At 65.3% G+C, this 91091-nt stretch carries 87 protein-coding genes and 3 tRNA genes (1 of these 90 cut by a window edge); 42 read left to right on the top strand and 48 right to left on the bottom strand.

Features of this window, described 5'->3' with window-relative positions:
* Positions 1-30: 30 nt before the first annotated feature.
* Positions 31-107, top strand: a tRNA-Pro gene (locus ACU5AP_RS08450).
* Positions 108-229: 122 nt separating this feature from the next.
* Here ACU5AP_RS08450 and ACU5AP_RS08445 read toward each other — a convergent pair.
* From ACU5AP_RS08445 to ACU5AP_RS08430, 4 genes are all read right to left on the bottom strand, one after another.
* Entirely contained in the window at positions 230-1534 is a 1305-nt protein-coding gene (locus tag ACU5AP_RS08445) for a serine/threonine protein phosphatase (protein WP_128719992.1), read from the bottom strand.
* A gap of 69 nt (positions 1535-1603) precedes the next feature.
* The gene (locus tag ACU5AP_RS08440; RefSeq protein WP_198478710.1) at positions 1604-3832 is read right to left on the bottom strand and encodes a TonB-dependent receptor; all 2229 of its coding nucleotides are present in this window, start codon (positions 3830-3832) and stop codon (positions 1604-1606) included.
* A gap of 228 nt (positions 3833-4060) precedes the next feature.
* Positions 4061-5308, bottom strand: coding sequence for a TetR/AcrR family transcriptional regulator (locus tag ACU5AP_RS08435; protein WP_232623952.1), 1248 nt, complete (start codon positions 5306-5308; stop codon positions 4061-4063).
* Positions 5309-5403: 95 nt separating this feature from the next.
* A complete protein-coding gene (locus tag ACU5AP_RS08430; protein ID WP_223850712.1) occupies positions 5404-6543 on the bottom strand; it encodes a metallophosphoesterase in 1140 nt (379 codons plus the stop codon).
* Positions 6544-6698: 155 nt separating this feature from the next.
* On the opposite strand from ACU5AP_RS08430, the gene ACU5AP_RS08425 reads away from it, so the two are divergent.
* From ACU5AP_RS08425 to ACU5AP_RS08410, 4 genes are all read left to right on the top strand, one after another.
* A complete protein-coding gene (locus tag ACU5AP_RS08425) occupies positions 6699-7259 on the top strand; it encodes an RNA polymerase sigma factor (RefSeq protein WP_088411640.1) in 561 nt (186 codons plus the stop codon).
* A complete protein-coding gene (locus ACU5AP_RS08420) occupies positions 7259-8266 on the top strand; it encodes a FecR family protein (RefSeq protein WP_128719995.1) in 1008 nt (335 codons plus the stop codon). The genes ACU5AP_RS08425 and ACU5AP_RS08420 overlap by 1 nt, the downstream gene beginning before the upstream one ends.
* 94 nt (positions 8267-8360) lie before the next feature.
* Positions 8361-10874, top strand: coding sequence for a TonB-dependent receptor domain-containing protein (locus tag ACU5AP_RS08415; protein ID WP_446681059.1), 2514 nt, complete (start codon positions 8361-8363; stop codon positions 10872-10874).
* 228 nt (positions 10875-11102) lie between these two features.
* Positions 11103-11651, top strand: a complete 549-nt coding sequence (locus ACU5AP_RS08410; protein WP_046653441.1) for a hypothetical protein — start codon at positions 11103-11105, stop codon at positions 11649-11651.
* Here the strand turns inward: ACU5AP_RS08410 and tgt are convergent.
* The 3 genes from tgt to queA are packed head-to-tail and all read right to left on the bottom strand — an operon-like array spanning position 11648 to position 14381.
* Positions 11648-12760 (bottom strand): tRNA guanosine(34) transglycosylase Tgt, encoded by a 1113-nt coding sequence (gene tgt, locus ACU5AP_RS08405; RefSeq protein WP_128719997.1) that lies wholly within the window; start codon positions 12758-12760, stop codon positions 11648-11650. The genes ACU5AP_RS08410 and tgt overlap by 4 nt on opposite strands.
* Positions 12761-12813: 53 nt before the next feature.
* Positions 12814-13290 carry a hypothetical protein gene (locus tag ACU5AP_RS08400; protein WP_003164763.1) on the bottom strand — a complete coding sequence of 159 codons (477 nt, stop codon included), beginning with the start codon at positions 13288-13290 and terminating at the stop codon, positions 12814-12816.
* Positions 13287-14381, bottom strand: a complete 1095-nt coding sequence (queA, locus tag ACU5AP_RS08395) for a tRNA preQ1(34) S-adenosylmethionine ribosyltransferase-isomerase QueA (RefSeq protein ID WP_446681062.1) — start codon at positions 14379-14381, stop codon at positions 13287-13289. The genes ACU5AP_RS08400 and queA overlap by 4 nt, the downstream gene beginning before the upstream one ends.
* 115 nt (positions 14382-14496) lie before the next feature.
* Here queA and ACU5AP_RS08390 point away from each other — a divergent pair, with 115 nt between their 5' ends.
* Complete coding sequence (locus ACU5AP_RS08390) at positions 14497-14955, top strand: MaoC family dehydratase (RefSeq protein WP_003164766.1); 459 nt, start codon at positions 14497-14499, stop codon at positions 14953-14955.
* Here ACU5AP_RS08390 and ACU5AP_RS08385 read toward each other — a convergent pair.
* Positions 14952-15380 (bottom strand): GNAT family N-acetyltransferase, encoded by a 429-nt coding sequence (locus ACU5AP_RS08385; protein ID WP_003164767.1) that lies wholly within the window; start codon positions 15378-15380, stop codon positions 14952-14954. The two genes, ACU5AP_RS08390 and ACU5AP_RS08385, sit on opposite strands and share 4 nt — an antisense overlap.
* A gap of 88 nt (positions 15381-15468) precedes the next feature.
* On the opposite strand from ACU5AP_RS08385, the gene ACU5AP_RS08380 reads away from it, so the two are divergent.
* Both ACU5AP_RS08380 and ACU5AP_RS08375 read left to right on the top strand, forming a co-directional pair.
* A complete protein-coding gene (locus tag ACU5AP_RS08380) occupies positions 15469-17142 on the top strand; it encodes a lysine--tRNA ligase (protein ID WP_128719999.1) in 1674 nt (557 codons plus the stop codon).
* Positions 17143-17666: 524 nt separating this feature from the next.
* The gene (locus tag ACU5AP_RS08375) at positions 17667-18146 is read left to right on the top strand and encodes an SH3 domain-containing protein (RefSeq protein WP_128720000.1); all 480 of its coding nucleotides are present in this window, start codon (positions 17667-17669) and stop codon (positions 18144-18146) included.
* A 66-nt stretch (positions 18147-18212) separates the two neighbouring features.
* On the opposite strand, the gene ACU5AP_RS08370 is transcribed toward ACU5AP_RS08375, so the two are convergent.
* From ACU5AP_RS08370 to ACU5AP_RS08350, 5 genes are all read right to left on the bottom strand, one after another.
* Complete coding sequence (locus tag ACU5AP_RS08370) at positions 18213-18848, bottom strand: S24 family peptidase (protein WP_040345299.1); 636 nt, start codon at positions 18846-18848, stop codon at positions 18213-18215.
* 60 nt (positions 18849-18908) lie between these two features.
* Entirely contained in the window at positions 18909-19343 is a 435-nt protein-coding gene (locus ACU5AP_RS08365; protein ID WP_040345301.1) for a hypothetical protein, read from the bottom strand.
* A gap of 92 nt (positions 19344-19435) precedes the next feature.
* Positions 19436-19783, bottom strand: coding sequence for a hypothetical protein (locus ACU5AP_RS08360; protein WP_003164776.1), 348 nt, complete (start codon positions 19781-19783; stop codon positions 19436-19438).
* Between the two features lie 111 nt (positions 19784-19894).
* Positions 19895-20302 carry a PaaI family thioesterase gene (locus tag ACU5AP_RS08355; protein ID WP_003164777.1) on the bottom strand — a complete coding sequence of 136 codons (408 nt, stop codon included), beginning with the start codon at positions 20300-20302 and terminating at the stop codon, positions 19895-19897.
* The gene (locus ACU5AP_RS08350) at positions 20299-20769 is read right to left on the bottom strand and encodes a PaaI family thioesterase (protein WP_446681058.1); all 471 of its coding nucleotides are present in this window, start codon (positions 20767-20769) and stop codon (positions 20299-20301) included. Before ACU5AP_RS08350 ends, ACU5AP_RS08355 begins: the two co-directional genes overlap by 4 nt.
* Before the next feature lie 72 nt (positions 20770-20841).
* On the opposite strand from ACU5AP_RS08350, the gene ACU5AP_RS08345 reads away from it, so the two are divergent.
* Complete coding sequence (locus ACU5AP_RS08345) at positions 20842-21876, top strand: ligase-associated DNA damage response exonuclease (protein ID WP_128720001.1); 1035 nt, start codon at positions 20842-20844, stop codon at positions 21874-21876.
* 6 nt (positions 21877-21882) lie between these two features.
* On the opposite strand, the gene ACU5AP_RS08340 is transcribed toward ACU5AP_RS08345, so the two are convergent.
* On the bottom strand, positions 21883-23475 hold the full coding sequence (locus tag ACU5AP_RS08340) for a response regulator (protein WP_141258322.1): 1593 nt from the start codon (positions 23473-23475) through the stop codon (positions 21883-21885).
* Positions 23476-23681: 206 nt separating this feature from the next.
* Between ACU5AP_RS08340 and queC the strand changes: the two genes are divergently transcribed.
* Together queC and queE are read left to right on the top strand one after the other, a co-directional pair.
* Complete coding sequence (queC, locus tag ACU5AP_RS08335; protein WP_373863218.1) at positions 23682-24389, top strand: 7-cyano-7-deazaguanine synthase QueC; 708 nt, start codon at positions 23682-23684, stop codon at positions 24387-24389.
* A complete protein-coding gene (gene queE / locus ACU5AP_RS08330; RefSeq protein WP_446681061.1) occupies positions 24386-25021 on the top strand; it encodes a 7-carboxy-7-deazaguanine synthase in 636 nt (211 codons plus the stop codon). Before queC ends, queE begins: the two co-directional genes overlap by 4 nt.
* A 37-nt stretch (positions 25022-25058) precedes the next feature.
* Here queE and ACU5AP_RS08325 read toward each other — a convergent pair whose 3' ends face one another.
* The 5 genes from ACU5AP_RS08325 to ACU5AP_RS08305 all read right to left on the bottom strand — a co-directional run bounded on the left by ACU5AP_RS08325 (position 25059) and on the right by ACU5AP_RS08305 (position 28662).
* Positions 25059-25502, bottom strand: a complete 444-nt coding sequence (locus tag ACU5AP_RS08325; protein ID WP_088411651.1) for a GNAT family N-acetyltransferase — start codon at positions 25500-25502, stop codon at positions 25059-25061.
* Positions 25503-25693: 191 nt separating this feature from the next.
* Entirely contained in the window at positions 25694-25957 is a 264-nt protein-coding gene (locus ACU5AP_RS08320; protein WP_040345311.1) for a hypothetical protein, read from the bottom strand.
* Positions 25958-26053: 96 nt separating this feature from the next.
* Positions 26054-26749 carry a pirin family protein gene (locus tag ACU5AP_RS08315; RefSeq protein WP_003164786.1) on the bottom strand — a complete coding sequence of 232 codons (696 nt, stop codon included), beginning with the start codon at positions 26747-26749 and terminating at the stop codon, positions 26054-26056.
* Positions 26750-26833: 84 nt separating this feature from the next.
* Positions 26834-27919 carry a chorismate synthase gene (gene aroC, locus ACU5AP_RS08310; protein ID WP_128720004.1) on the bottom strand — a complete coding sequence of 362 codons (1086 nt, stop codon included), beginning with the start codon at positions 27917-27919 and terminating at the stop codon, positions 26834-26836.
* An 11-nt stretch (positions 27920-27930) separates the two neighbouring features.
* Positions 27931-28662, bottom strand: a complete 732-nt coding sequence (locus tag ACU5AP_RS08305) for a J domain-containing protein (RefSeq protein WP_446681057.1) — start codon at positions 28660-28662, stop codon at positions 27931-27933.
* Positions 28663-28777: 115 nt separating this feature from the next.
* On the opposite strand from ACU5AP_RS08305, the gene pdxH reads away from it, so the two are divergent.
* Entirely contained in the window at positions 28778-29446 is a 669-nt protein-coding gene (gene pdxH, locus ACU5AP_RS08300; protein ID WP_128720006.1) for a pyridoxamine 5'-phosphate oxidase, read from the top strand.
* Between the two features lie 16 nt (positions 29447-29462).
* Here pdxH and ACU5AP_RS08295 read toward each other — a convergent pair whose 3' ends face one another.
* Complete coding sequence (locus tag ACU5AP_RS08295) at positions 29463-30077, bottom strand: TetR/AcrR family transcriptional regulator (protein WP_446681056.1); 615 nt, start codon at positions 30075-30077, stop codon at positions 29463-29465.
* 87 nt (positions 30078-30164) lie between these two features.
* A complete protein-coding gene (gene udk, locus ACU5AP_RS08290) occupies positions 30165-30809 on the bottom strand; it encodes a uridine kinase (protein ID WP_040345313.1) in 645 nt (214 codons plus the stop codon).
* 173 nt (positions 30810-30982) lie between these two features.
* Here udk and ACU5AP_RS08285 point away from each other — a divergent pair, with 173 nt between their 5' ends.
* Both ACU5AP_RS08285 and ACU5AP_RS08280 read left to right on the top strand, forming a co-directional pair.
* Positions 30983-32614 carry a long-chain-fatty-acid--CoA ligase gene (locus ACU5AP_RS08285; protein ID WP_446681055.1) on the top strand — a complete coding sequence of 544 codons (1632 nt, stop codon included), beginning with the start codon at positions 30983-30985 and terminating at the stop codon, positions 32612-32614.
* 17 nt (positions 32615-32631) lie between these two features.
* Positions 32632-33312, top strand: a complete 681-nt coding sequence (locus ACU5AP_RS08280) for a DUF1499 domain-containing protein (protein ID WP_128720009.1) — start codon at positions 32632-32634, stop codon at positions 33310-33312.
* Here the strand turns inward: ACU5AP_RS08280 and ACU5AP_RS08275 are convergent.
* Complete coding sequence (locus ACU5AP_RS08275) at positions 33309-34226, bottom strand: MBL fold metallo-hydrolase (protein ID WP_312991025.1); 918 nt, start codon at positions 34224-34226, stop codon at positions 33309-33311. The genes ACU5AP_RS08280 and ACU5AP_RS08275 overlap by 4 nt on opposite strands.
* A 108-nt stretch (positions 34227-34334) precedes the next feature.
* A complete protein-coding gene (locus ACU5AP_RS08270) occupies positions 34335-34868 on the bottom strand; it encodes a hypothetical protein (protein ID WP_128720010.1) in 534 nt (177 codons plus the stop codon).
* A 286-nt stretch (positions 34869-35154) separates the two neighbouring features.
* On the opposite strand from ACU5AP_RS08270, the gene ACU5AP_RS08265 reads away from it, so the two are divergent.
* Positions 35155-38376 carry a TonB-dependent receptor domain-containing protein gene (locus tag ACU5AP_RS08265; protein ID WP_446681054.1) on the top strand — a complete coding sequence of 1074 codons (3222 nt, stop codon included), beginning with the start codon at positions 35155-35157 and terminating at the stop codon, positions 38374-38376.
* Between the two features lie 78 nt (positions 38377-38454).
* Here ACU5AP_RS08265 and ACU5AP_RS08260 read toward each other — a convergent pair whose 3' ends face one another.
* Positions 38455-38808, bottom strand: a complete 354-nt coding sequence (locus tag ACU5AP_RS08260) for a hypothetical protein (protein WP_141258320.1) — start codon at positions 38806-38808, stop codon at positions 38455-38457.
* Positions 38809-39108: 300 nt separating this feature from the next.
* On the opposite strand from ACU5AP_RS08260, the gene ACU5AP_RS08255 reads away from it, so the two are divergent.
* Positions 39109-42255 carry a TonB-dependent receptor domain-containing protein gene (locus tag ACU5AP_RS08255; RefSeq protein ID WP_312991022.1) on the top strand — a complete coding sequence of 1049 codons (3147 nt, stop codon included), beginning with the start codon at positions 39109-39111 and terminating at the stop codon, positions 42253-42255.
* A gap of 218 nt (positions 42256-42473) precedes the next feature.
* On the opposite strand, the gene ACU5AP_RS08250 is transcribed toward ACU5AP_RS08255, so the two are convergent.
* The 3 genes from ACU5AP_RS08250 to ACU5AP_RS08240 form a co-directional block, all read right to left on the bottom strand.
* Positions 42474-42550 (bottom strand) — tRNA-Asp (locus ACU5AP_RS08250).
* Positions 42551-42653: 103 nt separating this feature from the next.
* Positions 42654-43196: a GNAT family N-acetyltransferase gene (locus ACU5AP_RS08245; RefSeq protein WP_128720013.1), complete on the bottom strand. Its 543-nt coding sequence runs from the start codon at positions 43194-43196 to the stop codon at positions 42654-42656.
* Positions 43193-45370, bottom strand: coding sequence for a S9 family peptidase (locus ACU5AP_RS08240; RefSeq protein WP_446681053.1), 2178 nt, complete (start codon positions 45368-45370; stop codon positions 43193-43195). The genes ACU5AP_RS08245 and ACU5AP_RS08240 overlap by 4 nt, the downstream gene beginning before the upstream one ends.
* Positions 45371-45442: 72 nt before the next feature.
* On the opposite strand from ACU5AP_RS08240, the gene ACU5AP_RS08235 reads away from it, so the two are divergent.
* On the top strand, positions 45443-46276 hold the full coding sequence (locus ACU5AP_RS08235) for a trypsin-like serine peptidase (protein ID WP_128720015.1): 834 nt from the start codon (positions 45443-45445) through the stop codon (positions 46274-46276).
* Here the strand turns inward: ACU5AP_RS08235 and ACU5AP_RS08230 are convergent.
* The 4 genes from ACU5AP_RS08230 to ACU5AP_RS08215 form a co-directional block, all read right to left on the bottom strand.
* Positions 46231-46947, bottom strand: coding sequence for an energy transducer TonB (locus tag ACU5AP_RS08230; RefSeq protein WP_446681052.1), 717 nt, complete (start codon positions 46945-46947; stop codon positions 46231-46233). The two genes, ACU5AP_RS08235 and ACU5AP_RS08230, sit on opposite strands and share 46 nt — an antisense overlap.
* 15 nt (positions 46948-46962) lie before the next feature.
* Positions 46963-47730 carry an energy transducer TonB gene (locus tag ACU5AP_RS08225; RefSeq protein WP_446681051.1) on the bottom strand — a complete coding sequence of 256 codons (768 nt, stop codon included), beginning with the start codon at positions 47728-47730 and terminating at the stop codon, positions 46963-46965.
* Entirely contained in the window at positions 47727-48494 is a 768-nt protein-coding gene (locus ACU5AP_RS08220) for an energy transducer TonB (RefSeq protein ID WP_446681050.1), read from the bottom strand. The genes ACU5AP_RS08225 and ACU5AP_RS08220 overlap by 4 nt, the downstream gene beginning before the upstream one ends.
* Before the next feature lie 92 nt (positions 48495-48586).
* The gene (locus tag ACU5AP_RS08215) at positions 48587-50371 is read right to left on the bottom strand and encodes an acyl-CoA dehydrogenase (RefSeq protein WP_446681049.1); all 1785 of its coding nucleotides are present in this window, start codon (positions 50369-50371) and stop codon (positions 48587-48589) included.
* A 137-nt stretch (positions 50372-50508) separates the two neighbouring features.
* On the opposite strand from ACU5AP_RS08215, the gene ACU5AP_RS08210 reads away from it, so the two are divergent.
* On the top strand, positions 50509-51447 hold the full coding sequence (locus ACU5AP_RS08210; RefSeq protein ID WP_446681048.1) for an L-threonylcarbamoyladenylate synthase: 939 nt from the start codon (positions 50509-50511) through the stop codon (positions 51445-51447).
* Here ACU5AP_RS08210 and ACU5AP_RS08205 read toward each other — a convergent pair.
* The 4 genes from ACU5AP_RS08205 to ACU5AP_RS08190 form a co-directional block, all read right to left on the bottom strand.
* Positions 51444-52466, bottom strand: a complete 1023-nt coding sequence (locus tag ACU5AP_RS08205; protein WP_003164805.1) for a patatin-like phospholipase family protein — start codon at positions 52464-52466, stop codon at positions 51444-51446. The two genes, ACU5AP_RS08210 and ACU5AP_RS08205, sit on opposite strands and share 4 nt — an antisense overlap.
* Positions 52467-52506: 40 nt before the next feature.
* Positions 52507-53304, bottom strand: coding sequence for a 3-hydroxybutyrate dehydrogenase (locus ACU5AP_RS08200; protein WP_138141417.1), 798 nt, complete (start codon positions 53302-53304; stop codon positions 52507-52509).
* A 65-nt stretch (positions 53305-53369) separates the two neighbouring features.
* Positions 53370-54143 carry a peroxide stress protein YaaA gene (gene yaaA / locus ACU5AP_RS08195; protein WP_446681060.1) on the bottom strand — a complete coding sequence of 258 codons (774 nt, stop codon included), beginning with the start codon at positions 54141-54143 and terminating at the stop codon, positions 53370-53372.
* Positions 54144-54238: 95 nt separating this feature from the next.
* Positions 54239-55642, bottom strand: coding sequence for an FAD-binding oxidoreductase (locus tag ACU5AP_RS08190; RefSeq protein ID WP_446681047.1), 1404 nt, complete (start codon positions 55640-55642; stop codon positions 54239-54241).
* Positions 55643-55719: 77 nt separating this feature from the next.
* On the opposite strand from ACU5AP_RS08190, the gene ACU5AP_RS08185 reads away from it, so the two are divergent.
* The 3 genes from ACU5AP_RS08185 to ACU5AP_RS08175 all read left to right on the top strand — a co-directional run bounded on the left by ACU5AP_RS08185 (position 55720) and on the right by ACU5AP_RS08175 (position 57655).
* Positions 55720-56154, top strand: a complete 435-nt coding sequence (locus ACU5AP_RS08185) for an NUDIX hydrolase (protein ID WP_128720021.1) — start codon at positions 55720-55722, stop codon at positions 56152-56154.
* Between the two features lie 70 nt (positions 56155-56224).
* Positions 56225-57193 (top strand): SPFH domain-containing protein, encoded by a 969-nt coding sequence (locus tag ACU5AP_RS08180; RefSeq protein WP_376782505.1) that lies wholly within the window; start codon positions 56225-56227, stop codon positions 57191-57193.
* 3 nt (positions 57194-57196) lie between these two features.
* A complete protein-coding gene (locus tag ACU5AP_RS08175; protein ID WP_003164811.1) occupies positions 57197-57655 on the top strand; it encodes an NfeD family protein in 459 nt (152 codons plus the stop codon).
* Here ACU5AP_RS08175 and rnhA read toward each other — a convergent pair.
* Entirely contained in the window at positions 57652-58104 is a 453-nt protein-coding gene (rnhA, locus tag ACU5AP_RS08170; RefSeq protein ID WP_003164812.1) for a ribonuclease HI, read from the bottom strand. The two genes, ACU5AP_RS08175 and rnhA, sit on opposite strands and share 4 nt — an antisense overlap.
* A 113-nt stretch (positions 58105-58217) precedes the next feature.
* Between rnhA and ACU5AP_RS08165 the strand changes: the two genes are divergently transcribed.
* The 3 genes from ACU5AP_RS08165 to tatC are packed head-to-tail and all read left to right on the top strand — an operon-like array spanning position 58218 to position 59916.
* Positions 58218-58433, top strand: coding sequence for a twin-arginine translocase TatA/TatE family subunit (locus ACU5AP_RS08165; RefSeq protein ID WP_003164813.1), 216 nt, complete (start codon positions 58218-58220; stop codon positions 58431-58433).
* 23 nt (positions 58434-58456) lie between these two features.
* Positions 58457-59032 carry a Sec-independent protein translocase protein TatB gene (tatB, locus tag ACU5AP_RS08160; RefSeq protein ID WP_446681046.1) on the top strand — a complete coding sequence of 192 codons (576 nt, stop codon included), beginning with the start codon at positions 58457-58459 and terminating at the stop codon, positions 59030-59032.
* Positions 59029-59916: a twin-arginine translocase subunit TatC gene (tatC, locus tag ACU5AP_RS08155; RefSeq protein ID WP_088411671.1), complete on the top strand. Its 888-nt coding sequence runs from the start codon at positions 59029-59031 to the stop codon at positions 59914-59916. Before tatB ends, tatC begins: the two co-directional genes overlap by 4 nt.
* 109 nt (positions 59917-60025) lie before the next feature.
* Here the strand turns inward: tatC and glnA are convergent, their stop codons facing one another.
* Both glnA and ACU5AP_RS08145 read right to left on the bottom strand, forming a co-directional pair.
* Positions 60026-61435, bottom strand: a complete 1410-nt coding sequence (glnA, locus tag ACU5AP_RS08150) for a type I glutamate--ammonia ligase (RefSeq protein ID WP_003164816.1) — start codon at positions 61433-61435, stop codon at positions 60026-60028.
* A 59-nt stretch (positions 61436-61494) separates the two neighbouring features.
* Positions 61495-61833, bottom strand: a complete 339-nt coding sequence (locus tag ACU5AP_RS08145) for a P-II family nitrogen regulator (protein ID WP_046653933.1) — start codon at positions 61831-61833, stop codon at positions 61495-61497.
* 118 nt (positions 61834-61951) lie between these two features.
* Here ACU5AP_RS08145 and ACU5AP_RS08140 point away from each other — a divergent pair, with 118 nt between their 5' ends.
* Both ACU5AP_RS08140 and ACU5AP_RS08135 read left to right on the top strand, forming a co-directional pair.
* Complete coding sequence (locus ACU5AP_RS08140) at positions 61952-62779, top strand: NAD(P)H-hydrate dehydratase (RefSeq protein ID WP_446681045.1); 828 nt, start codon at positions 61952-61954, stop codon at positions 62777-62779.
* Positions 62780-62843: 64 nt separating this feature from the next.
* Positions 62844-63065, top strand: a complete 222-nt coding sequence (locus ACU5AP_RS08135) for a hypothetical protein (protein WP_128720024.1) — start codon at positions 62844-62846, stop codon at positions 63063-63065.
* Between the two features lie 24 nt (positions 63066-63089).
* On the opposite strand, the gene ACU5AP_RS08130 is transcribed toward ACU5AP_RS08135, so the two are convergent.
* Both ACU5AP_RS08130 and ACU5AP_RS08125 read right to left on the bottom strand, forming a co-directional pair.
* Positions 63090-63174 (bottom strand) — tRNA-Leu (locus ACU5AP_RS08130).
* A 143-nt stretch (positions 63175-63317) separates the two neighbouring features.
* Positions 63318-64976 (bottom strand): amino acid permease, encoded by a 1659-nt coding sequence (locus tag ACU5AP_RS08125; RefSeq protein WP_003164820.1) that lies wholly within the window; start codon positions 64974-64976, stop codon positions 63318-63320.
* A gap of 155 nt (positions 64977-65131) precedes the next feature.
* Between ACU5AP_RS08125 and hrpB the strand changes: the two genes are divergently transcribed.
* Complete coding sequence (gene hrpB, locus ACU5AP_RS08120) at positions 65132-67567, top strand: ATP-dependent helicase HrpB (protein ID WP_128720025.1); 2436 nt, start codon at positions 65132-65134, stop codon at positions 67565-67567.
* 66 nt (positions 67568-67633) lie between these two features.
* On the top strand, positions 67634-68923 hold the full coding sequence (locus ACU5AP_RS08115; RefSeq protein WP_446681044.1) for an MFS transporter: 1290 nt from the start codon (positions 67634-67636) through the stop codon (positions 68921-68923).
* Here the strand turns inward: ACU5AP_RS08115 and ACU5AP_RS08110 are convergent.
* Genes ACU5AP_RS08110 through ACU5AP_RS08100 form a run of 3 tightly spaced genes read right to left on the bottom strand, consistent with a single transcriptional unit; the run spans position 68920 to position 72066 of the window.
* On the bottom strand, positions 68920-69732 hold the full coding sequence (locus tag ACU5AP_RS08110; RefSeq protein WP_046653942.1) for a TrmH family RNA methyltransferase: 813 nt from the start codon (positions 69730-69732) through the stop codon (positions 68920-68922). The two genes, ACU5AP_RS08115 and ACU5AP_RS08110, sit on opposite strands and share 4 nt — an antisense overlap.
* Complete coding sequence (locus ACU5AP_RS08105; protein WP_128720027.1) at positions 69729-70628, bottom strand: class I SAM-dependent methyltransferase; 900 nt, start codon at positions 70626-70628, stop codon at positions 69729-69731. The genes ACU5AP_RS08110 and ACU5AP_RS08105 overlap by 4 nt, the downstream gene beginning before the upstream one ends.
* A gap of 16 nt (positions 70629-70644) precedes the next feature.
* Positions 70645-72066: a glycosyltransferase family 2 protein gene (locus tag ACU5AP_RS08100; RefSeq protein ID WP_223850714.1), complete on the bottom strand. Its 1422-nt coding sequence runs from the start codon at positions 72064-72066 to the stop codon at positions 70645-70647.
* Positions 72067-72190: 124 nt separating this feature from the next.
* Between ACU5AP_RS08100 and ACU5AP_RS08095 the strand changes: the two genes are divergently transcribed.
* Genes ACU5AP_RS08095 through ACU5AP_RS08080 form a run of 4 tightly spaced genes read left to right on the top strand, consistent with a single transcriptional unit; the run spans position 72191 to position 75361 of the window.
* Positions 72191-72823, top strand: coding sequence for a TetR/AcrR family transcriptional regulator (locus tag ACU5AP_RS08095; protein ID WP_003164826.1), 633 nt, complete (start codon positions 72191-72193; stop codon positions 72821-72823).
* A complete protein-coding gene (locus tag ACU5AP_RS08090; protein ID WP_088411679.1) occupies positions 72820-73614 on the top strand; it encodes an ABC transporter substrate-binding protein in 795 nt (264 codons plus the stop codon). Before ACU5AP_RS08095 ends, ACU5AP_RS08090 begins: the two co-directional genes overlap by 4 nt.
* Complete coding sequence (locus ACU5AP_RS08085) at positions 73611-74600, top strand: FecCD family ABC transporter permease (protein ID WP_088411680.1); 990 nt, start codon at positions 73611-73613, stop codon at positions 74598-74600. Before ACU5AP_RS08090 ends, ACU5AP_RS08085 begins: the two co-directional genes overlap by 4 nt.
* Entirely contained in the window at positions 74597-75361 is a 765-nt protein-coding gene (locus ACU5AP_RS08080) for an ABC transporter ATP-binding protein (protein ID WP_232463971.1), read from the top strand. Before ACU5AP_RS08085 ends, ACU5AP_RS08080 begins: the two co-directional genes overlap by 4 nt.
* A gap of 4 nt (positions 75362-75365) precedes the next feature.
* On the opposite strand, the gene ACU5AP_RS08075 is transcribed toward ACU5AP_RS08080, so the two are convergent.
* Positions 75366-77396: a lytic transglycosylase domain-containing protein gene (locus tag ACU5AP_RS08075; protein ID WP_446681043.1), complete on the bottom strand. Its 2031-nt coding sequence runs from the start codon at positions 77394-77396 to the stop codon at positions 75366-75368.
* Positions 77397-77511: 115 nt separating this feature from the next.
* Between ACU5AP_RS08075 and dapA the strand changes: the two genes are divergently transcribed.
* From dapA to prfB, 4 genes are all read left to right on the top strand, one after another.
* Complete coding sequence (gene dapA / locus ACU5AP_RS08070; protein ID WP_128720028.1) at positions 77512-78396, top strand: 4-hydroxy-tetrahydrodipicolinate synthase; 885 nt, start codon at positions 77512-77514, stop codon at positions 78394-78396.
* Positions 78396-78866, top strand: a complete 471-nt coding sequence (gene smpB, locus ACU5AP_RS08065) for an SsrA-binding protein SmpB (protein WP_128720029.1) — start codon at positions 78396-78398, stop codon at positions 78864-78866. Before dapA ends, smpB begins: the two co-directional genes overlap by 1 nt.
* A gap of 71 nt (positions 78867-78937) precedes the next feature.
* The gene (locus ACU5AP_RS08060; RefSeq protein ID WP_128720030.1) at positions 78938-81358 is read left to right on the top strand and encodes a penicillin-binding protein 1A; all 2421 of its coding nucleotides are present in this window, start codon (positions 78938-78940) and stop codon (positions 81356-81358) included.
* A 74-nt stretch (positions 81359-81432) separates the two neighbouring features.
* A protein-coding gene (prfB, locus tag ACU5AP_RS08055; protein ID WP_128720031.1) for a peptide chain release factor 2 occupies positions 81433-82546 on the top strand; the annotation gives its coding sequence in 2 pieces (ribosomal slippage) (positions 81433-81501 and positions 81503-82546; 1113 coding nt in all).
* Positions 82547-82622: 76 nt separating this feature from the next.
* Here prfB and ACU5AP_RS08050 read toward each other — a convergent pair.
* The 3 genes from ACU5AP_RS08050 to tyrS form a co-directional block, all read right to left on the bottom strand.
* Positions 82623-83183, bottom strand: coding sequence for a bactofilin family protein (locus ACU5AP_RS08050; protein ID WP_088411686.1), 561 nt, complete (start codon positions 83181-83183; stop codon positions 82623-82625).
* Positions 83184-83316: 133 nt separating this feature from the next.
* A complete protein-coding gene (locus tag ACU5AP_RS08045; protein WP_191001897.1) occupies positions 83317-83784 on the bottom strand; it encodes a peroxiredoxin in 468 nt (155 codons plus the stop codon).
* Between the two features lie 10 nt (positions 83785-83794).
* Positions 83795-85075 (bottom strand): tyrosine--tRNA ligase, encoded by a 1281-nt coding sequence (tyrS, locus tag ACU5AP_RS08040; protein ID WP_128720033.1) that lies wholly within the window; start codon positions 85073-85075, stop codon positions 83795-83797.
* A gap of 179 nt (positions 85076-85254) precedes the next feature.
* On the opposite strand from tyrS, the gene ACU5AP_RS08035 reads away from it, so the two are divergent.
* The 4 genes from ACU5AP_RS08035 (at position 85255) to ACU5AP_RS08020 (ending at position 89199) form a co-directional block, all read left to right on the top strand.
* The gene (locus ACU5AP_RS08035; protein WP_128720034.1) at positions 85255-86394 is read left to right on the top strand and encodes an anhydro-N-acetylmuramic acid kinase; all 1140 of its coding nucleotides are present in this window, start codon (positions 85255-85257) and stop codon (positions 86392-86394) included.
* Positions 86395-87351 (top strand): DMT family transporter, encoded by a 957-nt coding sequence (locus ACU5AP_RS08030; RefSeq protein WP_128720035.1) that lies wholly within the window; start codon positions 86395-86397, stop codon positions 87349-87351.
* 57 nt (positions 87352-87408) lie between these two features.
* Positions 87409-88110: a DUF6624 domain-containing protein gene (locus tag ACU5AP_RS08025; protein ID WP_223850717.1), complete on the top strand. Its 702-nt coding sequence runs from the start codon at positions 87409-87411 to the stop codon at positions 88108-88110.
* Positions 88111-88218: 108 nt separating this feature from the next.
* On the top strand, positions 88219-89199 hold the full coding sequence (locus tag ACU5AP_RS08020; RefSeq protein WP_128720036.1) for a TerC family protein: 981 nt from the start codon (positions 88219-88221) through the stop codon (positions 89197-89199).
* 11 nt (positions 89200-89210) lie between these two features.
* On the opposite strand, the gene ACU5AP_RS08015 is transcribed toward ACU5AP_RS08020, so the two are convergent.
* Positions 89211-89861 (bottom strand): alpha/beta hydrolase, encoded by a 651-nt coding sequence (locus ACU5AP_RS08015; RefSeq protein ID WP_003164840.1) that lies wholly within the window; start codon positions 89859-89861, stop codon positions 89211-89213.
* A 161-nt stretch (positions 89862-90022) separates the two neighbouring features.
* On the opposite strand from ACU5AP_RS08015, the gene ACU5AP_RS08010 reads away from it, so the two are divergent.
* Together ACU5AP_RS08010 and ACU5AP_RS08005 are read left to right on the top strand one after the other, a co-directional pair.
* Entirely contained in the window at positions 90023-90490 is a 468-nt protein-coding gene (locus tag ACU5AP_RS08010; RefSeq protein WP_046653966.1) for an Rrf2 family transcriptional regulator, read from the top strand.
* Positions 90487-91091 carry the 5' portion of a cysteine desulfurase family protein gene (locus ACU5AP_RS08005; RefSeq protein WP_446681042.1) on the top strand. It continues 532 nt past the right edge of the window, so the window shows 605 of its 1137 coding nt (coding positions 1-605); its start codon is at positions 90487-90489; its stop codon lies off the right edge, out of view. The genes ACU5AP_RS08010 and ACU5AP_RS08005 overlap by 4 nt, the downstream gene beginning before the upstream one ends.

Genomic DNA, 91091 nt, shown 5'->3' with positions numbered 1-91091 from the left:
CACCGAACCGCCGTCTATACGGAGCGCCTTCGGAGCGTGGCGCAGCCTGGTAGCGCACTTGACTGGGGGTCAAGGGGTCGCAGGTTCGAATCCTGTCGCTCCGACCATCTAAATCTTTGATTTGGAATGGTTTTGAAGGGGTCGCCGTAAGGCGACCCCTTTGCAATTGGGCGCTAGCGCGCTTCGCGTAAAAGACGAGTCTTCCAGTCGGAACTGTGAACAGGGCAGCCTACTGCTGACTGGCGCTGCGGCCGGGACCGAAACGAGCGCGGAAGTCCTCCAGGCGGATGGTGAACTCGTCCTGCGCTAGGAATTCCTCGTCGGTCATCTGAGGCTGCTCGTTCGGCTTGTACCAGAGTGCGTAGTTCGGCTCATCCGAGGCGTAGCGTTTGAAGTGGGTCGAATAGGTGCGGACGCGCACGGTCGGAACCTCGCCCGTCATGTCGAAGGCCATCAAACGCAGCCAGCCATCGCCCAGGCCCGGCGCCTTGGCCGCATCCAGCCCGGCGCCGACGGCGGCGCGGTTGCGGTCCTGATAGTCGGACAGCAGCTGATAGACGGCGCCGCCCTGGCGGTTCGGGTCGGTGCGGAAGGCCTGGCCGTTGTGATGGCCGCTCAGGACCATGAAGATCTGCGGGTTGCGGCTGATCAGCTTGTCCCACACGCCCTGGGCGCTGTTGTCGAAGGGATCGAGGGCGTTGATGTCCACGACCGGATGGGCGCGGCGCTGTCCGGTCTTGTCCAGGAAGTCGTGGGTGCTGATCAGGGTCGGCAGGCCGGGGTGGGCGTGGATGACGGTCTCGGCCCATTTCAGACTGGCGTCGGAAGGGGCGAACTGCAGGCCGATGTGCAGGAAGCGGTAGCCGCCGGCCTCGAACACCTGGGCGCTGTCCGCGCCGCCGTCGTGCGATCCGACGTACCAGGGGCGGTCCTTGAAGAAGGGCGAGGCGGCGCCGAAGACGCGGACCCATTCGGTCAGCCCGCCGACATGGATCATGCCCAGGCGACGCAGGTCGCCTTCAGGCGCGGTCAGGTCGCGCGGCCAGGACTCTTCCCACCACTGGGCGTCATAGTCGTGATTGCCGGGCACGGCCGAGAAGGGCAGGGCGCCGTCCAGAAGGCGATAGGCGGCGATGGAGGCGGGGATCTCCACCTCGCGGACGCCCGGCGCCCATTTCGCCGGTCCGACGTCGGAGGGCAGGGCGCGGGGACTGAAGCCGCGCGCGGCGTGATCCGGGTCGATGTCGATGACGGGGTGCTGCCATACGTCGCCCGCGCCGGTGGCGAAGACGATGTCGCCGCCGCGCGAGGCGGCGTTGTCGGCGATGAAGCGGAACTGCTCGGTCATCATGTCCCGCGCGTCGAACGGAAAGCCGGCCGCGCGCTGACGCGTGTGATCGACATAGTTCTGAGTGTCGGGGATCACGGCGATGGTGAAACGGGCGTCAGTCGCCTGTTGGGCCAGGCTGGGGGCGGCCGCCAGAAGGCCGAGGGCCAGGACGGCTGAACGGAACAGCTTACGCATCATCGACATGGACGCATCTTTCTTCGCGAGGAAAAGCGCGAGGCTTCGGAGCCAAGTCCGAAGCCTCGCAGGCAGAGATCAGTAGCGATAGCTAACCCGGGCGCCCCAGGTGCGCGGGGCGTTGGGCGAGCCGGTGGACGCTGAGATGAAGCGGTTGCGCGACTCTTCCGAATAGGCGTTCGTCAGGTTGTTGACGAAGAAGCCGAAGGCATAGCTGCCGTTCATCGGGCGGAACGTCAGGTTGGCGTTCATCAGCCAGTAGTCGCCGATGACCGAGTTGGACGAGGTGCTGAACTTCTCGCTGCGGTAGGCGTAGTTGGTTTCCGCCTCGACGCCCCAGTCGCCGATCTGGTGCTCATAGGCGATCGAGCCCTTGTAGTCGAAGCGCGGGAAGGGCAGGCGCTCGCCTGCGCGATCGCTGTAGATGATGGTGTTGTATTCGCCCGTCACCGGATCCTTGGCGGCTTCGGTGGCCGAGGCGTTGACGAAGAAGAACTCGTCATATTCCCCGTATTTGTAGCCGACCGCCTGGGTGATGGTCAGGTTGTCCAGAGGCTGCCAGCGCAGCTCCAGCTCGGCGCCCTGGATATGCGACTTCGGCACGTTGATCATGCGGCCGACGCGCCCCGTCTGGGTGTAGAGCACGCCCTGAAGCTGCTGGTCGCGGTAGTCGTAATAGTAGATCGCCGCGTTCGCCTGGAGGCGGTTGTCGAACAGGCTGGCCTTCACGCCGGTCTCATAGGCGATCAGCTCCTCGAACTTGAAGGGCTCCAGCTGATCGGGCAGGCCGCTGTTGTAGGTGGTGAAGCCGCCGGACTTCACCCCGCGCGAGACGTTGGCGTAGGCCAGGACGCTGTCGCTGAAGGCGTATTCAGCGCCGACCTTGCCGGTCCATTCGCCCATGCTCTGAGACTTGGAGGCGGTGGCGTTGACGCGCGGGACCGGAGCCAGAACCTCGGTCTTGAAGTCGTTCAGCTCGCGGGTCTCATCCTCGTAGCGCAGGCCGCCGATCAGGGTCAGGCGATCGGTCAGGCGGTAGTCCACATTGGCAAAGGCGCCTGTCGTCTGGACCTTCTGGCCGTAGGTGGTGCTCATCCAGAATCGGAGGCTCTTCGCTTCCGAGAAGTCGGAGTAGAAGCCGCCGTCGATGTCCTCGGTCGCGTGGTAGAGACCGGCCAGCCATTGCAGACGACCGTCGCCGTTCGAGGCCAGGCGCACTTCCTGCGAGATCGTCTCGATGTCGTTGAAGAAGTAGGTGCCGGCTTCGTTCGAGGCCGTGGCGTCCCAGTCGTTGAACTCCTTGCGGTCGAAGGACTCATAGGCGGCGACGGCGGTCAGGGTGGCCCAGCCGAGGTCGTGGTTCAGGCGCAGGCTGACGCCCTTGCCCTCGTTGTCGCGGAACGGCTTGGTGTTGGGCGAGACGCCGATCAGCTGGGCGAAATAGGGGGAGATGCCCCAGCCGGTGATCCGGTGCGCCGTATCGATCGGATAGACCTTGCCGCCGCCCGAGGTGAAGGGGGTGGTGATCAGGCGCAGGCCCCGACCGTCCGACTTGTCCTGGCTGTAGTGGACGTTAAGGTCGAGGTCGGTCAGGTCGCTGGGGCGCCAGTTCAGGCGCAGGCGCAGGGCCTTGGTGTCCTTGTCGCCCAGAGTTTCGCCCGTGTCGCGGTGGTATTGCCAGCCGCCGCCCGTCTCGGCCGCGACGGCCAGGCGGGCGCTCAGGGTTCCGGCGACCGGACCCGAAACAAAACCCTCGAACTTGGCGGCGTCATAGCTGCCGTAGCTGGCGTTGAAGCCGGCCGCGACATAGTCCGTCGGCGCTCCGGTGACGACGCTGACCGCGCCGCCGGTGGTGTTGCGGCCGTACAGCGTGCCCTGCGGCCCGCGCAGAACCTCGATGCGGGCGATGTCGAACAACTGGCCCTGGGTCATCACGCCATAGGGATAGGCGACTTCATCGATATAGACGCCGACGGTCGAGGTGTTGTTGGCGGCGTAGTCCGTCAGGCCGACGCCGCGGATGCGGAACTGGGGCTGGCCGCCGCCCAGCTGGCTGTCGACCTCCATGCTGGGGACGGCGTTTTCCAGGTCGTTGACCGTCTGGATGTTGCGCTTGTCCAGGTCTTCGCCCGATACGACCGTCAGGGCCAGGCCGACCTTCTGCGCGGATTCCTCGCGGCGCTGCGCGGTGACGATGATGTCCTGAACGGAGGTGGCCTGAGGCTCGGTCGCGACCTCGGCCGCCGCGGGCGCGGCCGCCGCAAGGAGCAGGGCGGCGCTCGAGGCGCCGAAAAGAAGACGGTTCATGTGTCGATCCATCGGGCAGCGCGGGCGATCCAGTCGCTCAGGCTGGAAAGTTGGGGAATGTCGCGAGCAGCCGTAGTTCTCACGCCGTGTGACCGGCCTTAAAAAAACAACTGTTCGACAACATTTCCGCTGTAGGAGATGGTCGTGATGCTTTGGTGAAGCTTATTTGAAGTGTTGCTGTCGCGCTGCCTGTCGATGACTGTTCCGAATAAGGAACGATTGTTCGATTCAGTCGCGCTGGGTGACCAAGGTCTTGGCGACGGTTTGCAGGCGCGCGGCATCGGGCGCATCGCCCGTCGCCGCCGCCATGATGGCCGCGCCCTTGATCCATAAGGCGAAACGGGTGGCGGCGCGGCGCGTCAGGTCGAACTGAGGCGGCCAGAGCTCGCCGCGGTTGGTGTAGTTGCCGCCGCCTTCGGGCCCGCGCAGAATCATCGCCAGTTCCTGGAAGGACGGATCGCGACGCGCCTGCAGGCAGACCTGGGCGATCAGACGGGCGTACTTGACGTAGAAGCCGCGCTCGCCGTCGGCAGGCGTCTCCAGGGTAAGGGCCATCATCTCGCCCCACCGCTGTACGTCCGGGGGACCGGCGCCCAACGGATGGCGGTAGTCGAGGTAGCGGGGCATCTCGCGGAAGACCGCGTGCCAAACGGCGTCGATCACGAACCGCCGCATATCCGCCCAATGGTAGGCGATGGTGGAGGTCGAAGTGCCGACCTCCGTGCTGACCGAGCGGTTGGTGACGATCCCGACGCCTCCGCTCAGGATCTGGTCTGCGGCGACGTCGAGCAGACGCCGCTTGATGGAATCCGGTTCAAGTCCGTCGCTCGGCGCCTTGGGGATCACCATCCGATCGATATAGCTTTCGGTCGCTGAGGCCGGATCGTCGGGGCGGCCGAAGGCCCGATCGATCAGGCCGCCCAATCCCTCGGCCGCAATCGCCTCATAGTCCGAGCGACCGCCCAGGGCGCCGAAGTAAAACTGCTCGATGATCAGGTAGGTGGAGATCGCCTCGCCGAACGCTTCCAGGCCGGGGCGACGCGACAGGAAGGCCGTCCAGGCGTCGCGCCGCATGAGATCCCAGCGTCGCAGCAGGGGAGGCAGGAAGGCCGCCGGGTCGGGGCTGACCAGCAGCTCTTCCCACACTCGGGCGAAGTCGGCAGAGAACGCGGCGCGTTCTCGTAAGTAGCGGGCCGTCAGGGCCAGCAGGCTGTCGCGGCTGAGGGCCAGGTCGTCGACGGCGGCGAAGAAGGCCTCGTGGTAGGCCTCGTCCTGCTCGAACGCCCTGAAGGCGATGGCTTCGATCAGCCCCGCCTTGGCGCCGAACAGATTGACGATGACGGTCGTGCTCTTGCCGACGGCCTGGGCCAGGTCGCGCATGGTCAGGCCGCCCAGACCGACCTCCGTGACCAGGGCCATGGCCGCGGCGACGACGCGGTCGGCCTCGAGCGAGCGTGATGAAGCGATCGTCGTCATCGCAGCGTGCATGGCCGCCTGAAACGGTCGTGTCGAGGCCTGATCGCTTTCTTGGGCAAGGCCTGCGACGAAAGACGGCGGATCGCGTCGCGGACTCAATCCTGAAGTTGGGGCGGGAAGGGCAGCACGAACTCGGACCGTTCGGGCGAGACGCCGAAGGTCGCTTCGCCGTCGCGACCGGCATACCGGCCCAGCAGGGTCGAATAGGTATAGAAGCGGATGGTGCGGGCCTCGGTGTCGAAGGCCATGAAACGCAGCCAGCCTGCGCCGCCGTTGGCCGAACCGGCCTGTCCGTCCGGGCCGACGGTGTTGCCCTGATAGTCCTGGATCAACTGATAGACGGGACGCCCGGCGTCGTTGTGGTCGATGCGCAGGTTCTCGCCGTTGGATACGCCTTCGATCGGGCGGGTGTAGTTGTGGCCGCTCAGGACCATGAAGATCATCGCGTTCTTGCGGATGAAACGGTCCCAGACCTGATCGGGCGGCAGGTTGTCTGCGCCCGCGAAATAGCTGTCGTAGCCGTTGGAGCGTTCCTGCACGTCAGGCTTCAGCCATTCATGGGTGGTGACGATGACGGGCGTGTCGGGATGGGCGTCGATCACGCCCTGGGCCCAGTCCAGCGCGGCCTGGGGCGGCTGCATCTCCAGCGACAGGTGCAGGAAGGACAGGCCGCCGGCCGTGAAGGTCTGGAAGCTGTTCAGACCGTTCGCCGAGGCGCCGCCGTACCAGGCCTTATCCGTGAAGTGGCGCGACTGGGGGCCGAAGTAGAAGTTCCAGGCGCGGCCGCCCGACAGAGGTTCGGAGGCGCCGTCGTAGCCGCGCCATGAATAGTTGTCGTAGTCGTGGTTGCCGGGAACCATGCCGAATGGCAGGCCGCTGTCGGTCAGGATCGAGAGGGCGCGGTTGGCGATGTCCCATTCCTCGCGCGTGTCGAAGAGCTGGTATTCGCTCTCTGCGTCTGGAATGGCGCGTCGGAACTGGCCGTCGCCATGCTGGACGATGTCGCCGACGAAGGTGACGAAGGCCAGGTTCTTGTCCTGACGGGTCTCGACCAGATAGCGCATCTGCTGGTCGAAGGTGTCGGCGCCGCGCGGCTGGGGCAGGGTTATGTCGGCGTAGTTCTGGGTGTCGGAGACGACGGCGATGGTGAAGACCTCGGCCCAGGCCGGAACCGCTGCGCTCAGCAGCGCCGCGCTGAAGGCGACCGCCGCGCCCAGGTGTTTGAACATCGTCATATGCGTCATCCTGAAACCGATATGCAGCCGCCCTTAGCGACGCTGTGTGACGCTTTGGCTGCGATGACGCGCCAGAGCGCATCGGGGATGCGCTGATACGGAAATGTCGTGCGACCGACATGAGGCGGTGACGATGCGGCGTCATTGGGCGCGCGGTGAACCGACAGCCAAGCCAGCCCTTCGACATGGACGACGCGACGTCCGCCCTGACGCGCGACGAGGGATTCGCGGCGTTGACGCGGCGGTTGCGGGCGCCGTTGACGCATTTCTTCCTGCGGCGGTCGAAATCGTCGGCGGATGCGGAGGAGATGGTTCAGGATCTGTTCCTGCGCCTGATGCGCCGCGCGGACCTGATGAGCCTGCAGAACGTCGACGGCTATGTCTTTGAGGCGGCGGCCAACATTGCGCGGGATCGGGGGCGCTATGAGCAGGCGCGGGGTCGAGGCTTGCATGTCGAGATCAACGACGCCGTGGCCGAGTATGACGCGCCTGACGCCGAACAGATCATCGCGGGGAGGCAGCGTTTGAAACGGATGCTGGCGGCGCTGGACGCCCTGCCGCCGCGTGCGCGGGCCGTGGTGATCCTGCGTCGGTTCGAGAACCTGACCTATCCGCAGATCGCCCAGCGTCTGGGCATTTCGGTCAGCGCGGTCGAGAAGCACATGGTGCGAGCCATGTCCGCGCTGAGGGTCGACCTGGTCGAGGGGGATCGCTGATGTTTCCGGTTCATCCCCGATCAAACGACGAGGAAGCGGTCGATCCGGCCGCCTTCTGGTTCGCGCGAATGAACGGCGGCGATACGCCCAGCCCCCAGGACGAGATCGCCTTCCGGCGGTGGTTGGATGAAGATCCTGGACATATCCGCAACTATCGCGCCTGCCAGCAGGCGTGGCGCATGCTGGAGCTTGAGGCGGGGCAGCCCGAGGTGTTGGCCCTGAGGGCGGCGGCGCTGGGGCGTGCCGATCGAGGCGCGACGCGACGGCGGGCTCTGCTCGGCCTGACCGGCGGGGCCATTGCGGCGTCCTGCGGCGGGCTGTGGGTGATGACGGCGTCGTCACCGGCGCGGGCGCTGATCGCGACCGAGGCGGGGCAGCGACTGACCGCGCCCCTGCCGGACGGGTCGGAGGTGACGTTGGCGCCGTCTTCTCGACTGCGCCTCGATTACGGCGCCGAACGTCGCGCGGCGGTGCTGGAGGCCGGTCAGGCCTATTTCCACATTCAGCCTGACGCCGAGCCCTTCGTCCTACGCGTCGGCGATCGCTTGATGGCGACCGCGCAGGGGCGCTTCCAGGCGACCTATGCAGACCGAGGGCCCGAGGCGCTGGTCGAACTGGGACGGCTTAGGGTGGCTCAAAGGGGCGGCGCTGGCGCGCCTCTGATCCTGACGGCGGGGCAGGGCGGGCTGGCGCGCGGCGACGAACTGCGGGCCGCGCCGGCAGACGTCGAGGCCGAGACGGCCTGGCGGATGGGGCGTCTGGTCGTGCGCGACCGTCCGCTGCGCGAGGTGGTCGAACGCTTCAATCGCTATTCGGCGGAGCGGTTGACGCTGACGGATGCGGCGACGGGGGAGGTCCGCATCTCAGGCTCCTTCCGCTATGACGGCGGGCAGGAGTTCGCCCTGGCTCTGGCGCGCGGCTTCGGTCTGTCGGTGCGGCGCACGACGGACGGGGACTGGCGCATCGGATCGCCCGACAAAGCGTCTGACGAAACGGCTGCGCTTTGATGAATTTTCCACGACGGGGTGGGGGTCTGCGCAGGCGCTTCCGTTTCTGAGGGGGAGCCGCCGACGAGCGGCGGACCAGATCTCAGGGGCTACCATGTTCATTTCCAAGCCGCGCGCCAGCGCCTTCAAGCGCATGCTGCTGGCCTGCTCGGCCGTCGCTGCGGTCGCAGCGGCGACGCCGGCTCTGGCCCAGTCGCCGAGCGGCGGCGCGGCCGTCTCCTTCGCCATAGAAAGCCAGTCGATGGAAGAGGCGCTGACGACGCTGGCGCGCACCGCCGACGTGCAGGTGCTGTTCGCGCCGGAAGCCGTGCGCGGTCGCCGCGCCAATCGCGTGGTCGGCGTCCTGGCGCCCGCCGAGGCGCTGCGCCGCATGGTGGAGGGCACGGGCCTGACCGTGACGCCGGTCGGCGCGCGCACCTTTTCTGTTGCAGTCGCTCATGCCGATCTCGGATCCGACGGCGTCACCGCGATCGAGGACGTGATCGTTACGGCTCAGAAGCGCGCCCAGCGCATCCAGGACGTGCCGCTGGCCGTCACCATGCTGAACGGTGAAGACGCCCTTCGTCGCGGCATCGACAGCGTGACCGACCTGGTGGACGAAGTTCCGGGCGTGTCGGTGAACTACGCCTTCGGCGGCACCAACTACGGCCTGATCAGCATCCGCGGCATCGGCGGCGCCGATGACTACAAGCCTAACGGCAATCCCTCGGTCGCCCTGCACGTCAACGGCGTCTATCAGACCTCGAACGCCTATCTGGGCATGCCTCTGTTCGACCTGGACCGGGTCGAGATCCTGAAAGGACCGCAAGGCACCCTGTACGGCCGCAACACCACGGCGGGCGTCATCAACGCCATCACAAAGGGGCCGGGCGAGGCGGTCGAAGGCTCGGGCCGTCTTGAGTTCGGCAGCTATGACTATCTGGCGATGGAGGCGGCCGTCGGCGGTCCCCTGAGCGACACGGTCGGCGTGCGGCTGGCCGTGCTGGCCGAGCAGGGCGGCGGCTTCATGACCGGGGCGGGCGCGGGCGACCTGGCGGGCTTCCAGCCGGTCATCGCCGGCGTGACCCAGACCCAGGTTCCGCCCATCGTCGATCCGGGCCGCCGTGAAGGTTTCGGCGACAAGGATCTGTTCGCCGGCCGGGCCACTGTCGCCTTCGATTTCACGCCGGACACCAACCTGACCGTGAAGCTGTTCGGCAGCCGCGACCGGGGCGACACGCGCCAGTACGACCGTATCTCGGCGACGCTGGACAGCAATATCGCCAATGCGGGCGAGAACGACGACCCGTACGAGTTCTATTCGTCGGAGTATCCGACCCACAGCATCGACATCTATGGCGTGTCGGCGGCGTTGCAGCATCGTCTGGGCGATGACCTGAATCTGGCGGTGATCGGCAACGTCCAGGGCACGACTCGCTCGGTGCAGGGCAACGGCGACGGCTCGCCCTATCCGGCCTCGCGCTTCGATGCGGATGAGACGCTGAACCAGACCTCGCTGGAAATGCGTTTGAGCGACGACAACGACGGTCGTCTGGACTGGATCGTGGGCGCCTTCTACGTCTCGGACGATATCGACTTCGACACCCACTGGACCAGCTATACGGCCCGGACCCAGTACGACAACCTGCACAAGCAGACGCGCAACAGCTTCGCCGTGTTCGGCCAGGTCGACTATGACCTGACCGACAAGCTGACCCTGTCGGGCGGTCTGCGTTACACCCGCGATGAGGCGACCTTCAGCGGGCGCAACGACGACCTGGACCCGTGGGGCATCTCGACCTTCACCAAGACCTTCGCCACGACCGATCCCTTCATCTGGGACCGTGCCTTCGAGGATGACAACGTGTCGGGTCGGGTCACGGCCAAATACGCCTTTACCCCGAACCTGAACGTCTTCGTTTCGGCGGGCACCGGCTATCGCGGCGGCGGCTTCGACGGCACCTCGATCTTCACCCAGGCCGAGACGCTGCCGTTCGATTCCGAAACCGTCACCGCCTATGAGACCGGGCTGCGTTGGACGACGAACCGTCTTCGCCTGTCGGTGGACATCTTCTCCTATGAATTCAAGGAGCTGCAAGCGACGACCCGTCTGGCCAATGACACCAACGGCCGCGCCAACGTCGGCGAAGCCGAGAGCAAGGGGATCGAGTTCGCGCTCAACGCCGTCCTGTTCGAAAGCGCGAACCAGAGCCTGGATCTCGACGTCGCCGCCGCCTTCCTGGACACAGAGATCATCTCGTTCAGCTCGGCGCGCGTGGCCGAGGTGCTGTCGACCGTCGGCGACCCCCTGCCGGGCGCGCCGGACGTGACGGCGACGGTTTCGCTGAACCACGGCCTGGTGCTGGCCAACGGCTGGCGTCTGGACAGCCGCCTGTCGGTCTCGCACCACGGCGAGGAGAGCAACCGCCTGAACGCGGCTCCGGGCAATACGGCGGACGCCTATACCCTGCTGAACGCCCGCGTGGAGCTGCAGACGGCGGCCGATTGGGCGGTCTACGCCTATGGCCGCAACATCACCGACAAGGTGTATTTCCCTGAAAAGAACGGCGCTTCGCGTCTGGTCGGGGCGCCTGCGACCTATGGCGTGGGCCTGCGCTACAGGTTCTGACGACACGGAGGTCGCGCCGTCTCTCGCGTGTTGGAGCGGCGGCGCAACCTCACCAGCGCGTGCCCGCTAGCGGGCAGCGGGGTTTGCCTACGACAGCGAGCAGGAAGGTTTGTAGGTTGGCAGCCGGACGTGGCTATGGAAGGCCGCAAGCCTAGGTCAGCTTCGGCCCTGATGTCCGTCGAGGGAGGCTGATTGGCTTTGACACGAGAGGCGTGATTAAACGAACTCATGCGCCAGATTTCATTGACCGTCATCGCCGTGTCCTTGTTGCTCGCCGGTTGCAACGCCGGCGCTTCCGCTCGAGACGGCGTGGATCAGGTGGGCACAGGATTAGGCGACGCCGTTACCGCGCCGCTTGAGGATCTGAACCTCAAGCGTCAGGAAATCCCAACCATTCTGCTTCAGGCGGAATCCAATCCGTATGACCTGCGCAACATGACGCGATGCTCGGTGATCGCTGCCGAAATCGGGCGATTGGATGAGGCTCTGGGCCCGGATACGGACGCTGCGCCTACCGATGATGGAACCTTTATGAGCGAGCGCGCTGCCGACGCTGCGGCAGGCGCGACGCTGGACGCCGTGCGCGGCACGGTGACGGACTTCATTCCGGCTCGCAGCTGGGTGCGCCGTCTGACCGGCGCCGACGCGCACAGCAAGCACGTTCAGTCAGCCATTCAGGCGGGCCTGCGTCGCCGCTCCTTCCTGAAGGGCGTGGGAATGCAGCGGAATTGTGCGCCTCCGGCGGCTCCGGCGGGCTTCGTTCCGCGTAGAGGCTAGGCCTTCAGGTGCCGCGCGCGGAAGTCGCGGCGGAACTGCTCGAACCGCCCCTCGGCTATGGCCGCGCGCATGGCGGCCGTCAGGGCCTGGAAGAAGGCGATGTTGTGCCAGCTCAGCAGGATCTTGCCGAGAATCTCATCAGCGCGGATCAGGTGGTGCAGGTAAGCCTTTGAATAATCTTGCGAGGCCGGGCAGGGAACTTCGGGGTCCAGAGGATCCTGATCCTCGGCGAAGCGGGCGTTCTTGAGATTCAACGGGCCGTCCCATGTCCAGGCCTGACCATGGCGCCCCGCGCGCGTCGGCAGGACGCAGTCGAACATGTCGACGCCACGATAGACCGCTTCGACCAGGTCGATCGGCTTGCCGACGCCCATCAGATAGCGTGGGCGCTCCTTGGGCAGGAACTCGGGCGCATAGTCCAACACTTCGCACATGGCTTCATGGCCTTCGCCGACGGCCAGGCCGCCGATGGCGTAGCCGTCGAAACCGATCTCCTGCAGGCGTTCTGAGGATTCACGGCGCAGGTTCTCATAGGTCGAACCCTGCTGAATGCCGAACAGGGCTTGTGCATCGCGCGTGCCGAAGGCGTTCTTGGAGCGCTGCGCCCAACGCGCCGACAACTCCATGCCTTCGCGCGCGCGCTTTTCCTCGGCGGGCCAGGCGACACATTCGTCCAGTTGCATGACGATGTCGGAGCCGAGGCGGTCGGCCTGGATCTGGATTGAGCGTTCCGGCGTCAAGACGTGTTTGGAGCCGTCGATGTGGCTGGAGAAGGTCACGGCCTCCTCGGTCAGCTTGGAGATGCCCGACAGGCTCATGACCTGGAAGCCGCCGGAGTCCGTCAGGATCGGCTTGTCCCAGCGCATGAAGTTATGGAGGCCGCCCAGGCGCTCCATCCGCTCGGGACCGGGCCGCAGCATCAAATGGTAGGTGTTGCCCAGAATGATGTCCGCGCCGGTCTGCTTGACCTGATCCACCGTCATCGCCTTGACCGTTGCGGCGGTGCCGACGGGCATGAAGGCGGGGGTGCGGATATCGCCGCGCGTGGTTTTCAGCACGCCGGTGCGGGCGCGGCCTTCGACAGCGGAGATCTCAAATGGAAAAGGCATGGGCGTTCCTTGCAGGGAGGCGCGTCTTAGGCCGTCTGCTCCGTAACCGCCAGTCAGCGCAGTAGCGTCTCAAGGCGCTCCGCGCGCTGCAGATCCTTGGGGCGACCGAACAGACGGCATTTCTCGATCTGTTCGGAGACGGTGGGGATGTAAATCGTCCCCCCGTCCAGTTCGACACCCTGGCGCGTGGTGAAGATGACCGGGGTCCAGTCCGCGCCTGCGCGGACGTCCATCATCGCCATGACCTCGATTGGAACCGGCGTGGTCAGGATTTCGCCGAACACCTGCGACCGGAACAGGCCTTCGCCGGGGTCTTCGATGGCTTCGCCGTGCAGGGCCTCGATCAGGCGCCGCGCGTCGCGCGGACTGGTCATGACGTCGACGTCAGGCACGTGCCACTCCGACAGGCCCGACAGGGCCATGCCGGCGCCGCCGAACACCCACCAGGGATCCTGAAGCTCACTCGCCGCCGAGGCCAGGATGTCGAAGGTCGCGGCCAGATTTTCGGGCAGGTCGTCGATGTGGCTCATTGGGCGTCTTCCCGGAACAGCAGGCTTCCGTCGCCATAAGAATAGAAGCGATAGCCGCTGTCGATGGCGTGGGCGTAGGCGGCGCGCATCGTCTCCAGCCCCGCGAAGGCGCTGACCAGCATGAACAGCGTCGATTTCGGCAGGTGAAAGTTGGTCATCAGCACGTCGCAGGCGCGGAAGCGATAGCCTGGCGTGATGAAGATGGCGGTGTCGCCGTGGAAGGGCTGGACCAGGCCGTCCTCGCGCGTCGCGCTCTCCAGAAGGCGAAGCGAGGTTGTGCCGACGCAGACGATGCGTCCGCTCGCTGCGCGCACCGCGTTCAAGGCGGCGGCGGTCTCGGCCGAGACCTCGCCCCACTCGGAGTGCATCTTGTGATCGGCCGTGTCGTCGGCCTTGACCGGCAGAAAGGTGCCCGCCCCGACGTGCAAAGTCACGGCGTGGGTCGTCACGCCGCGCGCCCGGATGGCGTCCAACAAGGCCGGGGTGAAGTGCAGACCCGCCGTCGGCGCCGCAACAGAGCCGTCATGCTCGGCGAAGACGGTTTGGTAATCCTTCAGATCCTGATCGTCCTCGGCCCGCTTGGCTGCGATATAGGGGGGCAGGGGCATGACCCCGACCTCGCGGATGGCGTCGTCCAGCGCCGGACCCGCCAGATCGAAACGCAGGGTGACGAGGCCGTCCTCGCCCTTGGCGGTGATCTCGGCGTCGACCTGGCCCAGGAAGCAGGCGTTGTCTTCCTCGCGCCCGAAACGCACGCGGTCGCCGACCTTCAGCCGCTTGCCGGGCTTCATGAAGGCGCTCCAGACGTCGGGTGCGTCGCGGTGGTGCAGGGTCGCCTCGACCGGCACCGACAGCAGCTCGCCTTCCGGCCCGGTGCGGTGGCGCACGCCCGACAGGCGCGCGGGGATCACGCGGGTGTCGTTGAACACCAGGGCGTCGCCCGGTTGCAGAAAAACTGGCAGGTCGCGGATGATCCGGTTCTGAAGATCGCCGCCCTTCACGACCAGAAGGCGGGCCGAGTCGCGCGGGTCGGCGGGGCGCAGGGCGATGCACGCCTCGGGCAGGTCGAAGTCGAAATCGGATGTCCGCATGGGGCGGGGAATGCTCACGCCCCGCCTTTGCGGTCAAGCGAGACCCGGCGGAAAGTCGACTGGCGAAAACCGCTCCAGCCGCTATGTCAGACGCAGCCCATGGGAGTTTGAGTGCATGACCGACCGCTATCTGGACGACCTGACCGTCGGCGAAAGCTGGGACAGCGAACCCTTCACCATGACCGAAGCCGAGATCATCGCCTTCGCGACCGAGTTCGACCCCCAGCCCATGCATATCGACAAGGCGGCGGCCGAGGCGGGGCGTTTCGGTGGCCTGATTGCCAGCGGCTGGCATGTCTGTTCGCGCGTGATGCGGCAGTTCGTGGACGAAGCCTATTTCGGTCAGACGCCGCTGCTGGGCATGAATGTCGACGCCCTGTGGTGGGTGCGGCCTGTGCGCCCCGGCGACACCCTGACCGTGCGCCGCGAAATCATCGAGATCCGCCCGTCCAAGAGCCAGCCCGATCGCGGCGTCGTGCGCACCAAGACGACCGTCACCAATCAGGACGGCGATCTGGCCATGAGCTTCGAGAACCAGATGCAACTGCCGAGAAACGCTGAAGCGCGGCTCTAGGCGTCGTTCGGGCGCAGGAATAACGCCATGCCGATTGAGGCGGGCGCCGTGGGCTGAAAGCCGTATTGGGCATAGAGGCGATGGGCCTCTCCGTCGGCGATTAGGCTGATGTAGGCCTCTGCGGGCACGGCGGCGCGCAGGTGTTCAACCAGAGCCTTCATGATCGCCTTGCCCAGACCGCGTCCCTGGTGGACGGGATCGACGGCGATGTCGACGATCTGGAAGAACAGCCCTTTGTCGCCGATGACCCGTCCCATGCCGACGACTTCGCCCGACTGGTTCTCAATCACCACGGCGAAGACAGTGTTAGGCAGGCCGGCGGCCGCTGCTTCTGCGCTACGCGGGGTTAGACCTGAGATGGCCCTGAGGCGACGGTAGTCGTCGATGACGGGCGTGCGGGCGACAAGGCGGTAATCGGGGCTCATTACATCCTGATATTGGATGCGCGGTCAGGGCGACAGGGAGAGTCATCAAAAGTTGACCTCGCGCGCTCAAGGCGTCAAAGCCCGGTGCATGCTTCAGAACCTTGAAACCCTGTCCCGTGAGGCCCGTTCGTGGCCGTTTGAGCAAGCGCGCAACCTGCTGGCCCACGTGCTCAAGAAACGGCTGTCGGACGCGGAGCGCGATGCGGCGAAACTGCTGATCGACGCGGGCAAGGCGGACGAGGCTCTGGCGACCTTCGAGGCGCTGAACCGGCCGGTGATCCTGGAGACGGGTTACGGCCCGTCGGGTCTGCCGCACATGGGCACGTTTGGCGAAGTGGCGCGCACGACCATGGTGCGCAACGCGTTCCGCGCCCTGACCGGCGATCACTGGGCTACGCGCCTGATCGCCTTCTCGGACGACATGGACGGCCTGCGCAAGGTGCCCGAGGGCGTGCCCAACCCCGAGATGCTGCGCGAAGACCTGCACCTGCCGCTGACCAAGGTGCGCGACCCGTTCGGCACGCATGACAGCTTCGGCGCGCACAACAACGCCCGTCTGCGCGCCTTCCTCGACAGCTTCGGCTTCGACTACGAGTTCATGTCCTCGACCGAGACCTATCGGTCGGGCCGGTTCGACGCGACCCTGCTGACCCTGCTGGAACGCTTCGACAAGGTCATGGGCATCATGCTGCCGACCCTGGGCGAGGAGCGCCGCGCCACCTATTCGCCCTTTCTGCCGATCAGCCCGATCACCGGCCATGTGCTCCAGGTGCCCACGCTGGAGCGCAATGTCGAGCGCGGGACTATCGTTTTCGACGACCCGGCCGGCGGCCGCACCGAGGTTCCCGTCACCGGCGGCCATGTGAAGCTGCAGTGGAAGCCCGACTGGGCTATGCGTTGGACCGCGCTGGACGTCGACTACGAGATGTCGGGCAAGGACTTGATCGAGAGCGTGCGCGAGAGCGGCAAGATCTGTCGCGCCCTGGGCGGCACGCCGCCGGAAGGCTTCAACTACGAGCTCTTCCTCGATGTCGAAGGCAAGAAGATCTCCAAGTCCAAGGGCAACGGCCTGACGATGGAGGAGTGGCTGCGCTACGGCACGCCTGAGAGCCTGAGCTGGTACATGTTCCAGTCGCCGAAGTCGGCCAAGAGCCTGCACTTCAACGTCATTCCGCGCGCGACGGACGATTATCTGTCCTTCATCGAGCAGTATAAGACGCAGGAACCGGCCAAGCAGATCGACAACGCCGTCTGGCATATCCACTCAGGGACTCCGCCTGAGAGCGTCTCGCCGGTGTCCTTCGCCCTGCTGCTGAACCTGGTGGGCGTGGCCAACGCCTCGACCAAGGAACAGTTGTGGGCTTATTTCGCCAAATACCTGCCGGACGCCACGCCCGAGAATGAGCCGGTTCTGGACCGGTTGATGGGCTATGCGCTGAACTACTACGAGGACTTCGTGAAGCCCTCGAAGACCTATCGTCTGCCCGACGACAAGGAGAAGGCGGCCCTGCTGGATCTGGCGGAACGTCTGAAGACCCTGCCGGCCGACACCACCGACGGAGAGATCATCCAGGGCGAGGTTTACGCCGTGGGCAAGGCGCACGAGTTCGAGCCGCTACGGGCTTGGTTCCAGGCGCTGTATGAAGTGCTTTTGGGCGCCTCGCAGGGGCCGCGTTTCGGTTCGTTCGCGGCCATCTACGGCCTGTCCCAGACAATCGAACTGCTCGAGAAGGGCGCTGCAGGCGGCTTGGTCGAGGGGTAGGGATTGAAAGTTTCGGGCCGCTGATCTCATCAGCGGCCCGTCTTCGTTCTGGATATGATCAGGCGACGAAGACGGCCCCGACCAGGGAGGCTAGAGCCAGCATCAAGAGCAGACTCTCAAACGGGGACGGCAGCCAGATTGATCGGCGATGGCGTCGGCGGGTGCTGGGGACCATGATTTTCGCTCACATTCCATAATGACCTGCAGGGCGAGCTCAGCAGAGCCGGAGATCGGCAGCGGCTGGCCGTAAAGGCTGCGCCACAGCACATCCAGAGCCACGTCTGCTTTTCCAAGTGCGCCCATGGATGCCATAGCGCACGACAATGCGGCCTCTGCCCATCCCCCGTATGGGGGAGGAAATGAACAATATCTGTTTTTTCACACGAACTTGGGCGGGGCCGGAGCGTCAGGCGGCTCTGCGTTCGACAAGAAAGATGAACGGCACATAACGACAGGGCTGGGGGAGCCTTCAGCTTGGGCGAGGCATTCTCACTCCATCGACAACTCGATGACAGGAGAGCCATATGTCGAAGACCTTCAAGGCGGGTTTGGCCGCCACCGCCATGTTCACCGCGCTGGCCGCCGCCGCTGCGCCCATTACCGCCAGCGCCATGCCTCAGGCCAACGGCATCACCAACTGTGACGCGCCGGGCGGCCGTCAGCAGGCGGGCGCCGCAATCGGCGCCGTGCTGGGCGGTCTGGCTGGCAGTCAGGTGTCGAAGAATGAGCGCGCCCTGGGCGCCGTGGTCGGCGCGGGCGCTGGCGCTGCGGCCGGCTCCTATATCGGCTGCAATCAGCAGCGCACGCGCGCTGCGGCCCAGTCTAACGCCAACATGTACCGCGCCACGTCCAACCTGCGCATCCGTTCGGGCCCCGGCACGCAATATCGCCAAGCCGGCAGTCTGTCGGCCGGTCAGCCCTTCACGGCCACGGGCTCCCAGGGCGAGTGGGTGCAGATCGCCGGCGGCGGCTGGGTCAACGCTCGCTACGTGGCGCCGAACTGATCGGCGGATTTCTCCCCCGCGTCGATCACATGCGAGGGCCGTCCCGAAAGGGGCGGCCTTCTGCTGTTATTGGCTGACCCACAGGATGCGGGCCATCCACCGGATCTGGCCGCGCGGCAGGATGCGCGGCTCATAGTGCGGATTGACCGAAGCTAGAACGACTTCGCGACCATTCAGGGCGGCGATTTCCTTGGCCAGGGTCTCGCCCTCTGCCGTGCGAACCACCACCCGGTCGCCGCGCCGGACCTCTGTAGCGTCCAGGTCGACGATGACCCGGTCGCCTGGCCGATATACCGGCTCCATGGAGTCGCCGTCGATAGTCAGACTGAACAGACTGTCTTTGTGGGCAGGCAGTTCGGTCTGATCCCAGCCTTCCGCCATCGGCAGGCCGGCGTCGTCGAAGAAGCCCTCGTCGCCCGCGCGAGCGAGGCCCAGAAGCGGTATGGCGCGAGGGTGCGGCGCGGCGTCATCCGCAAGGGCGGCGAACTCGCCCAGACTTAGACCGCTCGCCTGAAGCACGCGCATCAGGCTTTCCGTCGAGGGCCAGCGAGGGCGAGGAGGCTGGCCGGGCCCTAGCCGCTTGGAGGGATTGAAGCTGGTGGCGTCCAAGCCCGCGCGTCGCGCCAGACCCGAGGCCGAAACGCCCTCTCGTCGCGCCAGGGCGTCGATGGCCTTCCAAATTTGGGCGTGGGACAAGGGCAATGGCGCACGTTCCAAAAAACTCGAGGCGTCAGTCTACTTGGATGAAATAGCAATATCTACCTACGAAATTTCTACGCCTGCCGCACGACGCTCTTGCCAGGCGAAAAAGGTTCCAACGCCCAAGGCGATGATGATGCCGTATCCCGCCATGTTGACGACTGTGTAGAAGGCGGAAATCTCAGGCCGTAATTTCATGAGAACCATGACATGGCTGGCGACGGACAAGAGTTGGAAAGCGCTGGCCCACACGGGCCAAGTTCGGGGAGCTTTCCAAGCTAGAGCCACAAAAGCCGCCAAGGCGATCAGGTCGATCAGCAGTACCGGCCATTGGGTGGCGACATAACCCAAATAGCGTTGAGCCAATATCGAAAGGAACCACCCGCATAGAACGACGATCGCGCCTATCCGCTCTGGATGGCCTCCCTTTGTCAGCGCAAAAAAGCACACGAGCAGGACGCTCGCGGCGCCTATGTAGCCTGCGATGAAATCAAACAACGAAAGGCCCCCATCGCCTCTAAAACGATGGGGGCCAAGCTACACCAAGCTAGTTTGAAGCCGGATAGCTGATACGTAATATTACGCCGAATTCACGCCACGCGCAGGTGACGCTCCTGGCTGCCCATGGGGCGGCTATCCCATTCATTGGGCTTGTCGAGCGGACCCAGGGCGTAGGTGCCGTAGCCGAGACGACGATGGTCCTTCTCGAGTTCGGCGTGGCACGCGATCAGGGCTTCACGAGCGGTGCTGAGAGCGGCGATGGCTTCCATGGCCTTGGTCTGGGAGCCTGCTGCGGCGACGGCTGAGAGCGACAGAGCCGAGCGTGCGCCGATCATGGTCTGAACCAGGGTCGCGGCGTGGGCGATGGCGTCATCCAGCGCTTTTTCGGTGGCGTGCAGTTCGCCGGCGACACCGGCGATGACTTCGTTGCGATCCATGACTTAACCCCTCGTTGAAAAGAACAACGAGAAAAGGTTAACGCGTATTAACTAATTTGAACAGGGCTTTCTTTACAAAATTTACAATTGACGTTGTCGCTCCATCGCTCGTCAGGAGCCTTCACTTTCGGGGTCCAGCAGGAAGTGGGCGGTAAGAGAGGCTATCGGGTCTTGCCGGGCGTCCTGCCACGCTTCGGCGACCACATGGGCGACGCGGCGTCCGGCCTTGTTGATTCTGGCGCGTGCGTAGACGTCGATCGGGCGACCCGAACGAAGATAGGCCACGGTGACGTTGATCGGGCGCGGCAATCGCAGCCTTGGATAGGTCAGAGAGACCTGGGCCATGGCCGTCATTTCCAGCAGGGCCGCGGTTGAGCCGCCGTGCAGAGCCGGCAGCATCGGGTTGCCGATCAATTTGTCGGCGAACGGCATGACGACGGTGATCTCGTCGCCGTTCATCTGAGTTTGAAGGCCCAGGAAGCGGGCGTAGGGCAGGCTGTCGAGCAGGGAGGCGGTCATGCGACGGTCCTGGATTTCCGGTTTGCGCCGGGGCGGTGATCGCCTTCCGCGCTGACCATATAGGCGGACTGGGCGGCGGCGACGGGATCGGTCGGATCATCTTCGAAGGCCCAGGCGCGCACGAAGGCGAGATTGCGCGTCAGGCGATAGCACCGCGCCTCGGCCAGCAGATCACGACCGGGCGCTGCGGCGCGCATATAGTCGACGCGAAGATCGAGCGTCGCCACGGGCCGAAACGTTCCCAGCCCCACCCAGACGGCCAGACCGCCGACGTGGTCCAGCAGGGTGGTGACGAGGCCGCCGGCCAGGACGCCGGTCTCGGGATCGCCGATCAGATCATCCCGATAGGGAACGCGAATGCGGACGCGATCTCCGTCCAGGCCTTCGAAAGCGAAGCCCAGGGCGTGGGTGTGCGCCGCGCCGGATGCGAGTTGCGGCAATAGAGTCTCTAGGAACGAATCCGTCATCGAGGCGTCCTGTGTTGCGTCTCGTCTTGGTCGCCCGTCAGGGGCGTCCTTGTCCAGCGAGCGGATAGATTGATGATCCGACCTCAAGATCTTCTGAGGCCCGCGCCAGCCGGTCTCTACTGCCCGATTGGTGATTTCTATGTGGATCCCGTGCGTCCGGTGGATCGGGCGGTGATCACGCACGGCCATTCGGATCACGCGCGGCCGGGGCACGGCGCCGTATTGGCGACGCCCGAGACCCTGGCCATCATGGCTGAACGATACGGACCCGACTTCGCCGGACGGGTTCAGCCCGCCGCTTGCGGAGAGGCGACGACGATCAACGGCGTGGCGGTGCGATTTGCCCCCGCCGGGCATGTGCTGGGCTCGGCTCAGGCCGTCATCGAGCGAGACGGCCTGATCATGGTGGTGTCCGGCGACTACAAGCGGCGACGCGATCCCACCTGCCTGCCGTTCGAGCCGGTTCGCTGTCATGTGTTCATTTCTGAGGCGACGTTCGGTCTGCCGGTCTTTATTCACCCGTCGGACGAGGAGGAGATCGCGCGCCTGGTTCATTCTCTGGCGCAGTTTCCTGAACGCGCCCACCTGGTCGGGGCCTACGCCTTGGGCAAGGCGCAGCGTGTGATCCGCCTGCTACGCGAGGCGGGCTGGGATCGGACCATTCATGTTCACGGCGCGCTTGAGCGTCTGAACCGCCTTTATCAGAACGAAGGGATCGACCTGGGATCGCTGGCTCCCGCCATAGGGCTGAAGGCGGGGGCCTTGGGCGGCGAGGTGGTGATTGCGCCGCCTTCGGCCATTCAAGACCGCTGGGCGCGCCGGTTCGCTGATCCGGTGACCGCCTTCGCCTCCGGGTGGATGGGCGTGAGGGCGCGAGCGCGTCAAAGGGGCGTGGAGTTGCCCCTGGTCATTTCAGATCATGCGGACTGGCCCGAACTGATCCAGACCTTTGAAGAGCTGGCGCCGGAAGAAATCTGGATCACGCACGGGCGCGAGGAAGGCCTGCTGCGCTGGGCGGAGCTGAAGGGGGTGAAGGCGCGCGCCTTGCGTCTTGTCGGCTATGACGAGGACGATGAAGAAACGCTGTGCGAGCCGGCGACGGCTTGATCGCCTTTAGGCGACGTCTCGCGCCCGCGCAGGGGCGGCGTTCGCCGGTTCCAGCGCGGTGTTCATGGCCAGGCGCAGGCGCTCCGGCTTGATGGGCTTCTCCACCACGGCGGCCATGCCGGCGGCCAGGTAGGCCTTGGCGTCGTCCGGGTCGGCATTGGCGGTCAGGGCGATGATCGGAATGTCGCGCTGAGGGCCGTCGAGGGCCCGAATTGCGCGTGTCGCGCCGACGCCGTCGAGACGCGGCATCTTGATGTCCATCAGAATCAGGTCGAAGGGGCGCGACTGGACGGCTTCGACCGCTTCCTGACCATCTTCGACGGTTTCGGAGGTGCAGCCGAACATCTCGCACAGGGCCTGGGCCACCACGCGGTTGGTGGCGTTGTCGTCTGCGATCAGCACATGCGGACGCGCTTGAAGATGAAGGCTGTCCAGATCGGCGACGTTGGTCGGTTCGTCACGCTCGATGAAGGCGATCGGCGCGGACAGGTCGAAGGCGAAGGTAGCGCCGCGCCCCGTATTGTTCTCGGCCCAGATGCGACCGTCCATGCATTCGATCAGGCGTCGGCTGATCGCCAGGCCCAGTCCGGCGTCTGGCGCCGAAGGATTTAGCAGGCCGCTGGTGCGGCTTTCGTCAGCGGGACCGTCATCGCGGATGCGAGCCTCGATCTGCACGCGGTCGCCATAGGCGTGGGCCTTGAGGCTGGCCTCGACCATGCCGTGGCGGGCAAAGCTCAGGGCGTTGCCGATCAGGTTGTTGAACACCTGGCGCAGGCGGTCTGCGTCGACCATGGCCGCCAGTTCCGTGTCGCCTTCATAGCCGACCATCAGGGTGACGCCGTCCTGAGCCGCGCGCGGCGACCAATGGCTCTGCAACTCATCCATCAGGGTGCGCAGAGGGGTGGCGGTTGCGCTGATCTGCAGTTCGCCCGCCTCGGCGCGCGCCAGGTCGAGGGCGTCGCGCAGGCTGTCCAGCATGTCCTCGGCGGAATCCATGATGGTCCGGGCATGGGCCTTGGCGGCCTCGTTCAGCGGCTGGCGATGCAGCAGCTCGGCCACGGCCAGCACCCCGTTCATGGAGGTGCTGAGTTCGCGGTTCAGCAGGCTCATGAAGCGGCTTTTGTCCCGCGCCGCAGTCTGGAGCGCGCGCTCGGCCGCGTCGGAGGAGTGGAGCTGCTCGACCAGGCGCTGGTTCTCGTGACGCTGGTCTTCATTGATGGCGCGCAGCAGGGCTACGGCCGTGCCGACGCCGCGATAGGCTCCGCCATGCGTGACGATGAAGCCGCGCATCAAGGCGCCGGGACCGCTCTTCAGGATGATGGAGGAAAAGGCGTCCACCCGAACGCCGGATTCGATCACGGCCGGTTCCGGGTCCATCACATGGACGACCTCGCGGGCGCCGTACAGGCTCTGACCCAGCGGGCCGGCCAGCTTCAGCAGGAAGTCTCCGCGCTCAATCAGGCCGATAGGGCGATCGCCGTCGACGACCGGTATCACCAAGGTGTCCGGTTCGCGCTGGAACCGCGCGAGAATGTCGCCGGTCATGGCGGTTTTCGCCACCGGCTCCACGCGGTCAGTCAGCACTTCAATCGTCGGCATTCGGCCGGCTCCTACTGAGGTTCTTTTACAATCTCAGAGAATCTTTTGCAGAAGGGTTAAGCCGCCTTGTTTATTGTCAATCTCGCGTCCTTTGCCGAGCCCGTCGCTCTGGCGTATAGGGGGGCGACGTCCCATCTATCCGACCCTGGTTCCTTTTTTCGAATGCGCGCGGCCTGCGGGCCGACCGCAGGCTTGTCATGAGCGCAATCGTGCAACACTCTGAAAAAACAGCTCTTGTTCTTTTTTCCGGCGGGCAGGACAGCGCCACCTGCCTGGCCTGGGCGCTGGAGCGTTTTGATCGGGTGGAGACCGTTGGCTTCGACTACGGCCAGCGTCATGCGGTCGAGATGCAGGCTCGCCAGTCCGTTCGCGAGGAACTGGTTAAGGCCTTGCCGCAGTGGGCCGACCGCCTGGGCGACGATCACGTGGTCGATCTGACGGGCTTCGGCGCCATCGGCGAGACGGCGATGACGACCGAGCGCGCCATCGAGGCGGACGCGCGCGGCCTGCCGAACACCTTCGTGCCGGGGCGCAATCTGATCTTCCTGGTCGCGGCGGCGGCCCTGGCCGACAGGCGCGGGCTGGAAGTCCTGATCGGCGGCATGTGCGAGACCGACTACTCCGGCTATCCCGACTGCCGCAACGACACGATCCAGGCCACGGCCCGCGCCCTGTCGCTGGGGCTGGACAAGTCCGTGCCGGTCGAGACGCCGCTGATGTTCCTGACCAAGGCCCAGACCTGGGAGCTGGCGGATCAGATCGGCGGTCGCGCCCTGGTCGAGGCCATTATCGAGTTCAGCCATACCTGCTATATGGGCGACCGGACGCATCGCCATGTCTGGGGTTATGGCTGCGGGGCCTGTCCGGCCTGCGAACTGCGCGCGGCGGGCTATGCGCAATGGGCGGCCGCATGACCTATTCGGCCAAGGAAGTCTTCCTGACGGTGCAGGGCGAGGGCGGACAGGCGGGCCGCCCCGCGGTCTTCCTGCGCTTTGCCGGATGCAATCTGTGGAGCGGGCTGGAGCGAGACCGTGCAACGGCGATCTGCAGCTTCTGCGACACCGATTTCGTCGGGGTGAACGGCGACGGCGGCGGCAAGTTCAAGACGGCCAACCTGATGGCTAACTATGTCGCAGGGATGTGGCGTGGTCGCGAAGGCGATCCGAAGCTGGTGGTCTGCACGGGCGGCGAGCCGCTGATGCAACTGGATACGCCGCTGATCGACGCCCTGCATGCGCGCGGGTTCGAGATCGCCATCGAATCCAACGGCACCCTGACGGCGCCGGACGGCATCGACTGGATCTGCATCAGCCCCAAGGCCGACGCCCCCGTGGTTCAGACCTCAGGACAGGAGCTGAAGCTGGTCTATCCGCAGCCCCTGGCTATGCCGGATCGGTTCGAGAGCCTCGACTTCCAGCATTTCTGGCTGCAGCCCATGGACGGCCCCGACCAGGCCGCCAACACCGCCGCCGCCATCGAATATTGTCTGACCCACCCGCAATGGCGGCTCAGCGTTCAGACGCACAAGTACATCGGGGTGCGGTAGGGCGAGGGCAGGGCGGCGAACCGCCCTGCCGGGTGCCTTAGGCCGCCAGAAGCATCTGGGCGTTTTCGAACGGCAGGCCTGAATCGTCCGTCGCTCGCCGCGATTGCTCGCGGAAGCCGAGGGCTTCGTAGAAGCGCATCGCCTGAGCATTGTCCGTATAGACTTCCAGCATCAGCGTCCCTTTCAGTGAAAGGGCGTGCGCGACCAGCGCGCGTCCGATCCCGTGGCCCTGTTGGTCGGGGGCGACGAACAGGCCGCCGATGAAGCTGTCGATCAGGCTGATGAAGCCGACGGGTCGGCCTCCACGGCAAGCGACCCAGGTTTCCGCGCTGGGCAGGTATTGGCTCTCGATCAGGCCCTGCTGTTCGAGCAGGCGGTCCTCGCCGATGAAGGCGTGGGCGAGAATCGAGGCTTGAAGCCAGATGTCCGACAGCGAGGCCGTGTCGGTCGAAGGGCTATAGGCACGAATGATCGTGTCCATGTGTGGCATGAGTTTTCCGCAGATAGATATGCAAACAGAGACTGCGCCCGATCAGGCGCAGGAAAATCCCGCGTGGGCGGGCCTAGTTGAGGGCTCTGCGCATAAATCTCCTTCTGCGAGCTGAGGCGGTTAGCAGGCGGCGGAGAGAGATTCAATGGAGTGTCGGCGAAACGCCTTGAAGCGAAGGGGACTTAGCAGTCCTTGCCCTGCCGCTGCCTTTGTTCGCAGCGGCGCTGTTCGCGTTCATACTCGCGTTGTTCGCGCTCGCGCTTGGCCTTGGTTTCCTCGTCCGAGGTAGTGACCGCGTCGAAACCTGCGCCGACGGCGGCGCCCGTCACCTTGGCCGCGCCGCCGACGACGGCGGCTCCTGCGCCGACGACGGCGCCTGCGACACAGCCCTGAAGCATCAAGGCGCCGGACAGACAGAAGGCGAGGGCGGTAAGGCGCTGGATCATGACGACAGTTTGCCGCGCCGCCTGCCTTCTGTCAGCGCGCAAAAGAAAGGGGGCGCTCTTTCGAACGCCCCCTGTGATCTTTCGATCAGCGTAGGCTTACAGGCTGTCGACCATGACCAGTTCGGCGTCCTGCTTGGCCATGATGGTGATGGTCGACTCGTCGACGATGCCGGCGCCGTCGCGAGCGTTCAGCGTGGTCCCGTTGACCTCGACTTGCCCCACGGCGGGGACCAGATAGGCGCGGCGACCGGCGGCCAGGTCATAGGAAAGGCTTTCGCCCGCCTTCAGCGTGGCTGCCAGGATCTTGGCGTCGGCGTTGATCGACAAGGCTTCGTCCGACGGATCGCCCGAGGCGACGACGGTGAAGCGGCCCGAGCGATCGTTCTTGGGAAACTCACGCTGGCCCCAGGACGGTTGAGCGCCCGGTTTGTCGGTCTCGATCCAGATCTGGAAAAGGGTGGTCGTTTCATTTTCGAGATTGAACTCGGAATGACGCACGCCTGTACCCGCGCTCATCACCTGAACGTCGCCCGCGCCGGTGCGGCCCTTGTTGCCCATGGAGTCCTCGTGGGTGATGGCCCCGGTGCGGACGTAGGTGATGATCTCCATGTCGGCGTGCGGGTGAGGCGGAAAGCCCGACCGGGCGCCGATTTCATCATCGTTCCAGACGCGCAGGCGGCCCCAGCCCATCCGCTTGGGATCATAGTAGTTGGCGAACGAGAAGTGGTGTTTGGCGTTCAGCCAGCCGTGGTTGGCGCCGCCGAGGGTGTTGAAAGGTCTGACGTCGATCATGGTTCGGTCTCCCATCCGAGAAATGCTTGAAACCTAGATAGGATCGCGCGCCCTTATTCGCAACTGTTATTGTTTCTGATGGCCTCAGCCCGTCTGAGCTCGGTGGCGCAGCATGGCGTCGGCCAAGACGATGGCGGCCATGGCCTCGACCACCGGGACGCCGCGCAGGGCGACGCAGGGGTCATGACGTCCCTTGGTGCGCAGGTCGACCTCATCGCCGTCGCGGTTGATCGTCTGGCGCAGAGTCAGGATCGAGGAGGTCGGCTTGAACGCCACGCGCGCCGTCAGCGGCTGGCCGGTGGAGATGCCCCCAAGGACGCCGCCCGCCTTGTTCGACAGGAAGACGGGCTGGCCGTCGTCGCCCAGCCGCATTTCGTCAGCGTTGTCCTCGCCCGACAGTTCGGCGGCGCCGAAGCCCGCGCCGATCTCGACGCCTTTCACGGCGTTGATGGACATCAGGCCCGCGGCGAGTTCCGCATCCAGCTTGGCGTAGAGGGGCGCGCCCCATCCGGCCGGGACGCCCGTGACTTCCAGCGCGACGACGGCTCCGATGGACGAACCCGCCTTGCGCACGTCGTCCAGATACCGCTCCCACTCAGGCACGACCTCGGTCGAGGCGGCGAACAGGGCGTTGTCGTAGACGGCGTCGAAGTCGACGGCCTCATCTGGGATTCTGTGCGGGCCCAGTTGGACCACGCCTGCGCGAATCCGCACATCCGGGCCAAGGACTTTGCGGGCCACCGCGCCCGCCGCCACGCGACTGGCCGTCTCGCGCGCCGATGACCGGCCGCCGCCGCGAGGGTCGCGCACGCCGTATTTGGCCTGATAAGCGTAATCGGCGTGGCCGGGACGGAAGGCGCGAGCGATCTCGCCGTAGTCCTTGGATCGCTGGTCGGTGTTCTCGATCATCAGGCTGATCGGGGTTCCGGTCGTGACCGGGCCGTCGCCGTCATCATAGACGCCTGACAGGATACGGACCTGATCGGCCTCCTGTCGCTGAGTGACGAAGCGGCTGCCGCCGGGCTTGCGCAAATCCAGCCAGGGCTGGATATCGGCTTCAGTCAGCGGGATCAGCGGCGGACAGCCGTCGACGACGCAGCCGATGGCGGGGCCGTGGCTTTCGCCCCAGGTGGTGACGCGGAACAGGTGGCTGAAGGTGTTGTGCGACATGATGGCGAGGCTTAAGCCGCCATCCGCTCCGGCGTCCAGACCCGAGTGAAGCGAAGCAGCATATCCTCGGCGGCCGAAGGCAGGTCGTCAGAAGGAACCAGCTTGACGAACAGGTCGCCGGCGGCCCGCTTGCCCCGCGCGGGCAGGCCGAGGCCGGGAAGGCGCAGTCGCACCGGTTCGACCATGTCCGGCACCAGCCAGGCGGCTTGTGGTCCGGCGTGCGTGTCGATCTCGATCCGCCCGCCGTCCCGCATCAGGCGCGGCGCGATGGGCCAATCCATGAAGAGATCCGCTCCCAGAACGGACAAGCCGTCGGCCGGTCGGATTAGGACGCGCAGCAGGGCAGGGCAGCCTTTCAGGCGGATGCGGTCGGCGGTCCTCACGCCTGGAGGAACGTGGATCAGCAGGCTCCGTCCCCAGGCATTGACGATCACGCTGCCTCCGGTGAGCGCCTGCATCGGCGTCAGCACGATGAGTGGCGGCGGAGGAGAGGCGGTGCGCGCAGTGTGGACGCCTGGAGCCTCGGAATTTCTGCGTGGTGCAGGCAGGGCGCGCGTTTCGGTTTGCAATAGGCGATAGGCGGCGATCACGCGCCGGAACCGTTCGGCGTCGCCGCCGGGCTGATCCGGGCGAGAGGCCTTGATCGCGATGCGGAAGGCGGCCGCCAGAGCCTGCGGCCCTGCGGGGCCGTTGAGGCCGAGCAGGCGCCGAGCGTCCATGAAGGAGAGGCTGTCTGCGCGCATGGCGGCCACTGTGCGGGCCGTATGGTCAAGACAGGGTTAACCTTATTTGCAAAGCTGACGCAGGATTGAACGAACGCCATGTGACGCGAACCGCGAGCGGGACTATAGGTCCAACATGACCCAGTCAGTGATCCCCCCCAGCCCGTCTCGCGAAGACTATGCCGCCCAGCTCGAGGCGAACGCGGATGAAAGCCTGTTCGACCGGGACGAGCCTATCGCCCTGTTCGTGGAGTGGCTGGAGGATGCGCGAGCATCAGAGCCCAATGACCCCAACGCGATGGCCCTGGCTACGGTCGATGTCGACGGTCATCCTGACGTGCGGATGGTGTTGCTGAAGGATGTCGATACGCGGGGATTCACCTTCTTCTCCAATCAGGAAAGCGCCAAGGGCGGTCAATTGTGGTCCAGCCCCAGCGCCGCCCTGCTGTTCCACTGGAAGAGCCTGCGCCGCCAGGTGCGTGTTCGCGGCTCGGTCGAGCCGGTCAGCGTGGAAGAAGCCGACGCCTATTTCGCCAGCCGGGCGCGCGAAAGCCGAATCGGCGCCTGGGTGTCGGATCAGTCGCGCCCTCTGGCGGACCGGGCGACGCTGGAACGGCGGGTGACGGAACAGACCGCGCGCTTTGACGGTCAGGAGGTGCCTCGTCCCGATCGCTGGACCGGCTGGCGGGTCAAGCCCGTACAGATCGAGTTCTGGCGCGATCGTCCTTTCCGCCTGCACGACCGCCTGCGCTTTGATCGGGCGATGGAAGATCAGCCTTGGCGCCGCAGTCGTCTGTGGCCCTAGGCGGTTTTGAAGCGGCTCAGGCGGCGTAGCGGGCCAGAAAGGTCTCCACGGCGTCTTCGGCGATGGCGACGGGAGATCGGGTAGGCAGAACCTGGTCCCCGGTCACTGTCGGCACAAAGAACAGTGGGTGTTCCACCATGCCCATCAACTGGCTGGCGGCCCACGAAGGCTTGTGGAGATTCAACTCGCCCTTGGCGGCCATTTCGGCCAGGGCCGAGACCAGTACTGTGCCGAAGTCGTGCTTCGCTTGCTCATAGAAGGTGGTCGCCAAGCTCTCGAAGCGGCGCCGCTCGGTCATGACCAGGCGAAAGATGGCCCTGACGAACGGGTCGCTGATGAAGTCGGCGTAAGCTGTCAGGAAACTGTTCAATCTCGGCTGCGCCGGGCCGCTGCAGGTTTTCACCTTGGCCATGCGTTCAGCGAAATCTGCGGATGCTTCATCGATCACCGCCGCGAACAGCGCCGCCTTGTTTTCGAACATGGCGTAGAGGGTCGCCGTCGATACGCCCGCTTCGCGGGCGATCCGCTCCATCTTGGTGCCAGCGTAGCCTTCTTCGACAAAGTGCAGACGAGCCTGGCGCACAAGGGCGTCGCGTCGAGGGTCGTCGAGGACATGGACCGAGACGGTCATCGGATTGTCACCAGCCGTTAGACGGTGATATTGCCTTTAATTTGCCACGATTGCAACGATCACGGTTAATACACTCAACGAGGCCCGTTACTTCAGCCAGGGCTCGAGCAGAGGGTGGGCCAGCACGGGCGCGGCCAGACGCACGACGGCCTGAGGGTCTTCTAGACGTACGGCGGCGGTGGCGTCTGCGACAATGAAATCGGCATGAACCCGCGAGGGTTCCGTCAGGCGTTCGTGACCGGGACGGACGGTGGCGAGGTACTGATGGATGACCGATTCCGCCGTTCGTCCACGCTCTGTCTGGTCGCGCAGCAGCCGGCGAATGAAGCGGATATCCGCCGGGGTGTCGACGAAAACGCGAATGTCGAACAGGGCGGTCAGGGCCGGCGTGCACAGCAGGTGCGTGCCTTCGACGACGACGACCTGGGCGGCCGGCACCGGTTCGCCGCCCGGTTCGCGTCCATGATGGATGAAGGAGTAGAGAGGGGCGGTCACGCTGCGCCCGGCCTTGAGGTCGGTCAGATCGGAAATCAGCAGATCGTGATCGCGAGCGGCGACATCGTCAAAGTCATGCGTCGCGGCGTCGAAGCCCGGCACGGACGCCGCGTCCAGATAGTAGGAATCCTCGCGCAATAGGGCGGCGACGCCCTCCGGCAGCGAGGAAATCAGGGCTTCGGCCAGGGTGCTCTTGCCGGAGCCCGAGCCGCCGGTGATAGCGATCAGTATGGTCATGGGCGGCTCATTCACCCGGATGCAGCCGGATGCAAGCCTTGATCGTGCGCTGAAACGGCGATCTGTCGCGGCCTGCCTTCCCTTGCGTCACGTTGCTTGTCGCTGTTCACCTGTCTTAGCGTGGGCGCAAGCGCCGCTTTCAACCAAGGCGCATAGACGAGGGAAGACGCCGAATGCTGGGTATGATGCAGGACTGGCCGTTGACGGTCGACAAGATCCTCGATCACGCGAAGAACTGGCACGGGGAGCGTGAGGTCGTCACGCGTTCGGTCGAGGGGCCGATCGTCCGCACCAACTACGCGGCCATCCATGAACGGGCGCGTCGCGTGTCGAACGCCCTTCTGGCCTGGGGAACCAAGCCAGGCGACCGCGTCGCGACACTGGCCTGGAACACCGGCAACCATATCGAGACCTGGTACGGAATCATGGGGATCGGGGCCGTATGCCACACCCTGAATCCCCGCCTGTTCCCAGAACAGCTGGCCTACATTATCAACCACGCCGAAGACCGGATCCTGTTCACCGATCTGACCTTCGTGCCGCTGCTGGAAGCCGTTCTGCCGCATTGTCCGACGGTTGAGCGCGTCATCGTCATGACCGACGCCGCCCACATGCCGCAGGCCAAGCTGCCGAGGGCGGAGGCCTATGAGACTGTGCTGGAGCAATCGTCGAGCGATGTGACCTGGGGCGGGTTCGACGAGCAGACGGCCTGCGGCCTCTGCTACACCTCAGGCACGACGGGCAACCCGAAGGGCGTGCTGTATTCGCACCGCTCCAACTTCATCCATACGCTGCTGGGGATGCAGGCGACGGTCGTCGGGGGCACGCCCAGCGAAGTCATTCTGCCCGTGGTGCCGATGTTCCACGCCAACGCCTGGGGCATCGCCTTCGTCGGCCCGGCGGCGGGCTCCAAGCTGGTCATGCCGGGCGCCAAGATGGACGGCGCTTCCATTTATGAGTTGATCGAGACCGAGGGCGTCACCTTCTCGGCCGCCGTGCCCACGGTCTGGCAGGGGCTGTTCGGTCACATGGTGGAGAACAATCTGAAGTTCTCGACTCTGCGAAAGGTGCTGATCGGCGGTTCGGCTTGCCCCGAGGCTCTGATCCGCGGGTTCCAGGACAAGTTCGGCGTCGAGGTGGTTCACGCCTGGGGCATGACCGAGACCTCGCCCATCGGCACCATCGCCAATCTGACGCCGGAGCTGAAGGCGCTGCCTTATGATCAGCAGATGGCCTGGCGCATGAAGCAGGGCACGCCCCCGCTGGGCGTTGAGCTGAAGATCAAGAACTACGGCGGCCAGGACATGCCGCATGACGGCAAGACCTATGGTCGGGTCATGGTCAAGGGACCGACCATCGCCGGCGCTTATTTCAAGGGCGAGGGCGGCGATATCCTGGATCACGAAGGCTTCTTCGACACGGGAGATATCGCCAGCGTCGATTCCCAGGGCTTCATGCAGATCACGGACCGCGCCAAGGACGTCATCAAGTCGGGCGGGGAGTGGATCAGCTCGATCGACATCGAGAACATCGCCGTCGGCCATCCCAAGGTCGCGCTGGCCGCCGTCATCGGCGCGGCCCATCCCAAGTGGGACGAACGGCCGGTGCTGCTGGTCAAGCTCAAGGAGGGCGAGGCCGAGGACAAGCAAGAGCACCTCGACTTCCTGCAGGGCAAGATCGCCAAATGGTGGATGCCGGACGATGTGGTCTTCGTCGATGACATTCCTCTGGGCGCCACCGGCAAGATCGATAAGAAGACGCTGCGCGAGCGGATGAAGGATTACCAACTGCCCGCCGCCGGCTGACAGCGACGGAGGACGCCATGTCGACCACACGCCCCAAGGGCCAGTCTCTGGCCGTGATGTTGCTGCTCGTTGCGCTTTTGGCGCCGACGTTGTTGCTGGTCGCGATCTGCGGCGCGCGGGTGGGCGTGTGGAGCGCTGATTTCAGTTTGGGCGTGCTGGCCCTGAAAGCGGGGCGGTTGCTGGCCTATCTGGGCTTGGCGGCCGCCCTGATCGCCTGCCTGATGGCGTTTCGCGAGCGTCGACTGTTGGGGATTGCGGGGGCGGCCCTGGCGATCGCAGGCGTGACCCTGGGCGGCTATCTGGTTCAGGAGCGCCGTTTCACCGATGCTCCGCGCGATGTGGCGACCGATCCATCGGAGCCGCCGGCCTTCGCGCGTATTCTGGCGGCGGAGCGGCGCCTTGCGGGCGTGCCCGAAACCCGGCCTCAGGCCTGTGAAGGATTGAGTCCCGCGCCGACCCAGGTCGCGCCGGAGACCGCCGCCTGGGCGCTCGAAAAGGCGGGGTTCACGGTTCTGGGCACGGCACCTTTCCGTGTGGACGGGCGCAAGGAAGGCGCGTGGTTCGGCCTGACCCATGATGTCACTGTCCGGATTCGTCCTGGCCGCACCGACGTTCGCGTCGCCGGGCGCGACAGCCTTCAGGTCGGGGATGAGGCGTGTCGTCTCGCCAAGGCCGTCGTCGCAGAGCTGACGCCTTAGAGGGCTGGATCGGTCAGTCGCCAGTTCGCGGCCATCTCTGGCTGAGGGGATGCCTGGACGCGTCCGTCTTTCGCCAGCTTGATCAGATGGGCGAGCACAGAAAGGCTGGCGGCGGGCCACAGTCGCGGATCGACGGCGGCGTATAGGGCGGGCACCATGTCTGCGATCATCTGGTCGCCTGACGCGAGCCGAGCCATGATCTGGGCCTCACGCTCCAGCCTGTGGTCGCGATAGGTCTTCAGGAAGGGGGTGACCTGGGTGATTGCCGGGCCGTGCGTCGGCCATATCGTCGAAAAACCACGCGCTAGGACGGCGTCCAGGCTGTTCATGTAGTCGGCCATATCGCCGTCCGGCGGAGCCACCACTGTGGTCGACCAACCCATCACATGATCGCCGCTGAACAGGGCGTTCTCCTGTCGCAGCACGAAGGCCATATGGTTGGAGGCGTGCCCAGGCGTGGCCATGGCTTCCAGCGTCCACCCGTCGCCCTCGATCCATTCGCCTCCGGCTAGGAGCACGTCAGGGTGGAAGTCGGCGTCATCATCCTCATCCAGTGCGGCTGAGACGTGCAGGGGCCGCTCAGGCGGTCGAGCCGCCAGGATCGGTGCGCCGCCGACGGCCTCGGCCAGCGAGCGGGCGAGGGGGGCGTGGTCGCGATGGGTGTGCGTCACAAGGATGTGGCTGACCACGCGGCCTTCAATTGCGCGCAGTAGGGCCGACAGATGAGCGTCATCGTCCGGTCCGGGATCAATCACTGCCACTTCGGCGCCCGGCAGGCTGCGTCCGACGATATAGGTTCCTGTACCTGTGAAGGTGAATGGCCCCGGATTGTCGGCGATCACGCGTTGAATCAACGGGGAGACCTGATCGCGCCGCCCGTAGGCGAAGTCGAACTGACGGAGATAGGGGATCATGGCCAGCCTCCCTGCGTGTGCGAATCCAGCAGTCGCTTCTCCACAAAGGAGAGCGGCTCGCACCATAGCTGGACTTGAGAGTGAGTGCGTGCCGTTTGCTTTTTTAGACTACTGCCGCTTGACGCGAACTGCCCGGCTTTTGCCGGCGGTTAGCAGGTAACTGCCCAGAGCTGCACGGCGCACCCTGACTTCCATGCCGCTCCGATTCTGGAAACGGACAGGCGCCGAATCGATCTGCCGCCATTCGCCGCCGTCAGCCAGACGGAAGGTCCATTTGCCCTCATGATCCTGACCGGCGCTCACCAAGGTCGTTTCAACGGAGTCGACCTCCGGCTCAGCATCCGTCCCACCACCGCCTCGGCTGAAGAGCGCAGGAAGGGCTGGAGCGCTGAAGCCGAAGAGCTGGCGTCGTGCTTCGCGAATCTGTTGGCGCCCCATCACCACCAGTTCGCCTTGGCGTTCCGCCGTATCCAAGGCGTCTGCCGTTCGGTCGAAGCAGGCCAGGCGAACGGCGGCGTCCGACATGGCGCGGCATTCGGAAAGATCGCTCAGGAGCGTCGAACGTTCAGAGGATTGAACTTGCGCCAATGTGTCGCAGTTGAGGCCAAATGTGCCGATCGCGGCGACGCAGAAGGTCAACATCGTTCGCATTTTTGGCGGATTCCGAAATCATGAGTTTGAATGTCTTGGACCATATTATGAGATTTTGCTGCTGGTCGCCAGAGTCATTCCGTGGCGAAATTGCGACATGCTAGAGGCTCAATCGTGAAGCTCATGTAATTTGCGTGGTCTGTAGTCACGTGTCGTGCCTACCCTTTCGATCGGGTATCGGGCGCGCCTTCGAGACGGGCGACGGTCGAGGTTATCCCGTGGTCGACGGATGAAGGTGGACTTCGTCAGAGTCGTTCACAACTTAGGAGGATAAGCTTTGAATTTTCAGATCAAACGTGAGCGTCTTCTGGCGTCGACGATGATCGCGGGCCTTGCGCTGGTCGGCTTCGCCGCGCCGGCTGCGGCCCAGACCACGCCGAGTCCCGAGGCCGATCAACCGAGTCAGGTGAGCGACATCGTCGTTACCGGCTCGCGCCTACGTCAGCCGAATCTGACCACCACCAGCCCTGTGACCCAAGTGACGGGCGAAGACATCGACGTTCAGGGCGTGACCCGCGTTGAAGATCTGGTCACCCAACTGCCTCAAGCCTTCGCTGCCCAGAACTCGACGGTCGCCAACGGTGCTTCCGGCACGGCGACGGTGTCGCTGCGGAACCTCGGCTCGTCGCGCACGCTGGTGCTGATCGACGGCAAGCGAATGGGTTACGGCTCTCCGCAGGACGACGCGGCTGACTTGAACCAGATTCCGGGCCAAATGGTCGAGCGTGTTGAAGTGCTGACCGGCGGCGCCTCGGCCGTCTATGGTTCGGACGCCATTGCTGGCGTCGTGAACTTCATCATGCGTCGCAACTTCGAGGGCATTGAGATCGACGCCCAATACGGCTTCAATCAGCACAACAACGACTATGACGGCGTGGGCAACCTGCGTGACGTTATTCAACGTCGCTCCGCCTCGAACCCATCGCAGTTCCAGTTGCCGGATGACAACGTTTATACGGGGTTCAGCCGTGAAGTGAACCTGTTGATGGGCGTCAACGCCCCTGATGATCGCGGCAATATCACGCTGTATGCTGGCTATCGTAAGAACAACAAGGTCTTGGGGCGCGACTACGACTATTCATCCTGCTCGCTTTCCGCGCCTACGGCCAGCACGCCTCCGGGTGAGTTTAACTGCGGTGGTTCCGGCACTTCGTTCCCTGGCCAATTTACAGATTTCGGCGGCAATGAATTCCTGATCGATACCGATAATGACCCCACGACGGATGATATTGACGTCAACCCGATGCCAAGCTTCGCCTATACGGTGAACAGTGCAGGTTTCCGTAACTATGTCGGTGCAACGGATGCCTACAACTTTGGTCCTTCCAATTATTTTCAGCGCCCAGATGAGAGATACACGCTAGGGGTCTTCGGTCATTACGACGTGACCGACAAGATCGAAGTGTATACCCAGCTGATGTTCAGCGATTATTCTACAATCGCTCAGATCGCGCCATCGGGCAATTTCTTCGGTGAGTTCAAGAGCGGCTTCCGAACTACGGATGGGTCGTCGTTCATCAACTGCGATAGTCCGCTGCTGAACGCGCAGCAGGCAACGGCGCTTGGCTGCGGCGCGCAAGCTACCGCCGCATACAATACGTGGGTGATTCAAAACGACGACAAGACGTTCTCGCTTTCGGCTCCAGGGTCCACCACGCCGGGCGGCAACGAGGCCTTCCGCCTGTTGGAGGATCCCAACCTTGTTCCGTTGTACATCGGGCGTCGTAACGTTGAAGGCGGCGGACGTCAGTCCGACATTCGTTTCCAGTCGTATCGTGGCGTGATCGGCGCCCGTGGCGATCTGAATGACGCCTGGAGCTACGATCTGTCGATCCAATATTCTCGCGCGCAGTACACTAATATCTATCGCAACGAATTCTCGAATACGCGCTTGGCGCGCGCTCTGGATGTCGTGCTGGACCCCAGCACCAATACGCCGGTTTGCCGCTCCGTGCTTGCTGGTATCGATGCGGACTGCGTGCCGTACGATATCTTCAAGCCGGGAGGCGTGACGCAAGAGGCGCTGAACTATCTGCAGGTGCCGCTGGTCGCGACGGGGTGGACGACGCAGCAGGTGGCTTCAGGTTCGCTGACGGTCGACTTGGGCGCCTATGGCGTGAAGTCGCCTTGGGCGACGCGTAGTGTTCAGGCGGCTTTCGGCGGCGAATATCGCCGCGATGCTCTGGATCTGACGCCAGACGTGTCGTTCTCGAGCGGCGACGGCGCGGGGCAAGGCGGTCCAACCCTGGGCTTGAATGGTGCCAACCAAGTTTACGACGTCTTCGTCGAGGCTCAGATTCCGATCGCCGAAGGCATGGCGTTCGCAGACCAGCTGTCGCTTGATCTGGCTTATCGTCACTCGGAGTATGACCTCGGTGGGGGGACGGATTCGTGGAAGATCGGCGGCGACTGGGCGCCTGTTCCCTCGGTTCGTTTCCGAGCCAGCGCCCAGCGTGCGGTTCGTGCGCCTAACGTCATCGAACTGTTCACCGCACAGGGCTTCAACCTGTTCGACATGGATGATGATCCCTGCGACTTCACCGATCCGAACGAAGACGGCACCGCCTCGCAGGCCGCTTGCATTGGCACCAATCCTTGGCAGGTGTCGCAAGGTCAGGCAGATGGCGGTAATCTGAGCAGCCCTGCTGGCCAGTACAATGTGCTGCAAGGCGGGGAGACAACCCTGACGCCGGAAAGCTCGGACACTCTGACTTTCGGTGTGGTTTTCACGCCTGAATTCCTACCGGGCTTCAACTTGACGCTCGACTACTTCGACATCCAGATTGACAATCTGATCTCATCGGTCGGCCCGCAGAACGCATTGGACGCCTGTTACGAAGGCGGCTTCATGACCGCCTGTAACAACATCCAGCGGAACGCCAACGGCCAGCTTTGGGTCGGCACCGGCAATGTGGTGGATCTGAACACGAACATCGGCGGCCTGAAAACCTCGGGTGTCGATGTCGCCGCCAACTACAATGTCGATTTGGCTGACTTTGGTTGGAGCGGCGTCGGCAGCTTGGGCTTCGCCCTCGTCGGCACCTGGCTGGACAAGCTTGAGACCGACACCGGTTTGGGCTTGGCTCGCTCGACGTACGACTGCGCGGGCTTCTACGCTAACCAGTGCGGCGTGCCGAACCCCGAGTGGCGTCACCGCTTCCGGGTTGACTGGAACACCCCGATTGATGGTCTGAACCTGAACGGCACTTGGCGTTACTATGGTGAGGCCGAAATCGCGGTTCTGGGTTCGGATGGCAGCCTGAACAACTCGCCGAGCGACCGTATCGATCGCGTTCTGGATTCTCAGAACTATTTCGATCTGGCGGGCACTTGGCAGATGCGGGATAATATCTCGTTACGCGCGGGCGTGAATAACGTCTTCGATTCCGATCCGCCACTGTCCTACAGTGTCGGCACGACGGGTAATAACAACACCTACCCGCAGCTATATAACGCTATGGGGCGCTACTTCTTCTTTGGCGCCACGGCAAATTTCTAAGGGTTTGTTGAGAGCTAAGAAGGCGGCGGATTTCATATCCGCCGCTTTTTTTGTGTTTCGAAAGGCTGTTTTTGTAGGTTACTCGCGCCGCACGCGGACGGCTCGATTTGAGCCGAGATTAAGAAAATAGCTGCCTAGTGCCGCCTTGCGGACGCGAACCTCTTCCCCTTGGCGAGCCCTAGGGTTGGCGACACGCGTGTTGTCGATCTGTCGCCATGTCGAGCCGTCTGCAAGGTGGAAAATCCAGGCCCCGTTCGCAGCTGCGGTGGCGCGCTCCAGCGTTGTCTCCAGGCTTTCTATGGCATCTCCTCCGAACATGGTCGGAAGGTTAGGCGCGGAGAAGCCGAAGACCGCTCTCTTGGCGGCGTCAACCTGCGCGCGCTCCATGATCACAACCTCACCGCTGTTCGCTGCGGCGCGTAGAGCGGCCATGCGCTCATCGTAACAGGTCAATCTTTGTTCGTCTGCACTGAGGCCCTGACACTCGGACAGTCTTTCGAAAGCGGTAGGGTCGCTTTGGGCTGTAGCGCTTCCGGTAATGAGCAGGGAGAGGAAGGTGGCGGCTGAAAAGTGGTAAATTAGGGGTGGCATTGTCAACATTTCCATGATTTTTGGAATTATTTTTTGAGTTGGCTGGCAGTTTGTAAGTGTCAATTTATGGGCTGTTCGGGTTTATATGTGGCGATTTTGAGACACGTGAGAGGCTAACTCACGTCAGTATCGTAAAGGCCAATGAACAATTTCAAATATGAAGATAGATGCACAGTCAGCCGCGGTTTCGAATCGCTAGAAATTGAGGCTGGGTTGGGGGTGTCGGCGTTTTTTGGGAATATCCGCTTTCCGCTGCGCTCCTTCATTTTAATGGAGGAAGAATTGATTTTCATGGAACATCGCAAGCGATTGCTGGCGACCACGATGATCGCCGGAGTGGCCGCCATCGGCTTCGCTGCACCTGCGTTCGCGCAGAGCGCGCCGCAGGAGGACGTCTCCCGGGTTGATGAAGTAGTGGTGACGGGTTCGCGTATCGCCCGTCGCGATGCTGTCGCCGAAAGCCCGGTGCTGACGGTGCAACAGGAGGATATTACTCATTCCGGTTCGACCACCGTCGAGCAGTATCTGAATACCCTGCCGCAAGTGACTGCCGGCCTCAGCTCTCAGTCGAACAACCCCAGTTCCAATGGTCGGGCCTTCATCGATCTGCGTGGTTTGGGTTCGGGCCGCAACTTGGTGTTGATGGATGGTCGTCGTCCCATGGGCTCGACCGCGGGCGGCACCGTCGATGTTAACACCATCCCGGCTGCGCTGATTGACCGCGTCGAAATCATCAGCGGCGGCGCCGCCTCGACATATGGTGCGGACGCCGTGTCAGGTGTTGTCAACTTCATCATTAAGAATGACTTCGAAGGCGTCCAACTCGACTCTCAATACCGTCTGACCGAGCAGGGCGACGGGCAGGAGTGGGGCGCTGACATCACCTTCGGCGGCAACTTCGCCGACGGTAAGGGTAATGCGGTATTTAACGCCAGCTATTTCAACCGTGAAGTGATGTACAAGGATGCCCGCGAATTTGCAGGGCAAGCCTCGAGCACCACGTCGATCTTCCCGGGCGGTGCGGTCGGCCTGGGCGCTAACACGCCGGGACAGGGTGTCGTTGATGGCGTCTTCGGGGGTGCGAACCGCTGTGATGCTTCGGGTGGCTGGGCTGGCTTTGGCTTTAATCCCGACGGAAGCCTGTTCTGCACGGGCCTAGAAACCAGCAGCGTATATAACATCTATAACTACAAGGGGCCGGAGTCCGCTATCGCGACGGCTTTTGCTCCGAATATCTTCTCGTATAACTTCGAACCGGACAATATCCTTGTCTTGCCGATGGAGCGTTGGAATCTGTTCACGCGCGTGAACTATGAGCTCAACGACCACTTCAAGCCTTACGTGCAGGCGCTGTATACCAACTATAACGCCAAGCAGGAGCTCGCTCCCACGCCCGCGGGCGGCGCGACGGGTTGGAATGTAGCGGTTAGCAACCCGTTTATTGGGTCTCAGTTGGGCTCTTTGCTGGCTGCCCGTGCTCGTCCGAACGACCCCTTCGCGTTCTCGAAGCGATTCAATGACCTGGGGGGGCGCACCGGATTCAACACCCACGACGTGTGGCAGGTCTTGTTGGGCACCAAGGGTTCGCTGCCCCGCACCAACACCTGGACGTACGATGTTTATGCTTCGTACGGCCGCACGTCTCTGAATGAGATTCAGGGCGGCAATGTGCGTCGTGATCGTGTCGGTCTTCTGCTCGGCCACATTGATGGCAAAGCGACGACTGAAAGCCAGGCCGCCTATGACGCGCGCGTGGCCGCGTTCAGGGCACCGACGATCGCTCAGCAAGCGGCGCTTTCCGGCGGAGCTTGCGCCAACGGCCTCAACCTGTTCGGCGCCGCGCCGATCGATGCGAGCTGTGCTGCATGGATCAGCCTTGAGGCGAAGAACCTGACTGTCGTTGAGCAGTCCATCGTCGAGGCCGTTGTTAACGGCGACCTGTTTGAACTGCCCGCGGGCCCGCTCCAAGGGGCTTTCGGCGCCAGCTATCGCGAGCTGGATTTTGACTTCCGTCCCGATAGCGGTTTGCAGCCTGGCCTGGTGGCTGGCTTCAATCAGCAGTTACCGATCTCCGGCTTCCTGAACTGGAAGGACATCTTCGCAGAATTGCTGGTGCCCATCGTCAAGGATGTCGCGTTCGCTCAGGACGTGTCTTTGTCGCTCGGCTATCGTGTTTCGGAAAACTCGCATTCGGGCACGACCAGCAGCTGGAAGGCTAACCTCGAGTGGGAGGTCAATGATTGGCTCCGCGCTCGTGGCGGCTATCAAACGGCTGTCCGTTCGCCGACCATCTCCGAATTGTTCGCTCCTCAGACGAACAACTTCCCGTCGTTCAATCGTCTGGACCCGTGCGACGTTCGCTTGCCGGCCACTGCGTCTTACAGCCGCAACGGTCCGAATGGCGCTAAGGTGACTCAACTTTGCCAAACGCAGTCGGCCGTGGCGGGCGGAGCGAACTTTGCCTGGTCGGGGCAGATTCCTGCGATCACGGGCGGCAACCCGGACCTGAAGCCGGAAGAGGCCAATTCCTGGACCGCCGGTATCGTCGCCCGTTCGCCATTTAACACGGGTGGCTGGGCCGACAGCCTCTATATGTCGGTGGACTATTGGTCGATTAAGATCGAGGACGTGATCGCCTCGCTCGGCGTCGGTACCATCGTCCAGCGCTGCTTCAATCTGGACAACGCCAACCCGACCTACGATCCCAACAACGCTTGGTGTCAGCTGTTCGAGCGCAATCAGGCCAACGGCTCGGTTCAGAATGTCGTCCAACTGTCGCGTAACCAAGCGATGACGGAAACCAGCGGCGTTGACCTGAACTTCGGCGTTGAGTTCGGACTGGGCAACGCTGGTGCGCTGAACTTCAATGTTCTGTCGACTTGGGTTGAGAAGTATAAGTCGCAGACTACCTCGCTGGATCCAGTGCGCGATTTTGTCGGCACCATCGGTTCGGGCACGGGTTCTGCGACGCCGGAATGGCGCCACACCATCACCGGTAACTGGCGTCTGGATCCATTCTCGGTCACGGCTACGGCTCGCTTTATCGACGAAATGGTGCATAGCAACACCGTCACGGGCGGCGCTGGCACTGGGGTGGATTCGATGTGGTACTTCGACCTGCGTGCGACCTACGACGTCAACGACGCCGTGTCGCTGCGTGTTGGCGTCAATAACCTGTTCGATGAGCAGCCGCCGATTTACTCGCCGAACATTCAGGCTAACACCGACCCGTCAACTTATGACGTGTTGGGACGTCGTTACTTTGTGGGTTTGACCGCTCGCTTCTAATTAACGAGAATTCCTTCATGACTGGACGGCGGATCGATCGATCCGCCGTCCTTTTTTGTGGGCTTTTGCTCGTTGGTCAGGAGCTGCTCAGCGCATGAGCGCGGAAAGTCAGGGCAAGACGAAGCGCGTCTTGTCATGTGGAAGCGGCTTTGTAGATTTTGTGAAAGCAAGGGCGAAGCGCGGGAGCGGCGCGCCACTCCCTCATTTCTGAGAAGGAGTGGCGCGAGTGACGGGGCTCGAACCCGCGACCTCCGGCGTGACAGGCCGGCACTCTAACCAACTGAGCTACACCCGCGTTTCTCTCCCCGCGAGGAGGAGAGGAGGGGCGAATACGGTTCGTCGCGCTTTCGGTCAAGCGCATTGTGGCGCTTTTGCTAAAAAATCTGCGAATTCAGACTCTAGCGACCGCAATCCAAGCCGTCGGCGTCGGGTGGAACCGCGCCGCCGCGGCCGAGCGCCTTCTGCATGAAGACGACGTCGCGCCACCCGTCGAACTTCCACCCGGCGTCGCGGAAGGCGCCGACGTGGGCGAAGCCCGCCGCTTCATGTAGGGCGATGGAGCCGGTGTTGGCGCTGTCGCCGATCACCGCCACCATCTGACGCATTCCCAGGGCCTCGCAGGCCCTAAGCAGGGCGTCCAGCAATGTCTTGCCGACGCCCCGTCCGCGAAACGCTTCGGCGACGTAGATCGAGTCCTCGACCATGAAGCGATAGGCCGCGCGCAGGCGATAAGGCGCAGCATAGGCGTAGCCCGCGACCGCTCCGCCGATTTCGGCGACCAGAACCGGCAGACCTAGGGCTGCGGGTGCGGCTAAGCGCGCTCGCATTTCATCAGCACTGGGGACGTCCAGTTCGAACGTCCCCGTGCCGTTCAGCACGCTGTCGGCGTAGATGTCCGTTACGGCCGCCAGGTCGGCTTCCGCGAACGGCCGGACGATCACGCCTTTTCCCAGCCTTTCTCGACCGCCCAGACGGCGAAGGCGTAGTCGTGGGCGATGTCCTTCAGATAGTCGAAGCGGCCCGACGAGGCGAAGTGACCCGCCTCCATGTTGATCTTCAAGAGCACCGGCTTGCCCGAGGTCGAGGCCGGACGCAGCTTGGCCACCCACTTCTCCGGCTCCCAATAGGTGACGCGCGGATCGGACAGGCCGCCGGTCGCCAGCAGCGCCGGATAGGGCTTGGCCTCGATCTGATCGTAGGGGCTGTAGCTCAGCATGTAGTCGTAGGCGGCTGCATCCTCGAGCGGATTGCCCCATTCAGGCCATTCCGGCGGGGTCAGGGGCAGGCTGGTGTCGCTCATGGTGTTGATGACGTCGACGAAGGGCACGCCGCCGATCACGCCCGCCCACAGGTCCGGCCGCATGTTGGTTACGGCGCCCATCAGGAGCCCGCCTGCGGATCGGCCTTCGGCGACGATGTTTCCGGCCTTGGTGTAGTTTTGCGCGATCAGGTGTTCAGCGGCCGCGATGAAATCGGTGAAGGTGTTCTTCTTGGTGAAGCGCCGGGCGGTCAGGAACCAGTTCCAGCCCTTGTCCGAGCCGCCGCGGATGTGGGCGATGGCGTAGATGAAGCCGCGATCGACCAGCGACAGCCGGTTCGTCGCGAAACTGGCCGCCATCGGTATGCCGTAGGAGCCGTAGCCGTAGAGCAGCAGCGGCGCCGAGCCGTCGACCGGCGTGTCCTTGCGGCGCAGGACCGTCACTGGCACCAGTTCGCCGTCAGAGGCCGGGGCGTTCAGCCGTTCGACCACATAGTCCGCCGGATTGTGGCCCGAGGGGATTTCCTGAACCTTGCGCAGGGTGCGTTCCCGCGTTTTCAGATCGTAGTCATAGGTGGACGTCGGCGTGGACGGCGAGTTGTAGCCATAGCGCATGACTGTGGTGTCGAACTCCGACGCGCCGCCCAGCGACAGAGCGTAGGCGGGCTCGTCCACGGCGATCTCATGCTCGGCGCCGGCGCGATCACGGATGACGATCTTGGTGTTAGCGTCGGCGCGTTCCTGGCGGCCCAGATAGTCCTTCACCAAGGCTACGCCCTCGATGAAGCGACCGGGCGTGTGCGGGATCAGATCCTTCCAGTTGGCCTTGCCCGGCGAGGCGGTCGGCGCCTCCATGACCTTGAAGTCGACGGCGTCGTCGGCGTTGGTGCGGATCACCCAGCGGTCGCCCCAGTGGTCCAGGTCATACAGGCGACCGACGTGGCGCGGCTCGGCTACTACGGGCGCGGCCGTGGGGGTGGCGGCCGGGATGATGCGGCTTTCCGACGTTTCCTGGTTGCCGATGGAGATGACGATGAAGGCGTCGTCGGCGGTGCGGCCGACGCCCTGGAACATGCCTTCGTCAGTTTCTTCATTGACCAGCGTGGTTTCGCCGCCGCGCGCCGGGCGACGGAAGATCTTGTCCGGACGACCGTTGTCGTCGCGGTTGGTCCAGAAGATCCACTGGCTGTCGGGCGAGAAGGTGAAGTTGGCGCTGGCCGATTCGATCGGGTTGGGCAGCACCTCGCCGGTCGCCAGATCCTTCACATAGATCTTGTAGACTTCGGAGCCCTGAGCGTCCTCGGCATAGCCGAACAGGGCGTGGTCGGGGCTGTGCTCGGTTGCCGAGACTTCCGAATAGGCCTTGCCCTCGGCCAGCTTGTTGCAGTCCAGCAGGATGATCTCGCCATCCTTTTTCCCGCGTGGGCGGCGGCAATAGAGCGGATGCTGGTCGCCGGTGTTGTAGCGGACGTAGTATTCCCACGGCCCGTCGGCGGCGGGGACGGAGCTGTCGTCCTCCTTGATGCGGCCCTTCATCTCCTCGAACATCTGCGCCTGCAGGGGCAGAGTGGAGGCCATCATGGCCTCGCGATAGGCGTTCTCGGCGGTCAGATGCTCCTTGACGTCGGCCTTGATCAGCGACGGATCGCGCAGCACGGCCTGCCAGTTGTCGTCCTTCATCCACTGATAGTCGTCGACGCGGACGCGGCCCAACTGTTCAATGCGGACGGGAACCTTCTTGGCGACGGGCGGCGTGGGTTTTGACATCGAGGCTCCGGTACTCTGGCGGGCAAGGGCGGGGGAGGCGGCGACCACGCCGACGGCGGCGGTCGAGGCGATCAGTTCACGGCGGTTCATGGCGTGGGCTTCCCCCTGAATATGATTTGAGCTGGACCTTGTGCCCGGCGACGCTCGGCGTCAAATGGCGGCATGATCATTCAGGATCTTCCGCCCGAACAACCCGCTGTCGTCGCCGCTCCGCCGCCCGAATGGGATCTGACGGTCGGCGTGATCAACGCCACTGTGCAATTGGATCAAGCCATCAGCGACGGCCAGAGGAAGGTCGGCACAGGTTTCCTTATCGCCGCGCCTCGGCCCGACGGCGCGCCGCGCGTGGTGCTGGTGACGGCGCGGCACGTGCTGGACGTCATGCCGGGCAATGAGGCGCGCATCGGTTGGCGCACGGCCGAGGCGGACGGCGCCTGGAAATTCACGCCGGAAAACCTGACGATCCGCGACGCGGTCGGCGCGCCGTTGTGGACCGCGCATCCGGAGCGTGACGTGGCGGTGATGGAGATCACGGCGCCGCCCGCCTTCGCCCAGGCGGCGATTCCCGCCGGATGGCTGGCTGACGCCGAGGCCTTCGATCGCTGGCGTATGGGGCCGGGGGATGAACTTTTGGCGCTGGGCTATCCGCATGGGCTGTCGGCCAACCGGGCGGGCTTTCCCATCCTGCGGCTGGGGCGGATCAGCTCCTGGCCGCTGACGCCGATTCGGCACTTCCCGATCTTCCTGCTGGATTTCGTGGTGGCTCAGGGGAACTCCGGAGGGCCGGTCTTCTGGACTCCGGCGGCGCGCCGCGTGCCGGGAGCGCCGGTTCCCGACCATCCCTTTATCGCCGGTGTGCTGGTGCAGGAGGTTCAGAGCGGCGGACAGGGTATTGACCTGGGCGTCGTGGCCCACGCCGACTATGTACGCGAGACCATCGCCTTGCTGGATCAGTCGACCGCTACGCCCGAAGCGCAGTCGAACGCCGCGCAGTAGCGGCGGCGCATTTCGTTTCTGATCGGGGCCGGGTCTTCCGGGCTGGCCCGGGTGACCTGAGCGTACCAAGCGTCCCAGCCGATCGGTTTCCGCGTCGGCAGATAGTCAACGCCGTGCAGCGCAAGGACGCGAGCGACCCCTGCGGCGTGCCAGGCTTTCTCAGCTTCAAGGTCGGGATATAGTTCGTCCATCCAGCCGCGCAGAAGCGCCGCCTTTTCGGGCGGCATCTCGTTGACCTTCCAATCCCGGATCGAGCGTTCGGCCGCAGAGCGGCTGCCGCCATAGAAGCTGTCGGTAAAGGCCTGGGCGGCCTGGATATGTTCTGGGCCTGGTTCGGGGCCCTCCCACGGTTGGCGCAGCGGTTCGTCGTCTTCGTCCAGGATGTCGAAGGGCAGTTCGATGCTGAAAGGGACGCCCGCAGGTTGGGCGACGCGCCCTCGGAACACGATCGCCAGGGCGGCCTGCTGAAAGCCCGCATCGGCCGGCTTTGCCGACATGGCCGCGCACCGGGACAGGGCGCCGTCTTCATTATTGACGCACTCGAGCGTGACGGTTCCGTTGATCCGCAAGTCTCTGGCCAAGGCTGGGTAGTCGGAACGTTTCACATCCGGCGGAGTCTCCCAATGTGCAGGTTCGACCAGCAGAGCCAAGGTCGCCAGAAGCGTAATCATGCGGGGAACTCCGGACTATTCAGGGGTGGCGACGGTTTCGGCCGTTGGCCCGCAATCGTAACGGGCGCAAAAACGGCGACGCAGTTCGACCATCGGTTCGCGAGGATGGAGATCGCGACTGGCCTCGTTCAACTGTGGAACCCAGGATTCAGTCCAGTCATCCGGCTGTTTGGGCGGCATAGCGTCCAGCCCGCGCACGGCCAGAACGCGCGCTGCGGCCAGAGCCCGTCGCTGACGCTCCGTCTCCAGGTTTCCAAACAGTTCGGCGATCCAGCCTTCGGTCGTTCGGCGCATCTCGGGCGGCATCTGATCCAGCCGCCAGTGGCGTCGCAGGCGGGCGACCGGTTCGACGCTGCGTCGGGCGTAGCGACGGCCGCTTTCCAACTGTGCGGCGTTGGGCGTCGGGCCGGACCAGGGGGACGGCGGTGCGTCGCTGAATGGCGAGCTATTGAACGGCACGCGGACCTTGAACACGCGCTCTTCGGGCGAAATGTCGGGCGGGGCGGGCGTCAATCGCGCCCGCTGGATCACGCGAACGGCCGCCTCGGCGAATCCCAGGCCATCGGGCCTTGCGCGCATGGTGGTGCAGGCGCTGGGCAGGCCTTCGGCCGTCGCCAGACAGTTCACTTCGGCCCAGCCGCTGATGTTCATGGCGGCGGCGAACGGCGGAAAGTCGTCTGACGTCGGCGTGGGGCGTGTGACCCAGGCGACAGGGGGATCGTGCGGTAGTTCGGCTTGGGGGGATGCTCCGAGGATGGTCGCCAGAGTGAGCGCCAGGATCATTTCCTTGCGTCTCCGCAGTCATAGGCTGCGCAGTAGCGGCGCTTCATTTCGGCGTCGATGGCCGTGAAGTCCGGCTCTCCGTAAGCCGCGCGAGCTTCAGTTTCGGTGATCTGAGGCGCTTCTGTTCCCAGGACGAAACGATCCATGGCTTCCTTGGCCCATAGTCGAGCCATACCGAGGGCCAAGGCCTCAGCCAGTTCCGCATCGGGCGGAAACAACTCTGTGGCCCATGCTTGGACGGCCGTTCGACGGCTTTCCGGCAATTCATCCAGCCCCAGACGCTCGGCGACAGACGGAATGCCGACGGCTTCGATGACTGCTCGGGCGTTGGCGAGTTGGGGAGCAGAAGGCTCCGGGCCGGTCCAGGGCGTTGTGGGAGGCGGGGCCGCGTCTTCTGGTTCTTCGAAATCGGCGGTGAAAGGCAGGCGAACCACGAACTTGGCCGGTGTCGCCACGCCGTTTACGCGGCGCGGCGTCAGACGATGGCGAAGAATGATGCGTTTGGCGGCGTCGCCGAAACCCAGTCCAGTCGGCCGCTCGTCCTTGACCAGGCAGTTTTCGGGGCTGCCTTGGGGCGTGACCATGCACTCTAGGCTGACAGAGCCGTTCACGCCCAGATAGGCGGCGAAGATGGGGTAGTCGTCGCCATCGACTTGGGGTGGAACAACCCAGGCCGGATTTTCGACGACGACGGGGAGCCGCTCAGGTCGGGCTTTGTCTTCGGCAAAGGCGGTCGCGCCTGACCCGACAATGATCGTGGCCAAGACTACCGCGCCGACTGCTCGATTCATACGAAAACGCCTCCCGCGCCTAGGTGGCACAGGAGGCGCTTTACGCTCAAGTCATAGAACGGCGATCAGCCCGCCAGCGCTTCGGCGTTCATGCGTTGCAGCAGGTCGCCGCCCTGTCCGACGGCGGCCAGGCGGCTGGAGACGTGGCCCAGCGCATTGGCGGCGTAGACTTCATAGAGATCCAGCTTGCCCTGCAACCACACGGCGTCGCCGTCATTGGCGTCCAGCTTCGCCTTGGCCGCCAGGGCGCCCTTGGCCAGCATCCAGCCGCCGACCACGTCGCCCATCAGTTTCAGATAGGCGTCAGCGCCCGCCAGAACGTCGGCGGCGCGGGCCGGGTCCGACTTGGCGTCCAGCAGCCACAGGGTCGCGTCCTCGACCGCCTCGATAGCGGTGGCGAAACGCTCGACAGGCTTGCCGGCATAGAGGCGGTCGATCTGGGCCAGCGTCGCCTTCATCTCGGCGATCAGGGCCTTGGCCGACTCGCCGCCGTCCATCGACAGCTTGCGGCCCACCAGATCCATCGCCTGAATGCCGTTTGTGCCTTCATAGATCGGGGTGATGCGGGCGTCGCGATAGTATTGGGCCGCGCCGGTTTCCTCGATGAAACCCATGCCGCCGTGGACCTGAACGCCCAGCGAAGCGACCTCGCAGCCGACGTCGGTGGACCAGGCCTTGGCGATCGGGGTGAACAGGTCTTCGCGGCCCTTCCAGACCTTGCGCTCTTCCTCGCTGGCGGCGTGGCGGGCCAGGTCGGCGGCGACGCCGGTCGACAGGCAGATGGCGCGCGCGGCGGCGACCTTGGCCTTCATCACCGACAGCATCCGGCGCACGTCGGGGTGATCGAAGATCGGGGCGTCCTTCTGGCCGGTCCAGACGCTGCGGCCCTGACGGCGTTCCAGCGCATAGGCCAGGGCGTGCTGATAGGCGCGTTCGGCGATGCCCACGCCTTCGACGCCGACGGCCAGGCGGGCGGCGTTCATCATGACGAACATATGGGCCAGGCCCTGGTTCGGCTGTCCGACCAGTTCGGCGCGGGCGCCCTCATAGCTCATGACGCAGGTGGGCGAGGCGTGGATGCCCAGCTTGTGCTCGACGCCGACCGGGCGGAAGGCGTTGCGCTCGCCCAGAGAACCATCGGCGTTGACGGCGAACTTGGGCGTCAGGAACAGGCTGATGCCCTTGGGCCCGGCAGGCGCGTCGGGCAGGCGGGCCAGCACCAGATGGACGATGTTGTCCGTGGCGTCGTGGTCGCCCCAGGTGATGAAGATCTTCTGGCCGGTCAGGGCGTATGTGCCGTCGCCGTTGGGAACCGCCGTCGCCGTCAGGGCGCCCAGGTCAGACCCCGCGTGCGGTTCGGTCAGCACCATGGCGCCGGTCCATTCGCCGCTGACCAGCTTGGGCAGATAGGTGGCCTTCTGATGTTCGTTGCCGACCTGCTCCAGCGCCTCGATCGAGGCCAGCGACAGCATGGGGCACAGGCCGAAGGCCATGTTGGCGGCGTGGACGGTCTCATAGGCCGCCAGCTCCAGCGCCTTGGGCAGGGCCTGTCCGCCGGCCTCGACCGAGGCGGTCAGGCTGGTCCAGCCGCCCGCCGCGAACTGCTGATAGGCGTCGGCGAAGCCGGGGGCGGCCGTCACGGCGTCGTTGGCGTATTTAGCGCCGGCCAGATCGCCGGGGCGGTTCAGCGGGGCCAGCACCTCTTCTGAAAACTGACCGGCGGCGTCCAGCACGGCCGAGGCGACGTCGGCGTCGTAATCGGGAAAGGCGCCGGTCGCCGCCACCTGGCCGATCCCGGCCACGGCGTCGAGGGCGAAGGCGATGTCACGGACGGGGGCGCGGTAGCTCATCGGTTATCCTCAGAAAGACGTTGCGCTTCTGTCGGCCGCCACGTCGCCGGGCGCAAGCCTGCTTGGACTTTGGTCGAGATTCCGCGCACTGTACGCGCCTGTTTGAACGGCTGACGCCGCGTAAGGAAAGGCCGACCGTGCCCGCCGACCGACCCGCTAGAGGCGACAGCCCCGAAATCGCCGCCGAGGCGTTGAAAACGGGGCGTTTGGTCATCCTGCCGACCGAGACGGTCTATGGTCTGGCGGCCGACGCCTCCAACCCGCAAGCGGTGGCGCGAATCTTCGAGGCCAAGGGTCGGCCGCGCTTCAATCCCCTGATCGCTCATGTCGCCAACGCCGTGGACGCCGAGGCGATCGCCGTGTTCGACGCCAAGGCGCGCGCGCTGGCCGAGGCCTTCTGGCCGGGGCCGTTGACCATTGTGGCCCCGGTGCGCGATCGCGAGCGGGTGTGTGATCTGGCGCGGGCGGGGCTGGACAGCGTGGCCGTGCGCGTGCCGGGCCATCCGCGCGCGCGGGCGGTCATCGGGGCCTTCGGCGGGCCGGTTGTCGCGCCGTCGGCCAACCGTTCGGGGCGGCCCAGCCCGACGACCTTCACCGACGCTATGGAAGAGACGGGTCATGCCGTGGGCGCCGCCGTCGATGGCGGCCCCTGCGCTGTGGGGGTGGAAAGCACCGTCGTCTCGGTGCTGGACGGTCAGGTCGCCCTGCTGCGTCCCGGTTCCGTCACGCGCGAAGAGATCGAGGCGGTCGCCGGGCCGCTGGCCGAAAGCGGGCAGGGGCACCGTTCGCCCGGCCGTCTGGCCCTGCATTATGCGCCCGACGCTCCGGTCCGGATTGAGGCGGACGGGGCGAGGGACGGCGAAATCCTGCTGGGTTTCGGCGCGGGCGTCGGCGATCCGCGCTGGAGCCTCAGCCCGAGCGGCGACTTGCGCGAGGCTGCGGCCAATCTGTTCCGCTTGCTGCGTGAGGCGGATCGCTCAAAGCCTTCCGGGATCGCGGTGTCGCCCATTCCGGCGAAGGGGCTGGGCGAGGCGATCAACGACCGCCTGCGTCGCGCGGCGGGCTTCGTCGGCTAGAGGAACCGCGCCTTTACATCCACGCTTGACGCCTTGCCGACCTTGGGCAGGCAGGTCTCAAGCCAGGTGTCGGCCGCTGTCCGGCCGTGCTGTTTCAACTCGTTCAGATAGCTCCACTCCGTGTCGAATTTGGAGTGAAGCGACTGGCCTCCCAGCCATTCGTCGGCCTCGATGACGTGGATGCGGATGCCGCGTCGACGGTCTTCGCCGGGCTTCAGCTTGCCCTCGGCGATCAGATCCTGAACGAAGGCGACGGCTCTCAGTTCGGCGACCAGCGGGGCGTTGAAGACGATCTCGTTCAGACGGTCGTTGATGTCGCCCGCCTCGCGCGGCGTCTCGTCACGCTGGAACGGATTGAGCGGCAGCAGCAGAATATCGTCCGGCGTGTCCGTATAGAACAGCGGCCACAACGCCGGATTGGCCAGGTATCCGCCGTCCCAATAAGGCTCGCCCTCGATCTCTACCGCCTGAAACAACTGGGGCAGGCAGGCCGAAGCCAGCAGCACCTCAGGCGCCATTTCCTCGGACTTGAAGATGCGCGAACGGCCCGCACGCACCGCCGTCGTCGAGACGAACATCTGGATGGATGAGGCGCGCAGGGCCTCGAAATCCACTGCCGTCTCCAGCACCCGGCGCAGCGGGTTCAGGTTGAACGGGTTGAAGGAATAGGGGCTCATCGACAGGGCCAGCGTCTGCCCCGCCTGCCACATCGGCGTGCCCTTCAACCAGTCAGGCGTCAGGGCCTTGGACCAGACGGCGCTGTCGCCGAAGACGTTGCGTCCGCCGGACTGGTTCACTTCGCGCCACAGGGTGTCCAGCGCCTCGCGCCCGCCTTCGGCGCCGCCGCGTTCCAGTCCGGTGATCAGGGCGGCGGCGTTCATCGCTCCGGCCGAGGCGGCTGTGGCCGCGCGCACGTCCAACACATCGGCCTCAAGCAGCCGGTCCAGCACGCCCCATTGAAAGGCGCCGTGCGCTCCACCGCCCTGCAGGGCCAGACAGACAGGTTTGCGTTTAGCCATCAGCCTCTCCGTCTTTCGGCCCGTGCGGGCGCCATCAAGGCTATTGGGCCGTCCAGCCGCCGTCGACGGAGAAGTGGGCGCCGTTGGCCGAGGCGCCGAGATCCGACGCCAGATAGAGGAAGATGCCCGCCAGTTCGTCGGTCGTGACGAAGCGCTTGGTCGGCTGGGAGCCGAGAATGACGTTCTTCATCACGTCTTCCTCACTCATGTTGCGGGTGCGGGCCTGATCCTGAATCTGCTTGGCGACGATCGGCGTCTCGACGAAGCCGGGGCAGATGGCGTTGCAGGTGATGTTGTCCTGGGCCAGCTCCAGCGCCACCGTCTTGGTGAAGCCGATCACGCCATGCTTGGCGGCGACATAGGCGGACTTGAACGGGCTGGCGACCAAGCCGTGCGCCGAGGCGACGTTGATGATCCGGCCGCGACCCTGGGCCTTCATGATCGGGATAGCCGCCTTGGTGGCGTAGAAAGTCGAGGACAGGTTGATGGCGATGATCTTTTCCCACGCATCGGCGGGGAAGTTCTCGACCGCTTCGACGTGCTGGATGCCCGCGTTGTTGACCAGGATGTCGAGGCGGCCCAACTCGCGCTGCGCCGTGGCGATCATGTCCTCGATCTGATCCGGTTGGGTCATGTCCGCGGGGTGATAAAGGACGCGCACGCCGGTTTCGGCAGCCAGGTCCGCGCGTGTCTTCTCGATGGCCTCGGCGTCGCCCAGGCCGTTCAGCATCACGTCGCCGCCGCATAGGGCCACGGCCCGCGCAAACGCCAGACCGATACCCGAGGTCGAGCCGGTGACGACCGCGACGCGGCCTTTGAGATCGTTCATCGCGAACATGACAGAAGGAACCCGTGGAAGATGTTGCTGCAACGCAACCTAACCGCAGTCGTTCAATCTGGCGATCAGGAATTTCCTCCCCTGATGAATATCCAGTCTGTGTCCGTCGAAAGATTCTTGTCGAAGCGATAGCCGTCACGATCGAAGGCTTTCAGATCCTCGACCTTCTCCAGCCTATTCTCGATGGCGAAGCGGGCCATGCCGCCGCGGGCCTTCTTGGCGTAGAAGGAGATGATGCGGGCCTCGCCGTCCTTCTTCTCCTTGAAGTGGGGGGTCACGACCGGCAGCTTCAACGCCCGCGCATCGACCGCGCCGAAATATTCGTGGCTGGCCAGGTTCACCAACGTCTGCTCGGCCAGTTTTCCGGCGTCTTCGTTCAGGCGCAGCGAAATCCGCTCGCCCCAGAAGTCGTACAGGGTGGCGCCGCGCTTGGTCTTCAGACGGATGCCCATTTCCAGCCGATAAGGCTGAATCGCATCCAGCGGCCGCAGCAGACCATAGAAACCCGACAGGATGCGCAGGTGATCCTGCGCCCAGTTCAGGTCGTCGACCGACAGTGTGCGCGCCGACAGCCCGTCATAGACATCGCCGGCGAAGGCGAAGACGGCCTGGAGCGCGCCTTCCGACGCATCATTGTCGAAGGCCTGAAAGCGCTGATAGTTCAACTCGGCCAGGGCGTCGGAAATGGACATCAAGCGGCGTAGGTCCGCACGGCTGAGTTCGCGCGTCACCTTGGCCAGTTCGGCGGTCTCATCGGCGCATCGCCTCGGCGTCACGGGGGCGTCGATGGCGGGCGGATTGAAGTCCAGCTTTTTGGCCGGGGACAGGACGATCAACAAGACGATCGACTCCGTATGCGTCTCAAGAGCGGGCCTCATAGGCCGCTTCCACGAGGTTTTGAACCGCGAGAAACGTCACATACGGTCGCAAGCCCTCAAAAAAGAACCGCTGGATTCATGATCCGCTGCGGATCGATGGCCCGACGGATCGCCTGCATCGTGGCGACCTCAAGCGGCGATTTATAGCGACGGGCCTCATCGGTTTTCAGCCGCCCCAGCCCGTGTTCAGCCGAAATCGAGCCGTCATAGCGAGCGACCACATCGTGGATGACCTCGGACCCTTCCATCCAGCGCGCGATGAAGGCGGCCACGTCCTCACCCACGCCGGGGATCACATCATAGTGAAGATTGCCGTCGCCGACGTGGCCGAAGACCGACACCCGGCAGCCGGGATGGAATTTTTCAACCGCCGCCGTCGCCTCGTCGATGAAGTCCGCGATTCGCGAGACGGGAACCGAGACGTCGTGTTTCCATCCGCCGCCTTTGGGCTTGAGGGCGGCCGAATGCTCTTCGCGCAGACGCCAGAATTCAGCCTTCTGGGCGTCGTTCTGGGCGATGGCGGCGTCGACCATCAGGCCTTCCTCGAAGGCGGCGGTCAGCAGGCGCTCCATCGCCGCCTCGGCGCCGTCCGGCTCGCCCGAGGTCAGTTCTATCAGCACATACCAGGGCGGCGTGGTTTCCAGCGGTTCGCGCGTGTCGGGGATGTTCTTCAGCACCAGGCTAATGCCCAGCCGCTTCATCAACTCGAAGGCCTCGACCCCGCCGCCGGTCTCGGCCTTGGCGCGGGCCAGCAGCACGACCGCGTCGTGGTGGCTCTCCAGCCCGACGATGGCCGTGGCGCGGCTGCGCATGATGGGAAACAGCTTCAGCGTCGCGGCCGTGACGACGCCCAGCGTGCCTTCGGCGCCGATGAACATCTGCTTCAGATCATAGCCGGTGTTGTCCTTGCGCAGTCGCTTCAGGCCGTTGAACACCTGACCATCGGGCATGACCGCTTCGATGCCCAGCACCAGGTCGCGCATCATGCCGTAGCGCAGGACGGCGGTGCCCCCCGCATTGGTCGAGATGACGCCGCCGATGGTGGCCGAGCCCTCGGCCGCGAGGCTGAGGGGAAAGAAGCGGTCCTTTTCCTTCGCCAGTTCCTGCGCCTCCAGCAGGGTCACGCCCGCCTCGACCGTCATGGCGTCGTCCAGCGGCGTCACGTCGCGCACCGTCCGCAACTTGCGCGTGGACAGCAGGACCTCGCCATAGGGAATTTGACCGCCGACCAGGCCCGTGCCGCCGCCCTGCGTCACTATGGCTGTGCCGTGACGGGCGCAGATCTCGACGGCGCGGGCGACTTCCTCGGTCGTGCGCGGTTGCAGCAGCAGAGGCGTCTCGCCGGTCCAGCGGCCGCGCCATTCGGTCAGCCACGGCGCCATCTCGGCGGCGTCTTGCGTCCAGGCGCCGGGCAGGGCGGCCTTCAGTTCAGCGAGGGATTCTGGCGTCGGGAGGGTCATATCGGCCTTGTGGCAAAAGGCGGCACGTGGTGGAAGCGCAAAACCATGCCTTCTGGCGGTCAATTTGGGGGCAAAACATGATTCCGACACCGGCTGTGGGCGTAGTGTGCCTGAAAGGCGACGAAGTTCTGTTGATCCGTCGCGGCACGGCGCCGCGCGTGGGCGAGTGGAGCCTGCCCGGCGGCCGCTTGGAGCTAGGTGAGCGCCTAGGCGCCGCCGCTCTTCGCGAACTGCGAGAGGAGACAGGCGTTGAGGCGGATCTGATCGGCCTGATTGATGTTGTGGATGGGCTGTTTCCAGAGGCGGGGCGACATTATGTCCTGATCGACTACGCCGCGCGTTGGACGTCGGGCGTGGTCGTTGCGGGCGATGACGCCGCCGATGCAGGCTTTTTCCCGCTCGAGACGGCCCTGACCATGGTCGACTGGGAAGAGACGCGACGCATCATTCGTATGGCGCGGCGAATGGCTGACGCGGATGTCATGCTGACGGAACCGGATTCTGTGGCGTGACACACCCTGGGCGGCTAAGCTCTTTCTCCAACCGGAGAGTCTAATGAATTTTTCGCTGATTTTCTTTGTGATGTTCGCAGTCTTTGCGATCATTTTCCTGTTCAGCGTGATCAAGATCGTGCCGCAAGGCCGTGAATTCACGGTGGAACGGTTCGGCAAATACACCAAGACCCTGACGCCAGGCATCCATATCCTGACCCCGTTCGTCGAGCGCATCGGCCGCCGCATGAACATGATGGAGCAGGTGTTGGACGTGCCGACCCAGGAGGTCATCACCCGCGACAACGCCATGGTGAAGGTCGACGGCATCGTCTTCATTCAGGTGATGGACGCGGCCAAGGCGGCCTATCGCGTCGACGACCTGACCTACGCCATCGCCCAACTGTGCATGACCAATCTGCGGACCGTGGTCGGCTCAATGGAGCTGGACGAGGTGCTGAGCCAGCGCGACAGCATCAACACCCGCCTGCTGCACGTCATCGACGCCGCGACCGAGCCGTGGGGCATCAAGGCCAACCGCATCGAGATCAAGGATCTGACGCCGCCGGTGGACATCACCAACGCCATGGCCCGTCAGATGAAGGCCGAGCGCGAGCGCCGCGCCGTCATCACCGAGGCGGACGGCGAGAAGCAGGCCGCCATCGCCCGCGCCGAGGGCGCCAAGCAGGCCGCGATCTTGGAAGCTGAAGGCCGTCGCGAGGCCGCCTTCCGCGACGCCGAGGCCCGCGAGCGTGAAGCCGAGGCTGAAGCCAAGGCCACCGCCATGGTGTCGGAGGCGATCGCCCGCGGCGACGTCAACGCCATCAACTACTTCGTGGCCCAGAAGTATGTGGAGGCCTTCGCCGAGCTGGCCCGCAGCCCGCAGCAGAAGACGGTCATCGTGCCGTCGGAAATGGGCGCCCTGGTCGGCACCATTGCGGGCGTCGGCGAACTGGTCGGCCTGGCCAAGGAGCAGCAGCAGGTCCGCACGGACGCGCGTCAGGCCGCGCCGCGCGCCGCGCCGCGCCGTTCGGGCGGCGCCGTGCCGACGACGGAGTAGGACATGGACTGGTTCGTCTCCCTCTACGCCTCGCAGCCGTTCTGGCTATGGCTGGCGATCGGCGTCGTCCTTTTGGGCATAGAGGCGGCGGCTTCGACCGAGTGGCTGCTGTGGCCGGCGGTGTCGGCGGGGCTGACGGCCCTGCTGTCCGCCCTGGCGCCGCAACTGGGTCTGCCGGTCGAGATCGGCGTCTTCGCGGCGCTGACGGTGGCCTCAACCGTCCTGTCGCGTCGTCTGATCAAGCGGGTGAACCCCAAGGATCAGCCCGACATCAATGATCGCGACATCCGTCTGGTCGGCGAGCGCGCTCGGGTGGTCGAGGCTTTTGTCGGCGGGCGCGGCCGGGTCTTCGTATCGGGATCGGAATGGCCGGCTGAGATCGAAGGCGCTTCGCCCCTGGCGGGCGAGAGCGTCATCATCGAATCGGTGTCGGGGCCTCTGCTGAAGGTGCGGGCGCTCTAGCGTCCGCGCATTTCCGCCACGCCGCGATTGGCCAGGCCGTCGGCGCGTTCGTTCAGGGCGTGGCCGGCGTGGCCTTTCACCCAGTGCCATTTGACCTCGTGGCGGTTGCGGGCCTCGTCCAGGCGCCGCCACAGGTCTTCATTCTTGACCGGCTTCTTGTCGGCTGTCTTCCAGCCGCGCGCTTTCCAGCCGCGGATCCATTCGGTCACGCCTTGCATGACGTATTTGCTGTCGGTGTGCAGGTCGACGCGGCAGGGACGCTTCAACGCCTCCAAAGCCATGATCGCGGCCATCAGCTCCATGCGGTTGTTGGTCGTCAGGGACTCGCCGCCCCAGAGTTCCTTCTCGTGACCTCCGCCGGTTTGCAGGATCGCCCCCCAGCCGCCGGGGCCGGGATTGCCTTTGCAGGCGCCGTCGGTGTGGATGATGACGTGATCGTTGAGACTCATGGCCGCGATGCGTACAGCGTCCCTTGGCGCGTCGCCATCACTCAGCCTATATGACGCACAACAATCAGTCGGTGGGGCCGCGTCTCGGTGAGTCCCCTTGAGGAGGTATCGCCATGGGCTCCATGAGCATCTGGCATTGGGCCATCGTCGTCGTCGTCGTGCTGGTCCTGTTCGGCGGTCGCGGCAAGCTGTCGGGCATCATGGGCGACGCCGCCAAGGGCATTCGCGCCTTCAAGGACGGCCTGAAGGACGACACGGGCGCCAAGGACAAGGAAGCTCCGGGCGCCTTGCCGCGCACGGACGCCGAAAAAGAAGAACTGAACCGCTGATCCTCGCCGGAAGACGCTGAATCATGGGTGGTCTTGGCCCCGGAATCGGCGGGTTCGAAATCCTTGTCATCGGTCTGGTGGCCCTGCTTGTCGTGGGGCCCAAGGACTTGCCCATGCTCATGCGCCGGGTCGGCCAGTTCGTCGGCAAGGCGCGCGGCATGGCCAATGAGTTTCGCGCCAGCTTCGACGAAATGGCGCGCCAGTCCGAGCTGGACGACCTTCGCAAGGAGGTCGAGGCGTTGCGGTCGGGGCAGGGGATGTACGCCCTGGGCGCCGAGGCGGACGAAGCCTTCAAGGACATTCGCAAGGAGCTGGAGGCGCCGATCGAAGCGCCGGCCGTCCCTGCGCCCGCCGTGCCGGTCGCGGACGAGGCCCCTCAGCCAGTGGCCACGGGCGTCGATGAATGGCCGGATATTGCTTCGGACGCCGTTGCGCCTGAACCTGCGCCCAAACCCGTCGCCAAGCCGCGCGCCAAGAAGGCGGCCGCCGCCCCTGCCGACGGCGCCAAGACCAAGGCGCGCAAGCCGGCCGCCAAGGCTGGGCTGAAAGCTGACGCCGCTCGTCCCAAGGTCACGCGCACCAAGAAGGTTGATCTATGAGTCGCGCTGAACACGACGAAGCCGAGATCGAGGCTTCCCGCGCGCCCCTGATGGATCACCTGATCGAGTTGCGTTCGCGGCTGATGATCTGCGTGGTCGCCTTTGTCATCGCTTTCATCGGCTGTTTCGCCTTTTCCGAGACCCTCTATCTGTTCCTGGTGAAGCCCTATGTGGTCTCGGCCGCCTTCCACCAGACGGTAGGGGCTCACGGCCATGTGTCGCCGTTCAGTCTGATCCTGGGCACGGCCGGGTTGATCCCCGTGCCGGATGTGGATCACAACAGCGTAAAGCTGATCTACACCGCGCCGCTGGAGATCCTGTTCACCAAGATGAAGCTGGCTGGGCTGGGCGCCGTCATTGTGGCCTTTCCGGTGCTGGCTTGGCAGCTGTACCGCTTCGTCGCGCCGGGCCTGTATCGCAACGAGAAGGGCGCCTTCCTGCCCTTCCTGATCGCCGCGCCGGTGCTGTTCCTGCTGGGCGCGGCCCTCGTCTATTACGTCATGCTGCCGTTCGTGATGTGGTTCTCGCTGAGCCAGCAGATCATCGGCGAGGGCGTGGCGGCCGAACTTCTGCCTAAGGTGTCGGACTATCTGAACCTGGTCACGGCGTTGATCCTGGCCTTCGGCCTGTGCTTCCAGTTGCCGGTCGTGATGACCCTGCTGGGGCTGGCAGGCCTGATCAACAGCCAGATGATGGCCAAGGGGCGTCGTTACGCCATCGTCGCCGTGGTCGTGGTCGCCGCCGTTGTGACGCCGCCGGACCCCATCAGTCAACTGATGTTGGCCGTGCCGATGGTCCTGCTCTATGAGGTCTCCATCTGGTGCGTTCGCATCATCGAACTGCGCCGCAAGAAGGCCGATGCCGCTGACGGGCTGGCGGTCTGACGGTTTCGGAGCAGCGCTCCTGGGCGGCTCTTCCTGATCGACAAGACAACACGAAAAAGCCCCGGACGGCGAACCGTCCGGGGCTTCTTGTTTCGGACTGATCCGGGGATCAGCAGCTGTAGTACATGTCGAACTCGACCGGGTGCGGGTGCAGTTGCAGCCGGGCGACCTCTTCCTGCTTCAGCGTGATGTAGGCGTCGATGAAGTCGTCATCCATGACGCCGCCCTTCTTGAGGAAGGCGCGGTCGGCGTCGAGCGCCTCAAGGGCTTCCTTCAGCGAGCCAGCGACTTCCGGGATCGAGTGACGCTCTTCCGGCGGCAGGTCGTACAGGTTCTTGTCGGCGGCCGCGCCCGGATCGATGCGGTTCTCGATGCCGTCCAGGCCCGCCATCAGTAGAGCCACGAACGTCAGATAGGGGTTGCCCATCGGATCGGGGAAGCGGGCTTCCAGGCGCTTGGCCTTGGGCGAGGTGACGTGCGGGATGCGGATCGAGGCCGAGCGGTTGCTGGCCGAATAGGCCAGCTTCACCGGCGCCTCATAGCCCGGCACCAGACGCTTGTAGGAGTTGGTGGTCGAGTTGGCGAAGGCGTTGATGGCCTTGGCGTGCTTGATGACGCCGCCGATGTACCACAGGCATTCCTGCGACAGGCCGGCGTACTGGTCGCCGGCGAACTGGGGCTTGCCGTCCTTCCAGATCGACATGTGGACGTGCATGCCCGAGCCGTTGTCGCCGAACATCGGCTTGGCCATGAAGGTCGCCGACTTGCCATAGGCGTGGGCGACGTTGTGGATCACGTACTTATACAGCTGCATCCGGTCGGCCATGGTCAGCAGGTCGCTGAACTTCAGGCCCAGCTCGTGCTGAGCCGGGGCGACTTCGTGGTGGTGCTTCTCGGGGTCAAGGCCGAGATCCCGCATAACCGCCAGCATCTCGCCGCGCAGATCCTGGCCGGAATCGACCGGGTTGACCGGGAAGTAGCCGCCCTTGGTCGACGGACGGTGGCCCAGATTGCCCTCGGCGTATTCGGCGCCCGTGTTGGCCGGCAGCTCGCTGGAGTCGAAGCTGTAGCGGGTGTCGTGCGGCGCGGTGTTCCAGCGCACATCGTCAAAGACGAAGAACTCGGCTTCCGGGCCGAAGAAGACGGTGTCGCCCACACCCGACGACTGGACATAGGCCAGGGCCTTCTTGGCCATCGACCGGCTGTCGCGGTTGTAAGGCTCGGCCGTGTCCGGGTTCAGGACGTCGCAGAACAGGAACAGGGTCGTCTGCTGATAGAACGGGTCGATATAGGCGCTCGACAGGTCCGGCTTCAGCAGCATGTCGGACTCATTGATGGCTTTCCAGCCCGCGATCGACGAGCCGTCGAACATGGTGCCTTCTTCCAGAAAGTCCTCGTCCACCATGCCGATGTCGAAGGTCACGTGGTGGACGCGGCCGCGCGTGTCGGTGAAGCGAAGGTCGACGTACTGGACGTCCTTGTCCTTGATCTCTTGCAGGATCTTGTTGGCGGCGCTCATGGGGGGAGGTCCTGTAGCTGGGGAATTGAAATCGGCCGCCCCGAGAGGCGGCCGTCAGACTAGATGGCTTGGGCGCCGGTTTCGCCCGTGCGGATGCGGATGACGTCTTCGAGGGTGGTGATGAAGATCTTGCCGTCCCCGATCTTGCCGGTGCGGGCGGCGTTCTGAATCGTCTCGACCACGGCAGGGGCCAGGTCATCAGCCACCACGACCTCGATCTTGATCTTGGGCAGGAAGTCGATGACGTACTCGGCGCCGCGATAGAGTTCCGAATGGCCCTTCTGGCGGCCATATCCCTTGGCCTCCAGCACGGTCATGCCCTGCACTCCGATGTCCTGGAGAGCGTCTTTCACTTCATCCAGCTTGAACGGCTTGATGACGGCTTCAATCTTCTTCATGGCGGATCCCGAGCCGGCTCCTTTGTTGGTCCGACGCTCGGGTGGTAAAGGGACATTGCATTGCACAATATGGCAAGCGATTTTCGTCCGTTGAGGCCATCCGTGAACGGAAATCCACATGAAGTCGCATAACGACCCCGGCGAATGGCGCGATCGCCTGCCTTGGCCTGCCACTGAGACCCACAAGCACATGCGCGGCCGTCTGGGCGTGGTGTCGGGCGGCGCGCTGTCGACCGGCGCGGCGCGACTGGCGGCGCGGGCCGGGCTGCGAGGCGGTGCAGGGCTGGTGAAGGTCTTCTGCCCGCCGGACGCCGCCGTGGTTCTGGCGCCCAGCCTGGAGGCCGTGATGCTGGCCGCCTTCACTGGGCCTGAGCAGCTTCAGGCCTTGGCGGAGCCGATGGACGCCGTCGTCATGGGGCCTGCGGCAGGATTGACCGACGCCACGGCGCACAACCTGATGGCTCTGGCGCGGACGGGGGCGGCCCTGATCGTGGATGCGGACGCCCTGACCCTGTTTCAGGATCGACCTCAGGAGCTGTTCGCCCTGCTGGATCGCGACGACGTCCTGACCCCGCATGAGGGAGAGTTTGAACGCCTGTTCCCGGGGCTTTTGGCCGCGGCGGGACGTGAGGCGGCGGCGATGGAGGCCGCGCGTCGCGCGGGGGCCGTCGTGGTGCTGAAAGGGGCCGCAACCGTCATTGCGGCCCATGACGGGCGCTGCACGGTCAGCACGCATGCCCCCCCCTGGTTGGCGACGGCGGGCAGCGGCGATGTTTTGGCAGGCCTGATCGGCGCCCTTGTCGCCCAGCATATGGACAGCTTCGACGCCACCTGCGCGGCGGCGTGGATACATGGCGATGCGGCGCGGCGTTTCGGGCCTGGGTTGATCTCCGAGGACTTGCCCGACTTGATCCCGGTCGTCCTGCGCGGATTGGCTGAAACCTGAGCGACAGGGGCCGGAGCGCGCGTTCTAGCTGGACAATAGCCAGCACCGCCTGCATGACGTCGGTATGCAAGAACGGCGGTCTTCAAAGCTCAAGGCGCTGGGGCTGGTCACCCTGGTCATCGTGTCGCCGTTAGCTGCGGCCATGGCGGCCTTTGCGTTTTCGAACTGGCATGCGGGCGTTGTCGGCGGCGCCTTCGCCGTCGCGGGGTTGACGACAGGATTTCTGATGCGCCTGCCGCACGTCCAGGCGGCGCTGCGTCTTCTTCTGCCTCAGCCGGTCGAGTGAGACGTCGTTTTCAGGAAAGGACCATGGTGCGGATGAGAGGACTCGAACCTCCACGCCTCGCGGCGCCAGAACCTAAATCTGGTGCGTCTACCAGTTCCGCCACATCCGCATAGGTTCGCTTGAGGCTGTAGGCGAGGGCGGTGATTTGGGCAATCCCGCTGGATATGAAAAAGGCTCCGGATCGCTCCGGAGCCTTCTCATTATCGGGTCTGCCGCGCTTCGCGCCGCTTTAGGCCGAAGGACTGACCGTGATCAGTCCTTCTTGTTGTCGACGCCGTGGCCGAGAGCCTCGACCGCCGATTCCAGGGTCGTGTCCTCGGTGATGTCGATGCCCTTGGCCAGCTTCGAATGGGCGAAGCCGTACAGGCCGTAGATCAGGGCGCCGACCAGGGCGTAGACGCCCAGGATGGTCAGCGGCAGCGGATTGTCGTTCAGAGCGTGCGTCACCATCGGGATGAAGTTGAACGACGCCAGGGTCAGACAGGCCAGGATGCCCAGAACGGCCGTGACCATGCCGCCCGGCACCTTGAACGGACGCTCCATCTCCGGGTGCTTGATACGCAGGACGATGACCGACAGGCAGACGATGGCGAAGGCCGTCGCCGTGCCCAGCGACACCAGGTCGCCCAGGATCGAGATGGGCAGGAAGGACGCCGCAATGGCGATGACGATGCCCAGCAGGATGGTCCCGATCCACGGGGTGCGGAACTTCGGGTGCACCAGGGCGAACGCCTTGGGCAGCAAGCCGTCGCGCGCCATGGTGTAGAAGATGCGCGTCTGGCCATAGCACAGCACCAGCATGACCGAGGATAGGCCGGTGATGGCGCCGATCTTGATCAGGAAGGCGATCAGGTTCAGTTGCCCGCTCGGCGCGCCGGCCAGCGGCACATTGGCCCATTCCAGGCCCATGCGGTCGATGGCGACGGCGATCGGCGCCGGCGAGGCCAGCTCCAGGTAGGGGACGACGCCGGTCATGACGGCGGCCACGACCATGTAGATCAGGGTGCAGACGAACAGGGCGCCCAGGATGCCGATCGGCACGTCCTTCGACGGGTTCTTGGCCTCGGCGGCGGCGGTCGAAACCGCTTCAAAGCCGACGTAGGCGAAGAAGATGATCGAGGCGCCGCGGAAAATGCCGCCCACGCCGAACTGGTCCCAGCTTTCGCCTTGCGGCGGGATGAAGGGATCCCAGTTGGCCGGGTTGATGTACTGCAGGCCTACGGCGATGAAGGTCAGCAGGACGATGATCTTGATGACGACGATGGCGTTGTTGATGTTCGCCGATTCCGACACGCCCAGCACCAGCAGGCCGCAGACGGCGGCGATGCCGACGGCCGCGACCAGATTGAAGGTGCCCGTCAGCGGGAAGCCTGCATTGTCGCCCGAGGCGACGTACTGGATCAGAGGGGTGGCCCACTGAGGCCCTTCGCCGCCTGGATAGGTTATTGTCGGGAACAGACTAGCGCTTAGGCCGAAGTCGTTCAGGATAGACACCACATAGCCGGACCAGCCCACCGCCACGGTCGAGGCCGCGACGCCGTATTCCAGCACTAGCAGCCAGCCCATGACCCAGGCGAAGACCTCGCCCAGGGTGCCGTAGGCGTAGGTGTAGGCCGAACCCGACACCGGCATGGTCGACGCCAGTTCAGCGTAGCACAGGCCCGCCAGGGCGCAGGCGATGCCGGCGATGACGAAGGAGAACATGATGGCCGGACCGGCGTGGGCCGAGGCCACCTGACCCGTCAGAACGAAGATGCCGGCGCCGATGATGGCCCCGATGCCCAGGCTCATCAGATTCAGCGGGCCGAGAGTTCGTTTCAGCTCGCTTTTGGCGGCTTCCTTCTGAATCTGGGCGATGGATTTTTTAAGAAATAGCCGGTTTCCGGCAGGCTTTACGCCATCTGCAGACATGCAGGTGCGCCCCCAACTTATGCGACGACCCCTCCCGGGTCGCCTTCTTGGGCGGGGACGCTAGCCATCTGAACGCTCAGGCGCAACGCGGTTTACGAAGGATGACGCGTCGACGACGCTTTCGTGAACCCCGTCGAAGGCGCTACAGGCCGGTAATGTTGCCGATTCACGCCGTTCTTGAGCCGCTGAAGGCGGCCCTGGCCCAGACCCACGCCGTCGTCCTGGCCGCGCCGCCGGGCGCGGGCAAGACCACGGTCGTGCCCTTGGCCTTGCTGGATCAGCCGTGGCTAGGCGAAGGCAAGGTCTTGGTGCTGGAGCCGCGACGACTGGCCGCGCGCGCCGCAGCCGACCGCATGGCCGCCTCTCTGGGTCAGAAGGCTGGCGGAACCGTCGGATATCGCACCCGCCTGCAGAGTCGGATCGGCTCGGAAACCCGAATCGAGGTGGTCACCGAGGGCGTCTTCACGCGGATGATTCTCGACGACCCTGCGCTGGAAGGCGTGGGCGCCGTTCTGTTCGACGAATTCCACGAACGCAGCCTGGATGCCGACCTGGGCCTCGCCCTGGCGCGCGAGAGCCAGTCGGTGTTGCGCGACGACCTGCGCCTGCTGGTCATGTCGGCCACGCTGGACATCGTGGGCGTGTCGCGCCTGCTGGAAGACGCGCCCGTCATCGAGGCCGAGGGGCGGATGTTCCCGGTCGAGACCCGCTACCTGGGCCGAAACCCGGTCGAGCGGCTCGAGGACGCCATGGCCAAGGCCGTGATCCAGGCCTTGCACGATGAGACCGGCTCCATCCTGGCGTTCCTGCCGGGGCAGGGCGAAATCCACCGGGTCGTTCAACGGCTGAATGATCGTCTGCGCGATCCGACCGTCGATGTCGTCGCCCTCTATGGCGCACTGGACAAGGGCGAGCAGGACCGCGCCATCGAGCCTGCGGCGCCCGGCCGCCGCAAGGTGGTGCTGGCGACCTCGGTGGCCGAGACGAGTCTGACCATTGAGGGCGTGCGCGTGGTCATCGATGGGGGTCTGTCGCGCGTGCCGCGATTCGATCCGTCCAGCGGCCTGACGCGACTGGCTACGGTCAAGGTCAGCAAGTCGTCGGCTGAGCAGCGCCGGGGCCGCGCGGGCCGGGTCGAACCCGGCGTTTGCTATCGCCTGTGGGACCAGGAGCAGACGCGCGGCCTGGTCGCCCACCAGCGGCCCGAGATTCAGGAGGCGGACCTCACCGCCTTCGCCCTCGATCTGGCGCGGTGGGGTGCGAAATCGGTCGAAGGGCTGGCCCTGCTGGACCCGCCCCCTGCCGGGGCCATGGCCGAGGCGCGCAGGGTGTTGGCCCGTCTCGGTGCGTTGGACGCCAAGGGCGATCTGACGCCGCACGGACGGCGGTTGACCCGCATTCCGCTGGCGCCGCGGCTGGCGCATATGGTCGCGGTCGCCTCGGATCAGGGCGACGCTCTAGGCGGGGGGAAGATCGCGGCCGTGCTCAGCGAACCGGGGCTGGGCGGGAACGGCGTCGATCTGCACGATCGCCTGAAGGGGTTTGAGCGAGATCGCTCGCCGCGCGGCCGCGATGCGATGAAGCTGGCCGAGCGCTGGGCGCGGGCGGCAGGCGGCGGTCGAGACGGAGAGGCAGATGCAGGTTTGCTGCTGGCCGAAGCCTTCCCTGAACGCATCGCGCGCGCCAAGGGCAAGCCGGGCGAGGTGCTGCTGGCCTCGGGGCGCGGCGCCTTCATCGAGCCGACGGACCATCTGGCCCGCGAACCTTGGCTGGCCGTGGCTGAGCTGGGAGGCGGCGACGCCCGCGACCGCATCCGTCTGGCGGCGGGGCTGGACGCCTCGACGCTTGAAAGCGATCTGGCGCATCTGATCGAGGTCGAGGACAGGCTGGCGCGCGAGCCTTCGGGCAAGCCGGTGATCCGCCGTATCCGTCGCATCGGCGCCCTTGTGCTGGATGAAAAGGTCGTCGGCGCGCCGGACCGAGCGGCCATGACGGCGGCGCTGAAATCGGAGATCGAGGCTGGGGGCCTGGGCGCGCTGAAATGGGGCGAGCAGGCAGGGGCGCTTCGGGCGCGCCTGGCCTTCCTGCGTGGGCTGGACGAGGCTTGGCCCGACGTGTCGGATGAAGGCTTGCTGGCGGCGCGAGAGGACTGGCTGTGGCCGTTGCTGGATGGGGCGCGGTCGCTGGCCGACATCGGCGACGGCAGGCTGGCCGAGGCCTTGCGCGGCCTGATCCCTTGGGACTTGCAGCGCAGGTTGGACGAGCTGGCGCCGACGCGCCTGACCACGCCGCTCGGCAGCGCGGGCGTCGACTATGCCGCCGAGGGCGGGCCGCGCGTCGAAATCCGCGTGCAGGAACTGTTCGGGGTGAAGACCCATCCGACGGTGGGCGGCGGCCGCATCCCTCTGACGCTTAGCCTGCTGTCGCCCGCACGAAGGCCGGTGCAGGTGACGAAGGACTTGCCGGGATTCTGGTCTGGTTCATGGGCTGCGGTCCGCAGCGAGATGCGGGGCCGCTATCCGCGCCACCCCTGGCCGGAAGACCCGGCCAATGCGGCGCCGACCAATCGGGCCAAGCCGCGCGGAACCTGATCCTGTCCGCTTGACGCCTGACAGCGGCGCGCCGCAAAGATCGTGCGTCAACCGTAAGGATTTCGCGTGACCGACGCCGCCGTTTCACCGCCTTCCGCCTCCAAGCGGCGCGTTCTGTTCGCCAGCCTGATCGGCACGACGATCGAGTTCTACGACTTCTACATCTACGCCACGGCGGCGGTGCTGGTTTTTCCAGACCTGTTCTTCCCTGGCGGGGATCGGATGACGGCCATGCTGGCCTCGTTCGCGACCTTCTCTATCGCCTTTTTCGCGCGCCCGATCGGAGCGGTCGTTTTCGGCCACTTTGGCGACCGAGTGGGTCGTAAGGCGACCCTGGTGGCGGCGCTGATGACCATGGGCCTGTCGACCATCGCCATCGGCTTGCTGCCGACCTGGCATTCGGTCGGAGTAATCGCGCCCCTGTTGCTGGCCCTTTGCCGGTTCGGCCAGGGACTGGGGCTGGGCGGCGAGTGGGGCGGGGCGGTGCTGTTGGCGACCGAGAACGCCCCGCCGGGCAAGAAGGCCTGGTTCGGCATGTTCCCGCAGCTGGGCGCGCCGATCGGCTTCATCCTGTCGACCCTGTCCTTCATCATCCTCAGCCAGGTGATGAGCGAGAGCCAGTTTATGGCCTGGGGGTGGCGCGTTCCCTTCATCGCCAGCGCCCTGCTGGTCGTCGTCGGGCTGTGGATGCGGCTGAAGATCACCGAAACGCCCGAGTTCAAACGCGCCATCGACCGCGCCGAACGGGTCCAGGCGCCCGCACTGACGCTTGTGACGCACCACAAGTTCGCCCTGCTGACCGGAACCCTGGCGGGGCTGGCGACATTCGTCCTGTTCTATCTGATGACGGTCTTCGCCCTGGGCTGGGGCACGACCAGCATGGGCTACACGCGCGAGCAGTTCCTGCCGATCCAGTTGCTGGGCGTCTGCTTCTTCGGCCTGTTCATTCCGTTGGCGGCCTTGGCGGCGGACAAATGGGGGCAGGGGCGGACCCTGCTCGTAACCACCGTCGCCATCGCCCTGTTCGGTCTGATCCTGGCGCCCTTGTTCGGCGGCGGAGGCAAGGCGGGCGTGGTCGCCTTCTTCATCATCGGCTTCAGCTTGATGGGCTGCACCTACGGACCGCTGGGCGCTGCGTTGGCGAGACCGTTTCCGACGAGCGTGCGATACACCGGCGCGTCCATGACCTTCAATCTGGCGGGCATCCTCGGCGCCTCGCTGGCGCCCTATGCCGCGACCTGGTTGGCGGGTCACTACGGCCTTCACGCCGTCGGCTCCTATCTGACGGTGGCGGCCGTGCTGACGGTTCTGGCCCTGATCGGCATGGGTCGCATCAAGACCGAAGGCGAGGCCTAGAGGCTGGAGCCGTAGGCCGCGTCCGTCACGGCATAGACCATGACACCCGTCGCGACGGCCAGGTTCAGGCTGTCCGCCCGGCCGCGCATCGGAATCTTGACGTTCAGATCGCAGGCGGCGGCCAGTTCGTCGGTCAGGCCCGCCTGTTCATTGCCCATCATAATGATGGCGGGATGGCGCACAGGGCTGTCGCGATAGCCATGCGTCGCGTCCAGGCGGGTGCCGATCACGCTGCCCGGCCATTGGGCGCGCCAGGCCAGGAACTCTTCGCGCGAGGCCTTGCTGATGGTCACGGCGAAGACCGAGCCCATGGTCGCGCGCACCGCCTCGACCGAGAAGGGATCGACGCAATCGCCGATCAGGATGACCCCGCCGCACCCGGCCGAGTCCGCGGTGCGGATGATGGTGCCCAGATTGCCCGGATCGCGCACCTGCTCCAGCGCCACCCAGCAGGGCTTGGCGTCAGGCTGGATGGCGTCCAGCGGGGTATAGACCTGTTCGAACACGCCCAGCACCGTCTGCGGATTGTCGCGACGGCTGATCTTTTCGAGGATGGCGTGAGTGACGACGATGATCTGGCCGCCGGCCTTCAGCGTTTCGGCCTTGGCGCGGTCCAGCAACGGATGCGGGCGGGCGTCCTGGCCGACCAGCAACATGACCGGCGCGCGGCCCTGATCCAGCGCTTCACCGATGAATTTCAGCCCTTCGGCCAGGAAGCGGCCGGTCGCCTCGCGCTCCTTGCGCATGTGCAGGGCGCGCACGGCCTTGATCGTGTCATTGGTCAGAGAGGTGATGAGGCGTTCGGTCATCGGGCGCTCCATCGGGCGAAGAAGCTGAGGCCGATGGCGCGGGCGTCCTTGCCGTCTTCGGACAGGGCCAACTCGCCCCAGTCGATACGGCCGCCGCGATCATGGGTCGCCTCGGCCATCATGTGCGCCAGCGACAGGCCGGAAATCCGCGCGGCATAGGCGTTCAGCAACAGGAAGGATGCGTCGTCTGACAGCAGGGCGGCGCAGTCTTTCAGCAGCCCCGGCATGTCCTCGAACAGGCGCCAGACCTCGCCGTTGGCGCCGCGACCGTATTTCGGCGGGTCCAGGATGATGCCGTCATACTTGCTGCCGCGACGGACTTCACGCGCCACGAACTTGCGGGCGTCCTCGACGATCCAGCGGATCGGGCGGTCGGCCAGGCCTGACAGTTCGGCGTTCTCGCGGGCGTAGGCGACCGACTTCTTGGAGGCGTCGACGTGGGTGACGTGGGCGCCCGCCGCCGAACAGGCCAGGCTGGCCACGCCGGTGTAGCCGAACAGGTTCAGGATCTTGGGTTGCTGCAGGGTGCGGACGCGCGCGTCCAGCCATTCCCAGTTGGCCGCCTGCTCGGGGAAGAAGGCCAGATGGCGGAACGGGGTGAACCGTCCCATGAAACGCACGTGGCGCCATTGCAGAGGGAAGGCGTCGATCGGGCCGTGGGCGTCGAAGCGCCAGCGGCCGGAATCCTCTTCCTCCTGTTGCGGGTCGAACATGGCGTTGGCACGCTCGAAGGCGTTCTCGTCATGCGCCTTCCAGAAGCACTGCGGCTCGGGCCGTACGACGGTGTAGCGACCGTAGCGCTCGAGCTTGCGGCCGTCGCCGCTGTCCAGAAGGGCGTAGTCCGACCACCCGCGCGTGACGAGGGTTTCGGGCGAGGATGAGAGAACCGGAGCCATGCGCGCTGATAGGCGCTCAGGCGGCCGCTCGTCCAGCGTCAGCACCGTCGATCATGGCGATATCAGGTTCGGGTTCAGCCTGATGCGGGGTCTTGTCCCAGTGATGCGGTTCAAAGATCAGTCGGATCACGGCATGGGCGAACGCCAGGCTGAGCAGGCACCAGTAGGCGAGGGACGCCAGCATGTCGCCCAGGCCATAGGAACCGCCTGCCTGTCGGACGCCCCGGTGCTTCAGCAGCCAGGCGGCGATGACGCCGGAGACCAGAACGATGCTGCCCAGCGGCGAAAAGTGAGGAAGGCGCCCGGCGACGATAGAGGTTAGAGCCAGACTGAACATCCAGGCGGCGCAGACGGCGTGAATAGCGGCTGACGCCACTCCGGCGCCGACGGTGGCGGCCAGCGCCGTCCAACCTCGCCAGCCCATCCCCTCACTGTAACGCGTATGGACCGCCAGGGTTTGCAGATACCCCTTCAGCCAGCGTGTGCGTTGGGGCAGCCACAGCGGCAAGGGGCCGGGCGGCGGTTCGTAGGTCGGCCTCTGGATGACGCCGAGCCGATAGCCGGCGCGCCAGATGCGAAAGCCCAGATCGGCGTCCTCGGTGACGTTCCAGGCGTCCCAGCCTCCCAGCGCCCGCAAGACGGGCACGCGGAAGTGGTTGCTGGTTCCGCCGAGAGGAAAGGGCAGGGCCAGACGACTCATGGCCGGTAGGGTGACCTCAAACAGGGCGGCGTATTCGGCCGCGAACTGTCGGTCGAGAAAGGGGCTGGCGCTGGCCTTGTTCCTGCAGCGGATGCGTAACGGCGCCTGAAGGCAGGCCAGGCTGTCGCCTTCATGGATGAAGCGCGTCGCGGCCTCGCGCAGTTGCAGCGGGTCGGGATCGTCTTCTGCATCATAGATGGTGATCAGGTCGCCGCTACAGCGCGCCAGAGCGTAGTTCAGGGCGCGGGGCTTGGTCTTGGGCGCGCCGGGCGGTACGATCAACACCTGAAGCCAGTCAGGTCTGGGCAGGTCCAATGCAGCCTTGATCGTCGCGACGTCATCCGCCTCAAGCGCGAGAAAGCCTTCGAGACGATCGCTCGGATAGTCGATGTCGGTCAGCCGCTCGATCAGTTGCGGCAGGACGGCCGTCTCCTGATACAAGGCCGCCACAACGGTGTAGCGAGGCCATGAACATGACGGGTCCGCGCAAATTTGCGGCGTGTCAGACAAGGGCTGGACACGGCTGTTCCAGAGCAGGAACACCCTCCATGCGGCCAAGCTCATGAAGCCGATCTGCAAGCTCAGAAGTACGACCGACCCCGACAGCGGGGCCATGGCCGTGGCGCCCAAAACGCCGGTGAGAATGAGGGTGAGACCCAGCGTCTGACGGGTTGTCAGCGTGGTCCGCGCAGACTTCAGAGCATCGTCGTCCGCCTGGGCGGTCGTTCCCCTTCGCATCGTCGCCCTCCTGCCCAGAGACCGACGTTATACTGACATTTCTGTAAAGCAATATATTTGGCCGGAGCCGACTTTTGCGGTTATCACTGGCCACACACGGGAGTTCAGCTTGGGGAGCATTCGAGTGTCGCTCGCATCTGCCGCATCGTCGCGTTCGACACGAAAACCCAAGGGTGAAGGGCACGAGCGCCGTGCAGAAATCCTGGCGGCGGCGGAAGGTATCTTCGTCGAGCGCGGCTATGAAGGCGCCACCATTCGCAAGATCGCGGATGAGGTGGGCCTGTCGTCGACCGCCCTCTATATGCACTTCGCGGACAAGGGCGAGATTCTCAACGAGATCTGTCGCAACGCCTTCGACACCCTGGCCGAGCAACACCGACGGACTTTGGCGGAGGATGCGCCTCCCTTGGCGCGGCTGCGGCGGATCGTCGAGAACTATATGGCGTTCGGATTCGCCAATCCCAACGCCTATCGCCTGGCTTATCTGACTCCGCAGGTCCATACGCGCCACGGCGCCGAGACCGTGGCGCAACAGAGCGGGGCCGACCTGTTCCGCGCCTTTGTCAGCGTGGTCGAGGAGGCTGTCGATCAGGGCGCGCTGCGAGGCGATCCGCGCACGCTGGCGCAAGTCATCTGGGCCAGCGCCCATGGGCTGGTCTCGATCATGACGACCAAGCCTTATTTCGATTGGGCGGATCGTGAGACCTTGGTCCGCACCCAGATGGACGCCTTGTTCGCGGGATTGACCGCCTCGTGAAGGTCGCGATCGCGGCCGTCGTTTCGGTGATGGCGTGTTGGAGCAGCGTCGCGGCGGCCGAGCCCTTGCGGGTCATGGCGCTGGATCAGTGCGCCGATCAGTTTGTCCTCGCCCTTGCCCCTGACGCTGAGCTGGGTCTGTCTCCGAGAGCGGATGATCCCGATTCCTGGCTGCGCGCTGACGTCCAGGGCCATCGGCGAGTGCGGCCGACGTTGGAGGCCGCTGTCGGCTTTCGACCCGATGTGGCGGTGCGCTACTGGGGCGGCGACGCCCGCCTTCTGGCCGCTTTGGAGCGCGATGGCGTCCGCACGGTTACGATATCCGACGCCACGGACATGGATGGGGTTCGCGCCAACATTCATGCCGTAGCTCAGGCTCTCGGCCGCCCTGAGCGAGGCAAGGCTTTGGTGCAGCGCATGGGGGCGCAGTTGGCCAAGGCCGAAAGCGCAGGCCGAGGGCGCAAGGCCGTCTATGTCACGGCCAGCGGCTTCACTTCCGGGCCGGGCTCCTTGATGGACGCTGTCCTGCGCGCGGCTGGGTTTCGCAATGCAGTTGAACGGCCGGGCTATCAACCTCTGGGTCTGGAAAGGGTGCTTCTGACGCCGCCCGCCCTGTACGTGAAGGGCTTCTTCGACCTGGCGCGTTCGGATTGGCGCGGAGCGGGGCGGCATCCGGTGATGCAGCGCGCCATGCGAGGGCGGACGGCGGCTGAACTGCCCGGCGCGACGCTGACGTGCCCGGCTTGGTTCGCAGCTGACGCCGCCGCGCAGTTGGCCGAGCAGGCGTCATGAGCAAGACTTCGACGCTGAATATCGGCCTGGCGACGGCGATCGCGTTGGCGATCGCACTGGCGGTGACGCTGGGCGAGACCCGTTTCAACACCGCCGATTATATGATGGCCTTGGGCGCTCCGGGCTCCGGACCTGGCGAGGTGCTCTGGCTCGTGCGCGCCCCCCGCGCGGTCTGCGCCCTGTTCGTCGGCGCAGCTCTGGGGCTGGCGGGGGCGGTGATGCAGGGGCTGTTGCGCAACCCGCTGGCCGAACCGGGCGTGCTGGGCGTGTCCGCGACTGCGGCCCTGGCCGCCGCGACGGCCATCGTGCTGGGTCTAGCGGCGATCCCCGGCGCGGTGGAAGTTTCGGCTCTGTTCGGCGCGACGGTCGGCGGCGGGCTGTTGATCGCCCTGGCCGCTCGGGTGCGGACGCCCGAGGCGCTGATCCTGTTCGGCGTAGCTCTGTCCAGTTTCGCGGGCGCGTTGACCGCCTTGATCTTCAACCTGTCGCCGTCGCCGATCGCCTCGGCGGAGGTGATGAACTGGCTGTTGGGCTCGGTCGAGAACCGCAGTTGGATCGATGTCGCCTGGGTGGCGCCCGCCGTGCTGATCGCCGGCCTGCTGGCGCGAGGCGCGTCGCCGGGCCTGCGGATCCTGACCCTGGGCGAGGAGGCGGCGCGGGCGTCTGGCCTGTCGATGGGACGGATGCGCGTGCTGGCGCTGGCGGCTGCCGCCGTGGCGGCGGGCGCGGCGGTGGCTGTGGCCGGCGTCATCGGCTTCGTCGGTCTGGCGGCGCCGCATCTGGTGCGGGCGGCGGTGCGCGGCGATCCGGGGCGACTGCTTCTGCCGTCAGCCCTCGCTGGCGGTTTGATGTTGGTCGCCGCTGATCTGGCGGCGCGTATGCTGCCGACGGATCAGGAGTTGAAGCTGGGAGTTTTTACCGCCCTGGTCGGCGCGCCTTTGTTCGCCCTGATCGCCTGGCGCGCGGCGCGGGAGTGGCGACTGTGAGCTTTCTGCTGGAGCTAGAGAACGCACACGTCCGCGTCGGCGGGGTTGATGTGCTGAAAGGCGCGTCCCTGTCGGTGCGGCCGGGCGAGGTGGTCGCCCTGTGCGGGCCGAACGGGGCGGGCAAGTCGACGGCGGTGCGCGCCGCCTTGGGGCTGACGTCGCTGACGCAAGGCGCTGCGCGCCTGGGCGGCGATGAGGCGCGGCGTCTGACTGAACGCCAACGCGGCGAACGCGCTGCCTATCTGCCGCAGGACCGCTCCATCGCTTGGAACCTGCCGGCGGTCGAGCTGGCGGCGCTGGGCGCGCCCTTCCTGGCGGGCGCCGCCGCGCTGGACCGTGCGCGCGCCGCGCTGAACGAGGTGGGCGTCGGTCATCTGGCGGATCGCGGCGTGGCCGAGATGTCGGGCGGCGAGCGGGCGCGCGTTCTGCTGGCCCGCGCCCTGACGGTTTCCGCTCCCTTGCTGGTCGCGGACGAGCCGATCGCCGGTCTAGACCCTGACGCTCAGCTTCTGGTGCTTGAACGGCTGCGGGCGCGCGCAGGCGCCGGGCATGGCGTCCTGGTCAGCTTGCATGACCTGACGCTGGCCGCGCGCTTCGCCGATCGGATCGTGGTGCTGGATCAAGGGCGGACGGCGGCCGACGGCGCGCCGACCGAGGCCCTGTCGCCGCGCGTGCTGAAGACCGTCTTCAACCTCGACGCCGTTTGGCTGGAGGCCTTGGACGGGCCGCTGCTGGCGGCCCGCCGTCTGTCGTCCCAGTAGCGGATCAGGGTTGATAGGGACGCGGGCCGGTGTTGGGCGGCGTGCCTCGGGCCAGGTCCGCTGACGGCGTCAGCGGCGCCGAGCCGCCGTTCAGGCGGGCGCGATAGACCTGCATGTTCTCCATCACCCGCATCATGTAGTTGCGCGTCTCGGTGAAGGGGGCGCATTCGATGAAGTCGATGGGGTCGACCTGGGCCTGACGCGGGTCGCCGCAGCGCGCGGTCCATTGCGGCGGGCGCGCCGGGCCGGCGTTGTAGCCGACGGAGGCCAGCAGCGGAGAGCCGCCGAAATTGTTCATCAGTTCGCCCAGGTGGTAGCTGCCCAGGGTCATGTTGACCTCCGGATCCCACAGCTGTTCGGAGCTGAATGAACGGCCCATGCGGCGCGCTACGCCCTGCGCCGTTGCGGGCAGAAGCTGCATCATGCCCCGCGCATCGGCATGCGAGCGGACCAGAGGATCGAAGCTGGATTCCTGACGGGTGATGGCCAGGGCGAACTCGTTCGGCGCCATGCCCGGAACCTGTTGCGGCAGGCGGATCGGATACATGCGCTCCGGCATGACGAAGCCGCGCTGGCTGGCCGCGCGGCCGACCATCATCGAGCCGAACTGGTCGCCGTAGCCCTGCATCAGGTCGAACAGCTGCGACAGGTCGTAGGGCGACGGCAGCGTATCATCCAGATGATAGGCGAAGACCCGCATCAGGGTCTTCTCGCCAATCTGACCTAGGATGCGGGTGGCGCGCACCACTTCATTGCCCTCGAAGCGGTTCACGTCTTCCGCCGACGGCGACGGCTCGCCAGGCAGAGTCAGGGTCGTCGCGCCCGCCTTTTCCGCCGCGAGCTGACCGTAGAAGGTCTGCCAGTGCTCGGCGCCCGCCTGATACCAGCGCTGGGCGTCCTGTCGGTCGCCGCGCGCTTCGGCTGCACGGCCCAGCCAGTACAGGGCGCGGCCCTGGGTGATCGGGGTCGAGGAGGCGTTGCGCAGGACTTCGAAATGCTGCGCCGCCGTCGCCGGGTCGTTCAGCTTGGTAAGGGCGACCCAACCGGCGAAGAATTCGGCGTCGACCTTGCGCTCGCCTGAAGGGAAGCCGTGGCCGTTCATGGCGGCGTAGGCGGCGCGGGGGTTCCCTTGTTGCAGGGCGTCCAGGAAGTAGTTGCGGCGCTCGCTCCACAGGGTGTTCTGGCCGTCGGCGTGCGACGGCGCAGCGGGTAGGGCGGACAACAGAGGGAAGGCCTCGGACTGACGTCCAGCCGAGCGCAACAGGCGCACCCGCTCCAGCACCACGGCTGGATCATTGGCTTGGCTCTGAGACAGGCCGCTGACGATCACATCGGGAGCGTAGGCGGTGCGCAGCGCCATTACGGTGTCGGCGACAGCCTGGCGATCGGCCGGGACCAGGGCGACCATGGCGCGCGTCGCCGGGCCGTGCGGCCCCAGCAGCAACATGTCCAGCCGCGCCACATGATCGTCGCTGGTCAGCCAGCCGCTCCAACGCGCATAGATTCGGCTTTGCTGAGCTTCTTCAAAACTCTGGGTGCGCCACCAGTCGCGAATCAGGGCCTGGGCCTCCTGACGGCGACCCGTCTGCTCCAGCGCGCCGGCCAGGGCGATGGCGCCCTGAGCCGTGGTCGGTGCGGTTCCGCTGAAGAAGGCCAGGACGGCGTCCGGCGATTGACCCGCCATGTCCAGCGCGCGCTCGCCCGCCGCCCGACGCGAATCGCCGCGCGGCCAGTTGGCCAGGTCGGTCTGGGCCAGCGCCAGATCGCTGTAGGACATCTGCTTGTCCGAGGTGTCGACCAGCGCCCACTCGACCAGCTTGCGCGCGGTCGGATCGGAAATGCGCGCCATGATGGACTGCGTGCCCACGACGTCGCGCGCCCGCGCGGCCGTCAGCCCCTGCTGCAACAGGGCGGCGTCCTGGCTGCTGATGATCCCGCCCTGACTGGCGGAATAGGGCGTCGGCGTGCTGTTCAGCACGTCCTGAGCCGGTGGAGTCAGTATCGCCAGGGCGGCGGCCACGGTCGTCGCGATCATCAGATATCTGATCCTCATTCATCTTTGGTTGCGGCCAAGCGGCGGGCAACCTACCCTTTGCCGATTAGTGACGGGCGGAACGCCGCCCATTTCTCCGCGCAGGTATGTTGTTCCCATGACCGCCCCCTTGTTCAAGGGCGTGATCACCGCCCTGATCACACCTCTTCGTGACGGAAACGTGGACGAGGCCGCTTTCAAGCGCCTGTTGGAACGCCAGATCGCCGCTGGGGTTCACGGCGTCGTGCCGATGGGCACCACGGGCGAGAGCGCCACCCTGCACCTGGACGAGCATAAGCGCGTGGTCGAGCAGTGCGTCGAGATCGCCGCCGGCCGAATCCGCGTCATCGCCGGCGCGGGTTCGTCTGCGACGGACAAGGCGATCGAGCTGACCCGTTTCGCCAAGACGGTCGGCGCGGACGGCGCTCTGGTCGTCACGCCTTATTACAATCGCCCGTCGCAGGCCGGGATGCAGGCGCATTTTGAAGTCGTCGCCGACGCCGTGCAGTTGCCGATCCTTCTGTACAATGTGCCGGGCCGCACGGGCGTGGACCTGGCGAACGAGACGACGGCGGCTTTGTCGGCGCACCCGAATATCGTCGGCATCAAGGACGCAAGCGGCGACGTGGCGCGGGCCAGCTGGATGCGCGCCAACATCGACGGCGCTTTCGACCTGATCTCGGGCGATGATTCCAGCTATCTGGGCTATGCTGCCCACGGCGGCGTGGGCGTCATCTCCGTGACCTCGAACGTCGCGCCCGAGGCCATGGTCGCCCTGTATGACGCCATCCAGGCCGGCGACTTCGCCGCCGCCCGCTCGTGGCAGGAGCGCCTGATCGGCCTGCACAAGGCGCTGTTCCTCGACAATTCGCCGTCGCCGACCAAATACGCCCTGGCCAAGCTGGGCCTGTGCACGGAAGAGGTCCGCCTGCCGCTGTCGCTGACGGCCGACCCCGTGAAGCCCGCCATCGACAAGGCGCTGGCCGAGGCCGGGGTCGCCTGATGGCCGCAGACGCGCCCAAGCAGAAGACGATCGCCGAGAACCGACGCGCGCGCTTCGACTATTTCCTTGAGGACCACATCGAAGCCGGGATCCAACTGCTGGGCACCGAGATCAAGGCGTTGCGCGACGGTCGGGCCAATATCGCCGAAAGCTACGTCTCGCCTGAAGGGCGCGAGATGGTGCTGATCAACGCCGACATCCCGCCCTACAAGATGGCAAACCGCTTCAATCATGAGCCGCGCCGCCATCGGAAGCTGCTGCTGCACCGCAAGCAGATCGACAAGCTGATCGGCGCCGTTCAGCGTGACGGTCGCACCATCGTGCCAGTGCGGCTGTATCTGAACGAGGTGGGCAAGGCGAAGCTGGAAATCGCCCTGGCCAAGGGCAAGAAGCTGCATGACAAGCGCGAAGCCTCGGCTGAGCGCGACTGGCAGCGCGACAAGGCGCGCCTGCTGCGCGACAAGGGATAAGTGCAGTTCCGCTTTGCGCGCCGCGCGACGCGCGATAAACGACGGATCATGGGGCGCGTCTTGCGGAGTTCATGGTGAAGATAGCCGAACGCTGGTTCGTCATGGCGGGCGTGGCCCTGCTGGGCGCCATCGCCGTGGCCGGTGTGGTGGTGGCGATCTACGCCGCCTGGGTCTTGCACGACATGCCGGACGCCTCCGAGCTGGCGGACTATCGCCCGGCGACGGCGACGCGCGTCTATGCCGAGGACGGCACCCTGATCGGCGAGTTCTCGGATCAGCGCCGAATCTACGTCACCTATGACCAGGTGCCGCAGACGGTCGTTCACGCCTTCCTGGCGGCCGAGGACCAGAACTTCTTCAGCCACGGCGGTATCGATGTGTCCGGCATCGGCCGGGCCATGTTCAAGAACGTCTTCAACGTGCTGTCCGGTCGTCGCCTGGAAGGCGGCTCGACCATTACCCAGCAGGTGGCCAAGAACGTCCTGCTGACCAGCGAGACCAGCCTGAACCGCAAGCTCAAGGAAGCCGTCCTCTCCAGCCGTCTGGAAGCGACGCTGAGCAAGGAGCAGATCCTCGAGCTGTATCTGAACGAGATCTACCTGGGCTATCGCTCCTATGGCGTGGCCTCGGCGGCCTATAACTATTTCGGCAAGTCGCTGGATCAGTTGATGCCGGACGAAGCGGCCTTCCTAGCGGCCCTGCCCAAGGGGCCGACGAACTATCACCCCAAACGCTACCCCGAGGCCGCGCTGGGACGCCGGAACTGGGTGCTGGGCGAGATGGCCGACAACAAGTGGCTGTCGGACGAGCAGTTGCAGACGGCCCTGGCCCGTCCGTTGAACACCCGTTCGGCGCCGCGCCGCGCGGAATACGCCGACGCCGACTTCTTCGTCGAAGAAGCGCGCCGCCGTGCCATCGCCCTGTTCGGTCAAGAAGAGGTCAACCGCGGCGGCTATTACCTGCGCACCACCCTGGATCCGCAGCTGCAATCGGCGGCGCGCGACGCCCTGATGCGCGGGCTTGAGGACTACGACCGTCGTCACGGCTGGCGCGGCGCCTGGGGCACGACGGACTTCGCCGAAGGCTGGCAGGCCGAAGCTCAAAAGCGCACGACCCCGCCTGAGCGCCGTTCATGGCAGGCGGCCGCAGTCGAGAACGTCAGCGGAAGCACCATCCGGGTCCGCACGGCCAAGGACGATCAGACGGGCACGCTGCGCGCGGCCGACGTGACCTGGTCCAACGCGGGGCGCCGTCCGTTGAAGCGCGGCGACCTGATCTTCGTCGAGCGCCAGGCCGGCCAATTCGCCTTGAAGCAGGTGCCGGCCGTCAACGGCGCCCTGGTCGCCATCGAGCCGCAATCGGGCCGCGTCCTGGCGATGGTCGGCGGCTATTCCTACGCCCTGTCCAGCTTCAACCGCGCGACCCAGGCCCGCCGCCAGCCCGGTTCGGCCTACAAGCCCTTCGTCTATGCGGCGGCGCTGGAAGGCGACTTCACCCCGGCCTCGATCGTTCTGGATGCGCCGATCAGCTTCCCCGGCGGCCCCGGCGGTCGCGCCTGGACGCCCCAGAACTACAGCCGCCAGTTCTACGGCCCGCAAAGCCTGCGTCGCGGCCTGGAATTGTCGCGCAACGTCATGACCGTGCGTCTGGCCCAGGCGGTCGGCATGAAGAATGTCGTCGACCTGTCCAAAAAGATGGGCGTGGTGGACGACATGTCGCCGAACCTGGCCATGTCGCTGGGCGCTGGTGAAACGACGCCGTATCGCATCACGGCCGCCTACGCCGCCTTCGTCAACGGCGGGCGCCGGGTCGATCCCTATCTGATCGAACTGGCTCAGGATCGGAACGGTCAGACCATCCATCGCGCCGACCGTCGCCAGTGCCGCGACTGCAGCCGTGGTTTCAGCGGCCAGGAATCGCCGCGCCTCCAAGACCGCGGAACCCAGGTGATCGACCCGATCACCGCCTATCAGATGAGCTCCATGCTGGAGGGCGTCATCCAGCGCGGCACGGGCGCCCGCGCCCGAAGCCTGGGCCGCTGGGTCGGGGGCAAGACGGGCACGACCAATGAATACCGTTCGGCCTGGTTCGTCGGCTTTTCGGCCGACATCGTCGTCGGCGTCTTCGTGGGCTTCGACGACAACCGCTCCCTGGGTGGGGGCGAGGCGGGGGCTTCGACCGCCGTGCCGATCTTCATCGACTTCATGGAAGACGCCTTGAAGGAACGCCCGGCGCGTCCGTTCGTGAAGCCGAAGAACGCCATCTTCCGCACCGTGAACGGCATTGAGGAAGCCTTCCGTCCCGGCACCGAGCGCCAGTTGCGTGAAGAGGCGCCGCGTCCGGCTGCGCCGGAAGGACCGCAGAACTACTACGACGTCATTCGTCGCGAGCAGGAAGCCAAGTCGCAGGCCCCGGCGCCGGTCGCGCCGCCGCCGGTCGCGCCGCCGCCGCCCAAGAAGCAGCCTGCTGAGGACTTGAGCGACCTCTACTGACGCTCTAGGTAAGCCCACCACCCGGCGCGCCTGTCACCAGGCGCGCCGTTTCACCCTATGTCGCGGAGATTGCGATGAGACCGGATGTCGAGGCCATGAAGGCCGACATCGAGCAGAGCGTCGCTCTGCTCAGGAGGCGACTTTGACTGGGATGTCGCTCTAAGAAAGCTCGATGAGCTGAACGCGCGGGTCGAGGATCCGACGCTGTGGGACAATCCCGAGCAGGCCCAGGCCGTCAGCCGCGAACGCTCGCGCCTGGAAGCCCAGGTCAGCGCCGTCAAGGAAATGGAGCAGGGTCTCGAAGACGGGATCATGCTGGCCGACATGGCCGACGAGGAGGGCGACGAAGCCACCCTCAAGGACGCGCGCGAGCAGTTGAAGGCCATCAAGGAACGCGCCGCCCGCGCTGAACTCGAAGCCCTGCTGTCCGGCGAGGCCGACGGCAACGACGCCTATCTGGAAATCAACTCCGGCGCCGGGGGCACTGAGTCCAACGACTGGGCCGGGATGTTGATGCGGATGTACAGCCGCTGGGCCCGCGCCCACGGTTATGAGGTCACGATCGAGGCCGAAGAGCAGGGCGAACAGGCGGGCATCAAGTCCGCGACCCTGCAGATCGCCGGGCCGAACGCCTATGGCTGGTTGAAGTCGGAATCGGGCGTTCACCGCCTAGTCCGCATCAGCCCCTACGATGCGGCGGCCAAGCGCCACACCAGCTTCGCCTCCATCGGGGTGTCGCCGGTCGTGGACGATACGATCGAGATCGACATCAACCCGGCCGATGTGCGCACCGACACCTATCGCGCTTCGGGCGCCGGCGGTCAGCACATCAACAAGACCGACTCGGCGGTGCGTCTGACTCACGTTCCCACCAACACCGTGGTTGCCTGTCAGGCGGGACGTTCGCAACACCAGAACCGCGAACAGGCCTGGAAGATGCTGCGCGCGCGTCTGTACGAGCTTGAGCTTCAGAAGCGTGAGGCTGCGGCTCAGGCTTTGGCCGACGCCAAGACCGATATCGGCTGGGGCCACCAGATCCGCTCCTATGTTCTGCAGCCGTATCAGATGGTGAAGGACTTGCGGACGGAGGTAGAGACCTCGGACACCCAGGGCGTTCTGGACGGCGACCTGGATCCGTTCATGGGGGCTGCGCTCGCGGCCCGCGTGGGCGAGACCCGCGAGGGCTGAACGGCCCGCCGGATCGACGCATAAAAAAGGGCGGCCTTCGCGGGCCGCCCTTTCTCGTTATGGCCGCCGGCGCCGATCAGGCGGCGGGCTTGGCCTCGACCTTGGCGTCCGTCTTTGCGGGTGCGGGCTTTTCGGCCGGGGTAGGGGATTCCAGCATGTTGGCGCCGGGCGTGTCGCGCTTGGCCTGGGTGCAGCGGCCCTGGAACCAGGCGCCTTGCTCGATCGACAGTTGTTCCTGAGTGATGTCGCCCTCGACGCGCGAGGTGGCGAACAGCTTGACCTGCTTGGCGACGATGGCGCCCGAGACGCGGCCGCGCACCTCAAGAATGTCGGCGTGGACCGTGCCTTCGACCGCGCCGCCTTCGCCGATCACCACGCGCACGACGCGGATATCGCCCTTCAGCGAGCCGTCGACCTGAAGCTCGCCCGCTCCAGAGATGTTGCCTTCGTACTTCACGCCGGCCGACAGGGTGGACAGGCTGGACGAGCGCGCGGCGGGGCGCGCCGGCTCGGGCGCACGGGCAGGGGCGGCGGAGATCGGGGCGGCGGCGGGGGTCGGCTTGGCCGGTTCGGGCGGCGTCGGAATGCCCAGTCCGCTCGAGGTACTGTTGTCGAGGGGTTTGTTCTTGTTGAACATCTATACTCTCCGCGTCACGCCGGGACGACCGGCGTTTGGTCAATGTCAGCCCCTGAGGATACAATCCCTGCCAATACTTAGGGGGGGCTGAGACGGAGAGGTCAAGCGGGGCCTTTCGAACCCCGCTCGCCGATCACAGCGCTTCGATGGCGGCCAAAACCTCTTCGGCATGACCCTTCACCTTCACGTTCCGCCAGGCGCGGCGGACCGCGCACTGGCTGTCGATCAGGAAGGTGGCGCGTTCGATGCCCATGTATTCGCGGCCGTAGAGCTTCTTCTGCACCCAGACGCCCCAGGCTTCGGTGACCCCGCCGTCTTCGTCTGAGCCGAGCACCACCTTGAGGTCATGCTTGGCCTTGAAGCGGTCCAGCTTCTTCACCGTGTCGCGGGACACGCCGATCACCACGGCGTCGGCCGCCGAGAACCGGTCAATCAGGGCCGAGAAGTCCTGGCCCTCGGTCGTGCAGCCCGGCGTGTCGGCCTTGGGGTAGAAGTAGAGGACGACGTTCTTGCCTTTCAGCCCGTCCAGCGACACGCGCCCGCCGCCGTCCGTCGCCAGGTCGAAAGCGGGGGCGGAGGTATTCTCGATGATGTCGGTCACAGCGCTCTCCCTAAACCGGCCGCACCAGCACCAGCTTCTTCTTGCCGGCGCCGAGCTTCAGCACGCCGTCGGCGTTCAGGTCGGCGTCTTCGATCAGGCGGGCGCCGTCGTTGACGACCTCGTCGTTCAGGCGAAGGCCGCCGCCCTGGGCCAGACGGCGCGCCTCGCCGTTGGAGGCGCTGAGGCCCGCCTTGGTCGTGACGGCGGCGATCATGGCGCCGATCACTTCGTCACGCGGCAGTTCGACGGTCGGCAGGTCGGCCGACAGCTGACCCTTCTCGAAGGCGGCTTCAGCAGCGGCGCGGGCGGCCTGAGCGGCCTCGACGCCGTGCAGCATGGAGGTGGTGGCGTCGGCCAGGGCCTTCTTGGCCTCGTTGATCTCGGCGCCTTCCAGCGCCTCATAGCGCTCGATCTGATCCAGAGGCAGGTCGGTGAACAGGCGCATGAAGCGGCCCACGTCGCCGTCCTCGGTGTTGCGCCAGTACTGCCAGTAGTCGAACGGCGACAGGGCGTCGGCGTTCAGCCATACGGCGCCGCCGACCGTCTTGCCCATCTTCTGGCCCGAGGCGGTGGACAGCAGCGGCGTGGTCAGGCCGAAGGCGGCCTTGTGGTCCACCTTGCGGGTCAGTTCAACGCCGTTGATGATGTTGCCCCACTGGTCCGAGCCGCCCATCTGCAGCGAACAGCCATAGCGACGGTTCAGCTCCAGGAAGTCGGTCGCCTGCATCAGCATGTAGTTGAACTCGAGGAAGGTCAGTGGCTGCTCGCGATCCAGGCGCAGCTTGACCGAGTCGAAGCTCAGCATGCGGTTGATGGTGAAGTGCGTACCGTAGTCGCGCAGGAACTGCAGGTAGCCCAGTTGCGACAGCCACTCGTCGTTATCCAGCATGATGGCGTCGGTCGGGCCGTCGCCGAAGGTCAGGAACTTCTCGAACACGCCTTTGATGCCGGCGATGTTCTCGGCGATCTTTTCCTCGGTCAGCAGAGGGCGTTGGGTGTCCTTGAACGAGGGATCGCCGACCTTGGTCGTGCCGCCGCCCATCAGGACGATCGGCTTGTGCCCGGCCTGCTGAAGGCGGCGCAGCAGCATGATCTGGATGAGATGGCCCACGTGCAGCGACGGCGCCGTCGCGTCGAAGCCGATATAGCCCGTGACCACGCCGGACGCCGCCGCCTCGTCCAGTTCGACCGGGTGGGTGATCTGGTGGATATAGCCGCGCGCCTTCATCAGGCGCAGGAAGTCCGACTTGAAGGCGGTTTCGGAAACGGTTTGGGTCGTGGGCTCGGTCATGGTCGGGTCCGTAGCATCAGAACCGGCGGCCGTCTTCCGAGGAATAATGCCGCCGAGGGAAGGGCGGCAAGGATCGCGGCCGCTCTCTAGTAGAGGCCGTAGTAATAGGCGGCGAAAAGGGCCGGTTGCGCGATCATGGGCGCTAGCTACGTCGCGCTCGACGTGGCAGTCAAGCCGCCATGACGACCTCCCCGAAAAAGACTCTCCGCGTGCTCGGCTTCATGACCGGCACTTCGCTGGACGCCGTGGACATGGCGGTGATCGAGACCGACGGTCACGACATCCTGTCCTTCGGCCCCGCTGGTGAGATGAAGCTGGACGGCGAGACCCGCGCCATCATCGAGGACGCGATCGACGACGCCTTCGACTGGGAACGCGACGAGGAAGAGCCGGACAGCTTTGAGGACGCCCGCATGGCGGTGGCCGATGCGCACTTGGCCGCCGCCCTCGGCTTCATGGCTGTGAACGGGGTGAAGTCCAGCGCGCTGGATCTGGTCGGCGTGCACGGTCAGACGGTGTTGCACGAGGCGCCGACGCCGGATGCTCCGGGCCGCACCGTCCAACTGATCGACGCCGTCAGTGTGGCTGAAGGCCTGAGCGTGCCGGTGGCTTACGACTTCCGCAGCGCCGACGTGGCGGCCGGCGGGCAGGGCGCGCCTCTGGCCCCTGTCTATCACGCGGCGCTGGTCCGTAAGGCGGGGATGGAGGGGCCGGTCGCCGTGCTGAACCTCGGCGGCGTTGGCAACATCACCCTGATCCGCGCTGACGGCGGGCTGGAGGCCTTTGACACCGGCCCGGCCAACGGCATGGTCGATCTTCTGGTCCAGTCCCGCATGAAGAAGCGGATGGACGAGGGCGGCCGTCTGGCGGCGGCGGGAACGGTCGATCCGGTCGTGCTGGACGCTTACCTGGCACATCCCTATTTCGCGGCGACCGGGCCGAAGTCGCTGGACCGCTTTGACTTTTCGCTGGACCCGGTGACGGAACTGTCGCTGGAGGACGCGGCCGCCACCTTGACCGCCTTCGCGGCTCAGGCCGTGGCCCTGGGCGTCGCTCGCTGTTCGGAACAGCCGAAGGAAGTCGTCGTCTGCGGCGGCGGTCGCCACAACCCTGTGCTGCTGGCCGCCATTCGTGAACGTGTCGGCGTTCCCGTCTCTACGGCTGAGGACAAGGGCTGGCGCGGCGACTCGATCGAGGCTGAGGCTTTCGCCTTCCTGGCCGCGCGCTGCCGTCTGGGCCTGCCGATCAGCTTCCCCGGCACGACGGGCGTTCCGGCCCCCATGACCGGCGGCCGGATCGTCGAGCCGGGAGCGGAATAGGTGGCCGCCTCATCACGCTTTTGGGGCGTCGCCAGCGGTCTGGCGGCGGGTGCTCTGTGGGGGCTGGTCTTCCTGGCGCCTAAGGTCGTGCCAGAGGCCTCGCCCCTGCTGCTGACGGCGGGGCGCTATCTCGCCTATGGTCTGATCGCGGTCCTACTGATCGCGCCGCGCTGGCGGCGGGTGACGGCGGCTCTGACGCGCAAGGCGTGGGGCGCTCTGGTCTGGCTGAGCCTGGCGGGCAACCTGGTCTACTTCGCCTTCCTGGTGGTCGGGGTGCATTACGCGGGCGTTGCGGCTTCGGCTCTGATCGTGGGCATGGTGCCCGTGGTGGTGGCTTTGTGGGGGCTGCGGGACAAGGAGTCGCCGCCGTTGTCGCGTGTCGCGCCGCCCATCGCCGTGGCGGCGCTGGCCGTCGGCCTGATCGGCTGGGAGTCGCTCAGCCAGGGCGGCGGCGCGGCGGCGCAAAGCGGAACGGCCACCCTGATCGGCCTGGGTTGCGCCGTGGCGGCCTTGCTGTCCTGGACCGCCTTCGCCGTAGGCAACAGTCGCTGGATGGGACGCTTGCCTGACGTCACCCCGCATGAGTGGTCGCTGCTGACCGGCGTGGTCACAGGAGGGCTGGCGCTGCTGCTGGTCATCCCGTCGCTGTTCATGCTGGACGGCATGACGGATGACGCCTGGCTGCGCCTGATCGGCGTCAGCGCGGGGGTGGCCATCTTCGCCTCCGTCATCGGCAACGCCTTCTGGAACCAGGCCAGCCGCCTTCTGCCCCTCACCATGCTGGGGCAGATGATCGTGTCCGAGACGCTGTTCGCCTTTATCTATGGCTTCATCTGGGAGCAGCGCGGCCCGACGGTGATCGAGGTCGTGGCCATGATTTTGATGATCGTCAGCGTCGTCTGGTGCGTTCGCGCTCACCGCCCGGCGGCTGTGGCGGCGGCGGAAGGCGAGCACTAGAGAACGACGTAATTCCGTCTTAATCTGCGGTCCAAGTTCTTCATCAGGGAGGGACACATGATTGCATGGATCGCCACACTGTTTCTGTTGGGTCAGGCAGAGGTCACCTCGCCCACCAGTGAACTGAGCGCTGAGGCGCAAGCCCTGATTGCTCCCGTGCTTGAAACAATCACCGAGGAACAGCGACGACAAGCGCAAGCGCCGCCTCCTCAGGATCACGAGGAACGTTTTCTCCGGATGTATCGCCTGGATCAGATGGGGCGACAGGCGATGCAGAAAGTCGATCTGAGTATTCTTCCTCCGGATCAGGAGCAGGCCGCCAACAAGGCGATGTGGCAGGTTCAGGAGGAGGTGGACGAAGCCAATCTCAACGCCTTGCTCGCCATGCTGCCGCCGGAAGGCTGGTTCCTCAAAAGCCGCTATGGCGAGGGGCCGTCGCAGACGGCCTTTCTCATCATCCAGCATTCAAACCTTGAGCAGTGGCGACGTTTCGTGCCGGTGCTCGAGCCTCTCGTGGCGACGGGCGAGGTTGATGGGGCGCAGTTCGGTCTGATGTACGATCGACTGGCCGTGAACGAGGGGCGTCCGCAACGCTACGGGACGCAAGTGACCTGCAAGAATGGACGCTGGGTCATCGACTACGACAACCTCGAGGATCCCGCGAACGCCGACCGCCGTCGCGCGGAAGCAGGATTTCCGCATACGCTGGCGCAGTACGAAGCGCGTTTCGCCTCCTGGCCGACTTGCCGCGAAAACTGAGCAACGCTCGCCGTCGCCATGCGTTGAGGTCATAGCGGACCGGGCCCCTCTGGCGACCCTTCATCGCGATGTCGGCCGCGTCGTTGGAAACGGCTCGCGAAGGCGTCGATGGAACTGTTGCTATTGGAGTGGTTGGGCAAGCCCGTCTGGATGTGGGCGGGTTTCCTGACGGTCGTCATCGCCTTGCTGGCGCTGGATTTAGGGCTGTTCAATCGGCGCGATCATGAGATCGGGGTTCGCGAAAGCTTGGCGCTGTCCGCCTTCTACGTCGCCGTGGCTTTGGCCTTCGGCGCGTGGCTGTGGTCATCGCAAGGGGCTGACAGCGCCGTCGAATACCTGACCGCCTACGCTGTCGAGAAAAGTCTGGCGATGGACAATGTCTTCGTCATCGCCTTGATCTTCAGCGCCTTTTCCGTGCCGCGTCTCTATCAGCACCGGGTTCTGTTCTGGGGGGTGCTGGGCGTCATCGTTCTGAGGGCGATCATGATCGGCGGGGGTGCGGTGCTGGTCGCCCGCTATCACTGGGTGCTGTATCTGTTTGCCGGGTTTCTGATCCTCACGGGCGTGAAGATGTTCTTTGCGCGCGGCGAGGAAACGGACATCGCCGATAACGCCCTGCTGAAGTGGTTCCGGCGACGGATGCGGGTGACGAACGACCTGCACGGGCACGCCTTCTTTGTCCGCACGCAAAGCCGCCGCTCCGGCGAGGTGAAGCTGCACGCTACGCCGCTGTTTCTGGCCTTGGTGACGATCGAGATCGCTGACGTGATCTTCGCCGTGGACTCCGTGCCGGCGGTCTTCGCCATCACGACGGACGCCTATGTCGTCTACACGTCCAACATCTTCGCCATATTGGGGCTGAGGGCGCTCTATTTCGCCCTGGCGGCGGTGATTCACCGCTTCGCCTATCTGAAGCAGGCGCTGGCCGTTCTGCTGGTTTTCATCGGCGGCAAGGTGTTCGCTGCGCCACTGCTGGGGATCGAGAAGGTGCCGCCCGCCGTCTCTCTGTCGGTGACGGCGGCGATCCTGGCGACGGGAGTGGTCTGGTCCCTGTGGCGGACCCGCGCGGAGGCCGGACCTCCGCGCTGATCTTCGGGACGTCAGGCCGGCTTTTCGGCCAGGCGCTTGTCCAGATAGGCGCCGACGCGGCGCTCGACAGCGCCGATATGGTCCTGCCAGAAGTGGGTCGCGCCTTCTTCCAGCTCATAGTCGATGACGATGCCCTTCTGGGTGCGCAGCTTATTGACCACGCGCTCGACCTCGGCCGGGGGCACCACCGTGTCGGCCGTGCCATGCAGGAACAGGCCCGAGGCCGGGCAGGGGGCCAGGAAGCTGAAGTCGTAGATGTTCGAGGGCGGGGACACCGAGATGAAGCCGTCGGTCTCGGGACGGCGCATCAGCAACTGCATGCCGATGTAGGCGCCGAACTGATAGCCCGCGACCCAGGTCTGGGTGGCGGCGGGGTTGTTGGCCTGCAGCCAGTCTAGCGCCGTGGCCGCATCGGCCAGTTCGCCGATGCCGCTGTCGAACTCGCCCTGGGACTTGCCCACGCCGCGCGAGTTATAGCGCAGGGTGGCGAACCCGCGCTGAACGAACAGCTGGTGCATCGTCAGAGCGACCGGGTTGTTCATGTGCCCGCCCGCCTTGGGGTGCGGGTGCAGGATCAGGGCGATCGGCGCATCAGGCCGCTTGCCAGGCGAATAACGGCCTTCGATGCGGCCAGAGGCGCCGGGCAGAATGACTTCAGGCATGGATCGCGGTCCCTACAATCAATAGAGGTTTCGCCGGACGGATAATACTTGACCGAGGAGGTAGGACTTTCTAAGTCCCCGGTGCGTGACGCACTCGCCAGCGAGGCCGGGGGTCTTAGCATGGCCGCCCCGAAAAGCGTTAGAATTTTGAGGTTATAGGGATGCGCCTTTCGACAAAGGGTCGTTACGCCGTGATGGCGATGGCCGATCTGGCGAAAAACGGCTCGGGCCGGGCCGTGTCCCTGGCCGAAATCGCCACCCGTCAGGAAATCTCGCTCAGCTATCTGGAGCAGTTGTTCGCACGGCTGCGCAAGGGCGGGCTGGTGAAGAGCATTCGCGGGCCGGGCGGCGGCTATCGCCTGGCCAAGGGGCCGGAGGAGACGGTCGTTGCCGACATCGTCCTGGCCGTCGACGAGCCGATCCGCGCCACGCGCTGCGCCGCCCACGGCACGCCGCGCGGATGCATGACGGGCGGTGCGCGCTGCATCACCCACGATCTTTGGGAAGATCTGGGCGCCGAGATCCATCGCTATCTCGCCGGGGTCAGCCTGGCCGATGTGATTGAAAAACGCACGAACCGGGCGCGCATGGGTCAGAAGGATCCGGCGTCCATGGAGGCAGCAGCGTGAGCGTATATCTGGATTACAACGCCTCGGGTCTGGTTCGTCCTGAAGTTCAGGAAGTCATGGCTAAGGCCTTGGCCGACAACGGCAACCCTTCGGCCGTGCACGCCGCCGGTCGACGCGCCCGAGCTCGTATCGAGACGGCGCGCGCCCAGGTGGCCGATCTGGTCGGCGCCGATCCGACGGCGATCATCTTCTCTTCGGGCGGGACCGAGTCCAACGCCCAGGCGATCCACAGCGCCCTGGCCGCTGGTTGTGAGCGACTGATCGTCGGCGCGACCGAGCACCCTTGCGTGGCCGAGGCCGCCGCCGTCAGCGGCGTTCCGGTTGAAGTTCTGCCGGTGGATGCGGATGGCGTGCTCGATCTGGCCTGGCTGGCCGAGGCGTTGGCGCGTCCGGGCCGTGCGGTCGTCGCTATTCATCACGCCAACAATGAAAGCGGCGTGATCCAGCCGATCGCTGAGGCGGCGGCTCTGGCTCGCGCGGCAGGCGGCTGGTTGCATGTCGACGCCATTCAGTCGGCGGGCAAGATTCCCGTGACCATGCGTGTGCTCGGCGCTGACAGCCTGACCCTTTCGGCGCACAAGCTGGGCGGGCCGCAGGGTGT

The organism is Brevundimonas sp. RM1 (genome assembly GCF_052907225.1).
Note: the sequence above shows the minus strand (reverse complement) of the source record. Positions and strands in the feature narration are given on the sequence as shown.

Coding starts and splice junctions, on each gene's coding strand:
- ACU5AP_RS08445 (WP_128719992.1), bottom strand. CDS start 1,534: ATGTCGATGATGCGTAAGCTGTTCCGTTCAGCCGTCCTGGCCCTCGGC.
- ACU5AP_RS08440 (WP_198478710.1), bottom strand. CDS start 3,832: ATGAACCGTCTTCTTTTCGGCGCCTCGAGCGCCGCCCTGCTCCTTGCG.
- ACU5AP_RS08435 (WP_232623952.1), bottom strand. CDS start 5,308: ATGACGACGATCGCTTCATCACGCTCGCTCGAGGCCGACCGCGTCGTC.
- ACU5AP_RS08430 (WP_223850712.1), bottom strand. CDS start 6,543: ATGACGATGTTCAAACACCTGGGCGCGGCGGTCGCCTTCAGCGCGGCG.
- ACU5AP_RS08420 (WP_128719995.1), top strand. CDS start 7,259: ATGTTTCCGGTTCATCCCCGATCAAACGACGAGGAAGCGGTCGATCCG.
- ACU5AP_RS08415 (WP_446681059.1), top strand. CDS start 8,361: ATGTTCATTTCCAAGCCGCGCGCCAGCGCCTTCAAGCGCATGCTGCTG.
- ACU5AP_RS08410 (WP_046653441.1), top strand. CDS start 11,103: ATGCGCCAGATTTCATTGACCGTCATCGCCGTGTCCTTGTTGCTCGCC.
- tgt (WP_128719997.1), bottom strand. CDS start 12,760: ATGCCTTTTCCATTTGAGATCTCCGCTGTCGAAGGCCGCGCCCGCACC.
- ACU5AP_RS08400 (WP_003164763.1), bottom strand. CDS start 13,290: ATGAGCCACATCGACGACCTGCCCGAAAATCTGGCCGCGACCTTCGAC.
- queA (WP_446681062.1), bottom strand. CDS start 14,381: ATGCGGACATCCGATTTCGACTTCGACCTGCCCGAGGCGTGCATCGCC.
- ACU5AP_RS08390 (WP_003164766.1), top strand. CDS start 14,497: ATGACCGACCGCTATCTGGACGACCTGACCGTCGGCGAAAGCTGGGAC.
- ACU5AP_RS08385 (WP_003164767.1), bottom strand. CDS start 15,380: ATGAGCCCCGATTACCGCCTTGTCGCCCGCACGCCCGTCATCGACGAC.
- ACU5AP_RS08380 (WP_128719999.1), top strand. CDS start 15,469: ATGCTTCAGAACCTTGAAACCCTGTCCCGTGAGGCCCGTTCGTGGCCG.
- ACU5AP_RS08375 (WP_128720000.1), top strand. CDS start 17,667: ATGTCGAAGACCTTCAAGGCGGGTTTGGCCGCCACCGCCATGTTCACC.
- ACU5AP_RS08360 (WP_003164776.1), bottom strand. CDS start 19,783: ATGGATCGCAACGAAGTCATCGCCGGTGTCGCCGGCGAACTGCACGCC.
- ACU5AP_RS08355 (WP_003164777.1), bottom strand. CDS start 20,302: ATGACCGCCTCCCTGCTCGACAGCCTGCCCTACGCCCGCTTCCTGGGC.
- ACU5AP_RS08350 (WP_446681058.1), bottom strand. CDS start 20,769: ATGACGGATTCGTTCCTAGAGACTCTATTGCCGCAACTCGCATCCGGC.
- ACU5AP_RS08345 (WP_128720001.1), top strand. CDS start 20,842: ATGATCCGACCTCAAGATCTTCTGAGGCCCGCGCCAGCCGGTCTCTAC.
- ACU5AP_RS08340 (WP_141258322.1), bottom strand. CDS start 23,475: ATGCCGACGATTGAAGTGCTGACTGACCGCGTGGAGCCGGTGGCGAAA.
- queE (WP_446681061.1), top strand. CDS start 24,386: ATGACCTATTCGGCCAAGGAAGTCTTCCTGACGGTGCAGGGCGAGGGC.
- ACU5AP_RS08325 (WP_088411651.1), bottom strand. CDS start 25,502: ATGGACACGATCATTCGTGCCTATAGCCCTTCGACCGACACGGCCTCG.
- ACU5AP_RS08320 (WP_040345311.1), bottom strand. CDS start 25,957: ATGATCCAGCGCCTTACCGCCCTCGCCTTCTGTCTGTCCGGCGCCTTG.
- ACU5AP_RS08315 (WP_003164786.1), bottom strand. CDS start 26,749: ATGATCGACGTCAGACCTTTCAACACCCTCGGCGGCGCCAACCACGGC.
- aroC (WP_128720004.1), bottom strand. CDS start 27,919: ATGTCGCACAACACCTTCAGCCACCTGTTCCGCGTCACCACCTGGGGC.
- ACU5AP_RS08305 (WP_446681057.1), bottom strand. CDS start 28,662: ATGCGCGCAGACAGCCTCTCCTTCATGGACGCTCGGCGCCTGCTCGGC.
- pdxH (WP_128720006.1), top strand. CDS start 28,778: ATGACCCAGTCAGTGATCCCCCCCAGCCCGTCTCGCGAAGACTATGCC.
- ACU5AP_RS08295 (WP_446681056.1), bottom strand. CDS start 30,077: ATGACCGTCTCGGTCCATGTCCTCGACGACCCTCGACGCGACGCCCTT.
- udk (WP_040345313.1), bottom strand. CDS start 30,809: ATGACCATACTGATCGCTATCACCGGCGGCTCGGGCTCCGGCAAGAGC.
- ACU5AP_RS08285 (WP_446681055.1), top strand. CDS start 30,983: ATGCTGGGTATGATGCAGGACTGGCCGTTGACGGTCGACAAGATCCTC.
- ACU5AP_RS08280 (WP_128720009.1), top strand. CDS start 32,632: ATGTCGACCACACGCCCCAAGGGCCAGTCTCTGGCCGTGATGTTGCTG.
- ACU5AP_RS08275 (WP_312991025.1), bottom strand. CDS start 34,226: ATGATCCCCTATCTCCGTCAGTTCGACTTCGCCTACGGGCGGCGCGAT.
- ACU5AP_RS08270 (WP_128720010.1), bottom strand. CDS start 34,868: ATGTTGACCTTCTGCGTCGCCGCGATCGGCACATTTGGCCTCAACTGC.
- ACU5AP_RS08260 (WP_141258320.1), bottom strand. CDS start 38,808: ATGGCCGCTCTACGCGCCGCAGCGAACAGCGGTGAGGTTGTGATCATG.
- ACU5AP_RS08255 (WP_312991022.1), top strand. CDS start 39,109: ATGAACAATTTCAAATATGAAGATAGATGCACAGTCAGCCGCGGTTTC.
- ACU5AP_RS08240 (WP_446681053.1), bottom strand. CDS start 45,370: ATGAACCGCCGTGAACTGATCGCCTCGACCGCCGCCGTCGGCGTGGTC.
- ACU5AP_RS08235 (WP_128720015.1), top strand. CDS start 45,443: ATGATCATTCAGGATCTTCCGCCCGAACAACCCGCTGTCGTCGCCGCT.
- ACU5AP_RS08230 (WP_446681052.1), bottom strand. CDS start 46,947: ATGATTACGCTTCTGGCGACCTTGGCTCTGCTGGTCGAACCTGCACAT.
- ACU5AP_RS08225 (WP_446681051.1), bottom strand. CDS start 47,730: ATGATCCTGGCGCTCACTCTGGCGACCATCCTCGGAGCATCCCCCCAA.
- ACU5AP_RS08215 (WP_446681049.1), bottom strand. CDS start 50,371: ATGAGCTACCGCGCCCCCGTCCGTGACATCGCCTTCGCCCTCGACGCC.
- ACU5AP_RS08205 (WP_003164805.1), bottom strand. CDS start 52,466: ATGGCTAAACGCAAACCTGTCTGTCTGGCCCTGCAGGGCGGTGGAGCG.
- ACU5AP_RS08200 (WP_138141417.1), bottom strand. CDS start 53,304: ATGTTCGCGATGAACGATCTCAAAGGCCGCGTCGCGGTCGTCACCGGC.
- ACU5AP_RS08190 (WP_446681047.1), bottom strand. CDS start 55,642: ATGACCCTCCCGACGCCAGAATCCCTCGCTGAACTGAAGGCCGCCCTG.
- ACU5AP_RS08185 (WP_128720021.1), top strand. CDS start 55,720: ATGATTCCGACACCGGCTGTGGGCGTAGTGTGCCTGAAAGGCGACGAA.
- ACU5AP_RS08180 (WP_376782505.1), top strand. CDS start 56,225: ATGTTCGCAGTCTTTGCGATCATTTTCCTGTTCAGCGTGATCAAGATC.
- ACU5AP_RS08175 (WP_003164811.1), top strand. CDS start 57,197: ATGGACTGGTTCGTCTCCCTCTACGCCTCGCAGCCGTTCTGGCTATGG.
- rnhA (WP_003164812.1), bottom strand. CDS start 58,104: ATGAGTCTCAACGATCACGTCATCATCCACACCGACGGCGCCTGCAAA.
- ACU5AP_RS08165 (WP_003164813.1), top strand. CDS start 58,218: ATGGGCTCCATGAGCATCTGGCATTGGGCCATCGTCGTCGTCGTCGTG.
- tatB (WP_446681046.1), top strand. CDS start 58,457: ATGGGTGGTCTTGGCCCCGGAATCGGCGGGTTCGAAATCCTTGTCATC.
- tatC (WP_088411671.1), top strand. CDS start 59,029: ATGAGTCGCGCTGAACACGACGAAGCCGAGATCGAGGCTTCCCGCGCG.
- glnA (WP_003164816.1), bottom strand. CDS start 61,435: ATGAGCGCCGCCAACAAGATCCTGCAAGAGATCAAGGACAAGGACGTC.
- ACU5AP_RS08145 (WP_046653933.1), bottom strand. CDS start 61,833: ATGAAGAAGATTGAAGCCGTCATCAAGCCGTTCAAGCTGGATGAAGTG.
- ACU5AP_RS08140 (WP_446681045.1), top strand. CDS start 61,952: ATGAAGTCGCATAACGACCCCGGCGAATGGCGCGATCGCCTGCCTTGG.
- ACU5AP_RS08135 (WP_128720024.1), top strand. CDS start 62,844: ATGCAAGAACGGCGGTCTTCAAAGCTCAAGGCGCTGGGGCTGGTCACC.
- ACU5AP_RS08125 (WP_003164820.1), bottom strand. CDS start 64,976: ATGTCTGCAGATGGCGTAAAGCCTGCCGGAAACCGGCTATTTCTTAAA.
- hrpB (WP_128720025.1), top strand. CDS start 65,132: ATGTTGCCGATTCACGCCGTTCTTGAGCCGCTGAAGGCGGCCCTGGCC.
- ACU5AP_RS08110 (WP_046653942.1), bottom strand. CDS start 69,732: ATGACCGAACGCCTCATCACCTCTCTGACCAATGACACGATCAAGGCC.
- ACU5AP_RS08105 (WP_128720027.1), bottom strand. CDS start 70,628: ATGGCTCCGGTTCTCTCATCCTCGCCCGAAACCCTCGTCACGCGCGGG.
- ACU5AP_RS08100 (WP_223850714.1), bottom strand. CDS start 72,066: ATGCGAAGGGGAACGACCGCCCAGGCGGACGACGATGCTCTGAAGTCT.
- ACU5AP_RS08085 (WP_088411680.1), top strand. CDS start 73,611: ATGAGCAAGACTTCGACGCTGAATATCGGCCTGGCGACGGCGATCGCG.
- ACU5AP_RS08075 (WP_446681043.1), bottom strand. CDS start 77,396: ATGATCGCGACGACCGTGGCCGCCGCCCTGGCGATACTGACTCCACCG.
- dapA (WP_128720028.1), top strand. CDS start 77,512: ATGACCGCCCCCTTGTTCAAGGGCGTGATCACCGCCCTGATCACACCT.
- smpB (WP_128720029.1), top strand. CDS start 78,396: ATGGCCGCAGACGCGCCCAAGCAGAAGACGATCGCCGAGAACCGACGC.
- ACU5AP_RS08060 (WP_128720030.1), top strand. CDS start 78,938: ATGGTGAAGATAGCCGAACGCTGGTTCGTCATGGCGGGCGTGGCCCTG.
- ACU5AP_RS08050 (WP_088411686.1), bottom strand. CDS start 83,183: ATGTTCAACAAGAACAAACCCCTCGACAACAGTACCTCGAGCGGACTG.
- tyrS (WP_128720033.1), bottom strand. CDS start 85,075: ATGACCGAGCCCACGACCCAAACCGTTTCCGAAACCGCCTTCAAGTCG.
- ACU5AP_RS08035 (WP_128720034.1), top strand. CDS start 85,255: ATGACGACCTCCCCGAAAAAGACTCTCCGCGTGCTCGGCTTCATGACC.
- ACU5AP_RS08025 (WP_223850717.1), top strand. CDS start 87,409: ATGATTGCATGGATCGCCACACTGTTTCTGTTGGGTCAGGCAGAGGTC.
- ACU5AP_RS08020 (WP_128720036.1), top strand. CDS start 88,219: ATGGAACTGTTGCTATTGGAGTGGTTGGGCAAGCCCGTCTGGATGTGG.
- ACU5AP_RS08015 (WP_003164840.1), bottom strand. CDS start 89,861: ATGCCTGAAGTCATTCTGCCCGGCGCCTCTGGCCGCATCGAAGGCCGT.
- ACU5AP_RS08010 (WP_046653966.1), top strand. CDS start 90,023: ATGCGCCTTTCGACAAAGGGTCGTTACGCCGTGATGGCGATGGCCGAT.